Source organism: Pseudomonas sp. PME37.24/006, assembly GCF_055556635.1.
Genome location: NZ_JBVHNL010000001.1, coordinates 1,079,354 through 1,166,658 on the forward strand (window position 1 = coordinate 1,079,354; position 87,305 = coordinate 1,166,658).

The 87,305-nt window shown below is 58.4% G+C and carries 79 protein-coding genes and 8 tRNA genes; 72 read left to right on the forward strand and 15 right to left on the reverse strand.

Features of this window, described 5'->3' with window-relative positions; translation table 11 throughout:
* Window positions 1-4: 4 nt before the first annotated feature.
* A tRNA-Arg gene (locus ACZ3GY_RS05025) sits at window positions 5-75 on the forward strand.
* Between the two features lie 43 nt (window positions 76-118).
* Here ACZ3GY_RS05025 and ACZ3GY_RS05030 read toward each other — a convergent pair.
* A complete protein-coding gene (locus ACZ3GY_RS05030) occupies window positions 119-616 on the reverse strand; it encodes a DUF4124 domain-containing protein (RefSeq protein ID WP_463564190.1) in 498 nt (165 codons plus the stop codon).
* Window positions 617-925: 309 nt separating this feature from the next.
* Here ACZ3GY_RS05030 and mgtE point away from each other — a divergent pair, with 309 nt between their 5' ends.
* Window positions 926-2,374: a magnesium transporter gene (gene mgtE / locus ACZ3GY_RS05035; protein ID WP_463564191.1), complete on the forward strand. Its 1,449-nt coding sequence runs from the start codon at window positions 926-928 to the stop codon at window positions 2,372-2,374.
* A 65-nt stretch (window positions 2,375-2,439) separates the two neighbouring features.
* Here the strand turns inward: mgtE and ACZ3GY_RS05040 are convergent, their stop codons facing one another.
* Window positions 2,440-2,769, reverse strand: a complete 330-nt coding sequence (locus tag ACZ3GY_RS05040) for an Arc family DNA-binding protein (RefSeq protein ID WP_027906133.1) — start codon at window positions 2,767-2,769, stop codon at window positions 2,440-2,442.
* Between the two features lie 500 nt (window positions 2,770-3,269).
* Between ACZ3GY_RS05040 and phnN the strand changes: the two genes are divergently transcribed.
* Window positions 3,270-3,848, forward strand: a complete 579-nt coding sequence (gene phnN / locus ACZ3GY_RS05045) for a phosphonate metabolism protein/1,5-bisphosphokinase (PRPP-forming) PhnN (protein ID WP_463564192.1) — start codon at window positions 3,270-3,272, stop codon at window positions 3,846-3,848.
* Between the two features lie 51 nt (window positions 3,849-3,899).
* Here the strand turns inward: phnN and ACZ3GY_RS05050 are convergent, their stop codons facing one another.
* The 3 genes from ACZ3GY_RS05050 to ACZ3GY_RS05060 form a co-directional block, all read right to left on the reverse strand.
* The gene (locus tag ACZ3GY_RS05050; RefSeq protein WP_463564193.1) at window positions 3,900-4,085 is read right to left on the reverse strand and encodes a PA3371 family protein; all 186 of its coding nucleotides are present in this window, start codon (window positions 4,083-4,085) and stop codon (window positions 3,900-3,902) included.
* 186 nt (window positions 4,086-4,271) lie between these two features.
* A complete protein-coding gene (locus tag ACZ3GY_RS05055; RefSeq protein ID WP_463564194.1) occupies window positions 4,272-4,508 on the reverse strand; it encodes a hypothetical protein in 237 nt (78 codons plus the stop codon).
* A gap of 177 nt (window positions 4,509-4,685) precedes the next feature.
* The gene (locus ACZ3GY_RS05060; protein WP_463564195.1) at window positions 4,686-5,153 is read right to left on the reverse strand and encodes an Lrp/AsnC family transcriptional regulator; all 468 of its coding nucleotides are present in this window, start codon (window positions 5,151-5,153) and stop codon (window positions 4,686-4,688) included.
* A gap of 202 nt (window positions 5,154-5,355) precedes the next feature.
* On the opposite strand from ACZ3GY_RS05060, the gene ACZ3GY_RS05065 reads away from it, so the two are divergent.
* The 4 genes from ACZ3GY_RS05065 (at window position 5,356) to ACZ3GY_RS05080 (ending at window position 11,552) form a co-directional block, all read left to right on the forward strand.
* Entirely contained in the window at window positions 5,356-8,823 is a 3,468-nt protein-coding gene (locus ACZ3GY_RS05065; RefSeq protein ID WP_465909154.1) for an indolepyruvate ferredoxin oxidoreductase family protein, read from the forward strand.
* 88 nt (window positions 8,824-8,911) lie between these two features.
* A tRNA-Arg gene (locus tag ACZ3GY_RS05070) sits at window positions 8,912-8,986 on the forward strand.
* Window positions 8,987-9,368: 382 nt separating this feature from the next.
* Window positions 9,369-10,028, forward strand: coding sequence for a YceH family protein (locus tag ACZ3GY_RS05075; protein ID WP_463564196.1), 660 nt, complete (start codon window positions 9,369-9,371; stop codon window positions 10,026-10,028).
* 192 nt (window positions 10,029-10,220) lie between these two features.
* Entirely contained in the window at window positions 10,221-11,552 is a 1,332-nt protein-coding gene (locus ACZ3GY_RS05080) for an MFS transporter (RefSeq protein ID WP_463564197.1), read from the forward strand.
* 70 nt (window positions 11,553-11,622) lie between these two features.
* On the opposite strand, the gene ACZ3GY_RS05085 is transcribed toward ACZ3GY_RS05080, so the two are convergent.
* The 4 genes from ACZ3GY_RS05085 to flgA form a co-directional block, all read right to left on the reverse strand.
* Window positions 11,623-12,312: a flagellar brake protein gene (locus ACZ3GY_RS05085; protein ID WP_463566033.1), complete on the reverse strand. Its 690-nt coding sequence runs from the start codon at window positions 12,310-12,312 to the stop codon at window positions 11,623-11,625.
* 140 nt (window positions 12,313-12,452) lie between these two features.
* Window positions 12,453-12,920: a flagella synthesis protein FlgN gene (locus ACZ3GY_RS05090; protein ID WP_463564198.1), complete on the reverse strand. Its 468-nt coding sequence runs from the start codon at window positions 12,918-12,920 to the stop codon at window positions 12,453-12,455.
* A gap of 105 nt (window positions 12,921-13,025) precedes the next feature.
* On the reverse strand, window positions 13,026-13,361 hold the full coding sequence (flgM, locus tag ACZ3GY_RS05095) for a flagellar biosynthesis anti-sigma factor FlgM (protein WP_225830890.1): 336 nt from the start codon (window positions 13,359-13,361) through the stop codon (window positions 13,026-13,028).
* Window positions 13,362-13,524: 163 nt separating this feature from the next.
* Window positions 13,525-14,283, reverse strand: coding sequence for a flagellar basal body P-ring formation chaperone FlgA (flgA, locus tag ACZ3GY_RS05100; protein WP_465909155.1), 759 nt, complete (start codon window positions 14,281-14,283; stop codon window positions 13,525-13,527).
* Between the two features lie 79 nt (window positions 14,284-14,362).
* Between flgA and ACZ3GY_RS05105 the strand changes: the two genes are divergently transcribed.
* The 39 genes from ACZ3GY_RS05105 (at window position 14,363) to ACZ3GY_RS05295 (ending at window position 55,217) form a co-directional block, all read left to right on the forward strand.
* Window positions 14,363-15,301, forward strand: a complete 939-nt coding sequence (locus tag ACZ3GY_RS05105; RefSeq protein WP_225830894.1) for a chemotaxis protein CheV — start codon at window positions 14,363-14,365, stop codon at window positions 15,299-15,301.
* 107 nt (window positions 15,302-15,408) lie between these two features.
* Complete coding sequence (cheR, locus tag ACZ3GY_RS05110; protein ID WP_465909157.1) at window positions 15,409-16,236, forward strand: protein-glutamate O-methyltransferase CheR; 828 nt, start codon at window positions 15,409-15,411, stop codon at window positions 16,234-16,236.
* Between the two features lie 288 nt (window positions 16,237-16,524).
* A complete protein-coding gene (flgB, locus tag ACZ3GY_RS05115) occupies window positions 16,525-16,935 on the forward strand; it encodes a flagellar basal body rod protein FlgB (protein ID WP_225830897.1) in 411 nt (136 codons plus the stop codon).
* Window positions 16,936-16,946: 11 nt separating this feature from the next.
* Window positions 16,947-17,390 (forward strand): flagellar basal body rod protein FlgC, encoded by a 444-nt coding sequence (flgC, locus tag ACZ3GY_RS05120; RefSeq protein ID WP_225830899.1) that lies wholly within the window; start codon window positions 16,947-16,949, stop codon window positions 17,388-17,390.
* 14 nt (window positions 17,391-17,404) lie between these two features.
* On the forward strand, window positions 17,405-18,079 hold the full coding sequence (gene flgD, locus ACZ3GY_RS05125) for a flagellar hook assembly protein FlgD (protein ID WP_225830901.1): 675 nt from the start codon (window positions 17,405-17,407) through the stop codon (window positions 18,077-18,079).
* 43 nt (window positions 18,080-18,122) lie between these two features.
* Window positions 18,123-19,604: a flagellar hook protein FlgE gene (locus ACZ3GY_RS05130; RefSeq protein WP_463564204.1), complete on the forward strand. Its 1,482-nt coding sequence runs from the start codon at window positions 18,123-18,125 to the stop codon at window positions 19,602-19,604.
* Between the two features lie 196 nt (window positions 19,605-19,800).
* Window positions 19,801-20,541, forward strand: coding sequence for a flagellar basal body rod protein FlgF (locus tag ACZ3GY_RS05135; RefSeq protein ID WP_463564205.1), 741 nt, complete (start codon window positions 19,801-19,803; stop codon window positions 20,539-20,541).
* Between the two features lie 47 nt (window positions 20,542-20,588).
* The gene (gene flgG, locus ACZ3GY_RS05140; protein WP_463564206.1) at window positions 20,589-21,374 is read left to right on the forward strand and encodes a flagellar basal-body rod protein FlgG; all 786 of its coding nucleotides are present in this window, start codon (window positions 20,589-20,591) and stop codon (window positions 21,372-21,374) included.
* A gap of 61 nt (window positions 21,375-21,435) precedes the next feature.
* Window positions 21,436-22,149: a flagellar basal body L-ring protein FlgH gene (gene flgH, locus ACZ3GY_RS05145; protein WP_463564207.1), complete on the forward strand. Its 714-nt coding sequence runs from the start codon at window positions 21,436-21,438 to the stop codon at window positions 22,147-22,149.
* An 11-nt stretch (window positions 22,150-22,160) separates the two neighbouring features.
* The gene (locus ACZ3GY_RS05150; protein WP_465909158.1) at window positions 22,161-23,258 is read left to right on the forward strand and encodes a flagellar basal body P-ring protein FlgI; all 1,098 of its coding nucleotides are present in this window, start codon (window positions 22,161-22,163) and stop codon (window positions 23,256-23,258) included.
* An 11-nt stretch (window positions 23,259-23,269) separates the two neighbouring features.
* A complete protein-coding gene (gene flgJ / locus ACZ3GY_RS05155) occupies window positions 23,270-24,487 on the forward strand; it encodes a flagellar assembly peptidoglycan hydrolase FlgJ (protein WP_465909159.1) in 1,218 nt (405 codons plus the stop codon).
* Window positions 24,488-24,493: 6 nt separating this feature from the next.
* Window positions 24,494-26,533 (forward strand): flagellar hook-associated protein FlgK, encoded by a 2,040-nt coding sequence (flgK, locus tag ACZ3GY_RS05160; protein WP_465909160.1) that lies wholly within the window; start codon window positions 24,494-24,496, stop codon window positions 26,531-26,533.
* A 177-nt stretch (window positions 26,534-26,710) separates the two neighbouring features.
* A complete protein-coding gene (gene flgL, locus ACZ3GY_RS05165; RefSeq protein ID WP_465909161.1) occupies window positions 26,711-27,955 on the forward strand; it encodes a flagellar hook-associated protein FlgL in 1,245 nt (414 codons plus the stop codon).
* 75 nt (window positions 27,956-28,030) lie between these two features.
* The gene (pseB, locus tag ACZ3GY_RS05170) at window positions 28,031-29,035 is read left to right on the forward strand and encodes a UDP-N-acetylglucosamine 4,6-dehydratase (inverting) (RefSeq protein WP_465909162.1); all 1,005 of its coding nucleotides are present in this window, start codon (window positions 28,031-28,033) and stop codon (window positions 29,033-29,035) included.
* Entirely contained in the window at window positions 29,032-29,976 is a 945-nt protein-coding gene (locus ACZ3GY_RS05175; RefSeq protein WP_465909163.1) for a class I SAM-dependent methyltransferase, read from the forward strand. Before pseB ends, ACZ3GY_RS05175 begins: the two co-directional genes overlap by 4 nt.
* The gene (gene pseC / locus ACZ3GY_RS05180; RefSeq protein ID WP_465909164.1) at window positions 29,973-31,142 is read left to right on the forward strand and encodes a UDP-4-amino-4,6-dideoxy-N-acetyl-beta-L-altrosamine transaminase; all 1,170 of its coding nucleotides are present in this window, start codon (window positions 29,973-29,975) and stop codon (window positions 31,140-31,142) included. The genes ACZ3GY_RS05175 and pseC overlap by 4 nt, the downstream gene beginning before the upstream one ends.
* Window positions 31,139-31,846, forward strand: a complete 708-nt coding sequence (gene pseF / locus ACZ3GY_RS05185; RefSeq protein ID WP_465909165.1) for a pseudaminic acid cytidylyltransferase — start codon at window positions 31,139-31,141, stop codon at window positions 31,844-31,846. Before pseC ends, pseF begins: the two co-directional genes overlap by 4 nt.
* Window positions 31,843-32,850 carry a UDP-2,4-diacetamido-2,4,6-trideoxy-beta-L-altropyranose hydrolase gene (pseG, locus tag ACZ3GY_RS05190; RefSeq protein WP_465909166.1) on the forward strand — a complete coding sequence of 336 codons (1,008 nt, stop codon included), beginning with the start codon at window positions 31,843-31,845 and terminating at the stop codon, window positions 32,848-32,850. Before pseF ends, pseG begins: the two co-directional genes overlap by 4 nt.
* Window positions 32,847-33,512, forward strand: coding sequence for a PglD-related sugar-binding protein (locus tag ACZ3GY_RS05195; protein ID WP_465909167.1), 666 nt, complete (start codon window positions 32,847-32,849; stop codon window positions 33,510-33,512). The genes pseG and ACZ3GY_RS05195 overlap by 4 nt, the downstream gene beginning before the upstream one ends.
* A gap of 19 nt (window positions 33,513-33,531) precedes the next feature.
* Complete coding sequence (locus ACZ3GY_RS05200) at window positions 33,532-34,122, forward strand: hypothetical protein (RefSeq protein ID WP_465909168.1); 591 nt, start codon at window positions 33,532-33,534, stop codon at window positions 34,120-34,122.
* A complete protein-coding gene (locus tag ACZ3GY_RS05205; protein WP_465909169.1) occupies window positions 34,123-35,058 on the forward strand; it encodes a ketoacyl-ACP synthase III in 936 nt (311 codons plus the stop codon).
* The gene (locus ACZ3GY_RS05210) at window positions 35,052-35,276 is read left to right on the forward strand and encodes an acyl carrier protein (protein WP_465909170.1); all 225 of its coding nucleotides are present in this window, start codon (window positions 35,052-35,054) and stop codon (window positions 35,274-35,276) included. The genes ACZ3GY_RS05205 and ACZ3GY_RS05210 overlap by 7 nt, the downstream gene beginning before the upstream one ends.
* Window positions 35,277-35,282: 6 nt before the next feature.
* Window positions 35,283-36,320, forward strand: a complete 1,038-nt coding sequence (pseI, locus tag ACZ3GY_RS05215) for a pseudaminic acid synthase (RefSeq protein WP_465909171.1) — start codon at window positions 35,283-35,285, stop codon at window positions 36,318-36,320.
* A gap of 20 nt (window positions 36,321-36,340) precedes the next feature.
* Window positions 36,341-36,799 carry an FAD synthase family protein gene (locus ACZ3GY_RS05220; RefSeq protein ID WP_465909172.1) on the forward strand — a complete coding sequence of 153 codons (459 nt, stop codon included), beginning with the start codon at window positions 36,341-36,343 and terminating at the stop codon, window positions 36,797-36,799.
* Between the two features lie 19 nt (window positions 36,800-36,818).
* Window positions 36,819-38,159, forward strand: a complete 1,341-nt coding sequence (locus ACZ3GY_RS05225; protein WP_465909173.1) for a hypothetical protein — start codon at window positions 36,819-36,821, stop codon at window positions 38,157-38,159.
* A complete protein-coding gene (locus ACZ3GY_RS05230) occupies window positions 38,156-39,271 on the forward strand; it encodes a DegT/DnrJ/EryC1/StrS family aminotransferase (RefSeq protein WP_465909174.1) in 1,116 nt (371 codons plus the stop codon). Before ACZ3GY_RS05225 ends, ACZ3GY_RS05230 begins: the two co-directional genes overlap by 4 nt.
* The gene (locus ACZ3GY_RS05235) at window positions 39,238-39,966 is read left to right on the forward strand and encodes a WbqC family protein (RefSeq protein ID WP_465909176.1); all 729 of its coding nucleotides are present in this window, start codon (window positions 39,238-39,240) and stop codon (window positions 39,964-39,966) included. The genes ACZ3GY_RS05230 and ACZ3GY_RS05235 overlap by 34 nt, the downstream gene beginning before the upstream one ends.
* On the forward strand, window positions 39,963-41,234 hold the full coding sequence (locus ACZ3GY_RS05240) for an ATP-grasp domain-containing protein (RefSeq protein ID WP_465909177.1): 1,272 nt from the start codon (window positions 39,963-39,965) through the stop codon (window positions 41,232-41,234). Before ACZ3GY_RS05235 ends, ACZ3GY_RS05240 begins: the two co-directional genes overlap by 4 nt.
* Window positions 41,231-42,517, forward strand: coding sequence for a CDP-glycerol glycerophosphotransferase family protein (locus tag ACZ3GY_RS05245; protein WP_465909178.1), 1,287 nt, complete (start codon window positions 41,231-41,233; stop codon window positions 42,515-42,517). The genes ACZ3GY_RS05240 and ACZ3GY_RS05245 overlap by 4 nt, the downstream gene beginning before the upstream one ends.
* Window positions 42,518-42,561: 44 nt before the next feature.
* Complete coding sequence (locus ACZ3GY_RS05250) at window positions 42,562-46,050, forward strand: glycosyltransferase (RefSeq protein ID WP_465909179.1); 3,489 nt, start codon at window positions 42,562-42,564, stop codon at window positions 46,048-46,050.
* A gap of 229 nt (window positions 46,051-46,279) precedes the next feature.
* Window positions 46,280-47,467: a flagellin gene (locus tag ACZ3GY_RS05255; protein WP_463564218.1), complete on the forward strand. Its 1,188-nt coding sequence runs from the start codon at window positions 46,280-46,282 to the stop codon at window positions 47,465-47,467.
* An 80-nt stretch (window positions 47,468-47,547) separates the two neighbouring features.
* The gene (locus ACZ3GY_RS05260; RefSeq protein ID WP_463564219.1) at window positions 47,548-47,910 is read left to right on the forward strand and encodes a flagellar protein FlaG; all 363 of its coding nucleotides are present in this window, start codon (window positions 47,548-47,550) and stop codon (window positions 47,908-47,910) included.
* 69 nt (window positions 47,911-47,979) lie between these two features.
* On the forward strand, window positions 47,980-49,395 hold the full coding sequence (fliD, locus tag ACZ3GY_RS05265) for a flagellar filament capping protein FliD (protein WP_465909180.1): 1,416 nt from the start codon (window positions 47,980-47,982) through the stop codon (window positions 49,393-49,395).
* The gene (gene fliS / locus ACZ3GY_RS05270; RefSeq protein WP_463564221.1) at window positions 49,396-49,782 is read left to right on the forward strand and encodes a flagellar export chaperone FliS; all 387 of its coding nucleotides are present in this window, start codon (window positions 49,396-49,398) and stop codon (window positions 49,780-49,782) included.
* Between the two features lie 180 nt (window positions 49,783-49,962).
* A complete protein-coding gene (gene fliS / locus ACZ3GY_RS05275; RefSeq protein WP_042553087.1) occupies window positions 49,963-50,343 on the forward strand; it encodes a flagellar export chaperone FliS in 381 nt (126 codons plus the stop codon).
* Between the two features lie 26 nt (window positions 50,344-50,369).
* Window positions 50,370-50,666: a flagellar protein FliT gene (locus tag ACZ3GY_RS05280; protein WP_463564222.1), complete on the forward strand. Its 297-nt coding sequence runs from the start codon at window positions 50,370-50,372 to the stop codon at window positions 50,664-50,666.
* A gap of 238 nt (window positions 50,667-50,904) precedes the next feature.
* A complete protein-coding gene (locus ACZ3GY_RS05285) occupies window positions 50,905-52,377 on the forward strand; it encodes a sigma-54 dependent transcriptional regulator (protein WP_465909181.1) in 1,473 nt (490 codons plus the stop codon).
* Window positions 52,378-52,601: 224 nt separating this feature from the next.
* A complete protein-coding gene (locus tag ACZ3GY_RS05290; RefSeq protein WP_465909182.1) occupies window positions 52,602-53,807 on the forward strand; it encodes a sensor histidine kinase in 1,206 nt (401 codons plus the stop codon).
* Window positions 53,808-53,810: 3 nt separating this feature from the next.
* Complete coding sequence (locus tag ACZ3GY_RS05295) at window positions 53,811-55,217, forward strand: sigma-54-dependent transcriptional regulator (RefSeq protein ID WP_465909183.1); 1,407 nt, start codon at window positions 53,811-53,813, stop codon at window positions 55,215-55,217.
* A 125-nt stretch (window positions 55,218-55,342) separates the two neighbouring features.
* Here ACZ3GY_RS05295 and ACZ3GY_RS05300 read toward each other — a convergent pair.
* Together ACZ3GY_RS05300 and ACZ3GY_RS05305 are read right to left on the reverse strand one after the other, a co-directional pair.
* Window positions 55,343-55,418 (reverse strand) — tRNA-Asn (locus ACZ3GY_RS05300).
* Window positions 55,419-55,485: 67 nt separating this feature from the next.
* Window positions 55,486-56,682 (reverse strand): amino acid aminotransferase, encoded by a 1,197-nt coding sequence (locus ACZ3GY_RS05305; RefSeq protein WP_465909184.1) that lies wholly within the window; start codon window positions 56,680-56,682, stop codon window positions 55,486-55,488.
* A 327-nt stretch (window positions 56,683-57,009) separates the two neighbouring features.
* Here ACZ3GY_RS05305 and uvrB point away from each other — a divergent pair, with 327 nt between their 5' ends.
* The 8 genes from uvrB (at window position 57,010) to ACZ3GY_RS05345 (ending at window position 62,457) form a co-directional block, all read left to right on the forward strand.
* Window positions 57,010-59,025: an excinuclease ABC subunit UvrB gene (uvrB, locus tag ACZ3GY_RS05310; RefSeq protein WP_465909185.1), complete on the forward strand. Its 2,016-nt coding sequence runs from the start codon at window positions 57,010-57,012 to the stop codon at window positions 59,023-59,025.
* On the forward strand, window positions 59,022-59,540 hold the full coding sequence (locus ACZ3GY_RS05315) for a nucleoside 2-deoxyribosyltransferase (protein WP_465909186.1): 519 nt from the start codon (window positions 59,022-59,024) through the stop codon (window positions 59,538-59,540). Before uvrB ends, ACZ3GY_RS05315 begins: the two co-directional genes overlap by 4 nt.
* Window positions 59,541-59,692: 152 nt before the next feature.
* Window positions 59,693-61,174, forward strand: a complete 1,482-nt coding sequence (gene gltX, locus ACZ3GY_RS05320; protein ID WP_465909187.1) for a glutamate--tRNA ligase — start codon at window positions 59,693-59,695, stop codon at window positions 61,172-61,174.
* A 146-nt stretch (window positions 61,175-61,320) separates the two neighbouring features.
* Window positions 61,321-61,396: transfer RNA gene (locus ACZ3GY_RS05325), tRNA-Ala, on the forward strand.
* Window positions 61,397-61,453: 57 nt separating this feature from the next.
* A tRNA-Glu gene (locus tag ACZ3GY_RS05330) sits at window positions 61,454-61,529 on the forward strand.
* A gap of 49 nt (window positions 61,530-61,578) precedes the next feature.
* Window positions 61,579-61,654 (forward strand) — tRNA-Ala (locus tag ACZ3GY_RS05335).
* A 47-nt stretch (window positions 61,655-61,701) separates the two neighbouring features.
* Window positions 61,702-61,777 (forward strand) — tRNA-Glu (locus ACZ3GY_RS05340).
* Between the two features lie 245 nt (window positions 61,778-62,022).
* Window positions 62,023-62,457: an acyl-CoA thioesterase gene (locus tag ACZ3GY_RS05345; protein ID WP_465909188.1), complete on the forward strand. Its 435-nt coding sequence runs from the start codon at window positions 62,023-62,025 to the stop codon at window positions 62,455-62,457.
* Window positions 62,458-62,460: 3 nt separating this feature from the next.
* Here ACZ3GY_RS05345 and ACZ3GY_RS05350 read toward each other — a convergent pair whose 3' ends face one another.
* Window positions 62,461-62,850, reverse strand: coding sequence for a hypothetical protein (locus ACZ3GY_RS05350; RefSeq protein WP_465909189.1), 390 nt, complete (start codon window positions 62,848-62,850; stop codon window positions 62,461-62,463).
* A 161-nt stretch (window positions 62,851-63,011) separates the two neighbouring features.
* On the opposite strand from ACZ3GY_RS05350, the gene ACZ3GY_RS05355 reads away from it, so the two are divergent.
* Window positions 63,012-63,989, forward strand: coding sequence for a tRNA dihydrouridine synthase (locus ACZ3GY_RS05355; RefSeq protein WP_465909190.1), 978 nt, complete (start codon window positions 63,012-63,014; stop codon window positions 63,987-63,989).
* Between the two features lie 9 nt (window positions 63,990-63,998).
* On the opposite strand, the gene ACZ3GY_RS05360 is transcribed toward ACZ3GY_RS05355, so the two are convergent.
* Window positions 63,999-64,745, reverse strand: coding sequence for an SDR family oxidoreductase (locus ACZ3GY_RS05360; protein WP_465909191.1), 747 nt, complete (start codon window positions 64,743-64,745; stop codon window positions 63,999-64,001).
* A gap of 116 nt (window positions 64,746-64,861) precedes the next feature.
* Between ACZ3GY_RS05360 and ACZ3GY_RS05365 the strand changes: the two genes are divergently transcribed.
* Window positions 64,862-65,308 (forward strand): Hsp20 family protein, encoded by a 447-nt coding sequence (locus tag ACZ3GY_RS05365; RefSeq protein WP_463564234.1) that lies wholly within the window; start codon window positions 64,862-64,864, stop codon window positions 65,306-65,308.
* A 52-nt stretch (window positions 65,309-65,360) separates the two neighbouring features.
* Here ACZ3GY_RS05365 and ACZ3GY_RS05370 read toward each other — a convergent pair whose 3' ends face one another.
* Window positions 65,361-68,288 (reverse strand): EAL domain-containing protein, encoded by a 2,928-nt coding sequence (locus ACZ3GY_RS05370; protein WP_463564235.1) that lies wholly within the window; start codon window positions 68,286-68,288, stop codon window positions 65,361-65,363.
* An 81-nt stretch (window positions 68,289-68,369) separates the two neighbouring features.
* The gene (locus ACZ3GY_RS05375) at window positions 68,370-69,275 is read right to left on the reverse strand and encodes a LysR family transcriptional regulator (protein ID WP_463564236.1); all 906 of its coding nucleotides are present in this window, start codon (window positions 69,273-69,275) and stop codon (window positions 68,370-68,372) included.
* Window positions 69,276-69,431: 156 nt separating this feature from the next.
* On the opposite strand from ACZ3GY_RS05375, the gene leuC reads away from it, so the two are divergent.
* The 16 genes from leuC to ACZ3GY_RS05455 all read left to right on the forward strand — a co-directional run bounded on the left by leuC (window position 69,432) and on the right by ACZ3GY_RS05455 (window position 87,303).
* A complete protein-coding gene (leuC, locus tag ACZ3GY_RS05380; protein WP_225830969.1) occupies window positions 69,432-70,859 on the forward strand; it encodes a 3-isopropylmalate dehydratase large subunit in 1,428 nt (475 codons plus the stop codon).
* 10 nt (window positions 70,860-70,869) lie between these two features.
* The gene (leuD, locus tag ACZ3GY_RS05385) at window positions 70,870-71,517 is read left to right on the forward strand and encodes a 3-isopropylmalate dehydratase small subunit (protein WP_465909192.1); all 648 of its coding nucleotides are present in this window, start codon (window positions 70,870-70,872) and stop codon (window positions 71,515-71,517) included.
* A gap of 27 nt (window positions 71,518-71,544) precedes the next feature.
* On the forward strand, window positions 71,545-72,303 hold the full coding sequence (locus tag ACZ3GY_RS05390) for a class I SAM-dependent methyltransferase (protein ID WP_225830971.1): 759 nt from the start codon (window positions 71,545-71,547) through the stop codon (window positions 72,301-72,303).
* Between the two features lie 168 nt (window positions 72,304-72,471).
* Window positions 72,472-73,554 (forward strand): 3-isopropylmalate dehydrogenase, encoded by a 1,083-nt coding sequence (gene leuB / locus ACZ3GY_RS05395; protein WP_463564240.1) that lies wholly within the window; start codon window positions 72,472-72,474, stop codon window positions 73,552-73,554.
* Window positions 73,555-73,608: 54 nt separating this feature from the next.
* A complete protein-coding gene (asd, locus tag ACZ3GY_RS05400; protein ID WP_465909193.1) occupies window positions 73,609-74,721 on the forward strand; it encodes an aspartate-semialdehyde dehydrogenase in 1,113 nt (370 codons plus the stop codon).
* A gap of 137 nt (window positions 74,722-74,858) precedes the next feature.
* Window positions 74,859-75,869, forward strand: a complete 1,011-nt coding sequence (locus ACZ3GY_RS05405) for an aspartate-semialdehyde dehydrogenase (RefSeq protein WP_465909195.1) — start codon at window positions 74,859-74,861, stop codon at window positions 75,867-75,869.
* Window positions 75,870-76,014: 145 nt separating this feature from the next.
* The gene (locus tag ACZ3GY_RS05410; protein ID WP_465909196.1) at window positions 76,015-78,858 is read left to right on the forward strand and encodes a motility hub landmark protein FimV; all 2,844 of its coding nucleotides are present in this window, start codon (window positions 76,015-76,017) and stop codon (window positions 78,856-78,858) included.
* A 36-nt stretch (window positions 78,859-78,894) separates the two neighbouring features.
* Window positions 78,895-79,728, forward strand: coding sequence for a tRNA pseudouridine(38-40) synthase TruA (gene truA, locus ACZ3GY_RS05415; protein ID WP_465909236.1), 834 nt, complete (start codon window positions 78,895-78,897; stop codon window positions 79,726-79,728).
* An 88-nt stretch (window positions 79,729-79,816) separates the two neighbouring features.
* Window positions 79,817-80,449: a phosphoribosylanthranilate isomerase gene (locus ACZ3GY_RS05420; RefSeq protein ID WP_465909197.1), complete on the forward strand. Its 633-nt coding sequence runs from the start codon at window positions 79,817-79,819 to the stop codon at window positions 80,447-80,449.
* Window positions 80,450-80,621: 172 nt separating this feature from the next.
* On the forward strand, window positions 80,622-81,506 hold the full coding sequence (accD, locus tag ACZ3GY_RS05425) for an acetyl-CoA carboxylase, carboxyltransferase subunit beta (protein ID WP_225830985.1): 885 nt from the start codon (window positions 80,622-80,624) through the stop codon (window positions 81,504-81,506).
* A complete protein-coding gene (gene folC, locus ACZ3GY_RS05430) occupies window positions 81,503-82,810 on the forward strand; it encodes a bifunctional tetrahydrofolate synthase/dihydrofolate synthase (protein WP_465909198.1) in 1,308 nt (435 codons plus the stop codon). Before accD ends, folC begins: the two co-directional genes overlap by 4 nt.
* A complete protein-coding gene (locus ACZ3GY_RS05435) occupies window positions 82,794-83,429 on the forward strand; it encodes an SPOR domain-containing protein (protein WP_465909200.1) in 636 nt (211 codons plus the stop codon). The genes folC and ACZ3GY_RS05435 overlap by 17 nt, the downstream gene beginning before the upstream one ends.
* A gap of 73 nt (window positions 83,430-83,502) precedes the next feature.
* On the forward strand, window positions 83,503-84,069 hold the full coding sequence (locus ACZ3GY_RS05440; RefSeq protein WP_465909201.1) for a CvpA family protein: 567 nt from the start codon (window positions 83,503-83,505) through the stop codon (window positions 84,067-84,069).
* 28 nt (window positions 84,070-84,097) lie between these two features.
* Window positions 84,098-85,603, forward strand: coding sequence for an amidophosphoribosyltransferase (purF, locus tag ACZ3GY_RS05445; RefSeq protein ID WP_465909202.1), 1,506 nt, complete (start codon window positions 84,098-84,100; stop codon window positions 85,601-85,603).
* 332 nt (window positions 85,604-85,935) lie between these two features.
* On the forward strand, window positions 85,936-87,147 hold the full coding sequence (locus tag ACZ3GY_RS05450; RefSeq protein WP_463564250.1) for an O-succinylhomoserine sulfhydrylase: 1,212 nt from the start codon (window positions 85,936-85,938) through the stop codon (window positions 87,145-87,147).
* Window positions 87,148-87,230: 83 nt separating this feature from the next.
* Window positions 87,231-87,303: transfer RNA gene (locus ACZ3GY_RS05455), tRNA-Val, on the forward strand.
* The last annotated feature ends 2 nt before the right edge of the window (window positions 87,304-87,305 follow it).

Sequence of the window (87,305 nt, forward strand, 5' to 3'; positions counted from 1 at the left end):
ACTCATAGCTCAGCTGGATAGAGTACTCGGCTACGAACCGAGCGGTCGGAGGTTCGAATCCTCCTGGGTCCACCATACAAAAGAAGGGCCTGCAGCGATGCAGGCCCTTTTTCTTTGTCTAGCGTTTTCCGGCCACACAGTCGTTGTGGTCGAAGCTCACCGTGCGCCGCTCGCTGTTGTATTTACTGGCGTAGTGATAGGTCGTCTGACCGTTGCGGCGGCTGATGCGCTCAGGCTTGCCGAGAGCGCTTTCTACGTCGCCGCGGGTCATGCCGGTGCGCACCTGTTTTCTGATGATCGCTTCACGCCTGGCGTTGCCAGTGACGGTATTGCCGCAGCCGTCCTGCTGCTCGCCGACCACGGTCAGCGAGCTGCTGGCGGTGTTGGCTGCTGCGCTTTTAATGGCGGGTTGCGGTACCGCCAGCGGAACGGCTGCTCCGTTGCCGGGTCTTGGATTATGGGTGTCCTGAATCTGCTGTTGCTGGCTTTCCGTGCAGCCGTGCCGAGTGAAGGTGATGTGACCATTGTCGTCTTCGCAGCGAAAGACACTTGAGGCGAACAGTGGGGTGGGGCAGAGCAATATGGCGCAGATGATTGCGCGGCGCATTCCATGCATGTGGCGTCCTCCGTGACGTGTCTGAGCAAGCTTAGCTGATGCACTTCTGGCTGCCAGGTGTCTTCTTGTGTGATTACTATTCGAACTCCTGTGGGCGGGTTCAAGAAAACGCTGCAAGCGCTTGTCTTGCCATGCCTTTGTCACGTACATGGCTGATTAGCGTGTTATTATTCGTCTGTCAGCCCCGCCGGGGCTTGTGGATCCTCACCATGGACTTACCCAGTAGTAACTCAGAATTTCAAGTGTGCAATCACGTATTGACTGATTGATCCTCGCTGGCGCGCGCCGCCGCTGGGGGCGGAGTGTGCCATGTCAGAAGTAGAAACCAAGAAGCCGCAAGAAAGCCTGCAGGATCGACTCGCTCAGGTCGTTGAGCTATTGCAGCGGCATCGGCTGGTTGAAGACCTTACTCATCGCCAGGAAGGCCACCACCAGGATCGCGTCGAAGGTCTGGTGCATCGGCAGAACCTCGCCGAGCTGCAGCGCAAGCTCGATGATCTGCACTCCGCTGACGTCGCCTACATTCTCGAAGCCCTTCCGCTGCAAGATCGCCTGGCCATCTGGCAGTTGGTCAAGGCGGATCGTGATGGCGATATCCTTCTTGAAGTGTCCGACGCCGTGCGTGAGACGCTGCTCGCCGACATGGAGGATCACGAGATCCTCGCGGCGGCGAAAGAGATGGATGCGGACGAACTCGCGGATCTAGCCTCTGAGCTCCCGCGTGATGTCGTTCATGAGCTGATGGAGACTCTCGACGCTCAGCAGCGCGAGCGCGTGCGTTCTGCGCTCTCCTATGAGGATGAGCAGGTCGGTGCGCTGATGGACTTCGAGATGGTCACCATCCGTGAGGACGTCAGTCTAGAGGTAGTGCTGCGTTATCTGCGCCGGCTCAAGGAGCTGCCAGGGCATACCGACAAGTTATTCGTGGTCGATTACGACGGTGTGCTCAAGGGCGTGCTGTCGATCAAGCGTCTGCTGGTAAACGACCCTGAGAAGCAGGTTGCCGATGTCATGGCCAATGACCCGGTCAGCTTTCATCCTGATGAAGACGCATACGACGCTGCTCAGGCTTTCGAGCGTTATGACTTGATCTCCGCGCCGGTAGTCGACAAGAACGGCAAGCTCATCGGTCGCCTGACTATCGATGAAATGGTCGATCTGATTCGTGAGGAAAGCGAAAGCGAAGTGCTCAACATGGCGGGTCTGCGCGAAGAGGAAGATATCTTCGCTTCCGTCTGGAAATCGCTGCGTAACCGCTGGGCCTGGCTGGCTGTGAATTTGGTTACGGCTTTCATGGCGTCACGAGTTATCGGTCTGTTCGAGGGTTCCATCGAGAAGTTGGTGGCGTTGGCCGCCTTGATGCCTATCGTTGCTGGCATCGGTGGCAATTCGGGTAATCAGACCATCACCATGATCGTCCGCGCGATGGCGCTCGATCAGGTCAGTACCGGCAATGGCAATACGTCACGGCTGATTCGCAAGGAGCTGAGCGTTGCGCTGATCAACGGTCTGGTTTGGGGTGGAGTGATTGGTGTAGTGGCGTACGGCCTCTATGACAGCTGGTCATTGGGCTTGGTGATGACTGCGGCAATGACCCTCAATCTGCTTTTGGCGGCCCTGATGGGGGTGCTGATTCCTATGACGTTGATGCGCTTGGGGCGTGATCCGGCGATGGGCGCCAGCGTGATGATTACGGCGGTCACCGACAGTGGTGGGTTTTTCATTTTCCTGGGCATGGCTTCGCTATTCCTCCTCTAGGGAGGTGTAGCTTTTCGTAGGCAACAAAAAAACCGGCTCCAGGCCGGTTTTTTGTTTTCGTGCAGTTAGTCGTCGTTGCCGGCGGCCATCTCTGCATCGTGCGCGATCAGTGCAACCAGCGCATTCTGCTGGCGGCGCGACAGCTGCCGGAAGCGCTGTAGCAGCTCCCGCTCGTGCAGGGACAGCTCTGGGCTGTCCAGGCGCACGCCGAGCTCGTCGTCCAGAGCGCCTTCCTGAAGCATGCTCTGCTCCAGGCGCGCAATGATCTCGGAGTTCATGCTGCGGTGGTGTTGGCGGGCGACATCAGCAATGCGCTCACGCATGCCGTCGGGCAACCGAACGACGAACTTGTCAGCCGTACGGCTGGAGTAGATAGCCTGTTTCATAGGGCGCATACATCAACCAATTAGTTCAGGGAAACGAAGCTGTAGTGGCATATAGCTACGGGATTGTCAGCATTTTGACCATCTTTAGCGCTAGCCGTTCAACTCGGTCGGAATTTTGTCTGCCGATTATACTACTGGATATCAGATAATTGACGCCAATTACGTGTCGTATTCTGGCCTGAATAAAGGCTTTGTGCCAGTACCTGTTGCCGAAATTCGTCTCGAATGCGCGGGAAGTCGCATTTATCGGGCATTTATTACCCCGATCGCTGCGCTCTGCAGTCGCGTTTGCGCGGCAGACCCCGTCCGCTTCGGGAGTTGCAGGGTGCGCAATGCGATGTCTGATCACTTGGCTGACATGGGGTTGGCGCTACCGGGGCGCAGTGCAGGTATTATCCAGTGGGTGCCGAGTCTGGTAGGCCAATGATATCGCTCCGCTTGATTTGCGTCGTGAACTGCATCGCGATGGTGCTAGATCGTCTGGCTGGAAAGGCCAAAGAGGTTTTTAAATGGCGGGTAGGTTGATCTATCTCATGGGGCCTTCTGGGGCGGGTAAGGACAGCCTGCTTGAGGCTGCGCGTGAGCGTCTGGAGGCTCAGAGATGTCGGGTCGCTAGACGTGTAATCACCCGCTCTGCGGAGGCCGTTGGAGAGGATGCTATCGCCGTCTCTTGCGATGAGTTCGAGAAGCTGCAGCTGGCGGGCGCTTTCGCGATGAGCTGGCGGGCTAATAGCCTAGCCTACGGCATCCTCAAGGAGATCGATGCGTGGTTGGCGGCGGGATATCAGGTGCTGGTCAACGGTTCTCGGGGATACCTGGGCGAGGCCCGCCAGCTTTACCCTGGGCTGTTGCCCGTGCTTCTAGAGGTCGAGCCAAATGTGTTGCGCTCAAGGTTGCTGCATCGTGGTCGCGAAGCGCTTGATGAGATCGAAGCCAGATTGGCGCGCAATGAGAAGTTTGTTGCAGGCGGGGAGGGTATGGCCGATCAAAGCCTGATTCGCCTCGACAACTCGGGGCGTCTTGAGGGCACCGTTACCCGGTTGCTACATCTGCTACAGACCGAGGCGCCTGCAGGCTATGCTAGTTAAGGCGCTCCTCATTACTTCTGCTGTTAGCTATCGCCAAGCTGATGTGCGGAGCTAACGTAAGATCGGATCGAACTTGACTCGCTTGCCGATCAGCAATGCAACTGCCAGTGATACCGCGCTGATGGCCAGTACGACCTTTGCAGTAGCTGTCAGCCACTCGGTCTGTTCTGGTGCCATCCAGAGCAGGCATCCGGATATCACTGCCGTCAGCAGAAACAACAAGGCTGTTTTGGACATCATGTTCTCCATACGCTGCGCGTTTGACATCTAGAAAAAAGGTTCATGGGGGCCATTCTGCTCATACTTAAATGTTTCCGGCGGAGCCTGCTCTGAAAGCCCATCTATCAGCCAAATGGCGACACAGGTGATGGTAGCGAGCAGTAGTACGAATCCGGGGAAAAATACACTCCACATGTCAGTTACTCAGAACGTGAAACGTTGCTGTGAGCGGGGTTGCCACTCATCGTTTGAGAGTGGCTTGGCAGCGTATTGGCCAGGTTCGACCTTTGTAGCGTGCTGAAACTGCACAGGTGTGGCGCGCATCTGCTGCACCAGGTGCATGGCTGTGGCCTGCTGTTGGTTATTTTGAAAATTGGCGAATGCGGCGCCTGCTAGCAGGGTCAGAGCGATGGCGGTGGCCAGGGCGATGAAGCTGTTCATGGTGGGGTTCTCGCATTCGGATTCTATGCGAGTAAAAGAGCAGTTCCCGTGCCAATCTTTTTAAATAAAAAAATACTTATAAATCAATAAGTTGTAAGTAAATTTACAGCCTGATGCCGTGCATGTTGCAAGGTGGCCAAACTGGCGCATTGCAAAATGCATGAATGCCCTTCGGCGTCAGTCCAGAGGCAGCTCCGTGGTGCGCTTCACTTCGCTCATCGCGATGCCCGAATGCGCTTCCTGAACATGGGGGCGCTGCAGGAGCTGGTCGCGCAGAAAGCGCTCGTAACTGGCGATATCCCGCGCCACCACCTTGAGCAGATAGTCAGAGCTGCCGGCCATGGTGTAGCACTCCAGAACCTCCGGGTAGCCGGTGATCGCTTGCTCGAATTCGTCGAGATTGCTGCGTCCGTGGGCTGATAATTTGATGCTGACGAAAACGGTGATGTTGAAGCCGAGTCGTTTATGGCTGAGCAGTGCGACTTTTCGTTCGATGAAGCCTTCTTCCTGCAGGCGGTTGATGCGTCGCCAGCAAGGTGACTGGGACAGCTCCACTTTCTTGGCTATCTCGGCGGCGCTCAGGTCGGCATTGCGTTGCATCAGGCGCAGGATGCGGCGGTCGATGGCGCTCAATGGCTCGTGCATGTTCGTTTCCGGTTAGTCGTTTTTATTGGAACGTTCATGCTCAGTATTGGCATTGGCGGCGCAAATGAGAAAGAAAAAATCGCTGAGCTCCGGTCTATGCTTAAGGCAGCCATCCATACAGTGATCCTGATGGATGTGGACAGGTGGCACCTACCGTTGCCACTTGAAAAGGTCGCTATAAAAACAACAGGAGCGCCGCCCTATGTCTTTGGCCGAAATCCGCCTGGACGACAAGTACCGTCTCGCCACGGGTCATCTGTACCTGACCGGCACCCAGGCGCTCACTCGCCTGCCCATGTTGCAGAAGCAGCGTGATTCCGCTGCAGGCCTGAATACAGCCTGCTTCATTTCCGGTTATCGCGGATCGCCGCTGGGTGGGCTGGACAAGAGTCTCTGGGAGGCTCGCGAGTTTCTGCAGCAGAACGCCATCCACTTTCAGCCCGGCGTCAACGAAGAGCTCGGTGCTACTGCGGTCTGGGGTAGCCAGCAGACCAACCTGTTTCCTGGCGCCCGCTATGATGGGGTATTCGCCATGTGGTATGGCAAAGGTCCGGGTGTCGACCGCAGTGGCGATGTGTTCAAGCACGGCAACTCGGCGGGCGTTTCGCCCCATGGCGGTGTGTTGCTACTTGCCGGTGACGACCATGGCTGCAAGTCGTCGACCATCGCACATCAGAGCGAGCATGCCTTCATTGCCGCTTCGATCCCGGTGCTCAACCCCGCCAATGTTCAGGAAATCCTCGATTACGGCATCATCGGCTGGGAGCTTTCGCGCTACAGCGGCTGCTGGGTGGCCCTGAAAACCATTGCTGAAAACGTCGACTCTTCGGCCGTGGTGGATGTCGATCCGCAGCGCGTGCAGATCAGCCTGCCCAACGATTTCGAACTGCCCGAAGATGGCGTACACATCCGCTGGCCAGACCCGCCCCTGGCCCAGGAAAAACGCCTCAACGTCTACAAGATCTATGCGGCGCGGGCGTTTGCGCGTGCCAACGGCCTGAACAAGATCATGCTCGACTCGCCCAATCCACGGTTGGGCATTATCACCACGGGCAAGTCCTATCTCGATGTACGACAGGCTCTGGAGGATCTCGGACTCGATGACGCGCTCTGTGCGCAGATCGGCTTGCGCGTGCTAAAGGTCGGCATGAGTTGGCCGCTGGAGCCAGTTTCCGTGCATGATTTTGCCGAAGGGCTGGATGAAATTCTGGTCGTCGAGGAAAAGCGCAGCATCATCGAGGATCAATTGACCGGCCAGCTCTATAACTGGCCTGTCGGCAAGCGGCCGAGGGTGGTGGGTGAGTTTGACGAGCAGGGCCAGTCGCTGTTGCCCAACCTGGGTGAGCTGACGCCGGCGATGATCGCCCGGGTCATCGCTCGGCGACTGTCTCCCATCTACACCAGTGATGTGATCGAGGCGCGCCTCGGCTTTCTCGATGCCAAGGAAAAGGCCCTGGCAGCGCGCAGCTACAGCACCGTGCGTACCCCGCATTTCTGCTCGGGTTGCCCGCACAACAGCTCCACCAAGGTGCCTGATGGCAGTCGCGCCATGGGTGGCATCGGTTGCCACTACATGACCCAGTGGATGGATCGCAGTACCGAGACCTTCACCCAGATGGGCGGCGAAGGGGTGACCTGGATCGGCCAGGCGCCATTCACCGATACCCCGCACGTGTTCCAAAATCTGGGTGACGGCACCTACTTCCATTCTGGGCATCTGGCCGTGCGTGCTGCTGTCGCGGCAGGCGTCAACATCACCTACAAGATTCTCTACAACGATGCGGTTGCCATGACGGGTGGTCAGCCGGTGGATGGCGAGCTGCGCGTCGATCAACTGAGCCAACAGGTATTCGCCGAGGGTGTGAAGCGCATCGCAGTGGTCAGCGATGAGCCTGAGAAGTACCCGAGCCGCTCGACCTTCGCCTCGATCACTACCTTTCATCACCGTCGTGAACTGGATGCCGTGCAGCGTGAAATGCGTGAGTGCAAGGGCGTTTCGGTGATCATCTACGACCAGACCTGCGCGACCGAAAAGCGCCGTCGGCGCAAGCGCGGCAAACTGGTCGATCCTGCGCGGCGCGCCTTTATCAACTCTGCGGTGTGTGAGGGCTGTGGCGACTGCAGCGTGAAATCCAACTGCCTGTCGGTGCTGCCGCTGGAGACTGAGCTGGGGCGTAAGCGGGAGATCGACCAGAACGCCTGCAACAAGGATTTCAGTTGCCTGGACGGCTTCTGCCCCAGTTTCGTGACGGTGCACGGCGGGCAACTGCGCCAACCGCAGGCGGTCGGGGCGGGCGCATTGTTCGTGGCGCTGCCGGAGCCGCGCCTGCCGTTGTTGCAACGGCCCTGGAGCATTCTGCTGCCCGGTGTCGGCGGCAGCGGGGTGACCACCGTGGGAGCATTGCTGGGCATGGCGGCGCACCTGGAAGGTAAGGGCTGCACGGTGCTCGACCAGGCAGGCCTGGCGCAGAAGTTCGGCCCGGTGAATACCCATGTGCGCATCGCCGCCCATCAGGACGATATCTATGCGGTGCGTATCGCCGCCGGCGAGGCAGACCTGCTGATCGGCTGCGACCTGGTGGTGGCGGCCGGCGAGGATGCTCTCGCCAAGCTCAACGAGCAGGTGTCCCACGCGGTCATCAACAGCCATGAGGCGGCCACTGCTGAGTTCACCCGCAACCCCGATGCTCAGGTGCCGGGGCAGGCCATGCGCCAGACGCTGAGCGATGCCGTGGGAGCGGACAAGACCTGGTTCGTCGATGCCACTCATCTGGCAACTCGGCTACTAGGCGATAGCATCGCCACCAACCTGTTCATGCTGGGTTATGCCTACCAGAAAGGGCTGGTGCCGGTCAGCTCTCAAGCCATCGACAAGGCCATCGAGCTGAACAATGTGGCGGTCGCATTCAACCAGCAGGCATTTCTCTGGGGGCGGCGCGCCGCCCATGATGCGGCAGCGGTCGAGCGCTTGGTGCGGCCTGCGATCGCAGAGGTACCACGCTGCGAGACGCTGGAGGCAATCCTTGAGGATCGGGTCACACGCCTCACCGCCTATCAGAATGCCACCTATGCCGAGCGTTATCGGCAGTTGGTGATGCGTGTCAGCGAACGTGACAACGACCCTCAGCGTCGCCTGAGCCAGGCCGTGGCGCGTTACTACTTCAAACTTCTGGCCTACAAGGACGAATACGAGGTGGCGCGTCTGTATAGCGACAGCGCTTTCAACGAGGCATTGCGGGCGCAGTTCGAGGGTGATTTCCGGCTGCAGTTTCATCTGGCGCCTTCCTGGCTCAGTCACACCGACAAGGTAACCGGCGAGCCTCGCAAGCGCAGCTTCGGGCCCTGGATGCTAAAGGCATTCAAGGTGCTGTCGTCGCTGCGGTTCTTGCGTGGCACCTGGGTGGATCCGTTCGCTCATAGCGAAGAACGGCGAATGGAGCGTTCCCTTATTGGTGATTATGAGCGCAGTGTAGGAAGGCTGCTTGAAGGCCTCACCGCCTCCAACTACCAGACTGCGTTGGCCATCGCCGAACTTCCAGAGCAGATCCGGGGCTATGGGCATGTAAAGGAAAAGGCCGTGCTAAGCGTGCGTGAGCAGGAGCGGCAATTGCAGATAAGGATGAAGGCAGAGGAGATTGCGGTGGTCAGGGTGTTCGAACCGGCAGCTTGATCAAAAGCCCGTTGGCAACGGCATGACAAATCCCGTCGTGATGGTTAACATGCCGGCCGGCTGCTGTAATGAGCGCCGGATCCAAAGGGTCTCCTTAGTTCAACGGATAGAATAAGCCCCTCCTAAGGGCTAGATGCTGGTTCGATTCCAGCAGGGGACGCCATGATCCAGCGCTGAGGATGGAGATGTTTCCATCGCGGCTCAGCCACACAAGTTTGCGTTAGCCTGATAAAAATCAAAAAAAGACCCGGCAAAAAGCCGGGTCAATAACCGTGATTAGCCTGATGAGGAGATAAACTGGAGCTTCCGTGTGGATGCATTCAGCTTATCAAGCCAGCTTCGCAGCTGACGATGTAGATAATAATCATTCTCGATTTTTAGTCAATGAAAATCCTTCTCATTTCTTCTAATGGGTTTCCTCGCGCCTGACAGATAGTGCGCGGGCAAATCATGGATGTGCGCCTTTCAGTATTATGCGCTGAGCATGTCATCTTGCCTGTCGGCAGGCTACGCTAGTGGGCATTTCCCTCAGCCAGGTAAGCAATATGTCCGATCAGCCAAACGATGTGCCCGGCGTAGAGCCGTTGACTGCCGTCGAAGCGCGCATTTTGGGGAGCCTGATCGAGAAGCAGGCGACGACCCCGGAAGCTTATCCGCTGACATTGAATTCTCTGGTGCTGGCTTGCAATCAGAAGACCAGCCGCGAGCCGTTGATGAATCTTACCCAGGGTGCTATCGGGCAGGGCTTGCGAAGCCTGGAAGAGCGCGGCTTGGCACGGCTGGTTATGGGGAGTCGCGCTGATCGCTGGGAACAACGTGCCGACAAAGCACTGGAGTTGGTTGCGCCGCAAGTGACGCTGATTGGTTTGCTGTTGCTGCGCGGGCCGCAGACGATCAGTGAGCTGCTTACGCGAAGCAATCGCCTACATAACTTCGACGATGCTGACCAGGTGCAGCACCACTTGGAACGTTTGATTGGGCGTGAGCTGGTGAGCCTGGTCGGTCGTCAGCCTGGGCAGCGCGAAGATCGCTATGCCCATCTGTTGGGTGATCCGGCGGAGTTGCAGGTGCAGCTACAAGAGCGTTCAAGGCAGGGAGAGCGCTCGTCTGATGGATCTTCTTCGGATCGCCTGGAGGCACTTGAGGCGCGGATCAATGAGCTTGAGGCGCGCCTGGCAATGCTGGAAGGCAATACATCTGCTTGAGCCTTCAAATGGGCCTTCTCGCATAGGCTACATATTGCTGCGGAATAATGAACTGTTGTGCACTGCGCATTATCAATAGGGCACTGCCATCACAGGCCGAGCCGTGAAGGCTGTTTGCCCATTGGGTGTTTGTTTGATTTAGATTGAGCTGCCCCTTGGTGGCTTCAAGTTACAAGGAGTCGTCGCAGTCCAATGCGCATGATCTGGAAGTCCTTCAGTTCTCTGTACATCGCCACCGTTTTAATGCTGCTGGGCTCCGGCCTGTTGAGTACCTACCTGGCACTGCGTCTGGCCGAATCCGGCGAGGGCGTTTGGGCGGGCGCGTTGATGGCTGCCAATTACTTCGGGTTGGTGCTGGGCGGCAAGATTGGTCACCGGCTGATTGCTCGTGTCGGCCACATTCGCGCCTATGTGGCCTGTGCTGGCGTAGTCACTGCGGCGGTGCTGGGGCACGGTTTACTCGACTGGCTGCCAGCCTGGCTAGTGCTGCGTGTACTGGTAGGCTTGGGGATGATGTGCCAGTACATGGTCATCGAAAGCTGGCTCAATGAGCAGGCCGATACCAAGCAGCGTGGGTTGGTGTTCGCAGGCTACATGGCGGCCTCTTACCTTGGGCTGGTGCTTGGCCAGCTGGTTCTGGTCGTACACCCGACATTGGGCCTCGAGCTATTGATGCTGGTCGCCTTGGCCTTTGCGCTGTGCCTGGTTCCCGTGGCCCTTACCCGACGTATGCACCCCTCACCCTTGCACCCAGCGCCACTGGAAATGCGCTTCTTCTTTCAGCGTGTTCCCTTATCGCTGACGGCCATTGGCGTAGCTGGCCTGATGATTGGCTCTTTTTATGGTTTGGCACCGCTCTATGCGGCTGACATGGGGCTGGCGACGGAGCAGGTCGGCATATTTATGGGGGCCTGCATTCTTGCCGGCCTGATTGTTCAGGCTCCTCTGGGGTGGCTGTCGGATCGTTTCGACAGGGTCAAGTTGATGCGTGGCATGTCAGGCGTGATGGTGGTTGTGGCGGCGCCGCTGGCTATCCTTCATGAAGCGCCGTTGTTGCTGCTGATTTCAGTTGGTTTTGTTGTCAGCATGCTGCAGTTCAGTCTTTACCCCCTGGCTGTGGCGTTCGCCAATGACCATGTCGAGGCGGATCGGCGTGTGTCGTTGACCGCGATGCTGCTTGTGACATTTGGTGTCGGTGCTTGTATCGGGCCGCTGCTGGTCGGTGTGTTGATGCGTTTTTTCGGCGCCAACATGTTGTACGCCTTCTTCTGCGTCTGCGGTCTGTTCCTGGTCTGGAGAGTGCGCTCGAACATCGTCACGCATCTCCATCAGGTCGATGATGCGCCGCTGCAGCACGTGGCGATGCCTGTGAACATGACCGCTTCACCACTGGTGGCTGCGCTGGATCCACGTGTCGATGAGCAGGTTGTTCAGGATCAGATGCTTGAGCCCGTTGTGACCGATCCTGATGTGCAGACTGACGCCGATTCTGCAGATAAGCCTACGGCACCGTCGCAAGCCTGATCAGTCCGGGAATTGTTGATGTTTCAGCGCAACCCGAGCAGCTGAAACGTCATCAGGCCCTAGAGGCGATTCATAGAAAGGTGTCGCTCTCGAAGCGGCGCGCTTCGCGTTGTAACTGATAGACGAAGCGCTCCACCAGTCGCTGTTGCAGTCCGCTTAAGTTGGCGAAATGCAGGCCGACGAAGGTGAGATCAAGCTTCTCGTCATAACGAGCATGACGCAGCTCTACGGAGGCTTCCAGTCTGCCTATCGGAAGCAGTGCGCAGAAGCTCTCATAGACTTGGCCCGGCTGCAGCTTTTCGCTGGCGTTGCCGGGGAGGCGAACCTTGCAGCCTGAGGCGGAAATATCGAGCATCAGGCCTTCCAGTGGACTGCGCAGCTTGGCTCCGTCGAGTTCCACCTTGACCTGGTCTGACTGCTTGAGCGCTGCTCTGAACGCGTTGCGACGCTGATGATAAAGCACCATTTGGGGAATTTCGCCGCTGTAGCAGCGCTCTCCCTGATGCTCACTTACCTGCATGCCGGCTGGGCAATCCCAGGCGATCAGTACCCCGTCATGCAGAGATTCAACGCGGAAAGCTTCGCCGTTCTGCAGGTAGCGCTCGCCATCACTGGGGATCATCTCATCGAGAATCAGCAGATTCTGATCGCGGTCTACCTCTATCACAAAGCTTTGGAAGCGCTGATTGCGCTCCTTGAACATGATGATCAGGGGGTCATGGTGGTGTTGCAGAAGGCGTAGGTTGGCAACAATTTCCATCGGTGCTTTGAGCACTTTCGGAGGTTGCGGGCCATCGTCCTGGGCGAAGGGGTTGGACACGAACCAGTGATCTCCGGGGCATAGTACTGCTGCGTCAATGATAATGCCGTTTCGGCATCATTGCGCATCTTGTTGTTATGTCAGGCCTGGCTGAGTGGGCGCTTGCTGCCGATTTTAGCGGTGCCACCGCTGCTGTCATAGAGCGAAGGCGTTTCGTTGCCGCGCAAAATACCGAGCATGTTTTCTGTTGATTTCTGGCTTGATCGGATGATCCGGCCATTGCGCAGGTTGGCGCTCTGGCAGCTCTCCAGCAGGCTACTCAGTTTATCGCTAGCGGTCACTAGGGCATCACCCTGATCCGAACGCTCGGCGAGCGCCAGCAAGCCGGCGCGATCAGCGCTCAGGTTGAAGCCGAGGAGTATCTGGGTGCGATGCTTGCCATGCTGGTCAAGGCTGGCCAGCAAGGGCTGCTTGTCTGCCAGTATCTGCTGCAGGCGCGGCAAATCATGCTCGCTCAGGGCCTGGAATTCGGCTTCGATCAGCTCAAGCAATTGCTCGGCGTGGCCGATATCTTCATTGAATAGGTCGAGCAGGGGCGTAGCGTTCATAAGCGGGCTCTCTGGGGAAGAAACTGTTCAAGATCTGTCGGCCAACAAGCCAGCAAAACGGCGAACGGTCTCTAGGCGTCCAACACCCCAGTACAAGCCCGAAGACTAGCGCTGGGACTCGAAATTGAGCAGTTTGCTCGCGACGCGCTGGCTATCGACCTGGTAAGTGCCGTCAGTAATGGCTTGCTTGAGCTTGGCTACCCGGTCGGTATCGACGGCAGGCTGGTCGCGCAGCTTGTCGACGGTTTTCTGTAATTGCTGTGCTTCACTGCTCAGCTGAACGGATTCACCGCTCTTTGCGCTGACAGCCGCTTTCTGGGCGGCGGCTTCGTTACCACCGGCCTTGTTATCGATGGCTTCGTTCTTGCCGCCCTGGGCGCTACCGGCACGTGTTGTGCTGGCTGGCGTGGTGCTGTTGAGTCGGTTGAAATCGATGACCATGATGCAAAACCTCTGACAGAGTTTGGACGCTTGCCTAGTTTGTCGGCTATGCCCAGAAAAACTTTAGGCAAAAAATTGCGTCGCTTGCACAGTCTAAAACACCCTCATTCTCCAGTCAGCCAGTCCGTTCGACAATGCCTGTAGAAATAAATGCAAGTCATGCCTACATGGAGACTTCAACCTGCCCCGGGCCTAGCACTCTGGCGCGAACCACCCGTTGCGAGCGCTGGTTGCGCACACTGATCTGCTTACCCACGGCACCGTCGGAAAGCGCCTCGCCGGGCATGCGCACATTGATACCACCGCTGCGTGCGCTGATCACTACCTGATCGCCGCGGCGGATTACCTCTGCCTGACGGATGTGTGTGGGGGCCAAGACTTGATCTGGCAGCATGGCGCGGGTGGCTTTTCTGCCGATCGCTTGTTCTACATCAGTCAGATAGCCCTGGTTGAGCAAGCCTACATCTCGCTCCGCCAGCATTACATCGGCTTCGCTGAGCACGCCTTCGCGTTTGACGGGCTGCACCAGGGTAACCACCTCACGATACAGGCGCACCTGACCGGGAACGAATACCGTCCAAGGTGCTGCGCCATCGCAACGTACGCGCATGGTGACTCTGCCTACTGGTTCGGCTGGCGTTTCCAGGGTTGTCGTCAGCGATTGATCACATAACGGTAGCCGCAGGCGTGGATCCAAGCGGTTGATCTGAATCTCGTGGCGCGCCTGGATATTGCTGCGCTGCAAATAGTCCTCTACGGCCTGCTCAAGAAAGCGCTGAGTCTCGCCGATAAGCTGATCGGGCAGGGTGACTGAGGCAGTTGTCAGCGTGCTATAGCCGAGTGCCAGTAAAGCAGGTAAAACTGCCAAGCAACGAAGGCTCTTGGTTATCGAGCGTCGAATAATTGTCGTTTGTGCATTCATGCCTGGTTGGAAGCAAGGTGCGTGCCGCCTGCTACGCTAACTAAATCTGATGTGTTACTGGAATCATGGGAGCCCGTACATGGCCGGTGTGATGGATTCGGTCAACCAGCGTACTCAGCTGGTTGGGCAAAATCGCCTAGAACTGCTGCTGTTTCGTCTCGATGGCCCACAGCTGTACGGGATCAACGTCTTCAAGGTGAAGGAGGTGTTGCAATGCCCGAAACTCACCATCATGCCCAAGTCGAGCCCGGTGGTTCGCGGTGTGGCGAGCATCCGCGGCGGCACTATTCCGATTCTGGATCTGTCCATGGCGACAGGCAAACGGCCGTTGGGTGGTGATCTGCAGAGCAGCTTCGTCATCATCACTGAGTACAACACCAAGGTGCAGGGTTTCCTGGTGCGCTCTGTGGAGCGCATCGTCAATATGAACTGGGAAGAAATTCACCCGCCGCCCAAGGGGGCAGGGCGCGACCACTATCTGACGGCAGTAACGCGTCTGGATGACAAGCTGGTCGAAATCATCGACGTGGAGAAAATTCTCGCCGAAGTAGCACCGACCTCCGAGGTTATCTCCGTTGGCGTGGTGGACGTTGAGACCCAGACCAAGGCGGTCAGTCAGCATGTGCTGATCGTCGATGACTCTTCGGTCGCGCGTAAACAGGTGATGCGTTGTCTGCAGACGGTCGGCGTCGAGGTGACTGCATTGAATGACGGGCGTCAGGCACTGGATTTCCTACGCGCGATGGTGGATGAGGGCAAGTCGCCGGAGCAGGAACTATTGATGATCATCTCCGACATTGAAATGCCTGAGATGGATGGTTATACGCTCACCGCGGCGATTCGCACTGATCCGCGCATGCAGAAGCTGCACATTCTCCTGCATACTTCGCTGTCCGGAGTATTCAACCAGGCGATGGTGAAGAAAGTGGGTGCAAACGATTTTCTGGCGAAATTTCGTCCGGACGATTTGGCTTCTCGTGTGGTCGAACGCATCAAGTCGAGCGATCACTCGGCATAAGGTATGAGTTGCCTGGTGTTTTTGGCCGGGTGCTGGCGGTAAAGTCGGTAGGCGTGCATTGGCGCGCTTGCCGTATTCGACTTTCATAGATGGGCGAGGCTTCGCGAGTGTCTTCAGGTAATTTGGATTTCGAACAGTTCCGGATCTTTCTGGAAAAAGCCTGTGGCATCGTACTGGGTAGCAATAAGCAGTACCTGGTTTCCAGTCGGCTGAACAAGCTGATGGAGACCAACGGCATCAAGACGTTGGGTGAGTTGGTGCAGCGCATGCAGACTCAGCCACGCAGTGGGTTGCGCGAGCAGGTAGTCGACGCCATGACCACCAATGAAACCCTGTGGTTTCGTGATGCCTACCCGTTCGAAGTGCTCAAAAATCGTGTGCTGCCCGAGCTCATCAAGGCCTATCCGGGGCAGCGGCTGCGTATCTGGTCGGCGGCCTGTTCGTCGGGGCAGGAGCCGTATTCGCTGTCGATGAGCATCGATGAGTTCGAGCGCAGCAATATCGGCCAGCTCAAGACTGGTGTGCAGATCGTGGCTACCGATCTGTCACCGACCATGCTCAATAACTGTAAATCGGGCGAGTACGATAGCTTGGCCATGGGCCGGGGGCTCGCTCAGGAGCGTCTGCAGCGTTATTTCGATCCCAAAGGGCCTGGGCGCTGGGTGGTCAAGCCAGCCATCAAGAGCCGCGTCGAGTTCCGCCCGCTGAACTTGCTGGACAGCTACGCGAGCCTCGGCAAGTTCGACATCGTGTTTTGCCGCAACGTACTCATCTACTTCTCCGCCGAGGTGAAGAAGGACATCCTCACGCGCATTCACGCCATGCTCAAGCCAGGCGGCTATCTGTTCCTCGGCGCTTCTGAAGCCCTCAACGGCTTGCCTGAGAAATACCAGATGGTGCAGTGCAGCCCTGGGATCATTTACAAAGCTAAGTGATCCGACTCGCGAATAGAAAACGGGAGGCCTTGGCCTCCCGTTTTCTATTCTGCCTTACCCATTACGCCTGACAGTGTTCTGTCACTTGCGCGTCAGAAAAGCGGCAAATCTCCGTCGGATTGCCGCTGCCACCTTGCCAATCGGCGGAAAAGCTTTGCCGCTTGGATCTCTTGTTCCTTTTGTTTTTAGCATATCAGGCTGATTTATAAGATAAAAAATAAATTGGCACGTGCTTTGCTGTGAGGTTTGTACGCAAACAGGCTCGCCGCCACGGCAAAGGTTCCTGAGATGAGCATCAGCTTCGATAGCGCACTTGGCATTCATGAGAAGGCATTGGGCTTCCGCGCCCAGCGTGCCGAGGTGTTGGCCAACAACATGGCTAACGCCGATACCCCCAACTACAAGGCCAGGGATCTGGACTTCGCCTCCGTGCTGGCCCAGCAGGCAGCCAAGAGTGGCGGCAGTGGTAATTCGGGGCTGAAAACCACGAATAGCCGCCATATCGCAGCAGAAGGCGTGCCAATGGGCGATGCGGCGCTGGCCTATCGAACACCGACTGCGCCTTCGATCGATCAGAACACCGTCGATGCTCAGCTCGAACAAGCCAATTATGCCGAGAACTCGGTTGCCTTCCAGGCCAGCTTCACGCTGCTAAACAGTAAATTCAAAGGGCTCGTCAGCGCCCTGCGTGGTGAATAAAGGAGCCTGATATGTCACTTACCAGCGTTTTCAATATCGCCGGAACCGGCATGAGTGCCCAGAGCACTCGCCTGAATACCATTTCCAGCAACATCGCCAACGCCGAATCGGTCTCATCGAGCATCGATCAGACCTATCGGGCACGTCACCCGGTGTTCGCTACCGTATTTCAGCAGGCGCAGGGCGGTGAAAACGGCTCGCTGTTCGCTGATCAGGATCAGTCGGGTGCCGGTGTTCAGGTGCTCGGTATCGTCGAGGATCAGAGCAGTCTGATGCCGCGCTACGAGCCTAATCACCCGGCCGCCGATGAAGCCGGCTATGTGTATTACCCCAACGTCAACGTGGTCGAGGAGATGGCGGACATGATTTCTGCCAGTCGCGCCTTCCAGACCAACGTGGAAATGATGAATACCGCCAAACAGATGATGCAGCGCGTTCTGACCTTGGGTCAGTGAGCCGGGAGTGAGAAATGAGCACTGTTGATGGCGTCAGCTCCAGTTCGGTACTGGACAAGTATCAGGTCAAGCAGGATTCCACCACACAGAACAAGGAGCTGGGCAAGGATCAGTTCCTCAACCTGCTGGTGGCGCAGCTGAATAACCAGAACCCACTAGAGCCTCAGGGCAACGGCGAGTTCATCGCGCAGTTGGCGCAATTCAGTACTGTGGAAGGGGTCGAGAAGCTCAACTCGAGCATGGAGACCATTTTGTCCGGCTATCAGTCCTCCCAGGCCCTGCAGGCTTCTTCGCTGGTCGGTCGCAAGGTGATCGTGCCGGTGGACAAGGCGGTGGTCGATACCAGTGAAAGCTTCAAGGCCAGTGCGGTGCTGCCAACCAGCAGTAGCAACGTGTACGTCAACGTGTATGACAGTGCCGGTTCGGTGGTCAGTCGTATCAATCTGGGTGAGCAGCAGGCTGGCAACGTGAGCTTCATCTGGGACGGCAAGGACTCCAGCGGCAATGTGATGAAGCCGGGCACTTACAGGTTCGAAGCACAGGCGACCTATGGCAATGAAACCAAGGGGCTCTACACCTTGCTGCCGGCCAACGTCGACAGCGTCACCCTGGGTGGCAACGAATTGATGCTCAATCTTGCGGGTATTGGCAATGTGCCGCTGTCGCAGGTGCAGGTCATTGGTCAGTAATTAACAGGCTGTAACTGCCGGGCTTTCGGCAAGGAGATTTTTCATGTCGTTCAATATCGGTCTTAGTGGCCTGCGCGCTGCGACCAGTGACCTCAACGTGACGGGTAACAACATTGCCAACGCCGGTACCGCTGGCTTCAAGCAGTCGCGTGCCGAGTTCGCCGACCTGTATGCCTCGTCGATGCTCAGCAGCGGCTCCAACCCGATCGGTAGTGGGGTGCTGCTCAGCGATGTATCGCAGCTGTTCAGCCAAGGCAACATCAACTACACGCAGAACTCGCTGGATCTGGCCATCAATGGCAGCGGTTTCTTCCGTACCAGTAACAACGGTGATATCAGCTATACCCGTGCCGGTTACTTCGGTACCGACCGCGAAGGCTTCATCGTCAACAACTTCGGGCATAACCTGCAGGGTTATGGGGTAGACGCCAACGGTAATCTGCAGAACGGCATCATCGGCAACCTCCGTGTGGAGACGTCCAGCCAGGCGCCGCGGGCGACGGGTACGATTACTCAGCCGTTCAACCTGAACTCGACTGAAACCGTTCCAGTGCTGCGGCAGAGTGCCTATGACGGCGCCTACCAAACGGCCTTCAATGGTTCACTGTTGCCGGGTAACCCCAACCCGACTCCTGCTGAGATCGCGGCTGCGACTGCGGCAGCCACACCAGCAGAGCTTGCGGCCGCGAATGCAGCGGGCGCTACTGCGGGCTCCACTGCGGCCAACGCCTCTTTCAACCCGGCGGATCCGACCAGTTACAACCGATCGACGTCGGTGAATATTTATGATGCTCAGGGCAATGCTCACTCCTTCACCCAGTACTTTGTGAAGACCGGTGCCAATAGCTGGGACATGAAGATTCTGGTCGACGGCCGGAACCCGCTGGATCCGACCAACACTCAGCCGCTTTCGGCTGCCGTGAGCTTCGACGCTGCCGGTAAACTGCAGACTATCGATGCGACTGGCCTGAGCACAGGGTTGTCGCTGAACCCCGACGGCACCATCAGCATGAACGGCTGGATTCCGGCGGCACCCACCAATGCCGAAGGCACCACCTGGGCCGCCAACGGCTCCGAGGCCAGTGCGGCGGTGAAGTTCGATTTCCGCGGTTCTTCGCAGTACAACAGCACGTTCTCGGTTGCCAAGGTCGTGCAGGACGGCTACAGCACAGGTGAGTTGTCGGGCCTTGAAATTGATGAGACCGGTGTGCTCTTTGCTCGCTATACCAATGGCCAAACCAAGGTTCAGGGCCAGCTAGTATTGGCTAACTTCGCCAATATGCAGGGGCTTACACCGGTCGGCAAAACGGCCTGGGTTCAGTCGTCGGCATCTGGCGAGCCGGTCATCGGTACGCCGAAGAGTGGCACGCTGGGTACTTTGCAGTCCGGTGCGCTGGAAGACTCCAACGTCGAGTTGTCAGAGCAACTGGTCAACCTGATCGTTGCCCAGCGTAACTACCAGGCCAACGCCAAAACCATCGAGACCGAGAGCGCCATCACGCAGACGATCATCAACCTGCGTTGATGCATGCGTCAGGGAGTTGTTGCCGCTAGCGGCAACAACTCGCCAAACGACAAATTACAGGCTCCTTCGGGAGCCTGTTTCGTTTCTATAAACCTATTAAAATCATGTGCTTGCGTATTTTTAATGAGAGTGGCACGTGAATTGCTTTTAAGCTCTTGTCAGAGTCGCGGGCGAGTTGCCCCACCTCGGAGGAAACATGGACAAGATGCTGTACGTCTCCATGACTGGTGCCCACAACAATACGTTGGCCCAGCGTGCCCACGCCAACAATCTGGCGAACATCTCCACGAGCGGTTTTCGCCGTGATTTCGAGCAAGCCCGCGCGATGCCGATTTTTGGCGAGACCCAGCCGTCGCGCGTGTTCGCCATGAGCGAGCGGCCAGGCACCGATTTCACTCCGGGCTCCCTGCAGGAAACCGGCCGTGACCTGGATGTCGCGATTGGTGGCAAGGGCTGGTTGGCTGTGCAGGCACCTGATGGCACCGAAGCCTACGTGCGTACCGCAAGCCTGAACGTTGATGCCCAGGGCATGCTGCGTACCGGCAATGGTATGCCGGTAATGGGCAATGCTGGGCCGATCGCCGTGCCGCCTGAGCAGAAGATCGAGATCGGCCAGGATGGCACCATCAGCATTCGCGCCTTGGGCGAAGCGCCCAACGTGCTGGCCGAAGTTGATCGCTTGCGCCTGGTGAACCCTGATCTCAAGCAGATGCAGAAGGGTAGCGACGGCATGATCCGTTTCAACGGCCCGCAGCCGCCGGAAATGGACGCCACCGTGCAGATTACCTCAGGCTTTCTCGAGTCCAGCAACGTCAATGCGGTCGAGGAAATGACCTCGATCCTGGCGCTGTCCCGGCAGTTCGAGCTGTCGGTGAAAATGATGCGTACCGCAGAAGACAATGACACCGCCATGGCGCGTGTCTTGCAGATGACCTGATAACCACACGCGCGGCGCCATGAATCCGGCGCCCGAGGAGAATCGCTATGCTTCCGGCACTTTGGGTCGCCAAGACCGGCCTGTCGGCTCAGGACATGAACCTGACGACCATTTCCAACAACCTGGCCAACGTTTCAACGACGGGTTTCAAGCGCGATCGCGCCGAGTTCGAGGATTTGCTCTATCAGATCCGTCGCCAGCCCGGCGGCCAGTCCAGCCAGGACAGCCAACTGCCGTCCGGCCTGCAGCTCGGTACCGGTGTGCGCATCAACGGCACCCAGAAGATTTTTACCGCTGGCAGCCTGCAGACCACCGAGCAGCCGATGGACATGGCGATCAACGGCCGCGGCTTCTTCCAGGTGCTGATGCCCGACGGCACGGTGTCCTACACCCGTGACGGCAGCTTCCACCTGAACTCGGATGGCCAGGTCGTGACGTCCCAGGGTTTCGCGCTGGAGCCAGCCATCGTGCTGCCACCGGAAGTGCGTACCTTCACCGTGGGTGAGGACGGTACCGCTTCGGTGACGACCACCGGCAACCCACAGCCGCAGATCGTCGGCAACATCCAGATCACCGACTTCATCAACCCGGCGGGGCTGGAGGCGATCGGTAACAACCTGTTCCTGGAGACCGCCTCCAGTGGTGCACCTCTGGTGGGAACGCCCGGCCTCAATGGCTTGGGCACGACCCTGCAGAACACCCTGGAGAACTCCAACGTCAGCGTGGTCGAGGAGATGGTCAACATGATCACCACCCAGCGCGCCTACGAGATGAACTCCAAGGTCATCTCCACCGCTGACCAGATGCTGTCCTTCATTACGCAGAACCTTTAAGAAACGTGGGGTAGGGCAGCAGCTCACCCCTGATACGCCTGAACGCTGTGAGGTAGTGGTTATGAACCGCTTGGTGTGTGTGTTCTCGATTCTCGGCAGCGTAGTGCTGAGTGGCTGCGTGGCGCCTGCCGCCAAGCCCAACGATCCGTACTACGCACCTGTGCTGCCGCGTACACCGCTGCCGGCCGCGCAGAACAATGGCTCGATCTTCCAGTCGGGGTTCGAGAACAACCTGTACGGCGACCGCAAGGCCTTCCGCGTGGGCGATGTCATCACAATCAGCCTCAGCGAGCGTATGCAGGCCAGTAAGAACGCTAGCTCGCAGATGTCCAAGGACAGTAACGCCAACATCGGTCTGACGTCGTTGTTCGGCGGTGGCGTATCGATCGACAACCCCAGCTCCAGCCTCAACCCGTTGAAGGCCGAGAACCTGGGGCTCAGCGCTCAGTACGGCGCCCAGCGTGACACCAGCGGCTCCGGCCAGGCCGGGCAGAGCAACAGCCTGACCGGCTCGATCACTGTGACCGTCGCCGAAGTGCTGCCCAATGGTTTGCTGGTGGTGCGCGGTGAGAAGTGGATGACTCTTAATACCGGTGACGAGCTGGTGCGCATCGCCGGGCTGGTTCGCTCCGACGACGTCGCCCGTGACAACACCGTGGCTTCGACCCGTATTGCAGATGCACGCATCACCTATTCCGGTACTGGCGCCTTCGCCGATGCCAGTCAGCCAGGTTGGCTGGATCGCTTTTTCGTCAGCCCGCTGTGGCCGTTCTGAGGTTCATGATCATGCGCAAATGGATCATCACCGTTGCAGCTCTGCTGCTGGCCTCGACCGCTCAAGCCGAGCGGCTCAAGGATCTGGCCAGTATCCAGGGCGTGCGTAGTAACCAGTTGATCGGTTACGGCTTGGTCGTGGGCCTCAATGGCAGCGGCGACCAGACTACCCAAACGCCATTCACCGTGCAGACCTTCAACAACATGATGGCGCAGTTCGGTATCAAGGTGCCGGAAGGCGGCAACGTGCAGTTGAAAAACGTCGCTGCGGTGTCGATCCATGCCGACCTGCCGCCGTTCGCCAAGCCCGGGCAGACCATCGACATCACCATTTCCTCCATCGGTAACGCCAAGAGCTTGCGCGGTGGCAGCCTTTTGATGACCCCGCTCAAGGGTATCGACGGCAATACCTATGCGATCGCCCAGGGCAACCTGGTAGTGGGCGGTTTCGATGCCAGTGGCGCCGATGGTTCGCGCATCACCGTCAACGTCCCTTCGGCCGGTCGCATCCCCGGTGGTGCCACGGTGGAACGTCCGGTACCGAGTGGCTTCGATCAGGGCAATACCCTGACGCTGAACCTCAACCGCCCGGACTTCACCACGGCCAAGAATATTGTTGACCACATCAACGAGCTGCTTGGCCCAGGTGTGGCCCAAGCACTCGACGGCGGATCGATTCGCGTCAGCGCGCCGCTCGATCCGAGCCAGCGTGTCGACTATCTGTCGATTCTGGAAAACCTCGAGGTTGAAGTCGGTCAGGCGGTGGCCAAGGTCATCATCAACTCGCGTACTGGCACCATCGTCATTGGCCAGAACGTGCGCGTGCAGCCTGCTGCCGTGACCCACGGCAGCCTGACGGTAACCATCACCGAAGACCCGATCGTCAGCCAGCCAGGCGCGCTGTCCGGCGGCGAGACAGCGGTAGTGCCGCGTTCGCGTGTCGGCGCCGACGAAGAAATGAAACCGATGTTCAAGTTCGGCCCCGGCACCACCCTCGACGAAATCGTGCGTGCGGTGAATCAGGTAGGCGCTGCGCCTTCCGACTTGATGGCCATCCTGGAGGCGCTTAAGCAAGCCGGCGCTCTGCAGGCTGACCTGATCGTGATTTAAAGGAACGGGACATGGATACTCGACTCGCGGCCGCCGGCACCACCACCCTCGATAGCGGCGCCTATACCGATCTCAATCGCCTCAACCAATTCAAGGTTGGCGGCGACAATGAGGAGAACATTCGCAAGGTCGCGAAGGAGTTCGAGTCGCTGTTCCTCAATGAAATGCTCAAGACCATGCGCTCGGCCAACGAAGTGTTCGGCGAAGGCAACTTCATGAACAGCAACGAGGCCAAGACCTACCAGGACATGTACGACCAGCAGCTGTCCGTGACCATGGCCGGCAACAAGAACGGTATCGGCCTGGCCGACGTGATGGCGCGGCAGATGTCGAAGATGCGCAACGTCAGCGATCGGCCCAATCCGTTCGCCCAAGTCGATGCACCCGTGCCGGCTGCGCCGAGCAAACCGCTGGCCCGCACCGAAGAGGCCGCTGCGCCTATCCAGGTCGAAAAGGCTCAGGGCTCGGCTGACGGTGAGCGCAACGACATGGCGCTGCTCAACCAGCGCCGCCTGTCACTGCCGGGCAAACTGGCCCAACGGATTCAGGCCGGTATCGTACCGGGCGCCGAGGCGGTTACGGCCGCTACCGTTGCCGGCACTCCAGCAGGCGATGCGGTCGGCAAGCCATTGGCCAAGGGTGACTGGCTGCCCGCCAAAGCCTACGCAGCGCCTGCTGAACGTCGTCTGGACATCAATGGCAGCGAGGCAATTGCCAGTCGCACGACGTTCAAGTCGTCCAAAGAATTCATGGAAACCATGCTGCCGATGGCCGAGAAGGCTGCGGCCAAGCTGGGCGTCGACCCCCGCTATCTGGTCGCCCAGGCAGCATTGGAAACCGGCTGGGGTAAATCGATCATCAAGCAAGGCGATGGCAGCAGCAGCCACAACCTGTTCGGTATCAAGACCCACAACAGCTGGGACGGCGATTCCGCGCGGGTGATGACCACCGAATACCAGAACGGCAAGCCGGTGAAGGAAGCCGCATCGTTTCGCGCCTACGAATCCTATGCCCACAGCTTCGAAGATTACGTGAGCTTCCTACAGAACAACGGCCGATATGAAAAGGCCCTGAGTTCGACCGCCAACCCCGAGCAGTTCGCCCGTGAGCTGCAGAAAGCCGGCTATGCCACCGATCCGCAGTACGCCAAGAAGGTGTCGCAGATCGCTCGCAAACTGTCGACCTACCAGATGATCGCCGCCAACGGCGCGCCCTCGAACAAGGGATGATGAAGCATGGCTGACTTACTGAGTATTGGCCTGTCGGGCCTGTCGGCGAACAAGACCTCGCTGGCGGTCACCGGCCACAACATCACCAATATCAACACGCCGGGGTTCTCTCGTCAGGACACCATTCAGGCCACGCGTACTCCGCAGTTCAGTGGGGCGGGCTATATCGGCTCCGGCACTTCGCTGGTCGACATCCGTCGCAGCTACAGCGAGTTCCTGACCACCTCACTGCGCAGCAGTACCTCGTTGAGCAGTGATGTGGCGGCCTACAAGAGCCAGATCGATCAGTTGGATTCGCTGTTGGCCGGTACCACCACGGGTGTCACCCCATCATTGCAGAAGTTCTTCTCGGCCCTGCAGACCGCTGCCGAAGACCCTTCCAATGTGCCTGCACGGCAGCTGGTGCTGTCGGAGGCCGAGGGGTTGAGCCGGCGCTTCAATACGGTTTACGACCGTTTGAGCGAACAGAACAGTTTCGCCAACAAACAGATGGGCGCGGTCACCGAGCAGATCAATCGGCTTTCCGGCTCCATCGCCAGCCTCAACGAATCCATCGCGGTCGCGCAATCCAATGGCAGTCAGCCCAATGACCTGCTCGATGCCCGTGAAGAGGCCGTACGCCAGCTGTCGACCTTTATCGGCGTCAACGTCGTGGCGCAGAACGATGGAACGCAGAATGTGTTCATCGGTTCGGGCCAGCCGCTGGTAATCGGCAACAGTGCTGCCCGCCTGGAAGTGGTGCCCGGCACCAACGATCCGAATCGCTCCGAGATACAGTTCATCGTTGGCGCCGCGCGGCAGACCATCACCACGCAAGTTACCGGTGGCGAGCTGGGCGGCATCTTGCGTTATCGCGAGGAGGTGCTGGATACCACCTTCAATTCGCTGGGACGTCTGGCGTTGGCGGTGAGTGATCAGGTCAACAGCCAGCTGGGGCAAGGCCTGGATCTGAAAGGGCAGGTCGGCACCAAGCTGTTTGGCGATTTCAATGAAGAGTCACTGGCCCGCTTGCGGGTGTTGCCGTCTGCCAACAACAGCAGCAATGCCTCTCCGATCCTGAACATCAGCAACAGTTCGTTGTTGACCACCAGCGACTATCGGCTGGAGTTCGACGGTAGCAATTACACGGCACGGCGCTTGAGCGACAACCAGTCGATGACCGTGACGCAGAATCCACCCGGTACCCTGAGCTTTCAGGATAGCGCCGGGCGCAACCAGGGTTTCCAGATCGTTGTCGGCACGCCCGCACCGGCCGCCGGTGATTCGTTCGTGTTGCAGCCTACACGCATTGGTGCCTCGACCATTTCCACCGTGCTGGATCAGGCTGATCAGTTGGCGTTCGCTGCGCCGATTCGCGCCGAGGCCAATCTGCAGAACCGCGGCAACGGTGTGATCAGTCAGCCGACGCTGCAATCCACAGGTAGCAATATCAACCCGGCAGCTTTGCAAGCCGCATTCCCTCCGCTGACGCTGACGTACGATTCGGCTGCGGGTGGTTTCAACGGTTTGCCGGCGGGTGCGACGCTGACCCGCGTCGATAACAAGGGGCAGCCGATCACCCCTGCGCCGACCCCGCTCTTCGAGCCGGGCCAGCAGAACAACTATCAACTGACCCTGGCCGATGGCACCAGCGTCAACATGAGCGTCAGCGGCCGTCCGGAAAACGGTGACCGTTTCGATATCGCCTTCAACCAGAATGGTGTCTCGGACAACCGTAACGCCTTGGCTCTGGTTGGCCTACAAAACAAGCAGGTGGTCGGCGTCGATCCCACCGTAACGGGCATTGCCACCGGCTCCAGTTTCACAGACAGTTACGGTGATCTGATCGAGCGCGTCGGCACGCTCACCGCTCAGGCCCGGCAGGACAGCGAGGCAACCACTGCTATCCTCAAGCAGGCGCAGGACAACCGTGACTCGCTGTCAGCGGTCAACCTGGATGAAGAGGCGGCCAACCTGATCAAGTTCGAGCAGTACTACAACGCGTCGGCCCAGGTGATTCAAGTTGCGCGCTCTTTGTTCGATACCCTGATCGGGGCATTCAGGTAGTGGCGTGAACGCCTTCACGGGTAGGGTGGGCTTCAGCCCACCAACGGTCAACGCGACCAAGCACTGAATTACAGATGATCCGTTTCAACCATCCAGCAATGGCCAGATGGTGAACAAATCCCCAAGAGGGTGCGGTTCTGGTAAACGCCAGTCACCGCTAGAAAAAACGAGGCTGCTATGCGCATTTCCACTCTTCAGGCGTTCAACAACGGCGTGCAAGGCCTGCAGCGCAACTACGCCAATGCCATACGCACTCAGGAACAGATCAGCACCGGCAACCGCATCCTCACGCCCGCGGATGACCCGGTCGCGTCGGTGCGCCTGCTGCAGCTCGAGCAGCAGCAGAATGTGCTGACTCAGTACAACGACAACCTGGCGGCAGCGAAGAACAGCTTGAACCAAGAAGAGGTGACACTGAACTCGGTCAATACTGTGCTTCTGCGTGTCCAGGAGCTGGCTGTCCAGGCTGGTAATGGTGCGTTGAGTGTTGATGATCGCAAGTCCATCGCCGCCGAGTTGCGCGAGCGTGAAGACGAGCTACTGGGCCTGATGAATACCAAGAATGCCCGTGGTGAATACCTGTTCTCCGGATTCCAGGGCAAGGCCGAGCCCTTCGTGCGTAATGCCGACGGTACCTATTCGTATCAGGGCGATGAGGGTCAGCGTAAACTGGAAATCGCCAGCTCTCTGAACGTGGCGATCAGCGATAACGGCAAGAAGGTATTCCAGAACGTCACCAATGCCGGTCGCCTGGATGCGGCCATTACTGCGCAGCCAGGCTCGACCCTACGTGCTTCGACGCCTCTGGTGCAGGATGAGGTGGCGTTCAGTGGCACACCTGCGTTTCCTGACGATGGTGTCGACATCGTGTTCGGTAACCCCGATGCCACCAGCTATGAGATCTTTGCCGTCGGAACCACTACGCCTGCGCTCGCTACAGGATCCATGGATGAGAATCCCGACACTACTGATAAGTTGGTTTTCCGCGGCGTAGTGATTAATTTCGACGGAGCTCCGGCTGCAGGTGATACGGTCACTGTGACATCCGACCCTAATCGCCAGAAGCAGGGCGTGCTCGATACTATCGCCAACCTACGCAGATCTCTTGAGGAAGCACCTGCAACCACAGAGGGTGGCCGCGTAGTACGAGATGCCGTGGCTCAGGCGATCACCAACCTGTCGCATGCCAGCATCACGGTCGACAGCACGCGCGGCGCGATAGGCGCGCGGTTGAATGTGGTCGAAAGTACGCTTGCCGACAACGAAGACGTGGGGCTGGTGAACAAGTCGGTTCAGGCTGATTTGCGTGAGCTGGATTATCCTGAGGCTTTATCGAGGCTGTCCTTCCAGTCGATTGTTCTGGAGGCCTCGCAGCAAAGCTATGTGAAGATTTCCGGGTTGAGCCTGTTCAATAAACTTTAATGTTGTCGGTTTTCGACGCCGTGACATCAATAACGCTCGATCCGATTCTTCTTTAGAAGATATTAAGAGGCTCCAATGTTTGACGACAAGGTTATATTGATAACTGGAGGTACGGGCTCTTTTGGGCGTGCATTCGTACCCATGACGTTGGCGCGTTATAACCCTAAGAAAATCATAATTTTATCCCGCGACGAGATGAAGCAGTGGGAAATGGCGAAAAGCTTCAATCAAGATCCGCGAGTGCGTTTCTTTATTGGCGATGTGCGTGATAAGGAACGTCTTTATAGAGCGCTGGATGGCGTTGATTATGTCGTGCATGCCGCCGCAACGAAAATTGTACCGGTAGCAGAGTACAATCCATTCGAGTGCGTCAAGACCAACGTTATCGGTGCAATGAATCTTATAGATGCCTGTATCGACAAGGGCGTCAAAGGCGTTGTGGCGCTCTCGACGGACAAAGCCAGTAGCCCGGTGAATCTATACGGCGCTACCAAATTGGCGTCCGACAAGCTATTTGTGGCAGGTAATCACTATTCGGGTGAGCATGGTTGTCGTTTTTCCGTGGTGCGTTACGGAAACGTCATGGGGTCTCGAGGTTCTATCATTCCGCTATTTCTTTCGTTGAAGAAGAACGGGGTGCTGCCCATCACCGATGAGCGCATGACACGTTTCATGATCTCATTGGCGGATGCGGTGGAACTCGTTTGGCATGCTTTCGCTGATATGGAAGGTGGCGAGATTTACGTCAAGAAAATCGCATCCATGAAGGTGACCGATATTGCCAAAGTACTGGCGCCTGAGGCACGCCACGAAATTATTGGTATTCGACCGGGCGAGAAACTGCACGAACAGATGATCGGTATTGAAGACTCTTATAATACTTATGAATATGAGCAGTCTTATAAGATCTTGCCGGCGATCAATAGTTGGAATACGTGTAAGAAGCGTATCAAAGACGGCCGTAAGGTGCCCGAGGGATTCGTTTATTCGAGTGAGTCCAACCAGGATTGGATGAGCCCAGATGCGCTGAGAGGGTGGCTGGTCAAATACGAAGCCGCTCAGGTGGAGGCTGCGCTTTGAACAAAGGTATGACCGGCGAGATGGCGTCGGTGGCAGGGCGCGTCGATTTGCGAGCTGTTAAAGCCGCCTACGAGCGCGGTGAAAATATTACCAAGCTGTTAAGGGATGCCTGCGAAAACGATCTGAGCGTGAACGAGCTTGAGGCAATTGAAATCGCCTATGAATTGCAAGCGGGCAGCTACAGCCAGGGCGCGATCAAGAACTTCCTTCAGCTATCGTCGCGTGCCGGAGAAATTGCTTCGCATTTGGCTGGGCATCTGCAAGCTTTCGATACCGTGCTCGACTGCGGCACGGGCGAAATGACGACGCTGTCTTGCATGAGTCAACATCTGCCAGCCAATATCAAACTCATGGCGTTTGATATATCGCCTAGTCGACTGAACATGGGACGTCGCTTCGCGCAGCGTGCAATGCGCACGGACGTGTTGGCTAATCTGGAAGTGTTCGTGGGTTCCATGGGGTGCATTCCGCTGCCCGATAGCTCGGTGGATGTAATCACCAGCAATCATGCACTCGAACCTAATCATGGCCGAGAAGCAGATTTGCTGCGAGAGATGCTGCGGGTCAGTAGGCGAAAGTTGGTTTTGTTTGAACCCTCCTTCGAAGACAACTCTGCAGAAGGGCAGCAACGAATGCGCGAGCTTGGTTACATTCGCGAGCTTGAAATACACATAAAGGACGTTGGTGCAGTTTTGGTTGACAAGATCGCCATGGACAACATTTCCAACCCTTTGAATCCGACGTTCTGCTACGTCATACAGAAAGCCGAGTCTCGCAATCATTCGCTCATCGCTTCAACTCGCTTCACATGCCCTATTTCAGGAGAGGTTCTTGAGTCGCGTGATGACTACCTGTGGAGTGCTGCAGGGTATGCATACCCGAAGATCAACGGTATGCCATTGCTGCGAGAAAAAGATGCCATCCTGATGTGTTACGAATGATGGGCACCATTCCATACGGGCGGCAGGAGATCACGGCCGAAGACATCGAGGTAGTGGTCAAGGTCTTGCAGTCAGACTTCCTCACCCAGGGGCCCATGGTTCCTTTGTTCGAACAGCAGGTGGCCGAGCATGTCGGTGCTGCCCGCGCGGTTGCTGTGAATAGCGCGACATCCGCGCTGCACCTGGCTTGCTTGGCCCTTGGGTTGGGGCCCGGAGATTTGCTCTGGACAACGCCAATCTCCTTCGTGGCATCCGCCAATTGCGCTCTTTACTGCGGTGCACGCGTCGATTTCGTTGATATCGATCCGGCTACCTACAACCTCTGCCCAGTTGCTCTTGAGCGCAAACTAAAAGCCGCTGAGAAAAGTGGCCAATTACCCAAAGTCGTGGTGCCTGTACATTTGGCTGGTCAACCCTGCGACATGCATGCCATTCATGCACTCGCTCAACGCTACGATTTCAGAGTAATTGAAGACGCGTCACACGCTGTGGGGGGGAAGTACCAGGGCGAATTCATTGGTAATGGGCGCTTCAGCGACATCACCGTATTCAGTTTTCACCCGGTGAAAATTGTTACTACCGCTGAAGGCGGGCTGGCTGTCACGAACGATGCGCAACTGTTCAAACAGATGAGCCTGTTACGTAGCCATGGCGTTACCCGGGATCCACTACAGCAGCACTGCGCGCCCCACGGCCCTTGGTACTACGAGCAAATTGCACTGGGGTTCAACTATCGAATGACGGAGCTGCAAGCGGCGTTAGGTGTAAGTCAGCTCAAGCGGCTGGATCATTACGTGGCGCGTCGACATGCACTGGCCGAGCGGTACGACGCTCTTTTATCTGACCTTCCCATAACGCTTCCGTGGCAACACTCCGACAGCTACTCGGGGCGGCACCTTTATGTCGTACGTTTGAAGCTCGATCAGATGACGCGCAGCCACCTAGAGGTATTCGAGGCATTACGTGCGGCGGGCATAGGGGTGAACCTGCATTACATACCCATCTTTCTGCATCCCTACTATCAGCAGATGGGCTTTGCTCCATCTGACTTTCCGCATGCGATGCATTATTACCGTGAGGCAATCAGCCTGCCTCTTTATCAAACGTTAACCCAGCCAGAGCAAGACCGAGTGATAGTCGCATTGCGTGAGGCTATTGTCGGATGAGTGCCCTCGTAATACCCGCCCGTGGCGGTAGCAAACGCATCCCGAACAAAAATATTCGTCCTTTTTTCGGGAAGCCAATGATCGCCTGGTCTATCGAAGCAGCGCTGCGAAGTCGATGCTTCGATCGGGTCATCGTCTCTACGGACAGCGCGGAAGTTGCAGCCATCGCGCAGAGATGGGGCGCCGAAATCCCTTTCATGCGTCCTGCCGAACTGAGTGATGACCATACCGGGATACGAGATGTCATACGGCATGCCCGATTATGGCTGCAGGCCAACGACACCAGTGATCACACGCTGATGGGCACGCTGTTGGCAACATCACCCTTTATCAGTGCTCAGAGGATCATCGATTCGGTTCGCTTGCTAGAAGCTTGCGATAAACAACGTGCATTTCTTGTGTGTGCGTTCGGATACCCTGTTCAGCGAGGGTTCCGCCTGAATGATGATGGCTCCCCAGAGATGCTGTTCAGAGAGCACCTAAAGACGCGTTCGCAGGATCTCGACCCGATCTACCATGATGCAGGGCAGCTTTATCTATCGAAGCTAAGAGGGAATGCTGGCGATGATGCGCCTTATCTGGGGGAAGGCAGTCTACCGATAGTTCTACCTAGCCACCTGGTTCAGGATATCGATACCGAGGAGGATTGGGTGCGGGCTGAATTGATGATGCGGATACTCCTGGAAACAGGCGAGCTGCAGTGAGTTTGCCATCGGTCTTGTTTTGCTGTGACGCATCTCCCCAGAAAGGCCTGGGGCATTTGCAGCGTTGCATGGTATTGGCTAAAGCCTTTGTAGAGGGGGGCGGGCGAGCATTCACCCTGTGTAACGGCGTTGTGGATCCAGCGCTTTTCCGGCCTCTCTCGGTCGGATTACGGGTATCGGACCTTTCCCCAGAGCAGGAGCGGCAGCAGTTGGCTGAGCTCGTGGTCGATATGCAGGCAAACGTATTGGTGGTCGATCACTACCGCGCAACACCCGAGTACCAGCAGATGATACGGTCGCTGGGATTGCCCTGGCTGCAGTTCGACTATCGGCGTGCGTTCGATATCCAGGCACGCTGGGTAGTCAACATAAATCCCTTTGCACAGCCCGCAGATTACGCCTCAATCACGCGTCCCGATTGCACGCTGCTGTTGGGCCCTCGATTCGCCATCTTGCGTTCGGAATTCGCTAGCGCTGAGCCGCGGCCGGTGGGGGCCCTGCGTCGTGCCCTGGTCATGCTGGGCGGGGGAGACGATGCTGGGCTCGCCGAGAAATTTGCTGATTGGTTGAGTGACGTATCGGTCAGGGTCTGTGTAGTAACTACGCGAGCAAATCCGGGTACCAGAAGATTGCTTTCTTACGCGGCGCATAGCGCGAATGTCGAGGTATTGATCGAGCCTGATGATATTGCAACGCTGATGAGTAATTCCGACGTCGCGATTTGTGCGGGGGGGACTACGACATTCGAGCTCGTAAGCCAAGGTGTACCATTCCTTTCCGTTGCCTTGGCGGACAACCAGATTGAGCTTTGTAAGGCGTGGCAAGCACGGGGGGTGGGTGTCTACATGGGGCATGGGCACTCATTGAGCCAAGAAACGTTTCTGGCTCATTGGCGGGATATCGAGCTTGAATGCACGCGCCAATCAATGCGCAGCAAGGGGCTTGGTCTCGCTGACAATCAGGGCGCGCAACGCATACGAGAGGTAGTTGAAGGGTGTCTATGAGCCGGACGGTAAAGCACGATCGCCGTCGAATCGTGATTCTCGGTGGGACTGGTAACGGTTTGGTCGCTGCGCAGGTGATCAAAGATATGCAGCGTGCTGGTCAAGCGGCGGAGATGGTTGGTTTCCTCAATGATCATCAGGCCAAGGGCGATCTCATAGGTGGTTACCCTGTGATGGGCCGCACCCATGATTGGGCATCATTGCCCGACGATATTCTTTTTCATTGCAGCTTGCTTGGTGTCGGGAACGTCGAGGCGCGCTCCGTACTGTTCGAGAACCTGAGCATACCTGATGAGCGGCTCGCGACTATAATTCACCCCACCGCCTGTATCGCGGACGATGTGGTCGTCGGTCATGGTGCCATGATCTGTTCGTTTGTGACGTGTCAGCCGGGTGCTCGCATCGGCCGGCTCGGCAGCATACGTGCAGGCGCTAACATCGGGCATGATGCGGCAATAGGCGACTACGCGTACGTCGGACCCAATGCCACTCTTTGCGGTTACTCGATTGTCGAAAAAGGGGGCTATGTAGCACCAAACGCCGTGTTGAGAGACCGGACAAGGATGGGGGAGTTTTCTGTACTGGCCGCCGGGGCCGTGGCTTTTAAGGACATCGAAGCACATTCGACCTGGATCGGTAATCCGGCTAGGCGGGCCGTTTGATTTTCTATGAGGTGGGGCAATGAGTTTTACGCTGTCGCTGTCCTTCAAGGGCAACCGCAACTACCTACGAGGAAGTGATTTTTATCAAGAGCTTAGCGATTGGGCTGCTTCTGAACATGGGAGTGATGCTTATATCAGTCGCCTATCTTTTCGGCGTCTTACACGCAATTGTTGCTTAGTAGTACTTGAAAAACCTTCACTTAGTCAGTTGGTTGGTGAAGGGCAAGTTACCTCTTCACAGGGGGTACTGGCATTCTGGATTGTAGAAACCGGTCGGGTTGTTACCCAACGCTATGCATTTGATGAAGCACACCTTATCGATGGTGTTTTAGTGCAAGAGTCTGATCGTGTTATTGAGCTCGTTGCGATCAATGGCAGTCCAATAGACGAAATCATCTGCTTGACCAAAGAGCTTAATTATGTGGTTTCACCGGCAGTTGATGGGAACTGGCTATTCGGCCAGATCCAACTCGATATGCCGCTTCGCAGGGCAGGGCGCCCCTTGCGCGTGGTAATGCGCTCACTGTTGGCCAATCGCTTCAGCGTCAGCGACATTTATTATGGCGATGAGCATGTTGGCAATATTCGTTTCATTGTGGGGAAACCGTGAATGATCGGAATAAAAGCGATAGCCAGCTATGTGCCCGACGAGTCCATCGATAACCTGCAGCAGGGGGCAAGGTTTGGCGAGAGCGCCGAATTCATGCGCGATAAGATCGGGGCGTTGCGATTACCTCGCAAGGGGGAGCGTGAAGATACATCCGATCTTGCCGTTGCTGCAGTAAACGCCTTGATCTCGAAACAGTCCGACTTCGATATGGCCAATGTGGATGCGCTCGTTGTCGTGACTCAGAACGGTGACGGGGCTGGCTTGCCACATACATCTGCCATTGTGCAGCAAAAACTCGGATTGCCCACGACCATCGCAGCTTTTGACATCTCGCTCGGGTGTTCGGGCTACGTCTATGGTCTTTATGTCCTGAAAGGATTCATGCAGGCGACTGGCCTGTCCAACGGCGTACTTGTCACGGCCGATCCTTATTCAAAGATCATCGATCCCGAAGATCGTGTTACCTCATTGTTATTTGGCGATGCTGCTACTGCAACGTGGCTCGGTACTGACCCGTACTGGACATTGGGCCAAGTCTCGTTTGGTACGGATGGAGCGGGCGCAGAACACTTGCGCGTGGTAGATGGCACCTTGCAAATGAATGGTCGCCAGGTTTTCAATTTTGCAGCGCTGCAAATCGCCCCTCATCTTAAGAAGCTGCTTGAAAATGCCGAATTGACGGTCGACCAGGTCGACGCATTCTGTGTTCATCAAGGCAGTGCTGCGATAGTCGAGGCAATCGCCAGGCGCTTTCCGGAGGTGTCCTCTCGGTTCGTTCTTGATATCGAGCAGACGGGCAACACCGTGTCGTCATCGATACCCTTGTTATTGGAGAAGCGCGCTTTCGAAGGGGATTGGAATAACTTGGCAATTAGTGGATTTGGGGTAGGCCTTTCCTGGGCCTCCGCGCTGTTAAAAAGGCAAGAAATATGTTGACCGAAGAACAGGTGAAAGCCGCTATGCGATCTGCCGGTGTGAGCGCAGATATCGATGCAATCGGATTGAACGACAAGTTTGGCGAGAGCGGTCTCGACAGCTTGGATGTATTCAACTTGTTGATCGAGTTGCAGGCTGATACAGGGCAGCAGGTGCCCGATAAAGATGTGCCGTTGCTGGAAAGCATCGCCGCCATCATAAATTACTTTAAGCCTTGATCTTTCATGAAGAGCCGCAATGGCAGCACATTCATAATTGCCGAGCTGTCTGCCAATCATGGCAGCTCAATCGAAATTGCGGAAAAAACGATAAGGGCAATAGCGGCGGCTGGTGCTGATGCCGTCAAGGTTCAGACGTATAGGCCAGAATCGCTGTGCCTGGACGTCGACAATGAATACTTCGGTCCCAAGCGTGAGGGGGCCTGGAAAGGTATCAGGCCTTGGGATCTCTACCGCGAGGCGGCGATGCCTTACGAATGGCAGCCTCGACTCAAGAGTATTGCCGAAGAGCTTGGCTTGATATTTTTCTCCAGCCCCTTCGATTTACAGGGCATAGACTTTCTTGAAAGCCTACATGTGCCCTGTTACAAGATTGCTTCGTTTGAAATTACCGATATTCCGTTGATAGAAAAAGCGGCAAGTATGGGTAAGCCGATGATCATCTCCACGGGCGTGGCTGACGAGGCAGATATTCACGCCGCGCTCGCAGCTTGTCATAAGGCAGGCAATCGTGACGTTACCTTGCTTAAATGTACATCGGAGTATCCGGCGCGTATTGATCAGGCGAATCTGAATATGATCGCAGATATGCGCGAGCGTTTCGGCGTATCGATCGGTATATCGGATCACACGATGGGAAGTCTAGTACCCGCCTTGGCCGTTGCGCTCGGCGCAATCATGGTGGAGAAGCATTTTATTCTCGATCGTGCTCAAGGCGGACCGGACGCAGCATTTTCAATGGAGCCTAGTGAGTTTGCTCAAATGGTCGAGCAGGTAAGAGCGACAGAAAAGGCTTTAGGCGTGGTGGAGTACCAGGTTAGCGACAAAGATCGCCTCCGACGCAGATCGTTGTTCTGGGTGAAAGATATTTTGTCGGGAGACGTCATTACGCCAGAGCACCTTCGCTCTCTTCGGCCGGGGCACGGCTTGGCACCTCGGCATCTTCACGGACTCATTGGGAAGCGGGCGGCTCGAGCAGCTTCGCTGGGCGAGCCTGTGCAATGGGAGGCTATAGAGGTTGATCCCGAGGATTTGTTGAGCTGAAGCCCAGCACGGAGCGTTTCATGCCTTTAACAGCGATTACCTATGGCACTTTCGATATGTTCCACGTGGGCCACCTCCGTTTGCTCGAGCGTATGCGCGAGCGATGCGACAAGGTGATCGTCGGCGTCTCCACGGACGAATTCAATGCGCTCAAAGGTAAGAAGGCATTGATTCCCTACGAAGAGCGTCGTGACATCGTATCTGCTCTCCGTTGTGTGGATTTTGTTATCCCAGAGCATGACTGGGCGCAGAAGTCTGTTGATATTCGTCACTACAACGTTGATTTGTTCGTCATGGGTAGCGATTGGGCAGGGCACTTCGATGAGTTGAAGGCGCTTTGCGACGTTATTTATCTTGAGCGCACCCAGGGCGTGTCCTCCACCGAGCTGCGCACCTCGCTCAAGCGCGTATTGGAAAAAGAGCAGGACCTTGCAGAGATGTTCGACATTCTCAGGTATTTGCGTAATGAAATCGACTGAGTGCACGTAGGGGATGCAAATGGCTTTGCCAGGAGAAGCTTGGCGGCAGGCGCGAACCGAGTTGCAGCAGCGCATGCAGAACATCGCTGTCGAGGAACATTTATCTGCCTTGGGCCACTGGAGTATTTACCGTTCTGCAGGACTACACCCACGCAATTGCGTGGGTGTAGATATGGCGGTAGATTTTATCGACTGGCCAGTAAACCTGCGTCAGGAATTTATTGCGCTATGGAGGCCGCTGCAAAATTCCTTGATGTGTGCTCAGGGTGTACTTGTCAAATGGCCCGATTCATCCTGTCAACGAAAGGCTGAGTTGCTCGCTGCTTTTATTCGGCTCCATCCGAGGTGTGTCTCTGATTTACCGTGGCCTATGGCATTGTTTTTTGCCCGTCTGTTTCTTTTGGCCGGGCAGGTGGATCTATATATATTGCATCGCGCTCAGGTTGTTGCTCGCTCGGTGCTGGACATCGACATATTTGAGGGGGCTGACGATCAGTTGTCTGCCATATATAGGATGTGTATAGCTAACGAGCAGGCGTCTCCGCACCAAGCGTTGAAATTACTGTGTGATTTACGTGAGGAATCAATTGGGCGCTTGCATGAGTACGATGATTTTCTGCAGTTGGCGAATTTTTATTTGCCGCGCGAGTCGGCAACGCTTGGATCGGAAATTAAAGTTCAGGAATGTGATAGGTACTTTGCTTCCGCAATCAAAGGCAAAAGAATTGCCATTGTGGGGCCGGTCAACAACGGGCTGAATAACGGACAGGAGATCGATGATTTCGATTTGGTAATACGTCCTAACCATCGGGCTAACAATGCTTTGGATTCTCGTTTTTTTGGGGCGCGTACAGATATCTCCTACTACCTTGAAGACGATCTGCGCAAGAATGCTCTGGGATCCGATAATTATCTGGCGGCTATGGCACCTTTGCAGTTTGTCGTTTTGTCGAAGAGTTGTTTATCAACGTTCCCTTGGTTGAGTAGGCTTGCAGAGCGTTTACGGCCGCGCTTTGAAATTGGCATCCGCTGCAATCCATTTTTTACGGGCTATCCAAGTGCATTGCCCAGAATTCTGATGGACGTGCTGCGTTTCGCCCCGCTCGAAGTCAAAGTATTCAATGCCGACCTGTACCTGGGGCGTAGGTATGGCGGTAATTATTTCCAGGCGAATGTCGGATACACTTTATACCCGGGCTTTACTTTGCATGACCCGCTGAGTAATTTCATTTTTATGCAACGCGCCTGGTATGGCGGTTGGTTCAATGCTGACCCGGTGCTGGCTGAGATACTGAGCCTTTCCGTGGTAGATTATCAGGCGGCTTTTCTCCGCGTACACGGCAATTCGGACTCCCGATGAAAAAGCCCATTACGGTCACCAGTCCTCTTCTCCCCCCTTTGGAAGAGTTCATCCCCTACCTGGAGCAGATCTGGTCCAGTCGCATTTTTACCAATGGCGGCTCCATGCATCAGCAGCTCGAGCGGGCACTCTGCGAGTACTTGGGGGTCAAGCATCTCGCATTGTTTGCCAATGGCACCCTCGCGTTGGTTACAGCGCTGCAGGCTTTAAGGATCACTGGAGAGGTAATAACCACCCCATACTCGTTTGTGGCCACTGCGCACTCGCTACTCTGGAATGGGGTTAAGCCAGTTTTCGTTGATATCGATCCCTACACGCTGAATCTTGATCCGCGCAAAATAGAGGCCGCTATCACGCCGTCCACAACCGCAATCATGCCGGTACATTGCTATGGTATCCCTTGTAATTCGGAGGCCATCGAACGGATCGCTGATACCTATAATCTACGGGTTATCTACGATGCGGCGCACGCATTTGCTGTGCGCGATGAGGGCGGTAGTATCCTGCGCCATGGTGATCTCAGTGTTCTCAGTTTTCATGCCACCAAGGTATTTAACACGTTCGAGGGTGGGGCGATCATTTGCCCTGATGAAAAGACCTACAAGCGCATAGGCCACCTGAAGAACTTCGGCTTCGTCAATGAAACCACCGTGGTGGCGCCGGGCATCAACGGCAAGATGAGCGAGGTCAATGCCGCCTTTGGCTTGTTGCAACTTCGCTACATCGACGCGGCCCTGGCCCGGCGCAAGGAAATTGACCAGCTCTACCGCGAACGTCTGGCTGGCATCCGCGGCTTGAGCTGTGTCGAGTTGCTTGGGCAGGGCTTTGCCAATCACGCCTATTTCCCGCTGCTGGTCGATGCTGACTTCGCCCTGAGCCGCGATCAACTCTATGATTACCTGCGTGACCAGGAAATTATGGCGCGTCGTTATTTCTACCCGCTCATAAGCGATTTCCCTATGTATCGGGGGCTGCCTTCAGCCGAACCGGCGAACCTGCCAGTGGCACGCTCAATAGCAAACAAGGTGATTTGCTTGCCTATTTACCCCGATCTGGAGGATGAGGACATCGAGTGGATATGCAGCGTTATCGTCAAGGCGGCAATGCCTTGATTCTCGCAGTGATGCAGCCCTATCTGTTTCCCTACCTGGGATACTATCAACTCGCACACAGTGCGCGGCATTTCGTGTTTCTGGATGATGTGGCCTTTATAAAGAAGGGCTTCATCAACCGTAATCAGATATTGTTGGATGGAAAATCGTTTACTTTCACTCTACCGATTGCTGGTATTAGCCAGAATCGCCCCATCAATGCGCACCATTTTACTGGCGATTTCGATACTTTCCTGAAACAAATACGCCACGCCTATACACGCGCGCCTTTTTTTCGGTCAGTGTTCGAACTGATCGAGTCAGTTTGCCTGGCTTCGCCACTGAATGTCGCGGAAAAGAATGCGCTTTCTGTCCGCGCTGTATTCGATTATTTGAAGCTTCCGTTCATTTGCTCCTTTGCCTCGTCTTTCCCGGCGGGGCACGCGCGCGGACAACAACGGATTCTCGATTTGTGTCGGCATTTCGTCGCTGATGCTTATCACAACGCCGCTGGCGGGCGTGAGTTATACCAGCCCAAGGCCTTTGCTGATTGCGCCGTACAACTACGCTTTTTGCAGAATCACTTTCCCAGCTATGCGCAGTGCGGTGGCGGACCGTTCGTTCCAGGTTTGTCGATCATCGACGTACTTATGAATAACGAACCCGAACAGGTCCGATTGATGTTGCAGAGCTATGAGTTGGTGGAGGCCGCATGAGCCGGATCAATGTACTGGTGTTTCCGTGTGGCTCCGAGGTCGGTCTCGAGGTGGCGCGGGCACTGGGCTTATCGCTGCATGTTCGTCTTCATGGCGCTTCCAGTCGCGATGACCATGGGCGACAGCTCTTTGACCGCTATGCCGAGCTGCCCAATATCGCCGATGTGGAGTTTGACGAGCGCTTCGCCGAGCTTCTAGAACGCTGGGAAATCGACCTGCTTTTTGCCTGCCATGACAGTGTTATGGAATACCTGGCTCCGCGTATCGCGCAGTGGAATGTCCACTTGGTCAACGGTGACCCGCTAACTGCTCGTGTTGCGCGCAGCAAGCAGGCCAGTTACGAGCTTTTTGATGGTGAGTCTTGGGTGCCTCGCCGCTTTGCGAGTGTTGATCAAGTACCGGCCTGGCCGGTGCTGCTCAAGCCAGATCAGGGGCAGGGCGGGCAGGGCGTCACGTTGGTTCGATCGCACGCCGAGGCTGAGTTGGCCATCGCAGGGCTGAGTCAGCCGCTGATCTGCGAATATTTGTCGGGATTGGAGCTAACGGTAGATTGCTTTAGCGATTGGCGGGGCCGTTTATTGTATGTCGGTTCACGCAGTCGTGAGCGGGTGGTTGGTGGTATCGCAATGCGTTCGCGGCGGGTTTGCGCCGACGACGCCATTCAGGAAATTGCCGCGACAATCAATGAACGGCTGACCTTGCGTGGCCCTTGGTTCTTCCAGGTCAAACAGGACTCAGCGGGAGTCTGGAAGCTTTTGGAACTGAGTTGCCGGCTATCTAGCAGCTCCGTGGTGCACCGGGTAGCGGGAGTGAATCTGCCATTGATGGCAGTGCAAGACTTTATGCAACGAGAACAATTGGTGTTGGAGGAGTCGCGCGTCACTCTGGTGGAGCGCCGGTTGGCAAGCGTTGCAGAGCTGGATTATGCCTTCGAGAGTGTTTACCTGGATTTCGACGACACCTTGGTTTGCGACGGTTTTGCGAATCCTCAGGCGATGCGTTTTATCTACCGTTTACTGGCAATGGGCAAGCGTCTGATTTTGCTAACTCGACATGATGGTTATCTGCCTTCGGCGCTAGCGCGAGCACGAATAGCTGAAACGTTGTTCGATGACATAATCCACTTGCGCGCCGGTGAGCCAAAGTCGTCGGTTATTCAAGGGAACGCTATTTTCGTCGACAACCATTTTCCCGAGCGTCTGGAGGTGGCTCGTACTCTTGGCATTCCTGTGTTCGACGTCGATGCGCTGGAGATGCTTTTTCCATGAAAGGTTGGTGGCACTCTCCGGTTCAGTGTAAATGGATTGCGCATTGGTTGCTTTTACCGCTGTGGCGTCTTTATGACTGGTTGACGCCCAAGCGCCAGAGCCACTGGGCATTTTTCGTGCATCCGCTCAAGTCCAGCCAGTTCGTGGAAAATTCGCGAGCGCTTTTCGAATCGATAAAGGCAGATCCGAAAATCCATAAGTGGGTATTTACCCGCGATCTGAGCGCCGACTTGCATATTGATGGCGCCTGCAACACCGAGGTGGTCGATGTGCAGAGCCTGCGAGGTTTGCTGGTTCTGGCACGCTGTAGAGTCTATCTACTTACAAACGCCGTTGCTCTGGACATGTCCTGGCGTTGGCCGGACGGATCGTTCAGCGTTGTTAAGCCCAGTCTGCGCAGGCATGTACTGGTCAATTTATGGCATGGGATCCCGCTGAAGCGCTTGTTTGCGCTGGCCAATCCAGAGCAGCGCCAGCGTGCTGACAGGGTTGCATTCCGTCGTCGGGAGCGCTCCCACTATCTGGGGCTTGTGGCGTCTTCGGATGTCGACAGCTACGCAATGGCTGCGATATTTCACCCGCTGCCGCCCGAGCGAGTATGGATTACCGGCTTGCCGCGTAACGACTTCCTGAGAATGCCTGTGGCCAACTTGCCGTATTATTTGCGCGAAGAGGTTGAGCAGGTACGGCGCCTGAAAGATGGCCGTCGACTGGTTGTCTATGCACCCACGTTCCGCGAGAGCGAATTCAACGGCGCCGCGTGTTATCAGTTCAGTGCGGAAGAAATTACGCGCTTGAAAAATCTGTTACGTAGCCATCAAGCGGTGCTGGGGTTTCGCATGCACTATTTTCGCAAGGGCGAGCACCTGTTCAATCTGGAGCAGCATCTGGATGGCGAGACGCTGATAGATCTGGGGCATGCCGTTATCAGTGAGATAGCACCGCTATTGCGCGAGGCTGACTTGCTGTTAACCGATTACTCGTCTGTGTATATCGATGCGCTTTACTTGGAGAAGCCTGTCATTAGCTTCGCCTACGACTTGGAACATTACCGCACTCGTCAAAATGGCCTGCTTTATGAAATGGAGTTGGCTTTTCCAGGTCCGGTTGTAGAGAACTTTGACGCTCTTCTAATCGAGTTGCAAAAAGCTCTCGAGGGGGCAAGTCTGGTTGAGAGTGAGCGCTATCGAATGTGCCGCCAATTCTTTTTCAATTATTTGGATGATCGGAATGCCCAGCGTGTCGTCGAGCGGTTACAGACGCTGGGAGCCCTAAAGGAATGATCGTGACTCAAGCAAATGAAAACCGGGCTTTAGTTAGTGTTGTGATGCCTGCCTACAAAGCGCATTACCTACCAGCGGCGCTGGAAAGTGTGCGCCTGCAGAGTTACCGCCCATTGGAACTTGTAGTCTGTGATGATTGCCGGACGGACGATGTGCGCAAAATCGTCGAGCAGTTTGCACGCGAGGTGGATTTTCCGGTGCGCTACCAGCACAACGAAACCCGCCTGAACGAGATGAGGAATTTGGCGCGCTGCATCGAACTGGCGCAAGGCGATTACATCAAGCCGCTGTACGATGATGACCTGCTGCAACCTGAGTGCGTGGGATCATTATTGGCGCTCATGCAGAGCAATCCTGATGTGAGCCTGGCTAGTTCCCGCCGCCGCCGAATTGACCCAGAGGGGCAACCGTTGCCCGATATTCTGGCCACGGCGTACCCATTCGCTGGGGATGCGTTGGTCGATGGAGAACAGCTGGTTTCGCTGTTGGCGGAGCACACCCTCAACTTCATTGGTGAGCCCAGTACTGTTATGTGTCGTCGAGCCGACCTGCTGCCAATGGGGGATCAGCTCAGCGTACTGAATGGCAAGCGTATTCCCTGGGTGGGCGATTTGGCGTTGTACGTCAAATTATTGCGCCAGGGCAGACTAGCCATGCTGGCCGAGCCGCTGACAGATTTTCGTGTATCTCACGAGCAGTTCAGTCAGAAGGGGCGCGACCAGCCTGGCATAGGCGATCAGGGGCATGCGGATTTCAGACAGGCGATTCGCGATCTTGGTTGGCACCATGGTGACAGTAAAGCGCGCATGGTTGATGTCGCACCTATCACTCGGGTGAAAACGCGTGTATTCAAGCCTGTGGACATACTCGCCGCTCTCTACAAGGCCGCGGGTCAAGGTGGTATCAGCCTGAGCGCCTGGTTGCAGGCCCGCCGGCCCAGTTCCGTGCAAATGACGCTTATCGAACAGCGTCTGCAAGCGCATGCAGGTGGCCCACGCATTGGCGTGCTGGTGCTCGATCGAGACGCCAACGCGGCTGCTGTGGAGAAAAGTCTGCTCAGTCTTGAGGGCGACAATCTCTACCGATCTATCGACGTACGAGTCTTTTCTTCTTCCGGGGCAATGTCGCTTCAAGGAAGTACTGGCCAGGTCACCACTGTAGCGCGCGACGCGTGGGTGGAGACAGTCAATCGTGTTGTCGCCGAGCTGCCAGTGGACTGGGTGATGCTGGTTGACGCAGGCACTCAATTCACACCTAGCGGCCTGCTGATGACAGCGTTGGAGCTCACCGCGGCCGGTGAATGCACCGCTTTGTATGGCGATGAACTGGTGGGTGACGATTCGGGCGGTACGGGAGTTGCGCTGCGTCCCGACTTCAGCCTCGATCTGCTGCTGAGCTTCCCCGCCAGCGCTGCTCGGCACTGGCTGTTCCGTCGCGCGTCTTTGCTTGAACTTGGCGGTTTCGATGTCGAGTTCGATCAGGCATTCGAGTTGGAATACATTCTGCGCCTGATTGAAAACGGTGGTCTGAATGGCTTGGGCCATGTCAGCGAACCATTGCTCTGCGCTGACGCCTTCGCACTCAAGGACAGCCCGCAAGAGCGAGAGGTGATCGAGCGTCACCTTCGTACTCGCGGTTACCAGAATCCCAGTGTCGCCTCACGGCAGTCGGGGCGTTATCAACTGGAATACGCCCATGGCCAGCAGCCGTTGGTGAGCGTTCTTATTCCCTTTACCGATCAGCTGGGGCGTCTGCAGCGCTGCGTGGAAACCCTGCTGGAAAACACCGCGTATCCGCACTACGAGCTGCTCCTGCTGGATCTGGGTAGCGAGCAGCAGGCCACGCTCGATTGGTTGCAGGCCATCGAGCAGATCGGCAAAGAGCGCATCCGCGTGCTGCATTTCGCCAAGGGAACATCGCGACCACTGGCTGGTAATGCGGCGATGGATTACGTGCAGGGCGAGATGTTGCTTTGGCTGGGGGTTGGTGCCGGCATCGTGGCGAGTGACTGGCTGGCACAGCTGCTCAATCACGCTCTGCGTCCCGAAGTGGGGGCGGTGGGAGCCAAGCTGCTATCGGCAGATGGTCGCATCCACCATGCTGGCCTCTTGCTGGGATTGCGCGGCCCGGCGGGCAAAGCTTTCGAAGGGCTCGAGCTCGACGATGCAGGCTATATGCAGCGGTTGCAGGTGGAGCAGAACTACTCTGCGCTCAGCGGTGAGTGCCTGATGATCCGTCGGGAGTTGTTTGTCGAGCTTGGCGGATTTGATCCGGAGCCCTTGTTAGAGCGCTGGTTCGATGTCGATCTTTGTCTGAAGGCGCGACAGGCTGGCTACCTTAATGTTTGGACTCCGCGCGTGCAGTTGCTGATGGATAGTCAAATCTCGCTTCCCGCCAGCAATGCTCAGGAAGATGCGATGTACGCCCGCTGGCTGCCGATTCTGGCGCGTGACCCCGCCTACAACCCCGGGTTTTCACTGCAGGCCGAGCAGGGCTTCAAGTTGGCCGATCCGCAATTGGCTTGGCGTCCGTTACAAGCCTGGCGCCCGCTTCCGACGGTGTTGGCGCATCCCGCAGACTTGTACGGTTGTGGTCACTATCGGGTGATTCAACCGTTCTCCGCCATGAAGGAAGCGGGCCTCATAGATGGCGCGCTGTCGATAGGCCTGCTGCACGTTACCGATCTGGAGCGTTACGAACCTGACGTTATTCTGCTTCAGCGCCAGATAGGCGAGTCTCGCCTGGAGGCCATGCGGCGAATGAAGGCCTTTTCTCGGGCATTCAAGGTCTACGAGCTGGATGACTATTTACCCAACCTGCCGCTCAAGAACGCTCACCGCCAACACATGCCCAAGGACATCCTGAAGTCGCTGCGACGCGGGGTGGATCAGGTGGATCGTTTCGTCGTTTCCACGGCCCCGCTGGCAGAGGCCTTCGCAGGCCTGCATTCTGATATCCGGGTTATCGAAAACCGCTTGCCTGCGCCCTGGTGGTTGGGGCTGCAGAGCAAACGGCAGATGTCGAGCCGCCCGCGAGTAGGTTGGGCAGGCGGGGTTAGCCATACGGGAGATCTTGAAATGATCCTTGATGTGGTCAAGGAGCTCGCTACCGAAGTGGATTGGGTGTTTTTCGGAATGTGCCCCGATGCGCTGCGCCCCTATGTAAAGGAAGTGCATACGGGGGTCGAGATCAGCATGTACCCTCAAGCACTAGCCGGTCTCAATCTCGATCTTGCGATCGCACCTGTCGAACAGAACTTGTTCAACGAGTGCAAGAGCAACCTGCGCCTACTGGAATATGGCGCTTGCGGCTTCCCTGTCGTGTGCAGCGATGTGCTTTGTTACCAGGATGGGCTGCCCGTCACCCGGGTGAAGAACCGCTTTCGCGATTGGGTCGATGCGATTCGTCTGCATATCAACGATCTGGACGCCAGTGCACGGGCCGGTGATGAGCTGCGTGCCGTGGTGATGCGTGACTGGGTGCTTGAAGGCGATAAATTGCTCGATTGGCGTCGTGCCTGGCTGCCTGATTGACGAGCTTGTTGGGCTCAAGCTTTGCCCGCAGCCGCCGATAGAGCAGTTGCGGGCAAAGAAGTAGAGAGTGACTGTCAATAGCAGGCGAAAAAAATTCTCTTATTTCCTAAAGCTTTCGCAGAGCAGGTCGATAAGTAATACGAACGCGAACTCAATGGCTGCCTGAGAAATGCAGGGCCCGATTCGCAAGCTCAGGCAAACAAGCTAGGTCCTACGGAGGACATCCATCATGGCTTTGACAGTCAATACCAACATTGCGTCCCTCAACACTCAGCGCAATCTGAATACTTCGTCCAACGCGCTCAACACCTCTTTGCAGCGCCTGTCGACTGGTTCGAAAATCAACAGCGCCAAAGACGATGCTGCCGGCCTGCAGATCTCCAACCGTCTGAGCAGCCAGATCAATGGTTTGAACGTTGCGGTGAAGAACTCCAACGACGGCATCTCCATGGCGCAAACCGCTGAAGGCGCCCTGCAGCAGTCGACCAGTATTCTGCAACGTATGCGTGACCTGTCGCTGCAGTCGGCCAACGGCTCGAACAGCACCGAAGAGCGCAAGGCACTGAACTCTGAAGTCAATGAACTGAAGAAAGAGCTGAACCGTATCTCCAACACCACCACCTTTGGTGGCAAGAAGTTGCTGGATGGTTCTTTCGAGACCACCACCTTCCAGGTAGGTAGTGCGGCGAACGAAACCATCAGCGTCAAGATCGACGAGATGAGCACCGAGTCGCTGAAAGGTACTTTCAGCTCTGGTTCGATCACTGCCGCCTCTGTGGCAGGCAGCACTGCGGCAGCCTCCGGTGCGATGGCCATCAAGGTGACCATGGTTGGTGGCGAAGAGAGAACCTTCAGCACTACCTTTGCAAGTGGCGCGACAGCTGCTCAGCAGGTACAAGCACTGGCGACAGTTATCAACGACGCCAACATCGGTGTGGGTGCTTTCGTAAACGACTCTGGCGATATCGAACTGGTTTCTGCTGCCGGGTCAGGTTCAGTCGACGGCAATATCCAGGCCTTCTCTTTCGCTTCGGGCGCTACAGTTTCCGCAGCCAAGAGTGCTACTGGAACTGATATCAGCATCGCTGAGGTCACCACCGGTAACCTGGTAGACGACATCGATATCACCGATGTTCAAGGTTCGCAGAAGGCGGTAATCGTAATCGACCAGGCGATCCAAGCGATCGACTCGCAGCGAGCTGAACTCGGTGCTGTGCAGAACCGCTTCGAGAACACCATCGGTAACCTGCAGAACATCGCAGAGAACGTTTCGGCTGCACGTGGTCGGATTCAGGATACGGACTTCGCGGCAGAAACTGCGAACCTGACCAAGAATCAGATCCTGCAACAGGCCGGTACTGCGATCCTGTCTCAGGCCAACCAGCTGCCGCAGGCGGTGCTCAGCCTCCTGCAGTAAGCCAAATCGGCTAGGCTGCTTTAAACTCCGGGGGGAAGTGCATAGCGCTTCTCCCCGTTTTGCCTTGCGAGGTAAAAGAAATGGACATCGCAATAAATAGTTTGTCTCCAGTCTTGGCCAAACCAGCTGGATTATCTGCGCCAGCGGTTAGCGCGACTTCGGCTGGAAAAGCCGATGAGCAGTCGTCGAGTGCTGCGGCCGTTGAAGATACTGGTCGGATGTACGAGCAGGTGGACGAGGCCGTCACGTCGATCCAGAGTTTCGTGCAAAACATTCGTCGTGATTTGAATTTCAGCGTGGATGACTCTAGCGGTCGGGTCGTGGTCAAAGTGACCGACGGTGCTTCTGGCGAGGTTATTCGCCAGTTGCCATCTGAGGAGGCCCTTCGACTGGCCGAGAACCTTGAAGAGGTTCGTAGCTTATTGTTCAAGGCCGAAGCCTGAAATGGCTCGCTTCTTGAATGCCCGAATGGGGTGAATGGACGAGCGCCAATATGGTGACGAGGGGGAATTATGGCTGTTAGCGGTATTACGACTGGCATCAACTCGGGGCTACCCATCGGCGAGCTAGTAACCGCCATGGTAAATGCCGAAAAAGCGCCTAAGGAAGCACAGCTCGCCCGCCTCTCGAGCTCGACCACCACCAAGCTGTCCGGACTGGGTCAGCTCAACAGCGCGCTGGGCGAATTCCAGACCGCGCTCAAAGATCTCAATAGCGCGACCCTGTTCGAGAAACGTACTGCTACCTCGTCCAATACCAGCGCCCTGACGGCTACCGCCGGTAAGACTGCTTCGCCTGGTTCCTATGAGATTGAGGTCAAAAGCTTGGCCACGGCCAGCAAAGTCGCGACCCAGGCTCTGGGAGCCACGTTCAAGAGTGGCGATGACGAGCAGACTTTGAGTGTCAAGATCGGTGAGAGCGGGACTGCGGTCGATGTAACAATCGCTGCTGGCTCCGATCTGAATAGCGTCCGTGATCAGCTCAATACTGCGCTCAAGGGCAAGGGTGTGAGCGTCAGCACCATCAACGACCCTGCCACTGGCAAGTCTCGACTTGTGTTCAGCGGCAACGAAACGGGAAATGGCAAGGATGTCATCGTGTCCGGAAGCGGTGAGCTCGCCGCGCTTAGCGTTGATGGTCGGACTCAGCTTGATCCCGCCGATACTCAAGGCGCGGGCTACATCGTCCAAGCGACCAATGCTCAGTTCTCTGTAGACGGCCTGGCTTTGAGCAGCCCGACCAACTCGGTCAAGGGCGCTATAGCTGATGTCTCTTTTGAGCTGGTCGGCAAGACCGATGACAAACCCTTGACGCTCAAGGTCGGTGAGGACGGCGCGGGCGTCAAGGCGGGCATCAAAAAGTTCGTGGACGCCTACAACAAGCTGATCACCACGACCAATGATTTGACCCGGGTTACCAAGGTGGGGGAAGACGGGACACCTCTAGTTGGCGGGCTTGTCGGCGACTCGACGATTCGCAACCTGCTCAGTGGTGTGCGCAACGAGCTGGTCAATCCAACCGGTACCGGTGCGTTCAAGGTCTTGGCGGACTTGGGGATTACCACTCAGAAAAACGGCACCTTGAAAATTGATGACACCAAGCTCGATACAGCCATGAAGGGGGACTTCGATGCTGTTGGTTCGTTTTTCTTGGGTGATACCGGTTTGATGAAGCGTCTCGATGGGCAAGTTGCGGGTTACAGTCAGACAGGTGGCATTCTCTCACAGCGGATGCAGGCGCTTGAGTCTACTCGCAGCGATATCAAGAAGCAGACTGATGATCTGAACCTGCGCGTCGACAAGATGCAGCAGCGTCTGCTCTCCCAGTTCTATGCGATGGACTCGCTGGTGGGCCAGCTAAATGGTACCAGTAGTCAATTAGAGAGCGCCCTTTCCAACCTCCCTGGTGTCGTGAAGAAGAGTAGATAAATGAATACGCCTATCGATACCTACAAGAGCGTCAAGACCAGCCAGCAGGTCACTCCCTACCAAGCAGTGCAGTTGTTGCTGGATGGTGCAATCGAGCGTGTCTCTCTTGCCCAGTTGGCGCAGCAGCAGGCCAATCCTGGCTTGCGTGGCGAGGCGGTAAGCGCCACCATTTCCATCATCGCGGTATTGCAGTCCAGCTTGGACAAGGAACTGGGTGGCGAGCTGGCCCAGAACCTGGATAACCTCTACGACTATATCAATCGCCGTCTGGTGGGTGTGGCGCTGGATGACACCCCGCGTCGGCTCGAGGAGGTACAGGCTTTGCTGTCGCAGATTCGTGATGCCTGGAAAGCAATTGGCCCAGAAGTTGAGCCGACGGCGAGCTGACCGCTATAGGACGAGCCATCACGCCTTGTCTAAGGGTGTGCCCGCATCTATGCCCAAGTGGTCGACTGCAATATGCGCGCTCGATTATTTCGACGGTAATAATGATTAATCCCCGCTAAAGCTCACGCCCCTCATGCCGATACATTGAGTATTCCCGCTGTACACTGGAGTACATTCAGCATGAACGCCATGGCCGCTATGCGTCAGTATCAAAACGTCAACACTCAGGCTCAGGCTGTCGATGCTAGCCCGCATCGTCTGATTCAGATGTTGATGGAGGGTGGTTTGACTCGTTTGGCTCAGGCGCGTGGTGCAATGGAGCGTGAGCAGTTCGCAATGAAAGGCGAACTGATAGGCAAGGCCATCGGCATCATCGGTGGTCTGCGTGCCGGCTTGAACCTGGAGCAGGGTGGCGAACTGGCCGAGAATCTGGATAACCTGTACGACTACATGACCCGTCGTCTGCTTGAGGCTAACCTGAAGAATAGCGTCGAGCCGCTTGATGAAGTTGCCGGTCTGCTGCGTAATGTGAAAACCGGTTGGGACGCAATCGCCCAGTGACAGGCATGCGTGAAAGGAGCATCCCCATGAATACATCTGTTCAGCGCTTGCAGAACACCGGTACCGCGATGCGTCAGGCGTTGTCCACTCAGGATTGGGCAGCCATCGGCGAGCTAGATCTGCAGTGCCGCCAGGCTGTCGAAGACGCTATGGTCGACGCGGCGAATGATGACGGCGCTTTACGTGCCCGTATGCAGGAGCTATTGGATCTGTACAAGGATCTGGTGAGCGCTTGCCAGAACGAGCGTCAGCGACTGGCTGGTGAGCTGATTCAGTTGAATCAGTCGCAGCAAGGTGCCAAGGTTTATCAGCTTTTTGGCTGAGATGCCCTATCAAGTAATGGGCTAAGGCGGGGCTCCGCCTTGTCCGCTAATCGCCTTAAGATGTTACCCTCCTGTCCATAGGCTCTCTTGGACATGCTTCGATATTCCTCGCTTGATCCCTGCTTGATAAAAAAACACGTCATTAAATTGACTAAGCGCCAATAATTGACTTTACTGCTGGCCAAATGCTGGCGCTAAAAGGCGTTAGTTGGCTTTTTCTTTCTGGGCCAGACCAACTATGTGGCGTGAAACTAAACTTCTGCTAATTGACGACAACCTCGAGCGGCGCCGTGATTTGTCGGTGATTCTTAATTTCCTGGGTGAAGATCATCTGGCTTTCGGCAGCAGTGACTGGCGTGGCGTAGTGGATCAAGTCGAGTCCAGCAGAGGTGTTCTTAGCGTGCTGCTCGGCGAGGTTCGGCTCAAGGGCGGGGCGTTGGATCTGCTCAAGGAGTTGGCTGCCTGGGACGAGTTTTTGCCCGTGCTGATGATTGACGAGCATGCCATCGGTGATTGGCCAGAAGAGTTTCGTCGCCGTGTGCTCGCGACGCTGGAGATGCCGCCCAGCTATAACAAGCTTCTCGATTCCCTGCACCGTGCCCAGGTGTACCGCGAAATGTACGACCAAGCCCGCGAGCGCGGCCGGCAGCGTGAGCCAAACCTGTTTCGCAGCTTGGTGGGTACCAGCCGAGCCATCCAGCACGTGCGGCAGATGATGCAGCAGGTTGCTGATACTGAAGCCAGTGTGTTGATCCTCGGCGAGTCTGGTACGGGCAAGGAAGTGGTCGCTCGCAACTTGCATTACCACTCCAAGCGCCGTGAAGCGCCCTTCGTACCTGTGAACTGCGGTGCGATCCCTGCGGAATTGCTGGAAAGTGAACTGTTCGGGCATGAGAAGGGTGCGTTTACCGGCGCGATCACTACGCGTGCAGGGCGCTTCGAACTGGCCAATGGCGGTACGCTGTTTCTTGATGAAATCGGCGATATGCCGCTACCTATGCAGGTCAAGCTGCTGCGCGTGCTGCAGGAGCGTACGTTCGAGCGGGTAGGCAGCAACAAGACCCAGAACGCCGATGTGCGAATCATCGCGGCCACACACAAGAATCTTGAGAACATGATCGAGGGTGGCAGCTTCCGCGAGGATCTGTATTACCGCCTCAACGTGTTCCCCATCGAGATGGCACCGCTGCGCGAGCGTATCGAAGATATTCCGTTGTTGATGAACGAGCTCATCTCACGGATGGAGCACGAGAAGCGTGGCTCCATTCGCTTCAACTCGGCTGCGATCATGTCGCTCTGTCGGCATGACTGGGCTGGTAACGTCCGTGAGTTGGCGAACCTGGTCGAACGCATGGCGATCATGCATCCCTATGGGGTGATCGGCGCGGGCGAACTGCCAAAGAAATTTCGTCATGTGGACGATGAGGACGAGCAATTGGCCGCTAGCTTGCGCGAGGAGCTTGATGAGCGCGCAGTGCTGACATCCGCTTCGTCGGGTATGGGCTCGCCGGCCATGTTGCCGGCCGAAGGTCTGGATCTGAAGGACTATCTTGGCAACCTGGAGCAGGGGCTTATCCAGCAGGCGCTGGATGACGCAGGCGGGATCGTGGCGCGTGCTGCCGAGCGGCTGCGTATTCGTCGCACCACCCTGGTCGAGAAGATGCGCAAGTACGGTATGAGCCGGCGCGAGGACGAGGCAGGGGACGAGTAAGCCTCTGGCCGACTTGAGAGGGTGGGTGCGGCGATCTGCTGCAGCCCACCGACAACGTTCTCCGCATTGCAAGACTGTACAGCTCGTCAGTCATTCAATTGACGCTACTGACCTTAAAAAATCCCTATCTTTCTGAAAATAAAGGCTTTTATTTTCAGGCATGAGTATTGCTTTCTCCTTGGCAAATGACTGTCCTATGACGGCTCGCCACGCGAGAGAGTGCAATGAAACCAAGCCCGCATCTACATGCCCAGATAGACTCCATGGCGCCCGCACAGGCGGAGCGCGTGGATCTTGAGCAGTCGCTGGCGTTGTTCGAGCAGATGTCGAGCCGGCTCGGTAGCTCTTACGATCTCCTGGAAAACCGCGTCAATGAACTGACCGGCCAACTGGCCCAAGTCAGTGAGCAGCGCGTGCAGGAGCTGAATGAGAAGGAGCGTCTTGCTCACCGCCTGCAGAGTCTGTTGGATCTGCTGCCGGGTGGCGTGGTGGTGATCGATGGGCAGGGTGTCGTGCGTGAGGCCAATCCGGTTGCTCGCGATATGCTTGGTGAGCCGCTGCTTGGCCGGTTGTGGCGCGAAGTAATTGCGCAGCGCTTTGCGCCGCGCCAGGACGACGGTCACGAGATTTCGCTGACGGACGGCCGTCGGCTATCGATTTCCACGCGTTCGCTGCAAGGTGAGCCAGGGCAATTGGTGCTTCTTACCGACCTGACGGAAACCCGTCGTCTGCAGGATCAGCTCTCCCGTCATGAACGCTTGAGTGCCTTGGGGCGCATGGTCGCCTCCTTGGCGCATCAGGTGCGCACTCCGCTATCCGCTGCGCTCCTGTATGCCAGTCACCTGACTGAGCAGGTATTACCGGTAGAGCAGCAGCAACGCTTTGCCGGCCGGTTGAAAGAGCGGTTGCATGAGTTGGAGCACCAAGTGCGCGACATGCTGGTGTTTGCCCGTGGCGACCTGCCGCTGTCGGATCGACTTTCCCCCAGCCAGCTCTTCGATGCATTCAGGCGCTCTGGAGAGTCTTTGGTGCAGGGGGTAGAGGTGCGTTGGCAGTGTGATGCTCGTGATGGCGAGCTGCTGTGTAACCGCGACACTCTGGTCGGTACGCTACTTAACTTGGTCGAGAATGCCATTCAGGCAGCCGGTCGGGGAGGGCGTCTGAAGGTTCATGCCTATGTTCGTGGTGATGCCTTGCGCTTGTCCATCAGCGACAACGGTCCAGGCATTGATGCCGCGACTTTGGCACGCTTGGGAGAACCCTTCTTCACGACCAAAACTACCGGAACCGGCCTTGGGTTGGCGGTGGTCAAGGCGGTTGCCCGTGCTCACCAGGGAGAGCTACAGCTGCGTTCGCGACCGGGACGTGGTACCTGCGCCCGATTGACTCTGCCGCTGATCAGCGCACCACCACTCTTGATTCAGGAATGATCCATGGCTGCCAAAATCCTGTTAGTTGAAGATGACCGTGCGCTGCGCGAAGCCCTGGCGGATACCTTGGAGTTGGGCGGTCATGGCTATCGTGCGGTCGACTGTGCTGAAGCCGCGCTGATTGCCATCGCTGAGGAGCCATTCGGACTGGTGATCAGTGATGTGAACATGCCGGGTATGGATGGCCATCAACTGCTGTTGGTGATTCGCCAGCGGCAGCCACAATTGCCGGTGTTGTTAATGACTGCTTTTGGCGCCGTGGAGCGTGCGGTCGAAGCGATGCGTCGCGGCGCCGCCGATTATTTGCTCAAACCATTCGAGCCCAAGGTGCTGCTGGCGCTGGTCGCACGGCATGCCCTGGGCCTTGCTGGCGGGCTGGAGCAGGACGGGCCAGTTGCTCGAGAACCGGCCAGCCTGCAGTTATTGGAGTTGGCTGCGCGGGTGGCTCGCAGCGATTCCACTGTGCTGATCACCGGCGAGTCGGGTACCGGCAAAGAGGTGCTGGCACGTTACCTCCATCAGCAGTCCCCGCGATCCGCTGGGCCGTTCGTTGCCATCAACTGCGCGGCGATTCCGGACAACATGCTAGAGGCCACGCTATTCGGGCATGAGAAAGGCGCATTCACCGGCGCTGTAGCCAGCGCGCCAGGCAAGTTCGAGATGGCCGAAGGCGGCACCATTCTGCTCGACGAGATTTCCGAAATGCCCCTCGCTCTGCAAGCCAAGCTATTGCGTGTGCTGCAGGAGCGTGAGGTCGAACGGGTCGGGGCGCGTAAACCGATCAGCCTGGATATTCGAGTGCTGGCGACCAGCAACCGTGATTTGGCGGTGGAGGTTGCGGCAGGGCGCTTCCGTGAGGATCTATTCTATCGGTTATCTGTCTTCCCGCTAGCCTGGCGCCCGCTGCGTGAACGCCCGGCAGATATCCTGCCACTGGCCGAGCGTCTGCTGAACAAATACGTACGCAAGATGAACCTCGCGCCGCTGCGCCTTTCCGCTCAAGCGGTCGCCTGTCTGACGAGCCATGCATGGCCGGGCAACGTGCGTGAGCTGGACAATGCCATCCAGCGTGCGGTCATCCTCCAGCAGAGTGGGGTTATCGAGCCTCATGACCTTTGTCTGACTGCGCCGATTGGCTTTGCCCCTATGGCTCAAGCAGCGCAGCCACTGGCTGTGGTGTCTGCTATGGCTGCAGTGCCGCTATCGGAACCCGCAATGATGGACGGTGCGCTGGGAGAAGATCTGCGGCGCCGCGAGTACCAGGTGATCATCGACACCTTGCGCGCCGAGCGAGGCCGTCGCAAGGAGGCAGCCGAGAGGCTGGGCATCAGCCCTCGTACCTTGCGCTACAAGCTGGCGCAGATGCGCGATGCCGGGATGGATGTCGAGGCTTATCTTTACGCCAGTTGAGCATCCGCTCGGATGGATCGAGGCGGGTAGCCTAGCGAATCGTAATCCGTTATTTGCGGTTTGGGGCGCAGTGAGAGTTCGGTAGGCAATAAAAAACCCGGCCTATCGACCGGGTTTCTTGAATTTGGCTCCACGACCTGGACTCGAACCAGGGACCCAATGATTAACAGTCATTTGCTCTACCAACTGAGCTATCGCGGAACAGCGACGCGTATCCTACTGATTACGAAGGGGAAGTCAAGCATCTGCCGGCTTCCCCTCCATCCACTCAAAGCACTTCGGCGATGGCCTTGGTGACGACTGGCAGGTTGCGAGTGTTCAGTGCGGCCACGCAAATGCGGCCGGTACCCACGGCGTAGATGCCGAACTCACTGCGCAGGCGTTCGACCTGCTCGGTGGTCAGCCCGGAGTAGGAGAACATGCCGCGCTGTTCGGCGACGAAGCCGAAGTCACGCTTGGCGTTCAGGGCAGCCAGTTGCTCGACCATAGCCAGGCGCATGGTGCGAATGCGGTCGCGCATTTCGCCTAGTTCGGTTTCCCACATCACGCGCAGCTCAGGGCTGTTGAGTACCGCAGCGACTACGCTGGCGCCATGGGTCGGCGGGTTGGAGTAGTTGGTACGAATCACGCGTTTGACCTGCGACAGCACGCGGCCGGTCTCTTCCTGGTGGCCGGTGACGATGGTCAGCGCGCCGACACGCTCGCCATATAGCGAGAAGGATTTGGAGAACGAGCTGGAGACGAAGAAGGTCAGGCCAGATTGGGCGAACAAACGCACCGCGGCGGCGTCTTCTTCAATACCGTCGCCGAAACCCTGGTAGGCGATATCGAGGAAGGGCACATGTTCGCGCTCGCGCACGATTTCCAGCACGGCTTGCCAGTCTTCAGGCGTCAGGTCGACCCCGGTAGGGTTGTGGCAGCAGGCGTGCAGGACGACGATGGAGCGGGCCGGCAGGTTCTTCAGGTCTTCGAGCAGGCCGCCACGGTTGACGCCATTGCTGAAGGCGTCGTAGTAGCGGTAGTTGCGCACCGGGAAGCCGGCGGTTTCGAACAGCGCGCGGTGGTTTTCCCAGCTCGGGTCGCTGATGGCGACGGTCGCTTCAGGCAGCAGGCGCTTGAGAAAATCAGCGCCGGTTTTCAGAGCGCCGGTGCCGCCGATGGCCTGGGTGGTGATCACGCGGCCTTGCTGGATCAGCGGCGAGTCGTTGCCCAGCAGCAGCTTCTGCACGGCCTTGTCGTAGGCAGCGATGCCTTCGATCGGCAGGTAGCCACGGGGCGCGTGGGCGGCGGTCAAGGCGGTTTCCGCTTCGATCACGGCACGCAGCAGGGGAATGCGACCTTCTTCGTTGGTGTAGACACCCACGCCAAGGTTGACCTTGTCAGTGCGTGTATCGGCGTTGAATGCTTCGTTGAGGCCCAGGATAGGATCGCGCGGAGCCATTTCGACGGCGGAGAACAGACTCATGAGGGCGGCAGCTCTGTAGTGAGGGTGGGTTTAGAAACGGATTTACGTTCTTAGAACCTGTTCATGATCTGCTGTGCGTCGGCCCTGCGGCGTTAAAAACAGGCTCGGAATGCTCATTTACACCAGTAAACTCCGCTTCCTCGCCTGTTTTTGCCTTGCATGGCTCTAGCTCGCTAGATCGTGAACACGTTCTTAGCAACCCCGGCAACTGAGACTAGGGGTTGCGCAAGCGGGCCGTTAGTATAGCGGCCCATATTCTGTGTCGCGACAGCGTACACCAGGTATGACGCCAGCTCTTTCGCGGCGTCACAGCCTTTTGAGGTATTTATGTCCGAGTTCCAATTGGTCACCCGTTTCCAGCCAGCCGGCGATCAGCCCGAGGCGATTCGGCAGATGATCGAGGGCCTGGAGGCAGGCCTGTCGCACCAGACGCTGCTCGGCGTGACGGGCTCCGGCAAGACCTTCAGCATTGCCAACGTCATCGCCAAGGTACAACGACCGACGCTGGTGCTGGCGCCGAACAAGACCCTGGCGGCGCAGCTGTATGGCGAATTCAAGTCGTTCTTCCCGAACAACGCGGTGGAGTACTTCGTCTCCTACTACGACTACTATCAGCCCGAGGCTTATGTGCCGTCGTCGGACACCTTCATCGAGAAGGATGCGTCGATCAACGATCACATCGAGCAGATGCGCCTGTCGGCGACCAAGGCGCTGATCGAGCGCAAGGACGTCATCGTGGTCTGCACTGTTTCCTCGATCTACGGCCTGGGCAGCCCCGAGGAGTACCTGAAAATGGTGCTGCACCTCGATCGCGGCGACAAGATGGATCAGCGTGCGCTGCTGCGCCGCTTGGCTGAGCTGCAGTACACGCGCAACGACATGGATTTCGCCCGTGCGACCTTCCGGGTGCGTGGCGATGTGATTGACGTCTTTCCGGCCGAATCCGACCTCGAAGCGATCCGCATCGAGCTGTTCGATGATGAGGTGGAAAACATCAGCGCCTTCGACCCGCTGACCGGCGAGGTGATCAGCCGTCTGCCGCGTTTCACCTTCTACCCCAAGAGCCACTACGTGACGCCCCGCGACACGCTGCTCGAGGCGATGGAGAAGATCAAGGTCGAGCTCAAGGAGCGCCTGGACTACCTGCGCGGGGCGAACAAGCTGGTCGAAGCCCAGCGCCTCGAACAGCGCACCCGCTTCGATCTGGAGATGATCCTCGAGCTGGGTTACTGCAACGGCATCGAAAACTACTCGCGTTATCTCTCGGGTCGCGATTCCGGTGCGCCACCGCCGACGCTCTATGACTATTTGCCTGCCGAAGCCTTGCTGGTGATCGACGAATCCCACGTCAGCGTGCCGCAGGTCGGCGCCATGTACAAAGGCGACCGCTCGCGTAAGGAAACCTTGGTCGAGTACGGCTTCCGCCTGCCTTCCGCGCTGGATAACCGGCCGATGCGTTTCGAGGAATGGGAGGCGGCCAGCCCGCAGACTATTTTCGTGTCGGCGACTCCCGGACCGTACGAGGCCGACCATGCCGGTCGGGTGATCGAGCAAGTGGTGCGACCCACGGGGCTGGTCGATCCGCAGATTGAGGTGCGTCCGGCACGCACCCAGGTCGATGATCTGTTGTCCGAAATCGGCAAGCGTGTTGCCCTGGAAGAGCGCGTACTGGTGACCACATTGACCAAGCGCATGGCCGAGGATCTGACCGACTACCTGGGTGATCACGGGGTTCGGGTGCGCTACCTGCACTCGGATATCGACACGGTGGAGCGCGTCGAGATCATTCGTGATCTGCGCATTGGTACTTTTGACGTGCTGGTGGGCATCAACCTGCTGCGCGAGGGGCTGGATATGCCCGAGGTGTCGCTGGTGGCGATCCTCGATGCGGATAAGGAGGGTTTCCTGCGCTCCGAGCGTTCGTTGATACAGACCATCGGTCGTGCCGCCCGTAACCTCAATGGTCGCGCCATCCTCTATGCGGATCGTATGACCGGCTCCATGGAGCGCGCCATCGGCGAGACCGAGCGTCGCCGGGATAAGCAGATTGCCTTCAACGAAGCCAATGGCATCGTGCCCAAGGGGGTATTCAAGGACGTTAAGGACATTCTCGAAGGTGCGGTAGTGCCCGGTGCCCGCAGCAAAAAGCGCAAGGGCATGGCCAAGGCTGCCGAGGAGAGCGCCCGTTACGAAGCCGAGCTGCGTTCGCCCTCGGAAATCACCAAGCGTATTCGTCAGCTGGAAGAGAAGATGTATCAACTGGCACGTGATCTGGAGTTCGAGGCCGCCGCGCAAATGCGCGACGAAATCCAGAAGATGCGTGAACGGTTGTTGGCGTTATGAGCGCGAGTCGCGCGCCGCGGATCTATCTGGCCGGATTCGATGTATTCAGAACCGACGCCGTCGAGCGCGGCGAGTACCTGAAAAGACTGTGTAGCGAGCAAGGGCTGCAAGGCCTCTATCCGTTCGATAACGAAGTGGCTGCCGGCCTTTTGCCCGCTGACTGCGCGATGCAGATCTGTCGGCTGAACCTGGCGATGATCCGTGAGGCGGACGCCGTACTGGCCAACCTGAACCTGTTCAGGGGCTTCGAACCTGACTCGGGCACCGCCTTCGAAATTGGCGCCGCGGTGGCGCTAGACAAACCGGTCTGGGCCTATTTCCAGCCGCAGGGCGCCATGCGTGACTGGCTGCCAGGCAACGATCAGGGGCGCGATGCGCAGGGTTTCTTGATCGAGGATTTCGGCTTGCCGCGCAACCTGATGCTCGCTTGTTCCTGGGCGGGCTGTAGTGCCAGTGCCGAGGAAGCAGTGTTGGCGTTAAGCCGGTATCTGCAGCGCGTGTTGCCCGAGCAGTAAGACGGCGCAGGTTTAGCCGTATCGAGACTACGGTCTGACCGTGGCGTTTGCTGGAGCCGACCCTGTTGGCCCTGCTACTATTCGCACTTTCCGCGAAAGCCTCTCTGGTTCTGCCTGATGGTGGTTTTCGCCCCTTTGTATCGGGATTTTCCATGACCACCGTCCGTACTCGTATCGCACCGTCGCCTACTGGCGATCCCCATGTTGGCACCGCCTACATCGCCCTGTTCAATCTGTGCTTTGCCAAGCAGCACGGTGGCGAGTTCATCCTGCGCATCGAGGATACCGATCAGGTGCGTTCGACCCGCGAGTCGGAGCAGCAGATCTATGACGCCCTGCGCTGGTTGGGCATCGAATGGAACGAAGGCCCGGACGTTGGCGGCCCTTATGGCCCATATCGGCAGAGCGAGCGCGGTGAGATCTACCGCAAGTACGCGTTGGAGCTGGTCGAGAAAGGTCATGCCTTCTACTGCTTCTGCACCCCGGAAGAACTCGACCAGATGCGTGCCGAGCAGACCGCCCGTGGCGAGACGCCGCGCTACGACGGCCGTGGCCTGCTGCTGTCCCAAGACGAGGTGCAGCGTCGCCTGGCGGCCGGTGAGCCCCATGTGATCCGCATGAAGGTGCCGAGCGAAGGCATCTGCGTGGTGCCGGACATGCTGCGTGGCGACGTAGAGATCCCGTGGGATCGCATGGACATGCAGGTGTTGATGAAGACCGATGGCCTGCCGACCTACTTCCTCGCCAACGTGGTCGACGACCACCTGATGAAAATTACTCACGTGCTGCGCGGTGAAGAGTGGCTGCCGTCGGCGCCCAAGCTGATCCTGCTGTACGAGTATTTTGGCTGGGAAAAACCGCAGCTCTGCTATATGCCGCTGCTGCGCAATCCGGACAAGAGCAAGCTCTCCAAGCGCAAGAACCCGACCTCGATCACCTTCTACGAGCGCATGGGCTTCCTGCCGCAGGCGATGCTCAACTACCTGGGGCGTATGGGCTGGTCGATGCCCGACGAGCGCGAAAAATTCACCCTAGACGAGATGATTGCGAACTTCGACGTGCAGCGTGTTTCCCTGGGTGGGCCGATCTTCGATCTGGAGAAGCTGTCCTGGCTCAATGGCCAGTGGATGCGTGAGCTGAGCGTCGAAGAGTTTGCCGCTGGCGCGCAGAAGTGGGCCTTCAACAGCGACTACCTGATGCAGATCGCCCCACACGTGCAGGGCAGGGTAGAAACCTTCAGCCAGATCGCCCCGCTGGCGGGCTTCTTCTTCGCCGGCGGCGTGCAGCCGGACAAGGCGCTGTTCGCTCACAAGAAGCTCTCTGACGACCAGGTGCGCCAGCTCATGCAACTGATCCTGTGGAAGCTCGAAGCCCTGCGTCAGTGGGAGAAGGAGCGCATCACCGGTTGCATCCAGGCGGTGGTTGAGCACCTGGAACTGAAACTGCGCGATGCCATGCCGCTGATGTTCGCGGCCGTGACCGGGCAGGCCAGCTCGGTGTCGGTGCTTGATGCCATGGAAATTCTTGGCCCGGATCTCACTCGTTTCCGTCTGCGTCAGGCCATCGAGCTACTCGGTGGTGTGTCGAAGAAAGAGAACAAAGAATGGGAAAAACTCCTGGCAAGCATCGCCTAATGCCTGGCCGCCGGTCGCCTCTGTCTTGGAAGCGCTTGGGTTGTTCGGTAAGTGTTTGTTATGTCAGCGAAAAAAAACGCACCACCGGCTAGAATTTTGTTGACAGGGTGCAGGGGCGCACTTAACATGCGCCCCGTCCTCGAGATGGGGCTATAGCTCAGCTGGGAGAGCGCTTGCATGGCATGCAAGAGGTCGACGGTTCGATCCCGTCTAGCTCCACCAATCTCGGTAGCCACAATCGGTTCTCAGGAACAGGTTGGTTGTAAAGAAGGGCTTTGCGTCCCCTTCGTCTAGTGGCCTAGGACACCGCCCTTTCACGGCGGTAACAGGGGTTCGAGTCCCCTAGGGGACGCCATTATTTCCAGCTGCAGTGCCACGGCATTGCAGCCAGACCGAAAGGTTCTGGGGCTATAGCTCAGCTGGGAGAGCGCTTGCATGGCATGCAAGAGGTCGACGGTTCGATCCCGTCTAGCTCCACCAATCCACGACAGGCCAGCCTAGTGCTGGCCTTGTTCTTCGAAGGTTTCGTCCCCTTCGTCTAGTGGCCTAGGACACCGCCCTTTCACGGCGGTAACAGGGGTTCGAGTCCCCTAGGGGACGCCATTTTGCCCGCTCTGCGGGATTTTTAAGGGTCACTTCTCACGAAGTGGCCCTTTTGTTTTTGTGCGTTCGAAAAACCGTGGCGATCAGAGGCGTGACACTCGATGCGGCTTGCGTGGTGGCAAGCAAAGCCCCTAATGTCTGGATCTGAACAGGGGCTGATCGATAGAGGAGCGTTGCATGAAACTGACAATGGATGCCGTGGAACGACTGGCGTGCGAACGGGCCTGCAACAAGGTGCGTTGTTCGTGAAGTGGGATCGCCCCAATCCCTTCACCCTTGAACTGCTGGTCGGTAGTGAGGACATCGACGGCCTTGGGCATGCCAACAATGCCGTCTACGTAACCTGGCTGGAGCGTTGCGCCTGGCGCCACTCGCAATCGCTCGGGCTGGATCTGGTCGAGTACCGACGCCTCGATCGCGCCATGGCGGTGGTGCGTCACGAGATCGATTACCTGAGCAGCGCCTACGAAGGTCAGGAGTTGTTGATCGGCACCTGGATCGTAGAGTCTGATCAACGCTTGAAGATGGATCGCTGCTTCCAACTGGTTCGCCCGCAGGACGGCGTTACGTTGCTCCGTGCAAAAACCACTTTCGTCTGTATCGAACTGTCCACTGGCAGGCCAAAACGCATGCCGGCCGAGTTCATCGAAGGCTACGGCAAAGCGTTGCTGCCGTTCTAGGTACTACTGCTGGGGTGCCAGAAACAGTTTCTGTTCTTCATAGATCGCCTGGTAACGGCGCACTTCGCCAGGCTGCAGCAGGATCGACTGGCTGCTAACCAGATCGATTTCTGCGCAGAAGCCTTCCCGCGAAGGCGTGAGCACCACGCTGCGCTCGCCGCTGGGTACATCCAGTGTCACGCTTTCGCCTGCCGGTATCGGCACCAGTAGTTGCTCGTCCACGCGCAGTTGCAAGTCGCAGGCATTGGGGGCGTTGCGGTCGCGGCTGATGATGAGCTTGGCGCTGGCTGCCGGGTCGATCGGTACGCCCACGGAAATGGGCGTTGCTGCAAAGGTGACGGGTGCGGCCAGTATCAGTGAAAGCAGGCTGCCAGTCAGCAGAAGTCGGCTCATGGTGGCTCCAGGCAATGCATCGGTACAGCAATGGACTGCGTATGGCTGGCGTACGTTCATCTTGCCGGTAGCTGTCTTGCCCGGTCGGGCACCGTTACACTACGCGCCGTTTTTGTGGGCCATCATTGTGCTCAGCCCCGCCATTTTTCGAGAGAACCCCTATGCAGATCGCCCTGGCGCCCATGGAAGGACTGGTCGATGAAATCCTTCGTGATGTGCTGACTCAGGTCGGGGGTATCGACTGGTGCGTGACCGAATTCATCCGGGTTAATGATCGCGTGCTGCCGACGTCCACCTATCGCCAGTTGGCACCAGAGCTTTTCAAGGGTGCCAAGACAGCTGCAGGCACTCCGTTGCGCGTGCAGTTGCTTGGTTCTGATCCGCAGTGCCTTGGCGACAACGCCGCCTACGCGTGCACCCTGGGCGCGCCGGTTATCGACCTCAACTTCGGCTGCCCGGCCAAGACCGTGAACAAGTCTCGTGGCGGGGCGGTGCTGCTCAAGGAGCCGGAGTTGCTGCATGCGATCCTCCGTGAGGTGCGACGCTGCGTGCCGGCCGCCATTCCCGTTACGGCCAAGATGCGCCTGGGTTTCGATCACAAGGACTTGGCCATCGATTGCGCCCAGGCCCTCGCCGAAGGCGGCGCGTCGCAGATCGTCGTGCATGCGCGTACCAAGGTCGAGGGTTATAAGCCTCCGGCCCACTGGGAGTGGGTGGCGCGCGTCCAGGAGGCGGTAGCGGTTCCGGTTTATGCCAACGGTGATATCTGGTCGCTGGAAGACTGGCGGCGCTGCCGCGAGGTGAGCGGCGTCGAAGACATCATGCTTGGTCGCGGTGTGGTGGCGCGGCCCGACCTAGCGCGGCAGATCGCTGCCGCTCGAGCAGGGCAGGACGCTGGGGTGATGACCTGGGAGGAGTTGCAGCCGCTGTTGGCCGACTTCTGGCTGCAAGCGCGGCGCAAGATGTCGCCACGCTACGCGCCGGGGCGGCTGAAGCAGTGGCTGGCCATGCTCACGCGCAGCTATCCGCAAGCCGTGGAGCTGTTCGCCCAGTTGCGTCGTGAAACCAGCTGCGAGCACATCGATGCGCTGCTCGGCGTCGCCTTTGCGCCGCGCGAGCCGGAGCGCCAGGCGATTTAGTCAGGCTGTTCAACGGCCGCCGCTGACGTCGAGCAGAGAGCCGGTGGTATAGGAGGCCTGTTCACTGGCCAGCCACAGGATGGCCTCGGCCACTTCTTCTGCAAGCCCGCCGCGCGCCAGGGGAATGCTCCTGGCAACGCGGGCGACACGTTCCGGCTCGCCGCCACTGGCGTGGATCTCGGTGTCGATCACGCCGGGACGTACCGCGTTGACACGGATGCCATCGGCGGCAAGCTCCTTGGCCAGGCCAATCGTCATGCTGTCGACGGCACCTTTGGCGGCCGCGTAATCGACGTATTCCTCCGGCGCGCCCAGGCGGGCGGCGATCGATGAAACATTGACGATGGCGCCGCCGCGACCGCCCTGGCGCGTGGACATGCGCTTCACCGCCTCGCGGTTGCACAGAAAACTGCCGAACACGTTGGTGGCGAAGACCCGTTGCCAGCGTTCCAGGCTCATCGCTTCCAGGCGCATCTGCTGCTCCAGGATGCCGGCATTGTTGACCAGCACGTCGAGACGCCCCAGGCGCTCATCGATCTCGGCGAAGAGTCGTTTCACCTGCGCTTCATCCGCCACGTCTGCCTGTAGCGCTAGGGCTCTGCCGCCAGCACTGGCAATTTCAGCGGCCAGCGCCTCGGCCGCGCTGGCCTGTTGGCGATAGTTGATCGCCACCGTATAGCCGTGCTGCGCGGCCAACCGAGCGGTGGCCGCGCCAATGCCTCGGCTGGCGCCGGTAATCAGGATCACCTTGCTCATCGAAAACTCCGTTTTTCAGCCCTTGAAATTTTTCCGGCCATCCACATTTTCAGTACTGCGGGATGCCGAAGTCGGGTCTCGCACCTTATCACTCGCTGAAAAATCAGGAGATTCACATGAGCAACGCATTTTCCATGACCCCACTCTTCCGTCAGTCCATTGGCTTCGACCGCTTCAACGACCTGTTCGAGTCGGCGATGCGCAACGAGACGGGCAGCAGCTACCCGCCCTACAACGTCGAAAAGCATGCCGATGATCAGTATCGTATCGTCATCGCTGCGGCCGGTTTCCAGGATGAAGACCTGGATCTGCAGGTCGAGCGCGGTGTGCTGACCGTGACCGGAGGCAAGCGCGCGGGCAATGGCGACAATGTTACCTACCTGTATCAGGGCATCGCCCAGCGTTCCTTCAAGCTGTCGTTCCGATTGGCCGACCATATCGAAGTCAAGGGCGCCAATCTGATCAACGGCCTGCTCAATATCGAACTGGAGCGTCTGGTTCCGGAAGAGGCCAAGGCCAAGCGTATCCCCATTGGCGCTGCGCGCCCGGTGCTGGAGAGCTGATCTGCCAATTCGGCAATGAAAGAAAAGGCGCCTATTTGGCGCCTTTTCTCATTCAGTCGAGGAGTGGGCGCTGCATGCTGTGAGCCAGCAGGGCGCGGAACTCGGCCAAGGGCAGGGGCCGGCTGAACAGGTAACCCTGGTAGCAGTGGCAACCCTGGCTCTGTAGGAAGTCCAGCTGGCTTTGTTGCTCCACGCCTTCGGCGATGACCCCCAGGCCCAGGCTCAGGCCAAGCGCCAGGACGGCGCGAATGATTTCCGCATCGCTGGGGTTGCTGGTGGCATCGCGTACGAACGACTGGTCGATTTTCAACACGTCCACCGGCAAGCGTTTTAGGTAGGTGAGCGACGAGTAGCCGGTTCCGAAGTCGTCCATGGCGAAACTCACACCCAGGTTGCGCAGGCGGTTCATTTTGGCGATGGTGTCATCGATATCCTGGATGACGATACCCTCGGTGATCTCCAGCTTGAGCATGCCCAGCGGCAATCTGTTCTTGCGCAGGCAATGCTCGACCCGTTCGACGAAGTCGTTCTGGCGGAACTGCCGGGTGCTGATGTTGACGCAGAGGCTGAAGTTCTCGTCGATGATCTGCTCTTCCAGCAACTGGGCGCAGACGTGGCAGGCCTCGAGCATTACCCAGGCGCCGACCTCGAGAATCAACCCGCTTTCTTCCAGCACATGTATGAACAGTGCCGGTGATTGCTCCCCAAGCGTCGGATGCGCCCAGCGCAGCAGCGCTTCGGCGCCAATGATCTGATCCTTTCGCGCGTCCACCTGGGGTTGGAAATAGAGCTCGAATTCACCGCGGGCCAGGGCCATGCGCAGCTCGTTCTCGAGGCGCAAGCGCTCGCTGGCGGCGTGCTGCATGGTGCTGTGGAACAGCTGGATGGCATTGCGGCCGGAGTCCTTGGCGCGATACAGGGCGATGTCTGCGCGCTTGAGTAGGTCTGCTGGAGTTTGCCCATGGTCCGGGATCAGTGCGATGCCTATGCTTGGCGTGACCTGCAGGCGGTGGCCGTCGACCAGCATCGGTTCGCTCAGCAATGTGCGCAGTTTGTCGGCGGCGCTACGGGCATGACTGATAACCTGGCTGAGCGTGCCGTCGATGCCCGTCAGCAGCACCACGAACTCATCACCGCCGAGGCGCGCCACGGTATCTTCCTCGCGCACGCTGACCTCCAGGCGTGCGGTGATCAGCTTGAGTACCGCATCACCGACCGGATGGCCGAGCGAATCGTTGATGTGCTTGAAGTGATCGAGGTCGAGAAATAGCAGTGCGCCGCGTAGCCCATGGCGTTGTAGCAGGGCGATCTGCTGGGTCAGGCGATCCATCAGCAGGGCACGATTGGGCAGGTTGGTCAACGAGTCGTGGTAGGCCAGGTGCTGGATCTGCGCTTGGGCAGCCTTGAGTTCGCCGATGTCGCGGGCTGTGACCAGCAGGCAGGGCTGCCCGTCCAGTTCGATCTGCTCGACCGATACTTCCACTTCCACACAGTTGCCGTCGCGATCCCGGGCACGCATTTCCATGCGCTGGATATGGCCTTCGCTGCGCAGCGCATCAAGCATGCGTTGGCGTTGATCGGAATCCGCCCAGATGTTCACTTGTGCGGACGTCTGGCCAATCACTTCCTCTGCGCTGTAGCCGGTCAGGCGGGTGAAACCGTCATTTATCTCGATATAGCGCCCACTGTCGCGGGTCGTGATGGTGATGGCATCCGGGCTGGAGTGAAAGGCCTTGGAGAACTTCTCCTGACTGGCCTTGAGTGCCGCCTCGGCACGCTGCTGCTCGGTGATGTCACGAAATTTGCTCAGTACGCAGGGCTGCCCGCTGAGCTCTAGGCGCCGGCACGACACCACGCAGGTCATGATGCGACCCTGTGGATCGATCAGGTCGATGCGCTCGTCGGTGAGATCCGTGCCGTTGAGGATTTTCTGTCGCAGGCCTGATGAAGCGGGCAGGGCTTGCCAAGGCTTGAGCTTGAATATGTTGCGCCCGGTAATTTCCGCCGATTGCCAGCCGAATGTCTGGGCGAACGCCGGGTTGATCTCCAGAATGCGGCCTTCAGGCAGTGTCGTTACGCAGATGGGATCCGGGCTGGCCTGGAATACCGTGGCGAATTTGCGTTCGGAGGCTTGCAGGCGTTGTTCGCGTAAGGTGCGTTCGCTGGTATCGATAAGGATCCCGGTCATGCGCACGGGCTGGCCCTGTGCGTTCCAATGCAGCTTGGCGGTGCTCTCCAGATAATGTGTCTGTCCGTACGGGTCTACGGTGCGATAGGTCACCTGATAATCCTGCCCGCTGTTCGGCAGCAAGTCCCTGTAGGCCTGGCGCATGGTCTGACGCTCAAGCAGGGGGACGTGGGCGAAAAAATCCAGGAAGGGCCCATGGAAAGGTTGGGCCGGCAGGCCGTGCAAGGTCGCCGCCCGTGCCGAGGCGAACATGGTATTGCTAGAGATGTGCCAGTCCCAGGTGCCAAGATCCGCCGACTCGAGGGCCATGCGCAGGCGCTCCTGGCTATCGGCCAGGGCCTGCTCCTGAACGCGCTGGCGGCTGATGTCGCGGATCACCCCGAACATCTTGTGCTGCCCGGCCTCGCCGGCCTGCAGGCTGCCGGTGATTTCCAGCCAACGCAGGCTGCCGTCCGGCCAGTGGATGCGGTGGCGGATCGGCTCGGCGGTGGGCGAGCCGTCGAGCACGGCCTGGAACATGCGCATCACTTCCGTGCGTTCTTCTTCGGGGATCAGTGCCATGTAATCGACGGGCGCGCTCAGCGGGCTGTTGGGGTCGATACCGAACAGCTTTTGCGCCCCGCGTGACCAGTTCACTTCGCCAGTGTCGACGTTCCAGAACCAGGCACCGAGGCCGGCGCCATTGAGGGCGGCCAGCAGGTGCTGGGAGTCGTGCCAGGTCTTCTCGAACTCGGCTGGGTCGAGTGCCGGGACGTAGGGCAATGGCGGGCGTTTGTCATTGGAGTTGCCCATAACCCTTCCTCTACAAAAAGGATGGCAGAACCTCTGTGTAACGCGCACCTTGGTGCGGTCTGTAGATGGCCTGCCTAGGCATCACGTTAGCCTTTGCTCGGGCGCGAAAGCAAGGCTGTCACGATGGCTGTCGAGTAACTGCATAAAGGCCCTGGCAGCGTTGGACAGCGTGCGCTCCGTATGCACGATATAGCCCAGCTGGCGCGACAGCTGAATGCCCGGCAAAGGCAAGCGCGCGACCTGTTCATCGAGCATGGTGCGCGGCAGTACACTCCAGGCCAGGCCGATGGACACCATCATCTTGATGGTTTCCAGGTAGTTGGTGCTCATGGCGATATTGGGGGTCAGATCTTCGGCCTCGAACAGGCGCTGCACAATGTGGTGGGTGAAGGTATTGCCACCGGGAAACACCGCCGGGTGCAGGGCGACATCGGCCAGCGTCACGCCGCTGCTTTGCGCCAGTGGGTGCTCCGGGGCGGTAACGAAGTCCAGGGGGTCGTCCCATACCGCCACGGCGCGTACCGGCTCGCGAGTATCCGGCGCAAGAGTGATGACCGCCAGCTCGGCGCGACCATGGAACACCTCGTCGTAGGCGACTTCCGAATCGAGAAACTGGATGTCCAAGGCTACCTGCGGATGAGCGCGGGTGAAGGCGCGCAGCAGCGGCGGCAAGCGGTGCAGGCCGATATGGTGGCTGGTGGCGAGTGTCAGGCGGCCAGTTATCTCGCCGTTGAGGTTGGTCAGCGCTCGGCGGGTGTCTTCCAGCACGTTTAGAATCTGGTAGGCGCGTGGCAACAAGGCGCGGCCGGCCTCGGTCAGGCTCACTTCGCGGCCCAGGCGGTCGAACAGGCGCACGCGTAATTGCTGTTCCAGGCTGGCGATGCGCTTGCTTACTGCGGGCTGGGTAAGGTGCAGGCGCACTGCAGCCTCGGAAAAGCTGCCAAGTTCGGCGATGGCGATGAACGCGTTGAGGGTGGCGAGATCCATTGGGGTTCCGAGGCTGAATCGAGGATCGCCGCATTCTGTCAGGGAATGCTTTGGATGAAAAATATGAATTTGAGTAATTTGACGCCGGGTCGTAGGATTACCCCATAAGCCAAAGGGCTATTGCCCTGGCATAGAAAGACCGATGAGGACAGGCTGATGGCAGGCAAGACGCTCTACGACAAGTTGTGGGAAATGCACGAAGTGAAGCGACGCGACGACGGTTCGTCGCTGATCTACATCGACCGCCACATTCTTCACGAAGTGACGTCGCCCCAGGCCTTCGAAGGTCTGCGTCTGGCCCAGCGCAAACCCTGGCGCATCGATGCCAACATCGCCACCCCCGACCACAACGTGCCGACCACTCGCGTCGAGCGTCTCGGTGGCCTGGACGCCATCGCCGATGAAGTCTCGCGTATTCAGGTCAGGACGCTGGATGAGAACTGCGACGACTTCGGCATTCTTGAATTCAAGATGAACGACGTGCGTCAGGGCATCGTTCACGTCGTCGGCCCGGAGCAGGGCGCCACCTTGCCGGGCATGACCGTGGTCTGCGGCGACTCGCACACCTCTACCCATGGCGCATTCGGCGCGCTGGCCCATGGCATTGGTACATCCGAGGTCGAGCACGTGCTCGCCACCCAGTGCCTGGTCGCCAAGAAAATGAAGAACATGCAGGTGCGGGTCGAAGGCAAGCTGCCGTTCGGCGTCACCGCCAAGGACATCGTACTCGCGGTGATCGGCAAGATCGGCACCGCTGGCGGTAACGGCCATGCGCTGGAGTTCGCCGGCAGCGCGATCCGCGAGCTGTCCCTCGAAGGCCGCATGACCATCTGCAACATGTCGATCGAAGCCGGTGCCCGCGTTGGTCTGGTCGCGGTGGATGAAAAGACTCTGGACTACGTCAAGGGCCGTCCGTTTTCGCCGAAAGGCGAGCACTGGGAGCAGGCGGTCGCCGTATGGCATGATCTGGTGTCCGATGCTGACGCGCATTTCGACACCGTGGTCGAGCTGCGTGCCGAAGACATCAAGCCGCAGGTCAGCTGGGGTACTTCGCCCGAGATGGTGCTGGCCGTCGATCAGAACGTCCCGGATCCGGCCCGTGAAAACGACCCGGTGAAAAAGGATTCGATCACCCGCGCCCTCAAGTACATGGGCCTCGCTGCCAACCAGCCGATCACCGATATCCAGCTCGATCGCGTGTTCATCGGTTCGTGCACCAACTCGCGCATCGAAGACCTGCGTGCCGCTGCTGAAGTGGCCAAGGGTCGCAAGGTCGCCAGCACCATCAAGCAGGCGCTGGTGGTTCCGGGCTCCGGTCTGGTCAAGGCCCAGGCGGAAAGCGAAGGGCTGGACAAGATCTTCATCGAGGCCGGCTTCGAATGGCGTGAACCAGGCTGCTCCATGTGCCTGGCGATGAACCCGGACAAACTCGGCAACGGCGAGCATTGCGCGTCGACCTCCAACCGTAACTTCGAAGGCCGCCAGGGCGCCGGTGGCCGTACCCACCTGGTCAGCCCGGCCATGGCTGCCGCTGCGGCGGTTACCGGTCGCTTCATCGACGTTCGCGAATTGATCCAGGCCTGAGGAGCACGACATGACACCTTTCACTCAACACACCGGCTTGGTCGCTCCCCTTGATCGCGCCAACGTCGACACCGACCAGATCATCCCCAAGCAGTTTCTCAAGTCGATCAAACGCACCGGCTTTGGCCCGAACCTGTTCGACGAGTGGCGTTATCTGGATGTCGGGCAGCCGAATCAGGACAACTCCAACCGGCCGATCAACAAGGACTTCGTGCTGAACTTCCCGCGTTATCAGGGCGCTAGCGTGCTGCTGGCCCGCGAGAACTTCGGCTGTGGTTCGAGCCGCGAGCACGCGCCTTGGGCGCTGGACGAGTATGGCTTCCGTGCCGTGATCGCACCGAGCTTCGCCGATATCTTCTTCAACAACAGCTTCAAGAACGGCCTGCTGCCGATCATTCTGGCTGAGGAGGAGGTCGATGCCTTGTTCGAGCAGGCCGAAGCTCAGGAAGGCTATCAACTGACCGTCGACCTCGCGGCGCAGACCGTCACCCGTCCCGATGGCGTGCAGTACCGCTTCGAAGTCGATGCCTTCCGCAAGCACTGCCTGCTTAATGGCCTCGACGACATCGGCCTGACCCTGCAGGACGCCGATACGATCCGCGATTTTGAAGTGGGTTATCAGCAGCGTCAGCCCTGGTTGTTCGGCGCGATCAAGTAAGCCAGCGGTCTTCAAGGAGCAGCATAGATGTCAGGTCACGAGCAGGTGGTGCAGCGCCAGTTTGGTGAGCAGGCCAACGCTTATCTCAATAGCGCCGTGCATGCACAGGGCAGCGAGTTCGCTCTGTTGCAGGCCGAGGTAGCAGGGCGAAGCGATGCTCGCGTGCTGGATCTGGGTTGTGGCGCCGGCCATGTCAGCTTTCAGGTCGCGCCGCTGGTTGGTGAAGTGGTGGCGTATGACCTCTCCGCGCAGATGCTCGCAGTGGTCGACAAGGCTGCCGCCGAGCGCGGCCTGAACAATCTGCGTACGGTGCATGGCGCTGCGGAGTCGCTGCCATTTACCGATGGCGAGTTCGACTTCGTGTTCAGTCGTTACTCGGCGCATCACTGGAGCGACCTGGCGGTTGCCCTGCGCGAAGTGCGCCGGGTGCTCAAGCCGGGAGGCGTGGCGGCATTCATCGATGTCGCCTCGCCGGGCAGGCCACTTCTGGATACCTACCTGCAGAGCGTCGAAGTGCTGCGTGATACCAGTCACGTGCGTGACTACTCGTCGGCTGAATGGCTGCAGCAGATCAGCGAGGCCGGCCTGCAAGTGCGCAGTCACACCCGTCAGCGTCTGCATCTGGAATTCGCGTCGTGGGTCGAGCGTATGCGCACGCCGGCGGTCATGCGCGAGGCCATTCTGGCCTTGCAGGCTGCGATGGGCGAGGAAGTGCGCGAGTACTTCGAGGTCGCCGCCGATGGCTCGTTCAGCACCGATGTGCTGGTGCTCTGGGCGGAAAAATAAGGTTACGTGTTATCAGCGAACGGGCCTGACGCCCCATTGACCCATGCCCCGCAGGCGCCGAACATGGCGCCCCTCGCGGCAGGGCGATAGGCGCAGGCCCGCTCAGGTTTCTAAATGTCGCGTTTGCCGTTTAGCGCATGCGCCTCGAGCTTCGTGAAGGAAATAGCGATGAGCAAGCAGATTCTGGTTCTCCCCGGTGACGGTATCGGCCCTGAAATCATGGCCGAAGCGGTCAAGGTGCTGCGCCTGGCCAACGACAAGTTCGCGCTGGACGTCGAGCTGTCGTTCGACGAACTGGGTGGTGCCGCGGTAGACAAGTACGGCGTGCCGCTGGCCGACGAAACCCTGGAGCGCGCGCGCGCTGCCGATGCCGTGCTGCTCGGCGCCGTGGGTGGCCCGAAGTGGGACAAGATCGATCCGGCCATTCGCCCGGAACGTGGCCTGCTGAAGATCCGTTCGCAACTGGGCCTGTTCGCCAACCTGCGCCCGGCCATCCTCTATCCGCAACTGGCCGATGCCTCGTCGCTCAAGCCCGAAGTGGTCGCTGGCCTGGACATCCTCATCGTGCGTGAGCTGACCGGTGGCATCTACTTCGGTCAGCCCCGCGAGAGCAAAGTGCTCGATAATGGCGAGCGCATGGCCTATGACACGCTGCCCTACAGCGAAAGCGAGATCCGCCGCATCGCCAAGGTCGGTTTCGACATGGCCCGCGTGCGTGGCAACAAGCTGTGCTCGGTCGATAAGGCCAACGTGCTGGCGTCCAGCCAACTGTGGCGCACCGTGGTCGAGGAAGTGGCCAAGGATTACCCGGATGTCGAGCTGAGCCACATGTACGTCGACAATGCCGCCATGCAGCTGGTGCGTGCGCCCAAGCAGTTCGACGTGATCGTTACCGACAACATGTTCGGCGACATCCTCTCCGACGAGGCATCGATGCTGACCGGTTCCATCGGCATGCTGCCGTCCGCTTCGCTGGATGCCAACAACAAGGGCATGTACGAGCCTTGCCACGGTTCGGCGCCAGATATCGCCGGGCAGGGCATTGCCAACCCGTTGGCGACCATCCTGTCGGTGTCCATGCTGCTGCGTTACAGCTTCAACCAGACCCAGGCAGCCGATGCCATCGAGCTGGCCGTGAGCCGCGTGCTCGACCAGGGCCTGCGTACCGGCGATATCCACTCGGCAGGTACGACCAAGGTCGGCACTGCGGCAATGGGTGATGCGGTAGTCGAAGCGCTGCGTAGTCTGTAATCTTCCAGGCCGCTGGAAAGTGTCCGGCGGTTTGTTCATATAGGTGTAGTGGTTATGAAACGTGTAGGTCTGATCGGTTGGCGTGGCATGGTGGGTTCCGTGCTCATGCAGCGCATGCTGGAAGAACAGGATTTCGATCTGATCGAGCCGGTGTTCTTCACCACCTCCAATGTCGGCGGCCAAGGCCCGGCCATCGGCAAGGAAACCGAAACGCTCAAGGATGCCTACAGCATCGATGAGCTGAAAGGTCTGGACGTGATTCTCACCTGTCAGGGTGGCGACTACACCAACGAAGTTTTCCCCAAGCTGCGCGAAGCCGGCTGGAATGGCTACTGGATCGATGCGGCGTCCTCGCTGCGCATGGCCGACGACGCGGTGATCGTGCTCGACCCGGTCAACCGCAAGGTCATCGACCATCAGCTCGACCTGGGCGCGCGCAACTACATTGGCGGTAACTGCACCGTCAGCCTGATGCTGATGGCCCTGGGCGGCCTCTACGAAGCCGGCCTGGTCGAGTGGATGAGCGCCATGACCTATCAGGCGGCCTCGGGTGCCGGCGCGCAGAACATGCGTGAGCTGATCAAGCAGATGGGCGCGGTCAACGCCAGCGTCGCGGACGACCTGGCCGACCCGGCCAGCGCCATCCTCGACATCGACCGCAAGGTGGCCGAGGCCATGCGTGGTGATGCGTTCCCGGTCGACAACTTCGGCGTGCCGCTGGCCGGCAGCCTGATTCCCTACATCGACAAGGAACTGCCTAATGGGCAGAGCCGCGAAGAGTGGAAGGCCCAGGCGGAAACCAACAAGATTCTTGGCCGCTTCAAGAACCCGATCCCGGTCGATGGTATCTGCGTCCGTATCGGCGCCATGCGCTGCCACAGCCAGGCGCTGACCATCAAATTGAACAAGGACGTGCCGCTGTCCGACATCGAAGGTCTGATCAGCCAGCACAATCCGTGGGTCAAGCTGGTGCCGAACCACCGCGAAGCGAGCATTCGTGATCTCGGCCCGACCGCCGTTACCGGCACCCTGAGCGTGCCAGTGGGTCGTCTGCGCAAGCTCAACATGGGCTCGCAGTACCTGGGCGCCTTCACCGTGGGCGACCAACTGCTGTGGGGCGCGGCAGAGCCGCTGCGCCGCATGCTGCGGATCCTGCTGGAGCGTTGATCTGCTGACGGCGCGCTGCCAGGCGTGTCGTGAAGGGGCGGGTGGATGGTGGTCGCTTTGCGATTGCCATCGCTCGCCCCTTTGCTTTTCGGTAGAGTGCCGGGTCTGTTTCAGCTATCGAGCATCAGCCTCTCCTCATGACTTCTACCTTTGATATCGCCATCGTCGGGGCCACCGGCAGCGTCGGTGAATCCCTGCTGCAAACTCTCGCAGAGCGGGATTTCCCGGTTGGTGATTTGCATCTGCTCGCCAGCAGCGAATCTGCAGGTCGTACGCTAGCCTACAAAGGGCGCAATCTGCGTGTGCGTGCCTTGGACGGTTTCGATTTTCGCGCTGTGAAGCTGGTGTTCTTCGCCGCCGATCAGGCCGTCACGCTGGCCCACGTCGACGCGGTGCGCAAGGCCGGCTGTTCGCTGATCGACGTGACCGGTGCGTTGCCCAACGAGCAGGCGCCACGGGTCGTTCCCGAGGTCAATGCCGCTGTGCTCGAGGGGCGTGAGGCGCCATTCATGCTCACCAGCCCTTCTTCGGTAGCCGTGGCGGTAACGCTGGTGCTCGCCGCCTTGAGGGATCAGGTATCGGTGCGTCGGCTGGTGATCAACGCCGGGCTGGCGGTTTCCAGCCGTGGCCGGGAGGGGGTGTCCGAACTGGCTCGGCAGACGGCCGAGTTGCTCAATGGCCGTTCGTTCGAGCCGCGTCTGTTCGATCGGCAGATGGCCTTCAACGTCCTGGCCCAGGTCGACGAGCCGGATGCAGAGGGGCACGGTCGCATCGAGCGCCGCGTCAACGAAGACATCAAGGCGCTGTTAGATGATACCTCACTGAGTGTCGCTGTCAGCTGTCACCAGGTGCCGGTATTCTTTGGCGACAGCTTGAGCGTAACGGTGCAGTCATCTACACCTGTAGAGCTGGATAAGGTTATCGCTGTGCTGGATGCGGCAGCCGGTATCGAGCTGGTCGATGCGGGGGATTATCCGACCGTTATCGGTGACGCCGTCGGCCAGGATGAGGTGTACGTAGGCCGCGTGCGGCGCGGTTTGGACGACCCCTGCGAACTCACTTTGTGGATTGCGTCTGATAATGTGCGAAAAGGTGCGGCTTTGAATGCCGTGCAACTGGGCGAGTTATTGATAAAACACCATCTGTAAAAGATACTTATGCGGAAATTTGAAGATCTATTCGAGCTTGGCAAATACTGAGCGCGCTGATTGTTGGCTGGGGGGCCTGTAAAGGGCAGCCGACGATCACCAACCCTCTCGTTGTGCGAGAGCAGTTAACACAAAGGAAAAGGCTATGGTTCGGGTTCGTAAACTGGTACTGGCTATCGCTGCGGCGACGGCGTTGTCTTCCGGTATGGCGCATGCGTTGGGTGTCGGCGAGCTGACGCTCCAGTCGTCTCTGAACCAGCCTCTGGTGGCAGAAATTGAACTCCTGGATGTGCGTGATCTTTCCGCGGCGGAAATGCGCCCTGCGCTCGCCTCGCCGGAAGAGTTCAACAAGGCCGGTGTCGATCGCCAGTATTTCCTGACCGACCTCAAGTTCACGCCTATCGTCAAACCGAACGGCAAGAGCGTGATTCGTGTTACCTCGACCAAGCCGGTTCGCGAGCCCTACCTGAATTTCCTCGTGGAAGTGCTGTGGCCAAATGGCCGTCTGCTGCGTGAATACACCCTGCTGCTCGATCCGCCTCTTTATTCCCCTCAGGCCGCTGCCGCGCCGCAATTGCCGGTCGCCGCTCCGGCACCACGTCCTGCTGCGTCGGTCACACCGCCGCGCGCTACTGCACCTACGACGCCTGCCGCACCAAGCGCTGCAGCGGCGCAGAGTGGCGAATACCGCACCAATACCAACGACACATTGTGGGAAGTTGCTCAACGTGCTCGCGGTAATGGCAGTGTCCATCAAGCGATGCTCGCCATTCAGGATCTCAATCCGGATGCATTCATCGGTGGCAACATCAACCGCATGAAGAGCGGCCAGGTACTGCGTCTGCCGGACGAGCAGCAAGTCGCCCGCCGCAGCCAGGCCGAGGCGTTGGCTCAGGTAAACGAGCAGAACAGTGCCTGGCGCCAGGTGCGCAGCGCACCGGCAGCCGCTGGTGCGCGGCAGATCGATGCTACGCGCCGTACGGGCGCCGGTGCCGCACCTGCCGAAGTGCAGTCTGAAGATAAGCTCAAACTACTGGCTGCTGATGCGGGTAAAGCCACGGCAGGTAGCGAAAACGGATCCAACAATAGCGCAGCGTTGAGCAATCAACTGGCGGTCACCCAGGAGAGTCTGGATTCGACGCGTCGCGAAAACGACGAACTGAAAGACCGCATGACTGATCTGCAAAGCCAGCTCGACAAGCTGCAGCGGCTCATTCAACTGAAAGATAACCAACTGGCCAAGTTGCAGGCTGATGTGTCAGCTCCTGCCGGGCAGGTGGCAGGTGCTGGTGCCGCAGCTGCAGCACCTGCCAGCGCAGGTCAGGCGACTGACACGCCAGCTGGTGCGCCAGGTAGCGAGTCGTCCACACCTGTCGCGCCTTCGGCTGAAACACCGGTCGTTCCGGCTGAGCCGGTAGCCGAGACCCCGCTGAGCGGTGAGTCTGCTGCACAGCCTGGTACCGATGCCGCCCCGGCTGTACCCGCCGATGGCGCTTCACCAGCCGAAGATCCTGCTGTAACTCCTGCGCCAGCACCCGTCGAACCAGCCGCTCCTGTCGTTACCCAGGCCCCGGAGCAGGTCGCTCCCGCCCCTGAACCGGTCGAAGAGGACAGCGCCCTCGACAACTTGCTGGCCAATCCGATGCTGCTGGGTTTGGTCGGTGGCAGCTTGCTGCTGGCACTGCTGCTGGTGCTGCTGATCCTGTCGCGCCGTAAGGCGCGCAAGGAAGCCGAGGAGGAAGAGAGCCTCGCTGTGTATCAGGAAGATACTCATCGTTTCGATAGCGACATGGAGCTGCCTGCCGACAGTCTGAACGACCTGCCTGATGACCTGGCAGCACCACTGCAGCCGGTAGGTGAAGATCGTGTCGTCGCGCAAACCGGTGATGCCATGGGTGAGGCCGACATCTATATCGCCTATGGCCGCTTCAATCAGGCTGCCGAGTTGCTGCACAACGCTATCAACGACGAGCCGCATCGTACCGATCTGCGCCTCAAGCTGATGGAGGTCTATGCCGAGCTGGGTGACCGCGAAGGTTTCGCTCGTCAGGAAAACGAATTGCGTGAAATCGGCGGTGCCAACGCCGAAGTCGAGCAGTTGAAAAGCCGCTACCCGGCCATGGTGCTGCTCGGTGGTGCTGCTACGCTGGCTGCTGCCGATGATCTGGACTCCTTCAGCCTGGACGATCTGGCGTTGGACGAGCCCGTCAAGCCGGCCGCACCGCAACCTGCCGATGACGCTTTCGATCTCGATTTGGATGCACTCGAAGCCGAATTCGCCTCTGACTCGCAGGCCACGCCCCAGAGCGCCAATCGTTTCGACGAAATCGATACCCTGGGCCTGGACTCCGATCTGGATCTGCAGGCTCCCAAGCAGTCGGCCACAACCAAGGATGACGCTGTAGCTTTTGATCTGGATCTCGGCGATGAAGCCGACAATCGTCAGGAGTTGGGCGGTGAGCTGGCCGATTTCAGTCTTGACCTTGACTCGCCTGCCACTACGGCAGCGGCTCAGGATGATGATTTCCTGCTGAGTCTCGACGATGACGCCGACAAGGCCTCAGCCAACGACGGCTTGGCTGATTTCTCCTTGTCGCTGCCAGATGAAAAGCCACAGGATGATTTTGGTCTGCCTGCCGATTTCGATCTGTCACTCAATGACGACGCGCCGGCTCCAGGCACCGGTGCCAGCTTCGCCGCTCAGCTCGATGATGTGACGGCCGAACTTGACCAGTTGGCTGAGAGCCTAGAGCAGCAAGGCAAGCTTGAGCCGGAAAGCCATCAGGCGGATACCTCATCGCTCGACGATGACGAGGATTTCGACTTCCTCTCGGGCACCGACGAGACCGCGACCAAGCTGGATCTGGCGCGCGCCTACATTGATATGGGTGATTCCGAGGGTGCCCGTGACATCCTCGATGAAGTGATCGCCGAAGGTAACGATGGTCAGCAGCAGGAAGCGCGTGAGCTGATCGGCAAACTGGTTTGATACATGTCTGATGTGCGTACCTCGACGGCAGCCGAAATGGCTGCCGTCGGCATTTACAAGATTGCCCTGGGTGTCGAGTACCGTGGCGCCCGTTATCGTGGTTTCCAGCGCCAGCGTGACGGCGTACCGTCGATTCAGGCGTCCCTCGAGAAAGCCCTTTCCAAGGTTGCCGGCGGTGCGCCTGTCACGCTGAGCTGTGCCGGGCGCACCGATGCACTGGTGCATGCCAGCGGGCAGGTGGTGCACTTCGACACCACGGTAGATCGCTCCATGCACGCTTGGGTGATGGGCGCCAACATGAATCTGCCCGGCGACATCAGCGTGACCTGGGCCAAGGCCATGCCAAGGCACTTCGATGCGCGCTTCTGCGCCATGGCGCGACGCTATCGCTATGTGATCTACAACGATCAGATACGCCCGGCGCACATGGCTGAAGAGGTGACTTGGAATCACCGTCCGCTGGATATCGAACGCATGCGCGAGGCGGCCCGTGTGTTTATCGGTACTCATGATTTCAGCGCTTTTCGGGCACGTCAGTGCCAGGCCAAGTCACCGATCAAGACGGTGCACCACCTGGAGTTGCTGCAGCACGGGCGTTTCATCGTGCTGGATATCCGCGCCAATGCCTTCCTGCATCATATGGTGCGTAATATCGCCGGTGTGCTGATGACCATCGGTGCCGGTGAGCGTCCGGTGGAGTGGGCGGGTGAGGTGCTGGCTACTGGTGTGCGGCGTACTGGCGGCGTCACGGCCCATCCTTACGGGTTGTATCTGGTGCAGGTGGATTATCCGGCTGAGTTCGAGTTGCCGACGCGTTATCTGGGGCCACATTTCCTCTCGGGTCTGAGAGGCGTGGCACTTCCGGAGTAGCAGGCAGGGCAGGGTGGCGGCAGCAATTAATGGCCCATCGCCTGCGGTCATTTGTTACCATCCGGCCTTTCGCGGAGGTATTCGTCTTTTGTCAGTCGTTCGCTGCAAGATCTGCGGGATTACCCGCCTCGAGGATGCGCTCGCCGCAGTGGCGGCTGGTGCCGACGCTATCGGCCTGGTGTTCTACGAGCGCAGCCCGCGGGCGGTGTCGATCGAGCAGGCGCGGGCCATCGTGACCGCGCTGCCGCCGTTCGTGACCACGGTCGGTCTGTTCGTCGACATGCCGCGAGCCGAGTTGGATAAGGTGCTGGCTGCGGTACCGCTGGATCTGTTGCAGTTTCACGGCGATGAAACCGCTGCCGAATGCGAAGCCGTCGGCCGGCCCTATATCAAAGCGCTGCGGGTTCGTGCACAAGACGATGTGGCGGCGCTGGTGGACGCATACCCAAGTGCCCGCGGGGTTCTGCTCGATACCTTCGTGGAGGGTGTTCCCGGAGGAACGGGGCAGGCCTTCGACTGGTCGCTGGTGCCTGCGCAATTGAGCAAGCCAGTGATCCTTGCCGGTGGCCTGACCCCGAATAACGTATCTGCGGCAATCGCCCAAGTGCGGCCTTATGCGGTCGATGTCAGTGGCGGCGTGGAGGCGAGCAAGGGCATCAAGGATGCCGGTCGGGTAAAAGACTTCGTGCGTACTGTGCGGGCGGTTGGAGAGTCGATGTGACGACGTCGCGTAGCGAGCCGTCCATACTCCTATCGCCGCGATAAGTGCGCGCTTTTTTCGTGGTCGGGTAAGGTGGCGGGCGTAACGCCGGCCCCTGATGCGACCGCTTTGTGAATTCGCTTGTCATGTGCAACAAGCATGTTGAAGCCTACAGCGTTGGAGAATTGAGAGCATGAGCAACTGGCTGGTAGACAAACTGATCCCATCGATCATGCGTTCCGAGGTCAAGAAGAGTTCGGTGCCGGAAGGTCTGTGGCACAAGTGCCCATCCTGCGAGGCCGTGCTGTACAAGCCGGAGCTGGAAAAGACCCTGGACGTTTGCCCCAAGTGCAATCACCACATGCGTATCAACGCGCGTGCGCGCCTGAACATCTTCCTCGACGCCGATGGTCGTGAGGAGATTGGTGCCGATCTGGAGCCAAACGATCGACTGAAATTCCGCGACAGCAAGAAGTACAAGGATCGCCTGGTCGCTGCACAGAAGCAGACCGGCGAGAAGGATGCGCTGATTTCCATGAGCGGTACCCTTGAAGGTATGCCGATCGTTGCCTGTGCCTTCGAATTCTCCTTCATGGGTGGCTCCATGGGTGCCATCGTTGGTGAGCGTTTCGTGCGTGCCGCCAACGTGGCTCTTGAACAGCGCTGCCCATTCGTGTGCTTCGCCGCCTCCGGTGGTGCGCGCATGCAGGAAGCGCTGATCTCGCTGATGCAGATGGCCAAGACGTCTGCCGTGCTGGCGCGTCTGCGTGAGGAGGGCATCCCCTTCGTTTCCGTGCTGACCGATCCGGTCTATGGCGGCGTTTCCGCCAGTCTGGCCATGCTCGGTGACGTAATCGTCGCCGAGCCTAAGGCGCTGATCGGTTTTGCCGGCCCGCGGGTAATCGAGCAGACCGTTCGCGAGAAGCTGCCAGAAGGCTTCCAGCGCAGCGAGTTCCTGATCGAGCACGGCGCCATCGACATGATCATTCACCGTGCGGAGCTACGCTCGCGTCTGGCTCGTCTGCTGGCGCAGTTCACCCACCAGCCATCACCTGCAGCGCTGCCGGTCACGGCATGACCCAGCGCTCCCTGGCCGAGTGGCTGGCGTACCTGGAGCGTTTGCATCCCAGCGCCATCGACATGGGCCTGGAGCGCTCCCGGGAGGTTGCCGAGCGCCTTGGGCTTTCCCGTCCGGCGCCGCGGGTGATCACGGTCACCGGCACCAACGGCAAGGGCTCAACCTGTGCTTTTCTCGCCTCGCTGCTGCGTGCCCAGGGGCTCAAGGTTGGCGTGTACAGCTCGCCGCACCTGCTGCGTTACAACGAGCGGGTGCAGATCGATGGTCTGGACGCCAGCGATGAAGGTCTCTGTGAGGCTTTCAGCGCTGTCGAGGCCGCACGGGGCGAAACCTCACTGACCTATTTCGAGATGGGCACGCTGGCAGCCTTCTGGTTGTTCGAGCGTGCCGGTCTGGACGTCGCTGTGCTGGAAGTCGGTCTGGGTGGGCGCCTCGATGCGGTCAATCTGGTCGACGCCGATTTGGCACTGATCACCAGCATTGGTGTGGATCACGCTGACTGGCTGGGGGATACCCGCGAGTCGGTTGCGTTCGAGAAAGCCGGGATCATGCGTCCCGGCAAGCCGGCACTCTGCGGCGATTTCGATCCACCGCTGCCATTGCTGGAGCGGGTGGTGGAAATCGATGCACCGTTCTTCCTGCGCTGCCGGGATTTCGACCTGAGCATCACCGAAGATGACTGGAGCTGGTACGGGCTGACCGACCGCGGTGAAGTGTTGCGTCTTGCTGGCTTGCCACTACTCGACTTGCCCATGGAAAACGCTGCACTAGCGCTTCAGGCCTACGCGCTACTTGATCTGCCGTGGCAGGCAAACCTCATTGCCAAGGCACTGCAGGCGACTCGGGTAACTGGGCGTCTGGATCGCCGTCACTTGAACTGGCAGGGTAAGTCCCTCACTCTGTTGCTCGATGTAGGGCACAATCCCCATGCGGCACAGTTTCTTGCAGAGCGTCTGCAGGCGAGTCCGCTTTTAGGTAAGCGTCTGGCGGTATTCGCTCTGTTGGCCGACAAGGACTTGCCTGCCGTCGTAGCGCCGCTGCTGGGCGAGATTGCTCACTGGGCGGTCTCGCCGCTGCCGACCGAGCGTTCTCGCTCAGCGGCCGAGCTGCATGGCCATCTGATCGCCTGTGCTGCGCAGGCCGATATGTACGCCGATGTGGCGAGTGCTCTGCAGGCACAGTGCGAGCGCGCTGCGGCAGGGGATGAAATTCTGCTCTTTGGTTCTTTTTTCTGCGTGGCCGAAGCCCTGATATGGCTGGAGCGTCACGCCCAGGAGGATGTGCAGGATGGCAATGCTGGATAGTGGAACGAAGCAACGTATTGTCGGGGCTCTGGTGCTGGTAGCGCTGGCGGTGATTTTCCTGCCAATGCTGCTGTCCCGTCCTGACGAGTTGCGTCATGTGGTAGTCGATGCGCCAAGCATGCCGGCCAAGCCTGTAGTGCCGGAAATCGAGATGCAGCCTGTGGTCGTCCCCGATCCTCAAGAGCTTCCGCAGGAGCCGGTGCCTGGCGACAGTGCGGCCGCCGGTCAGGCGCAGGCGCCCGTCGAGCAACCGATTGCCGAGTTGCCTGCCAGTCAGGAGCCCGTAGCGCCGCCCGCTCCGCAGCCAACGCCCAGCAAGCCGGCCGAAGTGTCGCCGCCGCCGCAGAAAGCGCCGGCTGAGCGTCTGGATGCCAATAGCTTGCCGGTCAGTTGGTCGGTGCAACTGGCTAGCCTTTCCAGTCGTCCAGGTGCAGAAACACTGCAGAAAACCCTGCGTGCCCAAGGTTACAACGCCTATATCCGCGCCGCCGATGGCATGAACCGGGTATTCGTTGGGCCGCTGGTCGAGCGGGTCGAGGCCGATCGGCTACGCGATCAGCTCAATCGTCAGCACAAGCTCAATGGCTTCGTGGTGCGCTTTCAGCCTGAAAGCAACTGACTCGGTATATGCGCTTAACCGATGGGCAGGGGTCTGCTAAAATGCAGCGCCTCTTCCATCGGTAGCCTGCATCGTGGCATTCACTTGGGTCGATTGGGCGATCATCGCCATCATCGTCGTATCGAGCCTGATCAGCTTGAGTCGAGGCTTCGTCAAGGAAGCGCTGTCGCTTGTCACCTGGATCATCGCTGGCGTGGTCGCCTGGATGTTCGGTGGTGCGCTCTCGCAGCATCTCGGTGCCTATATCGAAACCCCGTCCGCCCGTGTCATCGCCGCCTGCGTTCTGTTGTTCGTGCTGACCCTGCTGGTCGGTGCATTGATCAATTATCTGATTGGTGAGCTGATCCGGGTGACCGGTCTTTCCGGCACGGATCGTTTTCTCGGTATGGTATTCGGCGCCGCACGTGGCGCCTTGCTGGTCGTGGTCGCCGTCGGGCTGTTGAGCCTGGCACCCGTCGAGCAGGATGTCTGGTGGCAGCAATCGACGCTGCTGCCGCATTTTCTGTTGGTTGCAGACTGGTCGAAGAGCCTCATTCTGGGGATGTCCAGCGAGTGGTTGGCGAGTGGTATACGCGAGCCGGTCGAACTGCCGTTCAAAGATGTGCTGCAGGGATCCATTCCCGTTGGCACTGGTAAATAGTCGTCTCACTGAGTAGGGGTTGCGTCACATGTGTGGCATTGTCGGTATCGTCGGGAAATCGAACGTCAATCAGGCGCTGTATGACGGCCTTACCGTCCTCCAGCACCGCGGCCAGGATGCTGCCGGTATCGTCACCAGCCACGAGGGACGGTTGTTCCTGCGCAAGGACAACGGCCTGGTGCGTGATGTGTTTCAGCAGCGGCACATGCAGCGCCTGATCGGCCACATGGGTATTGGCCATGTGCGTTACCCGACCGCGGGTAGTTCCAGCTCGGCGGAAGCTCAGCCGTTCTACGTCAACTCGCCCTACGGCATCACCCTGGCGCACAACGGTAACCTGACCAACGTCGAACAGTTGGCCAAGGAGATCTACGAATCGGATCTGCGCCACGTCAATACCAACTCCGACTCCGAAGTGCTGCTTAACGTTTTCGCCCATGAGCTGGCCGTGCGCGGCAAGCTCAACCCCAGCGAGGAAGACGTCTTCGCTGCGGTCAAGGACGTGCACAAGCGCTGCCGTGGCGGCTACGCAGTCGTTGCGATGATCACCGGTTACGGCATCGTCGGTTTCCGCGACCCGAACGGCATTCGCCCGATCGTCTTCGGTCAGCGTCATACCGACGAAGGCGTCGAGTACATGATCGCTTCCGAGAGCGTGGCGCTGGACGTGCTCGGCTTCACCCTGATTCGTGATCTGGCGCCGGGCGAAGCGGTTTACATCACCGAAGAAGGCCAGTTGCACACCCGTCAGTGCGCGCCCAATCCACAGCTCAAGCCGTGCATTTTCGAGCATGTCTATCTGGCCCGCCCCGATTCGATCATGGACGGCGTGTCGGTTTACAAGGCGCGCCTGCGTATGGGCGAGAAGCTGGCGGACAAAATTCGTCGCGAGCGCCCCGAGCACGATATCGACGTGGTCATTCCGATTCCAGATACCAGCCGTACGTCGGCGCTGGAGTTGGCCAACCACCTCGGTGTGAAGTTCCGCGAAGGCTTCGTCAAGAACCGCTACATCGGCCGTACCTTCATCATGCCGGGACAGGCTGCGCGCAAGAAGTCGGTACGCCAGAAGCTCAACGCCATCGAACTGGAGTTCCGCGGCAAGAACGTGATGTTGGTGGACGACTCCATCGTGCGCGGCACCACCTGCAAGCAGATCATTCAGATGGCCCGTGAAGCTGGCGCGAAGAACGTGTATTTCTGCTCGGCAGCCCCAGCCGTGCGTTACCCGAATGTCTACGGTATCGACATGCCGAGCCCGCACGAGCTGATCGCTCATGGCCGCACCACCGAGCAGGTTGCCGAGCTGATCGGTGCCGATTGGCTGATCTATCAGGATCTCGATGATCTGAAAGAAGCCGTCGGTGGCGGCAAGATCAAGATCGAGCACTTCGACAGCGCGGTGTTCGACGGCGAGTACGTGACCGGCGATGTCGATGAGGCTTACCTGAATCGTATCGATCTGGCGCGTAACGATGGTTCCAAGACCATCCAGCAGGCGGGTAGCGAAATTATCGATCTGTACAACAACTGATCGGCAAACGAAGCGTAAACAATCGGGCCCTAGGGTCTGTTGCCGTTTCAGCGCAAGCCGCGTTGTCGCGAGAAATCTCGCCAGGCGAGGCGGAGGACGCAGGGAATGATTGTTCCCTTGCCAAGTTCTCCAACGACGCATGGCGAGCTTTCCCGCACAACCCGTAGGGCCGGGCCCGTTTTGCCGCGATGCTGCGTTTCTCGCCGGCTCACTTAGCTAGCTAAACTTCGCGGCTCGTGCCTTGCTTCGCGGCAAAACGGGCGCCGGCGTGGTCGTGCTGAAACGGCAACAAACCCTGATGACCCGGACTGGTTTCTGGACGAGGACGCGATATGACGCAGGAATGGGATGCAGGTCGACTCGACAGCGATCTGGACGGTGTAGGTTTCGACACCCTGGCGGTACGTGCCGGGCAACACCGCACGCCTGAGGGCGAGCATAGCGAGGCGCTGTTCACCACCTCCAGCTATGTATTCCGTACCGCTGCCGATGCAGCCGCACGCTTCGCGGGCGAAGTGCCGGGCAATGTCTACTCGCGTTACACCAACCCTACGGTGCGTGCCTTCGAGGAACGCATTGCGGCCATGGAAGGGGCCGAACAGGCTGTCGCTACCGCCTCGGGTATGTCGGCGATCCTGTCCATCGTCATGAGCCTGTGCAGTGCCGGTGATCATGTGCTGGTGTCGCGCAGCGTGTTCGGCTCCACCATCAGCCTGTTCGAAAAGTACCTCAAGCGTTTCGGTGTGCAGGTCGACTACGTACCGCTTGCTGATCTGCAAGCCTGGGCTGGTGCATTCAAGCCCAACACCAAGCTGCTGTTCGTCGAGTCGCCTTCCAACCCGTTGGCTGAGCTGGTGGATATTGCTGCGCTGGCGGAGATTGCCCATGAGCATGGCGCGTTGCTGGCTGTGGATAACTGTTTCTGCACGCCTGCGCTGCAGCAGCCACTGAAGCTCGGTGCGGATATCGTCATGCACTCGGCGACCAAATTCATTGATGGCCAGGGCCGCGCCATGGGCGGCGTGGTGGCCGGTAGCGCCAAGCTGATGACCGACGTGGTGGGCTTCCTGCGTACCGCAGGGCCGACGCTGAGCCCGTTCAACGCCTGGATCTTCCTCAAGGGGCTGGAAACCTTGCGTATCCGTATGCAGGCTCATTGTGCCAGTGCGCTCGCACTCGCCCAGTGGCTGGAGCAGCAGGACGGCATCGAGCATGTGTATTACGCCGGCCTGGCCAGCCACCCTCAGCATGAGCTGGCTGCGCGTCAGCAGAGCGCCTTTGGTGCAGTGGTGAGCTTCGAAGTGAAAGGAGGCAAGGAGGGCGCCTGGCGTTTCATCGACGCCACGCGGGTGATCTCCATCACCACCAACCTGGGCGATACCAAGACCACCATTGCCCATCCAGCGACCACTTCTCATGGGCGTCTATCGCCGCAAGAGCGTGCCAATGCTGGGATTCGCGACAGTCTGATCAGGGTTGCGGTAGGTCTGGAAGACGTGGCCGATCTCAAGGCCGATCTGACGCGTGGTCTGGCCGCGCTGTAAAAACCACCTTTTTAGAAAAAAACGAAGCGGGGCCTTGACTTAGGTTCGGCCCCCGCGTAAATTTCGCCTCCTCGCAAGGCCAAGGGTGATTAGCTCAGCCGGGAGAGCATCTGCCTTACAAGCAGAGGGTCGGCGGTTCGATCCCGTCATCACCCACC

Excerpts from the sequence above, each read along its gene's own strand:
- ACZ3GY_RS05135 (WP_463564205.1), top strand. The coding sequence starts at position 19,801 with ATGGACAAGATGCTGTACGTCTCCATGACTGGTGCCCACAACAATACG.
- ACZ3GY_RS05280 (WP_463564222.1), top strand. The coding sequence starts at position 50,370 with ATGAATACATCTGTTCAGCGCTTGCAGAACACCGGTACCGCGATGCGT.
- ACZ3GY_RS05030 (WP_463564190.1), bottom strand. The coding sequence starts at position 616 with ATGCATGGAATGCGCCGCGCAATCATCTGCGCCATATTGCTCTGCCCC.
- ACZ3GY_RS05195 (WP_465909167.1), top strand. The coding sequence starts at position 32,847 with ATGAGCCGGACGGTAAAGCACGATCGCCGTCGAATCGTGATTCTCGGT.
- ACZ3GY_RS05435 (WP_465909200.1), top strand. The coding sequence starts at position 82,794 with ATGGCAATGCTGGATAGTGGAACGAAGCAACGTATTGTCGGGGCTCTG.
- flgL (WP_465909161.1), top strand. The coding sequence starts at position 26,711 with ATGCGCATTTCCACTCTTCAGGCGTTCAACAACGGCGTGCAAGGCCTG.
- pseC (WP_465909164.1), top strand. The coding sequence starts at position 29,973 with ATGATGGGCACCATTCCATACGGGCGGCAGGAGATCACGGCCGAAGAC.
- pseI (WP_465909171.1), top strand. The coding sequence starts at position 35,283 with ATGAAGAGCCGCAATGGCAGCACATTCATAATTGCCGAGCTGTCTGCC.
- purF (WP_465909202.1), top strand. The coding sequence starts at position 84,098 with ATGTGTGGCATTGTCGGTATCGTCGGGAAATCGAACGTCAATCAGGCG.
- uvrB (WP_465909185.1), top strand. The coding sequence starts at position 57,010 with ATGTCCGAGTTCCAATTGGTCACCCGTTTCCAGCCAGCCGGCGATCAG.
- flgH (WP_463564207.1), top strand. The coding sequence starts at position 21,436 with ATGAACCGCTTGGTGTGTGTGTTCTCGATTCTCGGCAGCGTAGTGCTG.
- fliS (WP_042553087.1), top strand. The coding sequence starts at position 49,963 with ATGAACGCCATGGCCGCTATGCGTCAGTATCAAAACGTCAACACTCAG.
- ACZ3GY_RS05230 (WP_465909174.1), top strand. The coding sequence starts at position 38,156 with ATGAAAAAGCCCATTACGGTCACCAGTCCTCTTCTCCCCCCTTTGGAA.
- ACZ3GY_RS05240 (WP_465909177.1), top strand. The coding sequence starts at position 39,963 with ATGAGCCGGATCAATGTACTGGTGTTTCCGTGTGGCTCCGAGGTCGGT.
- flgK (WP_465909160.1), top strand. The coding sequence starts at position 24,494 with ATGGCTGACTTACTGAGTATTGGCCTGTCGGGCCTGTCGGCGAACAAG.
- ACZ3GY_RS05375 (WP_463564236.1), bottom strand. The coding sequence starts at position 69,275 with ATGGATCTCGCCACCCTCAACGCGTTCATCGCCATCGCCGAACTTGGC.
- ACZ3GY_RS05225 (WP_465909173.1), top strand. The coding sequence starts at position 36,819 with ATGGCTTTGCCAGGAGAAGCTTGGCGGCAGGCGCGAACCGAGTTGCAG.
- ACZ3GY_RS05295 (WP_465909183.1), top strand. The coding sequence starts at position 53,811 with ATGGCTGCCAAAATCCTGTTAGTTGAAGATGACCGTGCGCTGCGCGAA.
- ACZ3GY_RS05410 (WP_465909196.1), top strand. The coding sequence starts at position 76,015 with ATGGTTCGGGTTCGTAAACTGGTACTGGCTATCGCTGCGGCGACGGCG.
- ACZ3GY_RS05255 (WP_463564218.1), top strand. The coding sequence starts at position 46,280 with ATGGCTTTGACAGTCAATACCAACATTGCGTCCCTCAACACTCAGCGC.
- fliD (WP_465909180.1), top strand. The coding sequence starts at position 47,980 with ATGGCTGTTAGCGGTATTACGACTGGCATCAACTCGGGGCTACCCATC.
- flgA (WP_465909155.1), bottom strand. The coding sequence starts at position 14,283 with ATGAATGCACAAACGACAATTATTCGACGCTCGATAACCAAGAGCCTT.
- ACZ3GY_RS05370 (WP_463564235.1), bottom strand. The coding sequence starts at position 68,288 with ATGGGCAACTCCAATGACAAACGCCCGCCATTGCCCTACGTCCCGGCA.
- pseF (WP_465909165.1), top strand. The coding sequence starts at position 31,139 with ATGAGTGCCCTCGTAATACCCGCCCGTGGCGGTAGCAAACGCATCCCG.
- ACZ3GY_RS05200 (WP_465909168.1), top strand. The coding sequence starts at position 33,532 with ATGAGTTTTACGCTGTCGCTGTCCTTCAAGGGCAACCGCAACTACCTA.
- flgM (WP_225830890.1), bottom strand. The coding sequence starts at position 13,361 with ATGGTCATCGATTTCAACCGACTCAACAGCACCACGCCAGCCAGCACA.
- ACZ3GY_RS05245 (WP_465909178.1), top strand. The coding sequence starts at position 41,231 with ATGAAAGGTTGGTGGCACTCTCCGGTTCAGTGTAAATGGATTGCGCAT.
- ACZ3GY_RS05285 (WP_465909181.1), top strand. The coding sequence starts at position 50,905 with ATGTGGCGTGAAACTAAACTTCTGCTAATTGACGACAACCTCGAGCGG.
- pseB (WP_465909162.1), top strand. The coding sequence starts at position 28,031 with ATGTTTGACGACAAGGTTATATTGATAACTGGAGGTACGGGCTCTTTT.
- ACZ3GY_RS05220 (WP_465909172.1), top strand. The coding sequence starts at position 36,341 with ATGCCTTTAACAGCGATTACCTATGGCACTTTCGATATGTTCCACGTG.
- flgB (WP_225830897.1), top strand. The coding sequence starts at position 16,525 with ATGAGCATCAGCTTCGATAGCGCACTTGGCATTCATGAGAAGGCATTG.
- ACZ3GY_RS05055 (WP_463564194.1), bottom strand. The coding sequence starts at position 4,508 with ATGAACAGCTTCATCGCCCTGGCCACCGCCATCGCTCTGACCCTGCTA.
- fliS (WP_463564221.1), top strand. The coding sequence starts at position 49,396 with ATGAATACGCCTATCGATACCTACAAGAGCGTCAAGACCAGCCAGCAG.
- accD (WP_225830985.1), top strand. The coding sequence starts at position 80,622 with ATGAGCAACTGGCTGGTAGACAAACTGATCCCATCGATCATGCGTTCC.
- folC (WP_465909198.1), top strand. The coding sequence starts at position 81,503 with ATGACCCAGCGCTCCCTGGCCGAGTGGCTGGCGTACCTGGAGCGTTTG.
- ACZ3GY_RS05210 (WP_465909170.1), top strand. The coding sequence starts at position 35,052 with ATGTTGACCGAAGAACAGGTGAAAGCCGCTATGCGATCTGCCGGTGTG.
- ACZ3GY_RS05090 (WP_463564198.1), bottom strand. The coding sequence starts at position 12,920 with ATGAACGCTACGCCCCTGCTCGACCTATTCAATGAAGATATCGGCCAC.
- mgtE (WP_463564191.1), top strand. The coding sequence starts at position 926 with ATGTCAGAAGTAGAAACCAAGAAGCCGCAAGAAAGCCTGCAGGATCGA.
- ACZ3GY_RS05260 (WP_463564219.1), top strand. The coding sequence starts at position 47,548 with ATGGACATCGCAATAAATAGTTTGTCTCCAGTCTTGGCCAAACCAGCT.
- ACZ3GY_RS05150 (WP_465909158.1), top strand. The coding sequence starts at position 22,161 with ATGCGCAAATGGATCATCACCGTTGCAGCTCTGCTGCTGGCCTCGACC.
- phnN (WP_463564192.1), top strand. The coding sequence starts at position 3,270 with ATGGCGGGTAGGTTGATCTATCTCATGGGGCCTTCTGGGGCGGGTAAG.
- ACZ3GY_RS05315 (WP_465909186.1), top strand. The coding sequence starts at position 59,022 with ATGAGCGCGAGTCGCGCGCCGCGGATCTATCTGGCCGGATTCGATGTA.
- ACZ3GY_RS05350 (WP_465909189.1), bottom strand. The coding sequence starts at position 62,850 with ATGAGCCGACTTCTGCTGACTGGCAGCCTGCTTTCACTGATACTGGCC.
- flgD (WP_225830901.1), top strand. The coding sequence starts at position 17,405 with ATGAGCACTGTTGATGGCGTCAGCTCCAGTTCGGTACTGGACAAGTAT.
- flgJ (WP_465909159.1), top strand. The coding sequence starts at position 23,270 with ATGGATACTCGACTCGCGGCCGCCGGCACCACCACCCTCGATAGCGGC.
- ACZ3GY_RS05250 (WP_465909179.1), top strand. The coding sequence starts at position 42,562 with ATGCCTGCCTACAAAGCGCATTACCTACCAGCGGCGCTGGAAAGTGTG.
- gltX (WP_465909187.1), top strand. The coding sequence starts at position 59,693 with ATGACCACCGTCCGTACTCGTATCGCACCGTCGCCTACTGGCGATCCC.
- leuD (WP_465909192.1), top strand. The coding sequence starts at position 70,870 with ATGACACCTTTCACTCAACACACCGGCTTGGTCGCTCCCCTTGATCGC.
- ACZ3GY_RS05235 (WP_465909176.1), top strand. The coding sequence starts at position 39,238 with ATGCAGCGTTATCGTCAAGGCGGCAATGCCTTGATTCTCGCAGTGATG.
- ACZ3GY_RS05105 (WP_225830894.1), top strand. The coding sequence starts at position 14,363 with ATGGCCGGTGTGATGGATTCGGTCAACCAGCGTACTCAGCTGGTTGGG.
- flgG (WP_463564206.1), top strand. The coding sequence starts at position 20,589 with ATGCTTCCGGCACTTTGGGTCGCCAAGACCGGCCTGTCGGCTCAGGAC.
- ACZ3GY_RS05205 (WP_465909169.1), top strand. The coding sequence starts at position 34,123 with ATGATCGGAATAAAAGCGATAGCCAGCTATGTGCCCGACGAGTCCATC.
- ACZ3GY_RS05365 (WP_463564234.1), top strand. The coding sequence starts at position 64,862 with ATGAGCAACGCATTTTCCATGACCCCACTCTTCCGTCAGTCCATTGGC.
- ACZ3GY_RS05305 (WP_465909184.1), bottom strand. The coding sequence starts at position 56,682 with ATGAGTCTGTTCTCCGCCGTCGAAATGGCTCCGCGCGATCCTATCCTG.
- ACZ3GY_RS05450 (WP_463564250.1), top strand. The coding sequence starts at position 85,936 with ATGACGCAGGAATGGGATGCAGGTCGACTCGACAGCGATCTGGACGGT.
- ACZ3GY_RS05405 (WP_465909195.1), top strand. The coding sequence starts at position 74,859 with ATGACTTCTACCTTTGATATCGCCATCGTCGGGGCCACCGGCAGCGTC.
- ACZ3GY_RS05050 (WP_463564193.1), bottom strand. The coding sequence starts at position 4,085 with ATGTCCAAAACAGCCTTGTTGTTTCTGCTGACGGCAGTGATATCCGGA.
- ACZ3GY_RS05290 (WP_465909182.1), top strand. The coding sequence starts at position 52,602 with ATGAAACCAAGCCCGCATCTACATGCCCAGATAGACTCCATGGCGCCC.
- ACZ3GY_RS05355 (WP_465909190.1), top strand. The coding sequence starts at position 63,012 with ATGCAGATCGCCCTGGCGCCCATGGAAGGACTGGTCGATGAAATCCTT.
- ACZ3GY_RS05080 (WP_463564197.1), top strand. The coding sequence starts at position 10,221 with ATGCGCATGATCTGGAAGTCCTTCAGTTCTCTGTACATCGCCACCGTT.
- asd (WP_465909193.1), top strand. The coding sequence starts at position 73,609 with ATGAAACGTGTAGGTCTGATCGGTTGGCGTGGCATGGTGGGTTCCGTG.
- ACZ3GY_RS05065 (WP_465909154.1), top strand. The coding sequence starts at position 5,356 with ATGTCTTTGGCCGAAATCCGCCTGGACGACAAGTACCGTCTCGCCACG.
- leuB (WP_463564240.1), top strand. The coding sequence starts at position 72,472 with ATGAGCAAGCAGATTCTGGTTCTCCCCGGTGACGGTATCGGCCCTGAA.
- ACZ3GY_RS05130 (WP_463564204.1), top strand. The coding sequence starts at position 18,123 with ATGTCGTTCAATATCGGTCTTAGTGGCCTGCGCGCTGCGACCAGTGAC.
- truA (WP_465909236.1), top strand. The coding sequence starts at position 78,895 with ATGGCTGCCGTCGGCATTTACAAGATTGCCCTGGGTGTCGAGTACCGT.
- ACZ3GY_RS05075 (WP_463564196.1), top strand. The coding sequence starts at position 9,369 with ATGTCCGATCAGCCAAACGATGTGCCCGGCGTAGAGCCGTTGACTGCC.
- leuC (WP_225830969.1), top strand. The coding sequence starts at position 69,432 with ATGGCAGGCAAGACGCTCTACGACAAGTTGTGGGAAATGCACGAAGTG.
- ACZ3GY_RS05040 (WP_027906133.1), bottom strand. The coding sequence starts at position 2,769 with ATGCGCCCTATGAAACAGGCTATCTACTCCAGCCGTACGGCTGACAAG.
- ACZ3GY_RS05060 (WP_463564195.1), bottom strand. The coding sequence starts at position 5,153 with ATGCACGAGCCATTGAGCGCCATCGACCGCCGCATCCTGCGCCTGATG.
- ACZ3GY_RS05390 (WP_225830971.1), top strand. The coding sequence starts at position 71,545 with ATGTCAGGTCACGAGCAGGTGGTGCAGCGCCAGTTTGGTGAGCAGGCC.
- ACZ3GY_RS05085 (WP_463566033.1), bottom strand. The coding sequence starts at position 12,312 with ATGGAAATTGTTGCCAACCTACGCCTTCTGCAACACCACCATGACCCC.
- flgC (WP_225830899.1), top strand. The coding sequence starts at position 16,947 with ATGTCACTTACCAGCGTTTTCAATATCGCCGGAACCGGCATGAGTGCC.
- ACZ3GY_RS05360 (WP_465909191.1), bottom strand. The coding sequence starts at position 64,745 with ATGAGCAAGGTGATCCTGATTACCGGCGCCAGCCGAGGCATTGGCGCG.